This is a genomic window from Streptomyces sp. NBC_01390, from assembly GCF_045040105.1.
Classification (GTDB): Bacteria; Actinomycetota; Actinomycetes; order Streptomycetales; family Streptomycetaceae; genus Streptomyces.
Genome location: NZ_CP109551.1, coordinates 1,952,673 through 2,066,239, shown reverse-complemented (window position 1 = coordinate 2,066,239; position 113,567 = coordinate 1,952,673). Strand labels below are relative to the sequence as shown.

General features: G+C 68.0%; 110 protein-coding genes, 1 tRNA gene and 4 pseudogenes (1 of these 115 only partly in view). 55 read left to right on the top strand and 60 right to left on the bottom strand.

All coding sequences use genetic code 11. The features are described from left to right. The 19 genes and pseudogenes from OG241_RS09280 to OG241_RS09190 all read left to right on the top strand — a co-directional run. A protein-coding gene (locus OG241_RS09280; protein WP_405775490.1) for a class I SAM-dependent methyltransferase crosses the window boundary here: on the top strand, window positions 1-656 show its 3' portion. 151 nt of this gene lie to the left of the window's left edge; only the last 656 of its 807 coding nucleotides appear in the window; its start codon lies off the left edge, out of view; the stop codon is at window positions 654-656. Window positions 657-673: 17 nt separating this feature from the next. Then, window positions 674-2,938, top strand: coding sequence for a xanthine dehydrogenase family protein molybdopterin-binding subunit (locus tag OG241_RS09275; RefSeq protein ID WP_405814762.1), 2,265 nt, complete (start codon window positions 674-676; stop codon window positions 2,936-2,938). A 123-nt stretch (window positions 2,939-3,061) separates the two neighbouring features. Next, a complete protein-coding gene (locus OG241_RS09270) occupies window positions 3,062-3,709 on the top strand; it encodes an FkbM family methyltransferase (protein WP_405775494.1) in 648 nt (215 codons plus the stop codon). Beyond that, a complete protein-coding gene (locus OG241_RS09265) occupies window positions 3,706-4,200 on the top strand; it encodes a (2Fe-2S)-binding protein (RefSeq protein ID WP_405775496.1) in 495 nt (164 codons plus the stop codon). Before OG241_RS09270 ends, OG241_RS09265 begins: the two co-directional genes overlap by 4 nt. A gap of 70 nt (window positions 4,201-4,270) precedes the next feature. After that, window positions 4,271-5,131 (top strand): FAD binding domain-containing protein, encoded by an 861-nt coding sequence (locus OG241_RS09260; RefSeq protein ID WP_405775498.1) that lies wholly within the window; start codon window positions 4,271-4,273, stop codon window positions 5,129-5,131. 117 nt (window positions 5,132-5,248) lie between these two features. Then, window positions 5,249-6,469 carry a serine hydrolase domain-containing protein gene (locus OG241_RS09255; protein WP_405775500.1) on the top strand — a complete coding sequence of 407 codons (1,221 nt, stop codon included), beginning with the start codon at window positions 5,249-5,251 and terminating at the stop codon, window positions 6,467-6,469. Window positions 6,470-6,630: 161 nt separating this feature from the next. Continuing rightward, window positions 6,631-7,869: a hypothetical protein gene (locus OG241_RS09250; protein WP_405775502.1), complete on the top strand. Its 1,239-nt coding sequence runs from the start codon at window positions 6,631-6,633 to the stop codon at window positions 7,867-7,869. A gap of 20 nt (window positions 7,870-7,889) precedes the next feature. After that, window positions 7,890-9,044 carry a hypothetical protein gene (locus tag OG241_RS09245; protein ID WP_405775504.1) on the top strand — a complete coding sequence of 385 codons (1,155 nt, stop codon included), beginning with the start codon at window positions 7,890-7,892 and terminating at the stop codon, window positions 9,042-9,044. 46 nt (window positions 9,045-9,090) lie between these two features. Next, window positions 9,091-10,236 (top strand): hypothetical protein, encoded by a 1,146-nt coding sequence (locus OG241_RS09240; RefSeq protein ID WP_405775506.1) that lies wholly within the window; start codon window positions 9,091-9,093, stop codon window positions 10,234-10,236. Further along, a complete protein-coding gene (locus OG241_RS09235) occupies window positions 10,233-11,174 on the top strand; it encodes an NAD-dependent epimerase/dehydratase family protein (protein ID WP_405775508.1) in 942 nt (313 codons plus the stop codon). The genes OG241_RS09240 and OG241_RS09235 overlap by 4 nt, the downstream gene beginning before the upstream one ends. 98 nt (window positions 11,175-11,272) lie before the next feature. Beyond that, window positions 11,273-12,607 (top strand): NDP-hexose 2,3-dehydratase family protein, encoded by a 1,335-nt coding sequence (locus OG241_RS09230; RefSeq protein WP_405775510.1) that lies wholly within the window; start codon window positions 11,273-11,275, stop codon window positions 12,605-12,607. A gap of 33 nt (window positions 12,608-12,640) precedes the next feature. Beyond that, window positions 12,641-13,615, top strand: a complete 975-nt coding sequence (cs1, locus tag OG241_RS09225) for a clavaminate synthase Cs1 (protein ID WP_405775512.1) — start codon at window positions 12,641-12,643, stop codon at window positions 13,613-13,615. Window positions 13,616-13,626: 11 nt separating this feature from the next. Next, a complete protein-coding gene (locus tag OG241_RS09220) occupies window positions 13,627-14,577 on the top strand; it encodes a Gfo/Idh/MocA family protein (protein WP_405775514.1) in 951 nt (316 codons plus the stop codon). 181 nt (window positions 14,578-14,758) lie between these two features. Beyond that, window positions 14,759-15,619 carry a TauD/TfdA family dioxygenase gene (locus tag OG241_RS09215; protein ID WP_405775516.1) on the top strand — a complete coding sequence of 287 codons (861 nt, stop codon included), beginning with the start codon at window positions 14,759-14,761 and terminating at the stop codon, window positions 15,617-15,619. Further along, the gene (locus tag OG241_RS09210) at window positions 15,616-17,448 is read left to right on the top strand and encodes an ABC transporter ATP-binding protein (protein ID WP_405775518.1); all 1,833 of its coding nucleotides are present in this window, start codon (window positions 15,616-15,618) and stop codon (window positions 17,446-17,448) included. Before OG241_RS09215 ends, OG241_RS09210 begins: the two co-directional genes overlap by 4 nt. After that, window positions 17,445-19,235 carry an ABC transporter ATP-binding protein gene (locus OG241_RS09205; protein WP_405775520.1) on the top strand — a complete coding sequence of 597 codons (1,791 nt, stop codon included), beginning with the start codon at window positions 17,445-17,447 and terminating at the stop codon, window positions 19,233-19,235. Before OG241_RS09210 ends, OG241_RS09205 begins: the two co-directional genes overlap by 4 nt. Before the next feature lie 135 nt (window positions 19,236-19,370). Next, a pseudogene (locus tag OG241_RS09200) lies at window positions 19,371-19,949 on the top strand (sugar phosphate nucleotidyltransferase); the annotation flags it as partial. 423 nt (window positions 19,950-20,372) lie between these two features. Then, on the top strand, window positions 20,373-21,368 hold the full coding sequence (gene rfbB, locus OG241_RS09195; protein WP_405777755.1) for a dTDP-glucose 4,6-dehydratase: 996 nt from the start codon (window positions 20,373-20,375) through the stop codon (window positions 21,366-21,368). Between the two features lie 85 nt (window positions 21,369-21,453). Beyond that, window positions 21,454-22,554: a phosphopantetheine-binding protein gene (locus OG241_RS09190; protein ID WP_405775522.1), complete on the top strand. Its 1,101-nt coding sequence runs from the start codon at window positions 21,454-21,456 to the stop codon at window positions 22,552-22,554. A 316-nt stretch (window positions 22,555-22,870) separates the two neighbouring features. Here OG241_RS09190 and OG241_RS09185 read toward each other — a convergent pair. Next, window positions 22,871-23,323, bottom strand: a pseudogene (locus OG241_RS09185) (transposase); the annotation flags it as partial. 1,435 nt (window positions 23,324-24,758) lie between these two features. Between OG241_RS09185 and OG241_RS09180 the strand changes: the two are divergent. Continuing rightward, a complete protein-coding gene (locus OG241_RS09180; protein ID WP_405777857.1) occupies window positions 24,759-24,986 on the top strand; it encodes a hypothetical protein in 228 nt (75 codons plus the stop codon). Between the two features lie 43 nt (window positions 24,987-25,029). On the opposite strand, the pseudogene OG241_RS09175 reads toward OG241_RS09180, so the two are convergent. Both OG241_RS09175 and OG241_RS09170 read right to left on the bottom strand, forming a co-directional pair. Continuing rightward, a pseudogene (locus OG241_RS09175) lies at window positions 25,030-25,248 on the bottom strand (transposase domain-containing protein); the annotation flags it as partial. Between the two features lie 166 nt (window positions 25,249-25,414). Further along, on the bottom strand, window positions 25,415-25,801 hold the full coding sequence (locus tag OG241_RS09170; RefSeq protein WP_405775528.1) for a hypothetical protein: 387 nt from the start codon (window positions 25,799-25,801) through the stop codon (window positions 25,415-25,417). Window positions 25,802-26,359: 558 nt separating this feature from the next. Here OG241_RS09170 and OG241_RS09165 point away from each other — a divergent pair. The 3 genes and pseudogenes from OG241_RS09165 to OG241_RS09155 all read left to right on the top strand — a co-directional run. Continuing rightward, a pseudogene (locus tag OG241_RS09165) lies at window positions 26,360-26,498 on the top strand (glutamate--tRNA ligase); the annotation flags it as partial. Window positions 26,499-27,424: 926 nt separating this feature from the next. Further along, on the top strand, window positions 27,425-27,553 hold the full coding sequence (locus OG241_RS09160; RefSeq protein ID WP_405814760.1) for a hypothetical protein: 129 nt from the start codon (window positions 27,425-27,427) through the stop codon (window positions 27,551-27,553). Between the two features lie 10 nt (window positions 27,554-27,563). After that, window positions 27,564-27,725 carry a hypothetical protein gene (locus tag OG241_RS09155; RefSeq protein ID WP_405814759.1) on the top strand — a complete coding sequence of 54 codons (162 nt, stop codon included), beginning with the start codon at window positions 27,564-27,566 and terminating at the stop codon, window positions 27,723-27,725. Window positions 27,726-28,501: 776 nt separating this feature from the next. On the opposite strand, the gene OG241_RS09150 is transcribed toward OG241_RS09155, so the two are convergent. Beyond that, window positions 28,502-28,930, bottom strand: a complete 429-nt coding sequence (locus OG241_RS09150) for a DUF6233 domain-containing protein (RefSeq protein ID WP_405814758.1) — start codon at window positions 28,928-28,930, stop codon at window positions 28,502-28,504. Window positions 28,931-29,016: 86 nt separating this feature from the next. Between OG241_RS09150 and OG241_RS09145 the strand changes: the two genes are divergently transcribed. The 3 genes from OG241_RS09145 to OG241_RS09135 all read left to right on the top strand — a co-directional run bounded on the left by OG241_RS09145 (window position 29,017) and on the right by OG241_RS09135 (window position 31,377). Continuing rightward, the gene (locus tag OG241_RS09145) at window positions 29,017-30,024 is read left to right on the top strand and encodes a hypothetical protein (protein WP_405814757.1); all 1,008 of its coding nucleotides are present in this window, start codon (window positions 29,017-29,019) and stop codon (window positions 30,022-30,024) included. A gap of 72 nt (window positions 30,025-30,096) precedes the next feature. Next, window positions 30,097-30,852, top strand: a complete 756-nt coding sequence (locus OG241_RS09140; protein ID WP_405814756.1) for a hypothetical protein — start codon at window positions 30,097-30,099, stop codon at window positions 30,850-30,852. Window positions 30,853-30,891: 39 nt separating this feature from the next. After that, complete coding sequence (locus OG241_RS09135) at window positions 30,892-31,377, top strand: hypothetical protein (RefSeq protein WP_405814755.1); 486 nt, start codon at window positions 30,892-30,894, stop codon at window positions 31,375-31,377. A 48-nt stretch (window positions 31,378-31,425) separates the two neighbouring features. Here the strand turns inward: OG241_RS09135 and OG241_RS09130 are convergent, their stop codons facing one another. Further along, a complete protein-coding gene (locus tag OG241_RS09130) occupies window positions 31,426-32,058 on the bottom strand; it encodes a hypothetical protein (RefSeq protein ID WP_405814753.1) in 633 nt (210 codons plus the stop codon). 264 nt (window positions 32,059-32,322) lie between these two features. On the opposite strand from OG241_RS09130, the gene OG241_RS09125 reads away from it, so the two are divergent. The 8 genes from OG241_RS09125 to OG241_RS09090 all read left to right on the top strand — a co-directional run bounded on the left by OG241_RS09125 (window position 32,323) and on the right by OG241_RS09090 (window position 41,325). Then, the gene (locus OG241_RS09125) at window positions 32,323-33,711 is read left to right on the top strand and encodes a hypothetical protein (protein WP_405814752.1); all 1,389 of its coding nucleotides are present in this window, start codon (window positions 32,323-32,325) and stop codon (window positions 33,709-33,711) included. Window positions 33,712-34,054: 343 nt separating this feature from the next. Further along, the gene (locus tag OG241_RS09120) at window positions 34,055-34,735 is read left to right on the top strand and encodes a hypothetical protein (protein WP_405814751.1); all 681 of its coding nucleotides are present in this window, start codon (window positions 34,055-34,057) and stop codon (window positions 34,733-34,735) included. A gap of 503 nt (window positions 34,736-35,238) precedes the next feature. Then, window positions 35,239-36,465, top strand: coding sequence for an ABC-three component system protein (locus OG241_RS09115; protein WP_405814750.1), 1,227 nt, complete (start codon window positions 35,239-35,241; stop codon window positions 36,463-36,465). Continuing rightward, on the top strand, window positions 36,452-36,934 hold the full coding sequence (locus tag OG241_RS09110) for a three component ABC system middle component (RefSeq protein ID WP_405814749.1): 483 nt from the start codon (window positions 36,452-36,454) through the stop codon (window positions 36,932-36,934). Before OG241_RS09115 ends, OG241_RS09110 begins: the two co-directional genes overlap by 14 nt. Continuing rightward, the gene (locus tag OG241_RS09105) at window positions 36,931-38,901 is read left to right on the top strand and encodes a DUF3732 domain-containing protein (RefSeq protein ID WP_405814748.1); all 1,971 of its coding nucleotides are present in this window, start codon (window positions 36,931-36,933) and stop codon (window positions 38,899-38,901) included. The genes OG241_RS09110 and OG241_RS09105 overlap by 4 nt, the downstream gene beginning before the upstream one ends. A 179-nt stretch (window positions 38,902-39,080) precedes the next feature. After that, window positions 39,081-40,133, top strand: coding sequence for a hypothetical protein (locus OG241_RS09100; RefSeq protein WP_405814747.1), 1,053 nt, complete (start codon window positions 39,081-39,083; stop codon window positions 40,131-40,133). Then, window positions 40,130-40,264 (top strand): hypothetical protein, encoded by a 135-nt coding sequence (locus OG241_RS09095; protein WP_405814746.1) that lies wholly within the window; start codon window positions 40,130-40,132, stop codon window positions 40,262-40,264. The genes OG241_RS09100 and OG241_RS09095 overlap by 4 nt, the downstream gene beginning before the upstream one ends. A gap of 152 nt (window positions 40,265-40,416) precedes the next feature. Further along, window positions 40,417-41,325, top strand: coding sequence for a hypothetical protein (locus OG241_RS09090; RefSeq protein WP_405814745.1), 909 nt, complete (start codon window positions 40,417-40,419; stop codon window positions 41,323-41,325). A 438-nt stretch (window positions 41,326-41,763) separates the two neighbouring features. Here OG241_RS09090 and OG241_RS09085 read toward each other — a convergent pair whose 3' ends face one another. Together OG241_RS09085 and OG241_RS09080 are read right to left on the bottom strand one after the other, a co-directional pair. Further along, a complete protein-coding gene (locus OG241_RS09085) occupies window positions 41,764-42,522 on the bottom strand; it encodes a VOC family protein (protein WP_405814744.1) in 759 nt (252 codons plus the stop codon). A 584-nt stretch (window positions 42,523-43,106) separates the two neighbouring features. Then, window positions 43,107-43,418: a hypothetical protein gene (locus OG241_RS09080; protein ID WP_405814742.1), complete on the bottom strand. Its 312-nt coding sequence runs from the start codon at window positions 43,416-43,418 to the stop codon at window positions 43,107-43,109. Window positions 43,419-44,110: 692 nt separating this feature from the next. On the opposite strand from OG241_RS09080, the gene OG241_RS09075 reads away from it, so the two are divergent. After that, the gene (locus OG241_RS09075) at window positions 44,111-45,118 is read left to right on the top strand and encodes a hypothetical protein (protein WP_405814740.1); all 1,008 of its coding nucleotides are present in this window, start codon (window positions 44,111-44,113) and stop codon (window positions 45,116-45,118) included. Continuing rightward, complete coding sequence (locus tag OG241_RS09070) at window positions 45,118-45,561, top strand: hypothetical protein (protein WP_405814739.1); 444 nt, start codon at window positions 45,118-45,120, stop codon at window positions 45,559-45,561. The genes OG241_RS09075 and OG241_RS09070 overlap by 1 nt, the downstream gene beginning before the upstream one ends. An 89-nt stretch (window positions 45,562-45,650) precedes the next feature. On the opposite strand, the gene OG241_RS09065 is transcribed toward OG241_RS09070, so the two are convergent. The 6 genes from OG241_RS09065 to OG241_RS09040 all read right to left on the bottom strand — a co-directional run bounded on the left by OG241_RS09065 (window position 45,651) and on the right by OG241_RS09040 (window position 50,911). Continuing rightward, entirely contained in the window at window positions 45,651-46,085 is a 435-nt protein-coding gene (locus OG241_RS09065; protein WP_405814738.1) for a transposase family protein, read from the bottom strand. A gap of 175 nt (window positions 46,086-46,260) precedes the next feature. Continuing rightward, window positions 46,261-47,613, bottom strand: a complete 1,353-nt coding sequence (locus tag OG241_RS09060; protein ID WP_405814736.1) for an IS110 family transposase — start codon at window positions 47,611-47,613, stop codon at window positions 46,261-46,263. A 293-nt stretch (window positions 47,614-47,906) separates the two neighbouring features. Then, the gene (locus tag OG241_RS09055; RefSeq protein ID WP_405814735.1) at window positions 47,907-48,473 is read right to left on the bottom strand and encodes a hypothetical protein; all 567 of its coding nucleotides are present in this window, start codon (window positions 48,471-48,473) and stop codon (window positions 47,907-47,909) included. After that, on the bottom strand, window positions 48,470-49,213 hold the full coding sequence (locus OG241_RS09050; RefSeq protein ID WP_405814734.1) for a hypothetical protein: 744 nt from the start codon (window positions 49,211-49,213) through the stop codon (window positions 48,470-48,472). Before OG241_RS09050 ends, OG241_RS09055 begins: the two co-directional genes overlap by 4 nt. Before the next feature lie 14 nt (window positions 49,214-49,227). Further along, a complete protein-coding gene (locus tag OG241_RS09045) occupies window positions 49,228-50,259 on the bottom strand; it encodes a hypothetical protein (RefSeq protein ID WP_405814733.1) in 1,032 nt (343 codons plus the stop codon). A 271-nt stretch (window positions 50,260-50,530) separates the two neighbouring features. Beyond that, window positions 50,531-50,911, bottom strand: coding sequence for a hypothetical protein (locus OG241_RS09040; RefSeq protein ID WP_405814732.1), 381 nt, complete (start codon window positions 50,909-50,911; stop codon window positions 50,531-50,533). Here OG241_RS09040 and OG241_RS09035 point away from each other — a divergent pair, their 5' ends adjacent. Beyond that, on the top strand, window positions 50,912-51,322 hold the full coding sequence (locus OG241_RS09035) for a hypothetical protein (RefSeq protein ID WP_405814731.1): 411 nt from the start codon (window positions 50,912-50,914) through the stop codon (window positions 51,320-51,322). Window positions 51,323-51,350: 28 nt separating this feature from the next. Here the strand turns inward: OG241_RS09035 and OG241_RS09030 are convergent, their stop codons facing one another. Next, on the bottom strand, window positions 51,351-52,043 hold the full coding sequence (locus OG241_RS09030) for a hypothetical protein (protein WP_405814730.1): 693 nt from the start codon (window positions 52,041-52,043) through the stop codon (window positions 51,351-51,353). 343 nt (window positions 52,044-52,386) lie between these two features. Here OG241_RS09030 and OG241_RS09025 point away from each other — a divergent pair, with 343 nt between their 5' ends. The 5 genes from OG241_RS09025 to OG241_RS09005 all read left to right on the top strand — a co-directional run bounded on the left by OG241_RS09025 (window position 52,387) and on the right by OG241_RS09005 (window position 57,923). Then, on the top strand, window positions 52,387-52,953 hold the full coding sequence (locus OG241_RS09025; protein ID WP_405814729.1) for a peptide deformylase: 567 nt from the start codon (window positions 52,387-52,389) through the stop codon (window positions 52,951-52,953). Between the two features lie 270 nt (window positions 52,954-53,223). Then, a complete protein-coding gene (locus OG241_RS09020) occupies window positions 53,224-53,934 on the top strand; it encodes a phosphotransferase (RefSeq protein WP_405814728.1) in 711 nt (236 codons plus the stop codon). Window positions 53,935-54,929: 995 nt separating this feature from the next. Next, window positions 54,930-55,703 carry an XRE family transcriptional regulator gene (locus OG241_RS09015; RefSeq protein WP_405814727.1) on the top strand — a complete coding sequence of 258 codons (774 nt, stop codon included), beginning with the start codon at window positions 54,930-54,932 and terminating at the stop codon, window positions 55,701-55,703. 15 nt (window positions 55,704-55,718) lie between these two features. Next, on the top strand, window positions 55,719-56,909 hold the full coding sequence (locus OG241_RS09010; RefSeq protein ID WP_405814726.1) for a M20 family metallopeptidase: 1,191 nt from the start codon (window positions 55,719-55,721) through the stop codon (window positions 56,907-56,909). 195 nt (window positions 56,910-57,104) lie between these two features. Then, the gene (locus OG241_RS09005) at window positions 57,105-57,923 is read left to right on the top strand and encodes a Scr1 family TA system antitoxin-like transcriptional regulator (RefSeq protein ID WP_405814725.1); all 819 of its coding nucleotides are present in this window, start codon (window positions 57,105-57,107) and stop codon (window positions 57,921-57,923) included. A 26-nt stretch (window positions 57,924-57,949) separates the two neighbouring features. Here the strand turns inward: OG241_RS09005 and OG241_RS09000 are convergent, their stop codons facing one another. From OG241_RS09000 to OG241_RS08975, 6 genes are read right to left on the bottom strand one after another with little or no spacing between them, the layout of a single operon-like run. Next, entirely contained in the window at window positions 57,950-58,396 is a 447-nt protein-coding gene (locus tag OG241_RS09000) for a hypothetical protein (RefSeq protein WP_405814724.1), read from the bottom strand. A gap of 26 nt (window positions 58,397-58,422) precedes the next feature. Continuing rightward, window positions 58,423-59,046, bottom strand: coding sequence for a TIGR02466 family protein (locus tag OG241_RS08995; protein WP_405814723.1), 624 nt, complete (start codon window positions 59,044-59,046; stop codon window positions 58,423-58,425). Continuing rightward, a complete protein-coding gene (locus tag OG241_RS08990) occupies window positions 59,043-59,816 on the bottom strand; it encodes an aKG-HExxH-type peptide beta-hydroxylase (protein WP_405814721.1) in 774 nt (257 codons plus the stop codon). The genes OG241_RS08995 and OG241_RS08990 overlap by 4 nt, the downstream gene beginning before the upstream one ends. Further along, entirely contained in the window at window positions 59,723-60,475 is a 753-nt protein-coding gene (locus OG241_RS08985) for a TfuA-like protein (RefSeq protein ID WP_405814720.1), read from the bottom strand. The genes OG241_RS08990 and OG241_RS08985 overlap by 94 nt, the downstream gene beginning before the upstream one ends. Beyond that, complete coding sequence (locus OG241_RS08980) at window positions 60,472-61,698, bottom strand: YcaO-like family protein (protein WP_405814719.1); 1,227 nt, start codon at window positions 61,696-61,698, stop codon at window positions 60,472-60,474. The genes OG241_RS08985 and OG241_RS08980 overlap by 4 nt, the downstream gene beginning before the upstream one ends. Then, entirely contained in the window at window positions 61,671-62,453 is a 783-nt protein-coding gene (locus tag OG241_RS08975) for a hypothetical protein (protein WP_405814718.1), read from the bottom strand. The genes OG241_RS08980 and OG241_RS08975 overlap by 28 nt, the downstream gene beginning before the upstream one ends. Before the next feature lie 221 nt (window positions 62,454-62,674). On the opposite strand from OG241_RS08975, the gene OG241_RS08970 reads away from it, so the two are divergent. From OG241_RS08970 to OG241_RS08955, 4 genes are all read left to right on the top strand, one after another. Further along, complete coding sequence (locus tag OG241_RS08970; RefSeq protein ID WP_405814716.1) at window positions 62,675-63,004, top strand: hypothetical protein; 330 nt, start codon at window positions 62,675-62,677, stop codon at window positions 63,002-63,004. Between the two features lie 100 nt (window positions 63,005-63,104). Further along, window positions 63,105-63,860, top strand: coding sequence for a class I SAM-dependent DNA methyltransferase (locus tag OG241_RS08965; protein WP_405814715.1), 756 nt, complete (start codon window positions 63,105-63,107; stop codon window positions 63,858-63,860). Continuing rightward, window positions 63,857-64,462 (top strand): TIGR02466 family protein, encoded by a 606-nt coding sequence (locus tag OG241_RS08960; RefSeq protein WP_405814713.1) that lies wholly within the window; start codon window positions 63,857-63,859, stop codon window positions 64,460-64,462. Before OG241_RS08965 ends, OG241_RS08960 begins: the two co-directional genes overlap by 4 nt. Beyond that, window positions 64,459-65,040: a hypothetical protein gene (locus OG241_RS08955; protein ID WP_405814711.1), complete on the top strand. Its 582-nt coding sequence runs from the start codon at window positions 64,459-64,461 to the stop codon at window positions 65,038-65,040. The genes OG241_RS08960 and OG241_RS08955 overlap by 4 nt, the downstream gene beginning before the upstream one ends. Before the next feature lie 5 nt (window positions 65,041-65,045). Here the strand turns inward: OG241_RS08955 and OG241_RS08950 are convergent, their stop codons facing one another. The 3 genes from OG241_RS08950 to OG241_RS08940 all read right to left on the bottom strand — a co-directional run bounded on the left by OG241_RS08950 (window position 65,046) and on the right by OG241_RS08940 (window position 67,964). Continuing rightward, a complete protein-coding gene (locus OG241_RS08950; protein ID WP_405814710.1) occupies window positions 65,046-66,314 on the bottom strand; it encodes an MFS transporter in 1,269 nt (422 codons plus the stop codon). 128 nt (window positions 66,315-66,442) lie between these two features. Continuing rightward, a complete protein-coding gene (locus tag OG241_RS08945) occupies window positions 66,443-67,090 on the bottom strand; it encodes a hypothetical protein (protein ID WP_405814708.1) in 648 nt (215 codons plus the stop codon). Window positions 67,091-67,223: 133 nt separating this feature from the next. After that, a complete protein-coding gene (locus tag OG241_RS08940; RefSeq protein ID WP_405814707.1) occupies window positions 67,224-67,964 on the bottom strand; it encodes a hypothetical protein in 741 nt (246 codons plus the stop codon). 124 nt (window positions 67,965-68,088) lie between these two features. Here OG241_RS08940 and OG241_RS08935 point away from each other — a divergent pair, with 124 nt between their 5' ends. Next, the gene (locus OG241_RS08935; protein WP_405814706.1) at window positions 68,089-68,481 is read left to right on the top strand and encodes an HIT family protein; all 393 of its coding nucleotides are present in this window, start codon (window positions 68,089-68,091) and stop codon (window positions 68,479-68,481) included. 3 nt (window positions 68,482-68,484) lie between these two features. Here the strand turns inward: OG241_RS08935 and OG241_RS08930 are convergent, their stop codons facing one another. The 28 genes from OG241_RS08930 to OG241_RS08795 form a co-directional block, all read right to left on the bottom strand. Beyond that, window positions 68,485-69,582, bottom strand: coding sequence for a UDP-N-acetylglucosamine--N-acetylmuramyl-(pentapeptide) pyrophosphoryl-undecaprenol N-acetylglucosamine transferase (locus OG241_RS08930; RefSeq protein ID WP_405814705.1), 1,098 nt, complete (start codon window positions 69,580-69,582; stop codon window positions 68,485-68,487). A 116-nt stretch (window positions 69,583-69,698) separates the two neighbouring features. Next, window positions 69,699-69,773, bottom strand: a tRNA-Ala gene (locus OG241_RS08925). Between the two features lie 199 nt (window positions 69,774-69,972). Beyond that, window positions 69,973-71,634, bottom strand: a complete 1,662-nt coding sequence (locus OG241_RS08920; RefSeq protein ID WP_405814703.1) for a proline--tRNA ligase — start codon at window positions 71,632-71,634, stop codon at window positions 69,973-69,975. Then, window positions 71,631-72,737 (bottom strand): glycosyltransferase family 4 protein, encoded by a 1,107-nt coding sequence (locus tag OG241_RS08915; protein ID WP_405814702.1) that lies wholly within the window; start codon window positions 72,735-72,737, stop codon window positions 71,631-71,633. Before OG241_RS08915 ends, OG241_RS08920 begins: the two co-directional genes overlap by 4 nt. After that, entirely contained in the window at window positions 72,734-73,465 is a 732-nt protein-coding gene (locus tag OG241_RS08910; protein WP_405814701.1) for a WbqC family protein, read from the bottom strand. The genes OG241_RS08915 and OG241_RS08910 overlap by 4 nt, the downstream gene beginning before the upstream one ends. Beyond that, window positions 73,462-74,181 carry a PIG-L deacetylase family protein gene (locus OG241_RS08905; protein WP_405814700.1) on the bottom strand — a complete coding sequence of 240 codons (720 nt, stop codon included), beginning with the start codon at window positions 74,179-74,181 and terminating at the stop codon, window positions 73,462-73,464. The genes OG241_RS08910 and OG241_RS08905 overlap by 4 nt, the downstream gene beginning before the upstream one ends. Window positions 74,182-74,186: 5 nt before the next feature. Continuing rightward, window positions 74,187-74,711: a dCTP deaminase gene (dcd, locus tag OG241_RS08900; protein ID WP_405814699.1), complete on the bottom strand. Its 525-nt coding sequence runs from the start codon at window positions 74,709-74,711 to the stop codon at window positions 74,187-74,189. Next, window positions 74,708-75,262 (bottom strand): dCTP deaminase domain-containing protein, encoded by a 555-nt coding sequence (locus OG241_RS08895; RefSeq protein ID WP_405814698.1) that lies wholly within the window; start codon window positions 75,260-75,262, stop codon window positions 74,708-74,710. Before OG241_RS08895 ends, dcd begins: the two co-directional genes overlap by 4 nt. Further along, complete coding sequence (locus tag OG241_RS08890; protein WP_405814697.1) at window positions 75,259-76,068, bottom strand: TauD/TfdA family dioxygenase; 810 nt, start codon at window positions 76,066-76,068, stop codon at window positions 75,259-75,261. The genes OG241_RS08895 and OG241_RS08890 overlap by 4 nt, the downstream gene beginning before the upstream one ends. Next, window positions 76,061-77,257: a metallophosphoesterase gene (locus OG241_RS08885; protein WP_405814695.1), complete on the bottom strand. Its 1,197-nt coding sequence runs from the start codon at window positions 77,255-77,257 to the stop codon at window positions 76,061-76,063. Before OG241_RS08885 ends, OG241_RS08890 begins: the two co-directional genes overlap by 8 nt. Further along, window positions 77,257-77,883, bottom strand: coding sequence for an rRNA adenine N-6-methyltransferase family protein (locus OG241_RS08880; RefSeq protein ID WP_405814693.1), 627 nt, complete (start codon window positions 77,881-77,883; stop codon window positions 77,257-77,259). Before OG241_RS08880 ends, OG241_RS08885 begins: the two co-directional genes overlap by 1 nt. A 401-nt stretch (window positions 77,884-78,284) precedes the next feature. Further along, window positions 78,285-78,782 (bottom strand): NUDIX domain-containing protein, encoded by a 498-nt coding sequence (locus OG241_RS08875; RefSeq protein ID WP_405814692.1) that lies wholly within the window; start codon window positions 78,780-78,782, stop codon window positions 78,285-78,287. Window positions 78,783-79,190: 408 nt separating this feature from the next. Further along, window positions 79,191-80,027 carry a zinc-dependent metalloprotease gene (locus OG241_RS08870; protein WP_405814691.1) on the bottom strand — a complete coding sequence of 279 codons (837 nt, stop codon included), beginning with the start codon at window positions 80,025-80,027 and terminating at the stop codon, window positions 79,191-79,193. 471 nt (window positions 80,028-80,498) lie between these two features. Continuing rightward, window positions 80,499-81,185 carry a type I-E CRISPR-associated protein Cas6/Cse3/CasE gene (locus tag OG241_RS08865; protein WP_405826100.1) on the bottom strand — a complete coding sequence of 229 codons (687 nt, stop codon included), beginning with the start codon at window positions 81,183-81,185 and terminating at the stop codon, window positions 80,499-80,501. Between the two features lie 23 nt (window positions 81,186-81,208). Continuing rightward, entirely contained in the window at window positions 81,209-81,964 is a 756-nt protein-coding gene (cas5, locus tag OG241_RS08860; protein WP_405814690.1) for a CRISPR-associated protein Cas5, read from the bottom strand. After that, window positions 81,961-83,196, bottom strand: a complete 1,236-nt coding sequence (locus OG241_RS08855) for a type I-E CRISPR-associated protein Cas7/Cse4/CasC (RefSeq protein WP_405814688.1) — start codon at window positions 83,194-83,196, stop codon at window positions 81,961-81,963. The genes cas5 and OG241_RS08855 overlap by 4 nt, the downstream gene beginning before the upstream one ends. Beyond that, window positions 83,193-85,373 (bottom strand): type I-E CRISPR-associated protein Cse1/CasA, encoded by a 2,181-nt coding sequence (locus OG241_RS08850; RefSeq protein ID WP_405814687.1) that lies wholly within the window; start codon window positions 85,371-85,373, stop codon window positions 83,193-83,195. Before OG241_RS08850 ends, OG241_RS08855 begins: the two co-directional genes overlap by 4 nt. Next, entirely contained in the window at window positions 85,370-87,082 is a 1,713-nt protein-coding gene (locus tag OG241_RS08845; RefSeq protein WP_405814686.1) for a DEAD/DEAH box helicase family protein, read from the bottom strand. Before OG241_RS08845 ends, OG241_RS08850 begins: the two co-directional genes overlap by 4 nt. Continuing rightward, window positions 87,079-87,813 (bottom strand): TetR/AcrR family transcriptional regulator, encoded by a 735-nt coding sequence (locus OG241_RS08840; protein WP_405826098.1) that lies wholly within the window; start codon window positions 87,811-87,813, stop codon window positions 87,079-87,081. The genes OG241_RS08845 and OG241_RS08840 overlap by 4 nt, the downstream gene beginning before the upstream one ends. Before the next feature lie 11 nt (window positions 87,814-87,824). After that, window positions 87,825-88,964, bottom strand: a complete 1,140-nt coding sequence (locus OG241_RS08835; protein WP_405814685.1) for a hypothetical protein — start codon at window positions 88,962-88,964, stop codon at window positions 87,825-87,827. Window positions 88,965-89,226: 262 nt separating this feature from the next. Next, the gene (locus OG241_RS08830; RefSeq protein WP_405814684.1) at window positions 89,227-90,282 is read right to left on the bottom strand and encodes a hypothetical protein; all 1,056 of its coding nucleotides are present in this window, start codon (window positions 90,280-90,282) and stop codon (window positions 89,227-89,229) included. Between the two features lie 379 nt (window positions 90,283-90,661). After that, window positions 90,662-92,746: a hypothetical protein gene (locus tag OG241_RS08825; RefSeq protein WP_405814683.1), complete on the bottom strand. Its 2,085-nt coding sequence runs from the start codon at window positions 92,744-92,746 to the stop codon at window positions 90,662-90,664. Between the two features lie 274 nt (window positions 92,747-93,020). Next, window positions 93,021-93,470 carry a hypothetical protein gene (locus tag OG241_RS08820; RefSeq protein WP_405814682.1) on the bottom strand — a complete coding sequence of 150 codons (450 nt, stop codon included), beginning with the start codon at window positions 93,468-93,470 and terminating at the stop codon, window positions 93,021-93,023. Continuing rightward, entirely contained in the window at window positions 93,467-93,652 is a 186-nt protein-coding gene (locus OG241_RS08815) for a hypothetical protein (RefSeq protein ID WP_405814681.1), read from the bottom strand. The genes OG241_RS08820 and OG241_RS08815 overlap by 4 nt, the downstream gene beginning before the upstream one ends. Beyond that, complete coding sequence (locus OG241_RS08810) at window positions 93,649-94,188, bottom strand: hypothetical protein (RefSeq protein WP_405814680.1); 540 nt, start codon at window positions 94,186-94,188, stop codon at window positions 93,649-93,651. Before OG241_RS08810 ends, OG241_RS08815 begins: the two co-directional genes overlap by 4 nt. 30 nt (window positions 94,189-94,218) lie before the next feature. Continuing rightward, complete coding sequence (locus tag OG241_RS08805) at window positions 94,219-94,734, bottom strand: hypothetical protein (protein WP_405814678.1); 516 nt, start codon at window positions 94,732-94,734, stop codon at window positions 94,219-94,221. Between the two features lie 236 nt (window positions 94,735-94,970). Then, window positions 94,971-96,269 (bottom strand): hypothetical protein, encoded by a 1,299-nt coding sequence (locus OG241_RS08800; protein WP_405814677.1) that lies wholly within the window; start codon window positions 96,267-96,269, stop codon window positions 94,971-94,973. 35 nt (window positions 96,270-96,304) lie between these two features. Then, entirely contained in the window at window positions 96,305-96,952 is a 648-nt protein-coding gene (locus tag OG241_RS08795; protein ID WP_405814676.1) for a hypothetical protein, read from the bottom strand. 886 nt (window positions 96,953-97,838) lie between these two features. Between OG241_RS08795 and OG241_RS08790 the strand changes: the two genes are divergently transcribed. Together OG241_RS08790 and OG241_RS08785 are read left to right on the top strand one after the other, a co-directional pair. Beyond that, on the top strand, window positions 97,839-98,831 hold the full coding sequence (locus tag OG241_RS08790) for an aldo/keto reductase (RefSeq protein ID WP_405814675.1): 993 nt from the start codon (window positions 97,839-97,841) through the stop codon (window positions 98,829-98,831). Between the two features lie 222 nt (window positions 98,832-99,053). Continuing rightward, a complete protein-coding gene (locus OG241_RS08785; RefSeq protein WP_405814674.1) occupies window positions 99,054-100,277 on the top strand; it encodes an acyl-CoA dehydrogenase family protein in 1,224 nt (407 codons plus the stop codon). On the opposite strand, the gene OG241_RS08780 is transcribed toward OG241_RS08785, so the two are convergent. The 8 genes from OG241_RS08780 to OG241_RS08745 form a co-directional block, all read right to left on the bottom strand. Then, complete coding sequence (locus OG241_RS08780) at window positions 100,264-100,806, bottom strand: GAF domain-containing protein (RefSeq protein ID WP_405814672.1); 543 nt, start codon at window positions 100,804-100,806, stop codon at window positions 100,264-100,266. The two genes, OG241_RS08785 and OG241_RS08780, sit on opposite strands and share 14 nt — an antisense overlap. Window positions 100,807-100,838: 32 nt before the next feature. Beyond that, window positions 100,839-101,375, bottom strand: a complete 537-nt coding sequence (locus OG241_RS08775) for a GTP-binding protein (protein WP_405814671.1) — start codon at window positions 101,373-101,375, stop codon at window positions 100,839-100,841. Window positions 101,376-101,394: 19 nt separating this feature from the next. After that, window positions 101,395-101,724 (bottom strand): DUF742 domain-containing protein, encoded by a 330-nt coding sequence (locus OG241_RS08770; RefSeq protein WP_405814669.1) that lies wholly within the window; start codon window positions 101,722-101,724, stop codon window positions 101,395-101,397. 98 nt (window positions 101,725-101,822) lie between these two features. After that, window positions 101,823-102,251, bottom strand: a complete 429-nt coding sequence (locus OG241_RS08765) for a roadblock/LC7 domain-containing protein (protein WP_405814668.1) — start codon at window positions 102,249-102,251, stop codon at window positions 101,823-101,825. Then, entirely contained in the window at window positions 102,248-103,864 is a 1,617-nt protein-coding gene (locus OG241_RS08760) for a sensor histidine kinase (RefSeq protein ID WP_405814667.1), read from the bottom strand. Before OG241_RS08760 ends, OG241_RS08765 begins: the two co-directional genes overlap by 4 nt. Window positions 103,865-104,146: 282 nt before the next feature. Then, window positions 104,147-105,685, bottom strand: a complete 1,539-nt coding sequence (locus OG241_RS08755) for a hypothetical protein (RefSeq protein WP_405814666.1) — start codon at window positions 105,683-105,685, stop codon at window positions 104,147-104,149. 366 nt (window positions 105,686-106,051) lie between these two features. Further along, entirely contained in the window at window positions 106,052-106,879 is an 828-nt protein-coding gene (locus tag OG241_RS08750) for an aldo/keto reductase (RefSeq protein WP_405814665.1), read from the bottom strand. Next, window positions 106,876-107,484, bottom strand: coding sequence for an ATP-binding protein (locus OG241_RS08745; protein ID WP_405814664.1), 609 nt, complete (start codon window positions 107,482-107,484; stop codon window positions 106,876-106,878). Before OG241_RS08745 ends, OG241_RS08750 begins: the two co-directional genes overlap by 4 nt. Before the next feature lie 393 nt (window positions 107,485-107,877). Between OG241_RS08745 and OG241_RS08740 the strand changes: the two genes are divergently transcribed. The 6 genes from OG241_RS08740 to OG241_RS08715 all read left to right on the top strand — a co-directional run bounded on the left by OG241_RS08740 (window position 107,878) and on the right by OG241_RS08715 (window position 112,049). Further along, the gene (locus OG241_RS08740) at window positions 107,878-108,741 is read left to right on the top strand and encodes a helix-turn-helix domain-containing protein (RefSeq protein ID WP_405814663.1); all 864 of its coding nucleotides are present in this window, start codon (window positions 107,878-107,880) and stop codon (window positions 108,739-108,741) included. A 3-nt stretch (window positions 108,742-108,744) separates the two neighbouring features. Beyond that, complete coding sequence (locus tag OG241_RS08735; RefSeq protein WP_405814662.1) at window positions 108,745-109,098, top strand: DUF397 domain-containing protein; 354 nt, start codon at window positions 108,745-108,747, stop codon at window positions 109,096-109,098. 368 nt (window positions 109,099-109,466) lie between these two features. Further along, window positions 109,467-110,246, top strand: coding sequence for an aminotransferase class IV family protein (locus OG241_RS08730; RefSeq protein WP_405814661.1), 780 nt, complete (start codon window positions 109,467-109,469; stop codon window positions 110,244-110,246). 8 nt (window positions 110,247-110,254) lie between these two features. After that, on the top strand, window positions 110,255-111,223 hold the full coding sequence (locus tag OG241_RS08725; RefSeq protein WP_405814660.1) for an SUMF1/EgtB/PvdO family nonheme iron enzyme: 969 nt from the start codon (window positions 110,255-110,257) through the stop codon (window positions 111,221-111,223). Between the two features lie 119 nt (window positions 111,224-111,342). Then, a complete protein-coding gene (locus OG241_RS08720; protein ID WP_405814659.1) occupies window positions 111,343-111,756 on the top strand; it encodes a phosphotransferase in 414 nt (137 codons plus the stop codon). Further along, window positions 111,723-112,049: a phosphotransferase family protein gene (locus tag OG241_RS08715; protein WP_405814658.1), complete on the top strand. Its 327-nt coding sequence runs from the start codon at window positions 111,723-111,725 to the stop codon at window positions 112,047-112,049. Before OG241_RS08720 ends, OG241_RS08715 begins: the two co-directional genes overlap by 34 nt. Before the next feature lie 448 nt (window positions 112,050-112,497). Here OG241_RS08715 and OG241_RS08710 read toward each other — a convergent pair whose 3' ends face one another. Continuing rightward, complete coding sequence (locus OG241_RS08710; protein ID WP_405814657.1) at window positions 112,498-113,265, bottom strand: hypothetical protein; 768 nt, start codon at window positions 113,263-113,265, stop codon at window positions 112,498-112,500. Window positions 113,266-113,567: the final 302 nt, after the last annotated feature.

The window sequence follows — 113,567 nt, the reverse complement described above, 5'->3', positions numbered from 1 at the left end:
ACCTCGCTGCCGGCACCGGCGCGCTGACCCGGCGCTTGACGGGCCGCGTACAGCACGTCGTCGCCGTCGAGCCAGACCCGCGGATGCGTGAGATCCTCGCCCGAAACTGTCCGGAAGCGCAGCTGCTGCCAGGAACCGCCGAGAGCATGCCCCTGGCCGACGGCCGGGCAGACGCGCTGCTCGTCTCCATGGCCTGGCACTGGATGGACCCCGAGCGCGCGATGCCCGAGATCGCGCGCGTGCTCCGAGACGGCGGTACGTTCGGAGTCCTGTGGAACCACCGGGATCTGTCCATCCCCTGGGTAGCCGAACTCGACCGGTTCACCCGCGAGCTACGGGCCCGCCAAAGCGGCCCTGGCACGACCGCTCAGCCACCGACCCGCGACGTGATGGACCCGCCGACCGGGTCGCTGTGCCGCCCTCTCGCCGAACTGCGCCTGAGCTGGTCGATGTCCGTCACGGCCGAGGAAATCGTGGGGCTCATGGGGACCGACGCCAGCGCGATCGCGCTGGCGGTCGAGGCCCGCGATGCCGTGGACGAGCGGCTGGCCGGTTACCTGCGCGACGAGCTGGGTCTGTCAGGAGACCGGAAGATCGAGCTGCCGATGGTGTGCCGCTGTCTGCGCACCAGCAAGGTCCCGGACGCCGCGCCGTGAGGGCTTTCGGGACCCGAGTGAACCGGGTGGAGGACTTGCGGCTGCTCACCTCGGGCGGCGTCTACGTCGACGACCTGCGGGTACCCGAACTCTTGGGAGCGGCGTACGTGACCTTCGTGCGATCCCCGGTCGCACACGCGGTCATCACTGGGATAGACACCTCGCGTGCGGAAGCCCACCGCGGAGTGGTGGCCGTCTACACGGCCGCGGACCTTGCCGATCTGCCCGCACCGCAGCCCTTCCGGAGCTCGGGCACCGACGGCGGCTTCTTCGCGGAGCCCCCGCTCGCCGGGGAGAAGGTCCGGTTCGTAGGCGAGCCGGTCGCGGTCGTGCTCACCGACGCGCGGTACGGCGGCCAAGACGCCGCGGATCTCGTCGTCGTGGAGTACGAGCTGCTACCCGCCGTCGTGGGTCACGCCCAGGCGCTCCGTGACGACACCCTGCTCTTCGAGGAAGCCGGAACCAACCTTGCTGACCAGCGGGGCCGTGACGCCTACGACGACGACGTCTTCGTCGACGCGGACGTGGTCGTCGAGCGGGAGATCGTGAACCACCGCGTGGCCTGCGTCCCGATGGAAGGCCGCGCCACCGCGGCGGCCTTCGACGGCACCAGACTCACCGTCTGGCACAGCAGCCAGAACGCCCAGCGCTGCCGAAGCACCCTCGCCGAGACCTTGGGCATCCCGACTGAGGCGGTCCGGGTGATCGTCCCCGATGTCGGCGGTGGCTTCGGCGCGAAGATCGGCATCGACCGGGACGCGATCGTGGTCGCCTGGGCGGCGTGGAAGTCGGGTATCCCGGTGCGATGGGCGGAGGGCCGCGCCGAGAACCTCATCGCGATGACCCAGGGGCGGGCTCAGCTCAACCGCGTCAAGATCGGCGGCAGACGCGATGGCACCATCACCGCGTACCGCCTCGATGTCGTCCAGGACGCGGGCGCCTATCCGCGCACCAGCACGCTCGCTCCGGTGACCTGCACGATGGCCCCCGGCGTCTACGACATCCCACACGTGCAGACCGGTTACCGCGTCGTCGTTACGAACGCGACACCCGTCAACAAATACCGCGGCGCGGGTCGACCGGAAGCCACGGCGGCCATCGAGCGAGCGGTGGACCTGTTCGCCGCCGAGATCGGAATGGATCCGGCCGAGGTCCGCCGCCGCAACGTCATCGCCGCGGACGCGTTCCCGTTCCACACCAGGACGGGGGCCCACTACGATTCGGGTGAGTACGAGGCGGCCCTCGATAGGGTCCTCGGCGCTGCCGGCTATGCCGGGCTCAGAGCCGAACAGACCGCTCGCAGGAACAACGGATGCACGAAGGCGCTCGGCATCGGCATGTCCGTCTACGTGGAGATGACCGGTGGCGGTGGTGAGACCGCCAAGGTGACCGTGGACGCCGACGGACGGGCGACCGTCCTGACCGGCAGCTCCACGCAGGGCCAGGGCCACCACACGGCGTGGTCGATGTTGGTCGAGGCCGAACTTGGCATTCCGATGGACCGGACCACCGTCGTGCACGGGGACACCGACCTCATCCCGAAGGCCGTCGGCACTTATTCGAGCAGATCCCTGCAGCTCGGCGGTTCCGCGGTCTTCAAGGCCGCTTCCCACGTAAGGGACCAGGCTCGACGGCATGCCGCCGGCCTCCTCGGAGCGAGCGAGAGCGACATCGTCCTTGACGCCGCTTCCGGGACCTGGCACACCGTCGGACATCCCGGCCGGTCCGTGGTCTGGGCCCAGGTCATCAAGCACGCCGATGTGGAAAGCCTCAGTGCCGACGTCGAGTTCGACTCCGACCAGCCGACGTTTCCGTTCGGCGCGCACCTGTCAGTCGTCGAGGTCGACACCGAGACGGGGATGACCACGCTGCTCCGCCACATGACCGTGGACGACGCAGGGCCGATCCTCAATCCGGTCCTCGCCGAAGGGCAGCGCCACGGCGGTATCGCGCAAGGGATCGCCCAGGCGCTGTTCGAGGAGGTGCGCTACGACGCGAGTGGCACTCCGCTCAACGCGACGCTCGCCGGCTACGGGGCCGTTGCCGCCGCCGATCTCCCCGATTTCGAGCTGGAAGCCAGCGAAACCCCTACGTACGTCAATCCCCTCGGTGTGAAGGGAATCGGCGAATCGGGGACGATCGGCTCGACTCCCGCTGTGCAGAACGCTGTCATCGACGCGGTCGCCCACCTCGGTGTCCGGCACATCGACATGCCACTGACGCCGGGCCGTGTTTGGGCGGCGATCAATGAAGCGGGGGACAGACGCCAGACGCGGCGGTGAACCCGGTGTTTCCCTCAGCCCACGGGCACCGCGCCCAACCACGCTCATGCCGAAGGCGAGGATGTCATGGCACGTCCAGCACCACGCGAGGTACGGGATCTCCCGCCGTACACAGAGAACTTGATGACCTCTCAGGAACGGCGACGCGTCCTCCTCCGGGACATCGACATGGTCATCGACGGCGGTGCGAACGGCGGTCAGTATGCGAAGTGGATTCGTCAGTGCGGCTTTCGCGGGGAGATTATATCGTTCGAGCCGGCTTCGGAGACTTTCGCCGTACTCTCCGAAGCCGCCCAGTCGGACGACGCATGGCACTGCCACAACGTGGCACTCGGGCCGGAGGACGGCCAGGTCCTCCTGAACCTGACGCGTACATCGCTCGGCTCGTCGCTCTTCCGGCGGACCGAGCTCCACTCCCGCATGTGGCCGGACGACGTCGAAGCCGGTGCGGAGCTGGTTCCGCTGCGATCGCTGCGCTCGCTATGGGACGAACTGGGCTGTGAGAACCGTCGGGTGTACCTGAAGCTGGACGTGGAGGGCGCCGAGCTGTCCGTCCTCAAGGGCGCGGGACCGCTCCTCGACCGCGTTGCGCTGCTCGAACTCGAACTTCCCCTGGTCGACATGCACCACGACGTGCCGACCTTCGGCGACATGCTCAACTTCCTCACCGCACGAGGCTTCTCCATGGTCGCCTTGGAGCAGAACCACAGCGGTGACGACGAGACCGGTCAGATGCTGATGATCGACGGCATCTTCCGTCGTCGCCCATGAACCGCATCTCGGTGAACGTGGATGGCACGGTGTACGAGGACGAAGTGGAAACCCGGCTTCTCCTCGTCCACTATCTGCGGGATCTACTGAACCGCACCGGCACAACGGTCGGCTGCGACACCGGCAACTGCGGTGCGTGCACCGTCGACCTGGACGGAATGAGCATCAAGAGCTGCCTGGTCCTGGCGGTCCAGGCGGACGGCTGTGCGGTGACGACCATTCAGGGACTGGCAGTTGAAGGCGAGTTGACTGCACTACAGCGGTCCTTCCACGAGCAGCACGCCCTGCAGTGCGGCTACTGCACCCCTGGCATGATCATGGCGGCCCGCGATCTGCTGCGGCGAAACCCCGACCCCAGTCCGAAGGAGATCCGGCAGGCGCTGGCCGGCAACCTCTGCCGTTGCACCGGCTACCAGAACATAGTTGGGGCGGTGCTCGCCGCGGCATCCGACCAGGCGGCGGCCAAAGGCAGCGAGGGGGCACAGTCATGACCCTCGCGCACTTCCTCAACGCGACTCCGCCGTTCCGGCCCCGAGACTCTCCGGACCAGGGAGGTACCGCATGATCCCCGCGGCGTTCGATTACGCCTGCCCTACGAGCGTTGAGGAAGCTGTACGTGTGCTGGCCGAGGGCGGCGAGGAGGCGAAGGTGCTGGCCGGCGGCCAGAGCCTGGTACCGATGCTGCGATTGCGGCTCGCCTCCCCGAAGTCGCTGGTCGATGTAAGGTGCGTACCGCAGCTGCGCGGCGTCCGGGAAGAGGCCGGCTCGCTCGTCATCGGGGCCATGACCACCCATCATGACGTCCTCCACGACGCGCTGGTCCGGCGCCATGCCCCGCTGCTGGCCAGCGCGACGGAGACGGTCGGCGACCCGGCTGTACGCCACCGCGGCACCCTCGGCGGCTCCGTCGCTTACGCCGACCCGGCCGGCGACCTGCCGTCGGTGGTGCTGGCGCTGGACGGCGAACTCGTGGCGCAGGGCCCGCGCGGGCGTCGAACCATCCCGGCCGCCAAGTTCTTCGTCGACCATCTGAAGACCGCGCTGGAGCCCGGCGAACTGCTCGTCGAGATCCGGGTACCCAAGTTGGGCGTGGACTGGGGATTCCACTACCAGAAGTTCCGGCCCTCCGCGCAGGCCCGCACGGTGGTCGGCGTGGCCGTGGCGGTACATCGTGCGAACGGTGGCATCACTGAAGCGAGAATCGGGCTGACGAACATGGGCGTCACGCCGCTCCGGGCGTCTGCGGCCGAGGCGGCGCTGACCGGTGTGGACGCCACGGAAGAGGCCGTGGCGCGGGCCGCCGACGCGGCGGCCGAAGGCGCCTCGCCACCGTCCGGCCCGGACGCCTCCTCGGAATACCGCGCCCACCTGGCCCGGGTGTTGACGCGCCGCGCCGTCCTTGCAGCGGCCAGGACGTGGTGACCAGAAGCGGCGCCCGAGCGGGGACGCCCTCATTGACTCGCACGAATGGCCAGGAATAGCGATTGAGCGCTCAGATTGCATCATTTAAATACGAAAACGGACAAGCGAGGAGGGGAAATGACCGCAGGTGGTTTCTCGCGGAAACGGCTGATCCGCGTGCGAGACGCGCTGGAGCGTCACGTCGACGCTGGCCTCAGCCCGGGCGCGGTCGCCGTCGTCGCTCGCCGCGGCGAGGTCCACATCGAGGCGGCGGGCTGCCTTTCCTTCGAGGGCCCAGGCTCGAAGATTCCCATGGCATCCGACACCATCTGCCGCATCGCGTCGTGGACGAAGCAGATCGTCGCCGCCTGCGTGATGACGCTCATCGAGGACCGCACGCTCCGCCTCGACGCCCCGGTTGACGACATCTTGCCGGAACTGGCGGACATGACCGTACTTGCCGATCCGAACGGGCCACTGGACGACACCGTCCCTGCGAACCGTCCGATAACGCTACGAGATCTCCTCACCTGCCGTCTCGGCACCGGCACGGTGGTCGCCGAGCCCGGAACCATCCCGATCGCCGACGCGCTGAACGCGCTGGAGCGCTGGGACGGTCCAGGCGATGCCGGGCCGTCGCCGGACGAGTGGATCAGCTCCCTCGGCGCGCTCCCGCTCGCCTACCAGCCAGGTGAGCGCTGGATGTACAACATCGCGCCATTGGTCCTGGGCGTGCTCGTCTCCCGCGCCACCGGTCTGTCCCTCGAGGAGGCCCTGCGCGAGCGGATCTGCGAGCCGCTGGGGATGAAGGACACCTCCCTCAGCGTGAGCGGCGCGAACGTCCCTCGGCTGGCGACCGCGTACACGCGTGACGACGCCACCGGCGGAGTCGTCGTCGAGGAAAGCTCCGACGGGCTCTGGAGACGGCCGCCCGCGTTCAAGGCCGCGGGGAGCGGGCTCGTCTCGACTGCTGATGATTTCCTCGCCTTCGCCTCCGCCCTTCTGGCCTGCGGCACCCACCGCGGCGTTCGGATCCTCTCGCCGTCGTCGGTGACGCTGATGACGAGCGACCACCTGACGCCGACACAGAAGGCGGCATCCACGTTCGTCTGGCCGCCGGGGTACTTCGAGGCCTTGGGTAACTTTGGCTGGGGTTTCGGGACGGGCGTCAGCACCCGGCGCACACCCCTCGGACTCTCGGTCGGAAGCTACGGCTGGTATGGCAAGTACGGCACCACCTGGTTCAACGACCCGGCCCAAGACATGACAACGATGTTGATCACGCAGTACACGGAGGCGTGGGGACTGCCGGTCTTTCACCGGTTCTGGAGGGCTGTCTACCAGGCGATCGACGATTGACGCGTCGGCCGATCCGCCAATGACGAAGAGTCGGTGGACAGACGGCCGTGCGCCCAGAAAACTGGTTAGCCGCATGGGAAAGTGCTTCATCCCATAGAAATAAGACATTCGCGAGTTCGCCCATAAATGCTTGACAATATATAAGCTCGCGGAATCCAGGGATGGCTGACATCAACGAGCTCCGCAAGATCATCGATCGATTCCTTTCTCAGCAGAGAAAGGCAGAATCTGCCGTAAACCTAGTGCCGAGCGAGAACAAGCTGTCGCCGCTGGCCCAGCTGCCGCTCAGCACCGACTACTACAACCGATACTTCTTCAATGACGCGTTGGATCCGGAATTCTGGCAGTTCCGGGGCGGCCAGGACGTGGCCGAGATCGAGACGGAGCTGGCCGTCGGTCACCTGAGTCGGCTCGCCCGCGCTCCGTACGTCAACGAGCGACCCATCTCCGGGATGTCGGCCATGATGATGGCGATGGCCGGTCTCGGCGGAGAACCGGGCGGAACGGTCGTCTCGGTCGACGCCGCCTCCGGCGGCCACTACGCGACCGCGAACGTCGCGCGCCGGCTCGGATTTGAGTCCGTGACCGTGCCCGTCGTTCGCGGCCGGGTCGACGAGCAGCGGCTCGGGCAGGTCTTCCGCGAGAGGGAACCGGAACTGGTCTACCTGGACCTCCAGAACAGTCGCCACGAGCTAGACGTGTCGGGTGTTGTGGACCTCATCAGGGCGCACTCTCCGCGAACGCTTCTGCATGTGGACTGCAGTCACACACTGGGACTGATCCTCGGGGGCGCCCTGGGCAACCCCCTCGACGCGGGCGCCGACACGATCGGCGGCTCCACGCACAAGAGCTTCCCCGGGCCGCACAAGGGTGTGCTGTTTACCCGGAACCAGGGGCTGCACCAGCGACTGAAGGAAGCTCAGTTCACGATGCTGAGCAGCCACCACTTCGCCGAGACGCTCGCCCTGGGACTCGCCGCCGCGGAATTCGCCCACTTCGGCCAGGCCTACGCGGAACAGGTGATCGACAACGCTCGGCTGTTCAGCAAGCTGTTGGCGGCCAACGGGTTCGACGTCGCCGTGGACGAGGACGGACACGCCACGAGCACCCACCAGGTCTGGGTGAAGATCGGAAACGCCGAGCAGACCGACCGCTTCTCGCAGTCTCTGTACGACCACGGGATCCGGGTCAACATCCAGGTGGACCTTCCCGGCCTGCCGGGTCCGATGCTCCGCCTGGGGGTCAACGAGCTCACTTTCATAGGAGGTCGCGCGGCCGCCGTCCACGCGCTGGCCGAGGAGTTCGGCCATGCGCGAGCCGACGTCCGCCGGGACGGCGCCGGCAGCCGACGAGTTCGCGAACAGTTTGGACGGCCCTTCTACTTCGTCGAGTTCTCCTGACGGATGGTGAGCACACAGCAATGATCGGCAAACCCATCATCGTTATCGACGCGGGTTCGTACTCCCTGTCAGAAACCTCCATCGCCGGCGTAGGGCAGCGTCTCTCGGAGATCGCCCAGGTCCTCAGTGAGCGGTATACGGTGCAGGTGATCACGGAACTCGCGCCGGACACGGTCGGCCTCGGTGCGGCGGAGAAGGTCGCGCTGGGCGAAGAAGCGGCACGAGCCATTGCCATGGCCGACGCCGTCATGTTCTTCGACACACCGGACCGGGACCGGATCGAACTTGCTGTGGCCCACCGGAAACTGATCATCGGCGAGTGCCGGGCGCCCATCGAGCACATGAGCTATCCCTCGGTCCTAGCCTGTACCGACCCGACCGGCGAGCACCAGCGATTCCTCGGCACTTACCGACGATTGCTGCAGGTGACGCACCACTTTCTCTGCCGCTCCCCGGGCGAGCGTGCGGCGCTCCTGTCGACGCTGTGCGCGTTCGGCCGGATCACTCCCGCCGACATTGCCCGATCATCGACGCTGGACCACTTGATCAGCACCGTGCCGGTCGGATTCGGCCGACGCGGTCTCGAGGCGGCGGACGCCGTCAAGCCGGTCTTCATGGCCGACTTCCTGTGGACCGGCGGCATCTGGGCCTTCTTCGAGCCCCTCATGCTGGTGGAGGCCATGAAGGTCCTCCGCGACCGCGGCGTGGACGCCAGTGCCGCCTTCCTGCACGCGGCACCGACCGAGGACACTCGGTCCACCGTCGCCGAGGTCGGCAGGGCGATCGACGACTTGCGGCTCGGTGATCGCGTCCACCTGCACACGAAGCCCCTCACCCCGTCCGAACGCGACCAGTACGTGAAGGCCGCCCAGGCGTACGTCTGCATCGCGAGGCCGGGCGCGGAGAACGAGACCGGTACACGGCTGCGCCTGCGGGACACCTGGTTGCATGGCATTCCCACGATCATCGACCCTCACGGGCTCTCCGGCGACGTCGTCGCTCGCGAAGACCTGGGAGTCGTCCTGCGCGAACCCAGTGCCGACAGCCTGGCCGACGCGCTGCACCAGGTGAAGACCGGCGCCGTCGGCAAGCCCGGCCGGCGCATGGAGCGGCTTTACGAGAACAGCATGGCGGCCTTCGTGGCCTGGCTGGACGAGGAACTCCGCGGCGGATGAATTGGACCTTCACCCGAAAATGTAGAGACGACAGGAAATTCATACTATGGAGTACCGAGACCTCGGTGTCGCACCCATCGTCAGCGCGCAGGCCAACTCGACACCGCTGGGCGGCTGCACGCTCAGCGAGGGCGTCATCATGGCCATGGGGAACGCGGCACGCTTCCACGTCGACCTGGACCAGCTCTGGCGAGCCGCCGGCATCTTCCTGGCAGAGGCTACTGGCAGCGAGGACGCGTGCCCAGCGACCGGCGCGGCCGCCGGAATGGCGATCGCGGTGGCCGCCTGTGTCGCCGGGACGGACGCCCTCCGTGTTCAGCGCCTGCCCGATCCCGGTGACCAGCCCAACGAGATCGTGTTGCAGAAGGGCCACTCCATCAGCTACGGCGGTGCCCCCATCACACAGATGATCGCGTTGGGCGGGGGCCGGACCGTCGAGGTGGGCGCTGTGAACGAGACGCTGCGGAGCCAGATCGCCGCCGCTGTCACCGGGAGGACCGCGGCACTCGTGTATGTCACCTCCCGCACCCACGCAGTGCACCGCAAAGGTGTCTCGTTGGAGGAGCTGGTCGCCATCGGCCGTGAGCGTGGCGTCCCCGTCATCGTGGACGCCGCGGGCGAAAGTGACCTGCGGAGCTGGGTGGCGAGCGGGGCCGACCTGGTGATCTACAGCGGCCCCAAGATGCTGGGCGCGCCCACCTCTGGGTTCATCTGCGGGAGCGGGGAGCTGGTCGCGGCGTGCCGGGCGCAGTACGCCGGCATCGCCCGGCCCATGAAAGTCGGCAAGGAGAACCTGATGGGGCTGCTCCAGGCCGTCCGGGAGTACACCGTCGTCCCGGAAGAGGAGCGTGCCGCGGCGCAGCTCGCACGGATGACCAAGCTCGCGGCCCGGCTGGACCAGCTCCCCGGCCTCTCCGCCCGGGTCACCCAGGACGACTCCGGGCGCCTGATCCACCGCGTCCTGATGGACGTTGACCCCGCCGCGGCCGGGCGGAGCGCCGTGACCCTCGCCGCGGAGATGACGGCGGGCGCCCCCGCCGTCTATCTTCGGGACTTCAAGCTGCACTTGGGCCAGCTCGAAGTCGACCCCCGAGCGCTCAGCGCTGAGGGAGAGGAAACGGTCGTCCGTCGGCTGAAGGAGCTGCTGCTGGACCAGAGTCGCGTACGGACTGACGTCGGGGCAGCACGATGACACGGATCACGCTGATAGGGGCGGGATTCCTGGGAAACGCACTGGCCCTGGGCGCGGCGCGGCGTGGCTGGAGCGCCACGGTGGTCGGCCGCTCCGACCCCTTCGGCACCCGGGACGCCGATCCCGGGCCGGGGGAGATCCGATTCCTCTCCGGCAACGGTGTCGATCGTCTGCCCGAGGCTCTCGACCAGGACGTGGACGCGATCGTCATCGCCGCGGGCGGCCGTTTTCCGTTGCCCTCGGCGGCGGCACCCGCGGCCGACGCGATCGGAACGCTCACGCTGGTGATCGGGCTCTGTGAGCTGGTTCGCTCACTCAGTCCCCAGACGAGGATTGTTCTCCTGTCGTCGGCCGGCGCCGTCTATGCGCCCGGCGACGAACTGAAGTCTGAGTCGGATCCTGTCGAACCCACGTCTCCCTATGGGATGTCACGGCGCATCGGCGAGGAGTATATGGAGTACTACGGAAGGGTGCACGGCTTGTGCACCCTTTCGCTGCGCTGCGCGAATATCTATGGTCGCCTCCTGCCCGAGTCGCGTGGGCAGGGCGTCGTGGCGGCGGCATTCCGGAGCGCCTTGACTGGGAAGCCCTTCACGCTCCACGGCGACGGGCGGCAGACCAGAGACTTCGTCCACGTCGACGATTTCGTGACGGCCACCCTCGGCTTGCTGGAATCCGGGCGCGACCTGCCCGGCACGATCAATGTGGGGACCGGCGTGGGCCGTTCCATCACTGATGTACTCCACGCGGTCGGAGCCGCCACGGGTTCCGTCATCGCGACCACACCAGGCCCCCATGCGCACACCGACACCGGCAACCTGGCAGTCGATCTGTCGCGGCTCCGGAACATCATCGAATTCGAACCGCTCGACCTCGCTGCCGGCATCGAGCGCATGGCCGCGGAAGTCGCGGCGGGCGATTCCCGCGAAATCCTGTGACATCTCGTCGCACTCCATCAGCGTGGCCGGACGGAGAGGTGTGATTCATGCCAACCGAGGCAGGTCTTCACGATGGATTTCTGGCATCGTCACTGACCTTGAATGGAGCGGAGACACCAGACCCCGACTCCTTCCTCAAGGAGCGATCGGCGTCCTCCCGCTACAGCGTCGAAGAGATTCCGCTGGACGCGCTGCCCGACTGGCGGCTCAACGACCGCCTCTCCCACGCGTCCGACCGGTTCTTCGCGGTGGAGGGTCTGTCCGTACGCACGAACTTCGGACCGACGCCCCAGTGGTGTCAGCCGATCATCGTGCAACCTGAGATCGGCATCCTCGGGATCCTCGTCAAGCGCATCAACGGCGTCTACCACTTCCTGATGCAGGCGAAGATGGAGCCGGGTAACAGCGAGTTGGTCCAGTACGCGGCCACCGTCCAGGCAACCCCCAGCAACTACCAGCGTGTGCACGGCGGCCGGCCCACCCCGTATCTGGAGTACTTCCTTGAGCACGCCGGCAGACGCATCATCTTCGACCAACTCCTGTCGGAGCATGCCTCCTGGTACCTGCACAAGCGGAATCGCAACATGATCGTAGAGGTCCCCGAGGACGAGGACGTCCCGCTGGCCGACGACTTCGCATGGTTGACGCTCGGGCAGCTGCGGCAGCAGCTCGAACGGGGGAACCGCGTGAACATGAACGCGCGCACGGTGCTCGCGGGCATCTCGTACGCCGCGGAGGATGATCCGGACTCCTACGGTGGCATCCGGGACGAGTTCCATTTCCAGGTGGTCGAGTCGCACAGAACGGACCGGTCGGACGCCGATGTCTCCGCCGCGATGACCTGGCTCATCGACCAGAAGGCGAGGTTCAGCCTGGACGTCAGGCGTATCAGCCTGCGCGACATGGACGACTGGGTGCGTGACACGGACAGCATCCACCACCGCGAGGACCGCTTCTTTCGGATCGTCGGGCTGTCGGTCGAGGCCACGAACCGGGAGGTCACCAGGTGGTCGCAACCGATGCTTGCGCCGATGCCCGGCAGCATCGTGGCCCTCATCTGCCAGCGCCGTTCGGGAGTACTCCAGTTCCTCGTCCAAGCCATGATCCAGCCGGGCCTCGCGGACCGGCTGGAACTCGCCGCGACGGTGCAGTTGCCTCCGGGACGCTACCGCGGCCCGGAGGACTACCCCCCTCTCGCGGAATACCTTGACGCGCACGAGTCCTGGATCCGCATGAAGAACGTGCAGTCGGAGGACGGTGGGCGATTTCTGCGCGCGGACACGACACACGTCGTCGTCCACGTCCCGGAAGGGGAGCGGGTGAACGCGCCGGACAACTACCGGTGGATGAGCCTGGGTTTGCTCAACCGCCTGATCCACTCGGGCTACTACGTCAACGTCGAGGCTCGTAGCCTCATCGCCTGCCTGCTCTGACACTCACACCAGGCCGAAGGGAGATTCCCCTCCATGTCCTCATCCATCATCGACTGCGGCCCGTACCGGGAAGAACTGTTCGCTCTCGCCTCGACACTGCCGACAGTGCCGCGGGCCGACCTCTACGCGTTCTTCGAGGACGCGCGGCGGCTGGCGGAGCGCCTGCCGCGTGAACTGCGCGACGGTCTGGACCGTTTCAACGCCGACGGCAACCTCGACGGATACCTGCTCCTGCGGGGGCTGCCCGTTGAACCGGACGACGAGCTGCCGCCCACCCCCCTCTCCAGCCCCCCGCCGGAGGACCGGCGACTGCTGAACATGGAGGCCATGCTCTGCGTCGTCGGCGGGGCCCTGGGCCTCCTCACCGCCTACGACCAGGGCTACGGCAACCGCCGCTCCCTCACGGTCCTCCACGAGCTGTACCCGACACCCGAGGCTCATCCTTTGTCCGGGGGTACCTCTGATACTCGGCTTGAGTTCCACACGGACCTCTCGCACCACGCCCGCCAGCCGAACTACATCCTTCTCTCCTGCTCACGCGGGGACCACGAGGGCAAGGCCGCGACACTCGTCGGCTCGATCCGTAAGGCGCTGCCGCTGCTCAGCGACGAGGTGCGGGGCCACTTGTTCGACCGGGTGTTCACGCGACGGTTCGACGCTGCGGACCCGGAAGCCATCGCCCGCGTCAAGCCGTTGTACGGCGACAAGGACGACCCGTACGTCAGCTTCAACCGGTCGTTCCTCACCGCTGAGACCCCGCAGGACGTCGATGCCCTCGATGCGCTGTCGGAGGCCCTGGCACAGGTTACCGAACCGGTTTTGCTGACCCGGGGCGACTTGCTGATCATTGACAACTTTCGCATCGCGCACGGGCGGGCCCCGTTCGCCGCGCGCTGGGACGGCAAGGACCGCTGGCTGCACCGGGCGTACGTCCGCACCGACAGGAACGGCCAGCTGTCGGGCGGGGAGCGTGCGGGTGACGTGGTCCCCTTCACCCCCAGGGGCTGACTTCCCAAGCCATGGAACTTCTACTGATCGGCCTGTCCCGGTTCGCCAGGCGGCGGGTGCTGCCGGCCGCCGCGTCCATCCCCGGGATCGAGAGGATCAACGTCGTCAGCTCGCACGTCAGCGCCGAGGTCCTCGGATCCGTGGCCAAGCTTGGAACGGTGTACACCGACTGGAGGGAGGCGTTGACCATTGCCCGCCCCAGCCTGGTCTACGTCTCGCTGGTCAACAGCGACCACGCGCGCGTGGTCCGCTGCGCGCTCGAGTGCGGGCACCATGTGGTGGTCGACAAGCCCGGCCTGCCGGACCCGGACACGGCTGAGGAGATGGTGTCGCTTGCCCGGTCAGCATCGCTCGTCATCGCCGAGGCCGCCTGCTACTCGTTCCACCCTATGTTCAGGGCGGTCGAGTCGATCCTCACCGACCTCGACGCGGAGGTCACCAAGGTTCTGGCGGTCTTCACGCCTCCCGTTCTGGCAGACGACTGGCGGTACGACCGGGCCAAGGGCGGTGGGGCACTGCTGGACACCGGCCCCTACGCGGTCTCCCTGGGGCGGGTGCTGTGGGGTCTGGAGCCCGAGCGCCTCGACGTCATCGTGGGCGATCGCACCGCCGAGGCGCTTGAGACGTCGTACAGCATGCTCGCGGGCTATCCGGGCGGCCGTACCGTCGTCGGGCAGTTCGGTTTCACCACTGCTTATCAGAACTTCGTCCGGCTGATGGGGAAAGGGTTCACGGTCGAGATCGAGCGCCCCTTCTCCGCGCTTCCGGGTATGGTGATCGACCTGCGGGTGCAAGCGGGGGACCGGGTGAGCGTGCACACCGTGGAACCCGCCGACAGCATGAGGGAGTTCCTGTCCGAGGTGCTCTCGGCGGCGGAGCGGGGATCACAGGACTTCGCAGTCTCCCTACTGAGTGACGCCCGGGCGCTCGCTCGCCTCACGCGAGCGGCATCGGCTTCGTAGCCCAAGTTTCTCCACCGCGTACGACACGTCGCATACGCGGTCAATGCAACGCAGGGCGGCATTCGTGATCATCTGCGGCATCGAGGCAACTCACGACTGACAGGAAATACCTCGATCATCCCGGTCAACCGTGCAATGACCAGCGAGAGACACGCATCGATACCCTGCGGGAGGTGACAGCGTGCAACAGTTGCAAGCCGACTACAGAGATCTGCGGTGCGCACAACCCGTGGACTTCACAGAGAACGACGCCCCAAATCAGCTCGTGCGCAATCTCGAAGGACGCGGCTTCGCCGTAGTCACGATGAGGGAGCCAGGGGCGCCCGACGCCACCATCACAGCGCTGTCCGCGGCACTGCGACTTGGCAGTCCTCATATCCCGGCCCTCTACCGTTATGCGGAGACGAAGAGTTACTCCGCCTCCTACAGCGACATCCGCAGCGACACAAAGGGCCGACACCCCAGCTTCAGCACCACCGCTGGCCAGGCCTGGCATGTCGATGGTCTTCTGGACGACATCGGCGATATCAAGACCACCGTCCTCTACTGCGTCCGCGCCGCACATCGGGGCGGGGACACCTTGCTCTTCAACTCCCTGGCCGCCTTCGCCGAACTCCGCGAGAAGGACCCGGCCGCGGCGGAGGCACTCCTCTCTCCGAAAGCACTCAATCGCCGCTCCACTCTTCCCGCCATCGACGTGGACTCCACGGGCCCGGTCTTCTCCGTGGACGAAGCCGGTGACCTAATCACCCGCTACACGGACAACGACACCTGCACGTGGAACTACTCGGCCGGCCCACCAGGCGGCCTGCACAGAGCACTGGGTTTCCTCCGCACGGCGTCCGAGAACCCGCGCTACCGACTGGCGATACGTCTGGCTTCCGGCCAAGCGCTGATCTTTCGCAACGACCGCCTCTCCCACGGCCGTCAAGCCTATGAGGACACACCCGACGCCCGCCGCCACCTCGTCAGAGCGCTCTACGCCAACGCCCCCAGCACGTCCGACTCGACTGGTGGCTCCCGGCGAGAGGAAGCCTCATGAGAGACACGCTTCGCCTGCTACGGATGCTGTGGTCGACGGGAAAAGGAACTGCGGCTGCCATTACCGCGATTCGGTTGATAGAGAAGTTGCTACCGGCAGCCACCGCCGTGGTGGTGGGACTGCTCGTGAGCCGGGTCACGGCACTGAACGGCCTCGGAGGTCTCGGTGCCGTGCTGTTGCCGCTGGCGGCGTTCGGTGTGGTGCTGTTGGTGAGTCACGCCGCGGAGGCATGGGCGGAACCGCTGGCCTATCTGGCGCAGCAGCGGATCGATGGAGCGCACCGCGCGGCCGTGACCAGCTTGGTGGCCGGCAGCCCGACCATCGACCTCCTGGAACAGCCGGAGGCGCAGCACCTGATCCGGCAAGCCAAGGCAGACCCTGACGAGTACACGCAACGCACCCCGGGGCAGGCCGCCCTAGCGGAGCTCGATCAGGCGGCCTCCGCCGTCGGGATCGCGGCGCTGAGCCTCACGGTCGCCCAGTTCGCCTGGTGGCTGGTGCCGTTGCTGCTGATTCCCTCACTGGCCTGTGGTCGACTGCGCTACCAGCAGCGACTGGAGTTCATACGACTCTGGCGGGATCAGGTCGACGTGCTTCTGAGGGCGGACCGCTGGCAAGAAGCGCTCGCCTCGGCGGGAGTGGGGAAGGACCTGCGGATTTTCGGCTTCGGCGGCTGGGCGGTGCGCAGGCTGCTGGGGCTCCATGTGGCCCGGGGCGAGCCCATGTTCGCCTTGTGGCAGCGTCACATCCGCAGCCAGTTGTGGATCGTCCTGCTGGTGACAACCCCCTTGCTGATCGCGATCACGGCCGTGGTCAGGGACACGGTGAGCGGACGGGGCTCAATCGCGACGGAGACCGCTGTGGTGACGGCCGCGGTGGCGCTGTTCACCGTGATCGGGTCGGGCGACAGCGCCCTGACCCGGCTTGCGGGGCTGGAAGCCGTCAAGGCGCTCGACAGGTTGGCCGAGCACCTCGGGAACGACGCCCGGCGTCCACTGTCCACCCCCCTGAAGCGTGGCGCCTCTTCCAGCCTTGTCCGTTTCGAGCAGGTGGGATTCAGCTACCCGGGGACGACGAGTACCGTGCTCGCTGGACTCGACCTGGAGATCCGGCCCGGTGAGCTGCTTGCCATCGTGGGGCTGAATGGCTCGGGCAAGTCGACTCTCATCAAACTGCTCGCGGGGCTCTACGAGCCGTCCCGCGGGCGCATCGTTGTCGGTGACGAACAGGACCTGTCCGAGGTGGGCGCCGAAGCCTGGCGGGAACGGATATCCGTCGTCTTCCAGGATTTCGTCAAATACGAACTGTCGGCCGCCGACAATGTCACTCTCGGTCGGCCCGGCACGGAGCCGGATCCCAGCGTGTTGGAGGCGGCGGCCCGGGACGCGGGTCTACGACCGGTCCTTGACCGGCTTCCCGACGGCTGGGCGACGCCACTGGCACGCTCACGTACGGGTGGTGTGGATCTCTCCGGCGGCCAGTGGCAGCAGGTCGTGCTGGCCCGCGCGCTGTACGCGCTACGTACCGGCGCAGAGCTTCTAGTGCTCGACGAGCCGACCGCCCACCTGGACGTTCGCACCGAATTCGACGTCTTCCAGCGGCTGGCCACACAGCGCGACGAGGCCAGTGTCGTCCTGATCTCGCACCGCCTGTCGACGGTGCGTCAGGCGGATCGCATCGTGCTGCTTGACGGCGGCCGGATCACCGAATCTGGCACACACGATGAACTGGTCGCCGCAGGGGGCAGCTACGCCAAGATGTTCGCGATCCAAGCGGAGCGCTTCCAGCAGGGCTACCGGCACGCGATCGAGGAAGGTGAACTGCTGTGAGGCGTTACGTTGCCCTGTGGGCCGAGATGCTTCGGGTCTCCTGGCGGCTGGCCCCGGCCGCCACCGCCGGGATGTTCGGCGTTTGCGCGCTGACCATCGTGGCGGCCGCGGGGATCGCCCTGTCGCTGCGTGCCGTGATCGACGCCAGTGCCCACGGCATGCTGGGTACGGCCATGGCGGCGGCATGCGGCGCGGCCGTCTGCTACGGCGTGACCGTGACGCTTCAGCACACGGTCTGGGACCTGTTCCAACTGCTCCTGGACAAGGCAGGCTTGGAGCTGCGCCCGCAGATCCAAGGGTGGATCGCTGGGATCGAGGGGCTGGACCACCTGGAGCGCACGGACTTCCTCGACCGGCTGGAGGGAGCGAGCAAAAACAGCTGGCAGATCGGCATGAGCCTGTGGCAGATGGTCATGGCCGTCCGCTCGGGACTGCAGCTGGGCGTCATGCTCCTCATCCTGGGCACCGTAAGTCCTTGGCTGCTGCTCCTTCTGCCCTTCGCCGCGCTCCCGCTGTGGTTCGACCACCGTGGAAAGCAGGCGGTGGTCGAGACCGAGACGGCGACTGCCGAGGTCTTCCGGCTCCAGCGGCACCTCTTCCAGCTCGGCACCCGCGCCGACAGCGGCAAGGACATCCGCGTCGCGGGCGCCGGCGAGGAGATCGCCCGCCGGCAGGCTGCGGCCTGGGACGAGGCGGCACACCTGCGTTACCGGGCGCGGGTGCGTGCCGCGGGGTGGAAGTTCGGTGGCTGGGCGGTGTTCGCCTGCGGGTTCGTCGGAGCGCTCGCCCTCGTCGCCTTCCAGGTGGCGCGTGGCCAAGGCACTGCGGGCGATGTGGTGATGGCCGTCATCGTGGCGTCCGGCCTGAGGCAGGTCGTGCAGCAGGCGGTCGGCCGCACGGCGAGCACCCTCGCGACGAGGACCGCCATCGAGTCGTACTTCTGGCTGAGGGATTATGCCGCCGCCGACACCGCCCGCACGGCCGGCACCACCACCGCCCCTGCCCGGCTGGACAAGGGCATCGCCTTCGACGGCGTCTCCTACCGCTACCCCGGCACGGACCGACTCGCCCTCTCCGACGTCAGCTTCCATATTCCGGCGGGAACCGTGGTCGCGATCGTCGGCGAGTACGGATCGGGCAAGACCACCCTGGTGAAGCTCCTTGCCAAGTTTTACCGACTGGACGAGGGCAGGATCACTGTCGAAGGCACGGACCTCGCCGACCTCGACACCGCCGACTGGCGCTCGCGCATGAGCGCTGCGTTTCAGGATTTCGGACGCTTGGAGACGACCCTCGCCGAGGGCGTCGGCCTCGGGGACCTGCCGCATCTGACCGACCGCGACCGCATCACCCGTGCCGTGCGGGACGCTGACCTTGCGGCTCTCATGGATGCGCTGCCCCAGGGCATGGACACCCAGCTCGGGCGCGAACTGGGTGGCGTCGATCTCTCGGAGGGCCAGTGGCAGCGGGTCGCGCTCGCGCGTGCCGTCATGCGGGACGATCCTCTGCTGTTCGTCCTGGACGAGCCGACGGCGTCCCTCGACGCCCCCAGCGAGCACGCCGTCTTCAAGCGCCAGATGGAACGCGCACGCCGGCTCGCCGCGCGCACGGGAGCGATCACCGTGATCGTTTCGCACCGCTTCTCCACCGTAACTGGTGCCGACCTGATCCTCGTCCTCGAGCAGGGCCGTCTGGTCGAGTCCGGCACCCACGCGGAGCTGAAGGCCCTCAACGGTGGCCACTACGCCGACCTGTACGGAATCCAAGCGGCGGCCTACGGTGCCTGAGGACGATGTGGCACGAAGGCGACCTTTCCCGAGACACGAGGGAATCCGGCGGCGGTGCCCTGTCATGTCGGCCCTACTGCTCGACGCGGCCGAGGCGGTGCGGTTCCGGTGAAGGCTCTCGTCCTGTGCGGCGGAATGGGCCCGCGCCTCAGGTCCATGACCCACTCCCTGCCGGAGCAACTTGTCCCGGTCGGCGGAAAAGTGGTCCTGGAACTCGCGCTGGCGAACATCGTTGGCGCCAGCGTCACCGAGATCGGCATCGTGGTCGGCGACCCGATCGCCGCGCTCCGCGAGCGGATCGGCGACGGGTCCCGTTTCGACGCCCGTATCACCTACGTCCTGCAGACCGAGCCGCTCGGCCTGGCTCACTGCGTGCTGGTCGCCCGGAAGTTCCTCGGCGACAACTTGGTGCCCGAGGGCGTCGACTACCTGGCGTGCGAGTTCGCCGCCGCACGCCCTGACGCGCAGAACGTGGTGCAGAAGGTCGCCGACCCCAGCGCCTTCGGCGTCGCCGAGATCGACGCGGACGGGACCGTGCTGCGGCTGGTGGAGAAGGCGGCCCGGCCGCGCAGCGATCTCGCCCTGATCGGCCTGTACTTCTTCACCTCGGCGATTCACGAGGCGGCCGCCGCCATCGGTCCCGGCGCCCGGGGCAAACTGGAGATCACCGACGCCATCCAGGGGCTGACGTCCCGGAACCGTACCGTGAAGGCCTCCGAGTACACCGGCTATTGGGCGGACATCGGTCACGTGGACGGCGTCCCGGATGCCAACGGCCGTCTGATCGACGGCCTCACCCCCCGCCTTCGCGGGCGAGATCGACACGGCCAGCCGGGTCATCGGGGATGTCGTCGTCGAGCCGGGAGCGCGGGTAGTCCGCTCCATGACCGTGGGCCTGGCGATCATCGGCGCGGGCACCGTGGTGGAGGACAGCTACGTCGGCCGTTACACCTCCATCGGCAGCAACTGCACGCTGTGGGACACGCATATCGACGACTTGATCGTGCTGGAGAGTCCGACGCTCTCCGGCCTGCGCGGGCTCCGCGGTTCGGTTATCGGTCGCAGGACAGCGGTCCGGTCGGCGGGCGAAGGGCGCCGTCTGATCGTAGGAGACGATTCCCAAGTGGAGGTGGCGCGTTGAGGATTCTGGTCACCGGAGGCGCCGGGTTCATCGGCTCGCACTATGTCCGGACGCTGCTGAGCGGCGGCTACCCCGGGGCGGAAGGTGCCCGCGTCATGGTTCTCGACAAGCTGACGTACTCCGGTAACTGCAACAACCTCCCAGCGTCCGCGCCGGGGCTCGAGTTCGTCCAGGGCGATATTTGCGACACGGCCTTGGTCCGCGAACTGATGGCGGGGCAGGACGCGTTGGTGCACTTCGCGGCGGAGTCGCATGTCGACCGCTCCATCCGCGAGGCTGGCGAGTTCTTCCGCACGAACGTGGTGGGCACCGAGGTGCTGCTCCATGCGGCGTTGCGGGCCGGTGTCGAGCGGGTGGTGCACGTCTCGACCGACGAGGTGTACGGGTCGATCACGTCCGGCTCCTGGACGGAGGGCTGGCCGCTGGCCCCCAACTTGCCGTACGCGGCGTCGAAGGCGGAGTCCGATCTGGTGGCCCGCTCGTACCACCCGACGCACGGCTTGGACGCGTCGATCAGCCGCTGCTCCAACAACTACGCGCCATGCCAGCACACCGAGAAACTGATCCCCCTGTTCGTCACGAACCTGTTGGAAGGCCGGTCGGTCCCGCTGTACGGGGAAGGCCACAACGTCCGCGAGCGGATGCACGTGGACAACCACTGCCGGGCCGTGCACGCCGTGCTGACCGATGGGCGGCCTGGAGAGATCTACAACGTGGGCGGCGGCGAGGAGCTGCCGAACACCGAGATCGCGGCGCGGCTGGTGCGGCTGTGCGGCGCGGACGAGTCGGCGATGATCCGGGTGGCCGACCGACCGGGGCACGACGACCGGTACGCGCTCGATAGTACGAAGATCCGGCGGGAGCTGGGCTGGGAGGCGCGCATCGGCTTCGAGGAAGGGCTGGTGGAGACCGTGGCCTGGTACCGGGACAACCCGGTCTGGTGGAAAGCGGTCAAGCGTTCCCGGAGGGCGGAATCCGCGAGCACTCCATGAACGGGCGAGGCCTTGGAAAGGGCCCCCATAGCGGCCGTTGTGGCGGCGCGCTGGATATTCAATCGAGATGTGAAGGCGGGAAGTAATGGAACGCGCGATACGCGAGATTCTAGCCGACCCAGGAATTCTTGGTGACGCAGCGGAAAGCATGGCGAGTGATGCGGATCTCCGCCTTGCAGGGATCAATTCCATGCAAGTCTTGCAGATACTGACGGCGATCGAAGACAGGTTCGCGATCGAGGTTCCGGACGAGGTGGTCAGGCCCGAGACCTTCAGTTCGATCCAGGCGCTCGCCACGGCGATCGAGACCGTAGCCGGGCGGGAGCCTTCCGTCAGGCGCGATGACACCAGGTTTCCCGGGCAGTCAGAACACCACTCGCGGACTCCGGCTGGACAGATGTCCGCTTCTGGAGTCGTACTGACGTCGAGTGCGGACGAGAGCGTTCACAGCGGTCTCCGTGCCGGGTTGGCGAAACTGTTCGCGGGTGAGGTGGGTGAGCATTACACTGCTCCGCCCGTCATCGCGCGAAGCATCTCGGAACGTGTCGGCTACCCGACCTCCTTCCCTCACCTGCTCGGTGAAGTACACGGCGCGCGAGAGGGGGGAGACAGCGGCCCGACCGACCTCGTCCTCACGTCGGTGGCGTGCCACCACGTGTACCCGCTTATTTCCGAAGGAGCTCGGCCGGACTCCGGCTGCCTGAGTGTCGAGGCAGCTTGCTTCCGCAACGAGGCGACCGCGGAAACCGGCCGTCTGCGCTCGTTCCGCATGTACGAAGTCGTGCGCTGGGGCACTGCGGACGAGGTCGCGGCGTGGCGCCATCGCGCACTGAGTAGCGCGGAGGGCTGGCTTCGTGATCTCGGTCTGGATCTGGAAACAACAGTGGCCAACGACCCCTTTTTCGGCAGCACAGGAAGGTACTTGGCGTCGGCGCAGCAGTCCGAGGAACTCAAATGGGAGATGCTCGCGGACGTGGCGGACGACCTCCCTCAGGCTGTGGCGTCTGTCAACTACCACAAGAGCCACTTCGGTGAGGCGTTCGGGCTGAGGGCGCGTGACGGCTCGGTCGGGCACAGCGCGTGCGTGGGCTTCGGCCTCGACCGGGTCACGCTCGCTCTCAAGCAGCGCCACGGCGGCATCGTCTCGGCTTGGCCTGAGACGGTCCGTGCCCGTCTCGGCCTGTGAGCGGGACACGGACCGTGGGCCTTGGCCGCCGAGTAGCCGAGGGGATTCTCATCCAATGCCAGGAACTTACGCGGTGCGGGGCTGGGCGGTGCGGCAGGGCGGATCTTGCTGTTCGACCTGGAGGGAGGGCTGTGTTTCGGTGATCTCCGGTGTGGTGATGGAGAGTTGGTAGGTGACGTTTCGCTAAGGGCTTGCAGAGAAGCAACACGTTGCTTCTCTGCAAGCCCTTAGCTTGGCGTTTATCCTCGGGGGGGTGCCTCTATGTCCTTCGTCAAGGCATCCCTGTCGGGTTTGGGGTGGTTGAGGGTTGCTGGGGTCATGCGGCGAGCTCGACGTCCTTCGGCGTCCGAGGTTCGTAGAAGGTGCCGTCGCGGAGCATGGCGAACAGGACGCTGATGCGTTGGCGGGCGAGGCGGAGGAGGGCTTGGGTGTGGGTCTTGCCGCGGGCGCGTTGCTTGTCGTAGTAGGCGCGGGAAGCCGGGTCGGCGTTCATGCAGGCGAAGGCGGAGAGGAACATCGCGCGTTTGAGCTGCCGGTTGCCGCCTCGGGGTGCGTGTTCGCCGTGGATCGAGGTGCCCGACGACTTTGTCGTCGGCGCGAGTCCGGCGTAGGAGGCCAGGTGGGCGGCGGTGGGGAAGCTGGTGCCGTCGCCGACGGTGACCAGCAGGACAGGGGCGGTCCTGACGCCGACGCCGGGCATCGATGTCAGGACCTGGGAAAGAGGGTGGGCCTCCAGCAGGGCGTTGATCTGGGTTTCCATCGCCCTGCGCATGCGCGTTCGGGTAGTTCGCTGCGTCTCCGTGTAGTACGGCGCAGAGATTTGCATGATCGTTTTCCCATCCGTTTCCCAGTTTCCCGCCTGATCGGGCGGGAAACTGGGAAACGCGAGCGAGGCGTCACAGGGGCCGGAGGTCAGCAATAGCCTCCGGCTCCCGGCCTCACTACCGCGCTAGGTGATCACGCCGCACCGAGTACTGCTGGCCAGTCCTGAGCGTGGTGAAGGAGCAACTGGCGGTGCTGCATTCGAGCAGGTACTGCTGGGCGGCCGAGGTGCAAGCTCCCACCGGCCTGAGCGAGTCGGCCCCGGTGCCACGGCGCCAAGACAATGGCCCAGTACGCTGATGCAGTCCCTCGCCGCGGACTTCCAGCTCGACGATCAGCGCGACCAGAGCCATGCTCAAGATCTGTGGATCACCTCGGGGAGGACGTACCTTCCCAGGTGATTGACCGGTAGGTCACGAGCGGGCCGGCGTTGCAGCGTCGGCCGGGCCGCCAACGAGGTCCCCGACCTGTGGCTCCTCACCGCCCACCACATCCAGGCCCCCTATCTGCTGGCCGCTGTCCACCGCATCCCAGAGACCACGCGGGGCGCTTGGCAGGCGCCCGACGGACGCAGATGGCTCCGCTGACTCCGCGCTGGACGCGATCCAGGACTGTATGTGCGTGGAGTTCTGTAACGAAGACCTGAAGTGTCGACAGCCCCGCAGCAGGGCGCCCAAGCAGCCCGGCAGGTGTTCGACGAGGCGGTATGGATCGACTCCGCCCTGGCGCTGTCGCGCCTTAACCCTCTGCCCGCAGGCCGCCTTACTCCGGTCGCGGCCTGCGAGCATCGCCCACGCCATGATCGGCTCAGCGCCTTCGCCAAAGCCGCTCTCATCCTGGAGAGATACGGCTGAGCTGTCGGTCAAGCTTGGCAAGGAACTCACGGTCGGGTGTAGCGCGTACGGTGTGTTGGTCGAGGTCGTCGCGTAGGCGCTGCAGGAGTCCAGTGTCGCGGGGCGGCCAGCTCGGCCTGGTCGTGCGGCTCGGTGTCGAGCTGCCAGCCGCGGGCAGGCCGAGCGGCCTCACTCTGACGCTGAAGTTCGTTGGCGGCCTGAAGTGGGAGAAGATCCGCCGCCTGGCCGGGCTGTCCGGATATGAGGGCAATCTGCGCCAGATCACCTACCAAAGTGGAGTGCGCCGGTCTGCAGCACGGACGGCTGGCCGGGATCACGGTGCGTGGCGAAGATCTGGTCAGCGGCGACCAGAACGCCGAGCAGCTCAGCCTTGACGGATCCGACCAGGCCCCGTCTTGTCGCCGAAAGTGCGGTCGACCCGACCGGGTCCGCGCGAAGTTCGGCCGCGTCATCGGCCCTGCTGCGACCTTCTCTCGCGCCTTGTGAGGAGTTGGAGCGGGAGACCGTGGAGTTCCTCCATGGTGCGCTGTGACCTGCAGCGCTGGCGCCGCCGCGATCCGCGACCAGCACATCGCCGACCTGTGGGCCGCGCTCCAGGACGGCACCGACCAGCCCGTGTGCCAGCGCGATGAGTTCAACTTCTCCGTCGGCATCCAGTTCGGCGGCATACCGCTGGACGACCTACGGGCGACGCTCGCGATGCTGACGCGGGAGCAGCGCGAGCGGAGCATGGGCGGCACGAAGGCCGCCGCGTGACCAGCGGACGCAAAGGGTGGTTTGTCGCCATCGGCTGCGCATTCCGGAGACCAGCTTGTCCGCATACCCGTGCGTAGCCAATCTCTGGGAATTGACACAGAGCCAGCACGAAGTACACGCCGCCCCTGGACGGCAGCTGCCGCAACCGCCGCTGGACCAGCACTTCGTCGATGAGCTCGAAAGACAGGTGCTGGGTCAGCTCACCGAGATGCTTGAGGGCGAAGATATCGTCCGAGACGGTGTCTTCGTGGGTGATTGTCATCGTGGTGGGAAGCTGGCAGGGCAACGGGACCTCTCTCGCGACCGGGAGATCTTGGTCGGTCTCCCGCTTCTATCAGAGGTCCCGTTCTTGCATCCCGAACTCCGATGCTTCGCGGACGATTTGCCAGCTCGTGCCCGTGCTTAACTTCGTGGCCTTGCCTAGTCACTCATGCCACTTGACTTTTAGAACGAGAAGCAGGCTTGAGCGGCTTGGCAGCCGGGGTGGCCGGGGTGGCCGGGCCGCCCTCGGGGGGCTTGCGCGCGGTGGCCTTTCGGCGGCGGGCCTTGGCCAGCTCCGACGGCCTGGCTTTCTCGCGGTTCATCTCCCGGATTTCGCGACAGTCCTGGAGACTGAACTTCAGGAACTTGCCGAAGCGGTGGTGAGGGAAGCCGTTGTGGTTGGCCCCGTCCCGGAGCCAACGTTCGCCGCAGCCGATGACTTTGGCGGCGTCCTTTGGATCCAGCATCATTTCGTCCTGCTCGAGGGCCTTCGTGGCGGCTTCGATGATTGCTTCGTCGGTGGATTCCTTACGCAATTGGGCACTCCAGGTCATTTCGGGTCCACGTTCAGCGGGTCTGGCTAAGAGTGTGTGTGGCTGTCAGGTCGAGGCTGCTGACCGAACGCAGCAGTGGCGTATCCATGATCTGCAGGATCGCCGGTTTGGGTATCCGGAGATCCTGCGTCTCGCGTGGGCTGGCGTGATGGCCTTCGTGTCGTGCTGCTGACGCTCTGCCGCAGTGATGATGTCGAGTCGAGTCGGTTCCCGGTGCATGCCAATCTCTCGCGAGTGACGTCTCCCGGATTGACCTATCAAAGCTTACATGAAAAGCCTATCGACTCGCTTCTCGACTGGTCAATCAAATCTATTGTCGTCAATGTGTGTCGCTCCTTGCCCGGTGGCCGGTCGCCACTCGGGCCCGGCTCGATCGTGGCCAGACTGCCGTAGCTCATCGTCTGCGACGTGCCTGTGACGCCTCTGTCCCACTGGATCACCAGATGTTTCAAGGCCGCTCTGCGCTGACGGCCCCGCACGCGCCAGAACAACCCCGCACCGGATGAGGTGTGGGACGACTGGGCCGCGGGGAAGATCGGACGAGGCAGGACCGGCGCACGGGAACAGGCGCAGGTCCGGGTCGCGGTGACGGGGAGGACGGTGGGGCTGCCGCTGTTCGAGTCGGTGCAGGGTACTGGGCCGGGAGCGGACGCCGGCGCGGATCGACGTGGCAATCGCGAGGCTTCCGTCGGCGTGAACTGACGACAGCGGAACCGGTGTGCGCGGGGTGGCGCACCAGGCCCCACTGTCATGTCAACTACCGGGGGCAGGCCGCCACGTTCCCTTGTGCGTGCACGTGATGCCGCGCTCGGCTTCCTCGATCGCCGGCCGCCGGGATGTCGCAGGTGCAGCCCCCCCCACGGTAACGACCGGCTTCCCGGAAGGGAGCTGTTCGGCGAGAAACCGGCCGCGTGCATGGTGTCCCAGTCGCACCTTCAGTCGATCGCGGTGGTCGACGCCCGTCCGGCGGGCATCTGGACGCGAGGAGCGTGACCGTTGACACCGTGGACCGCCTAGAGACAGTCCAACTCAGGCATCGGCTTCTCGAGTATGGGGTGAGACGGAAGATGTGTGGATCGGGGTGGCGGCGATGACCTGGTGATCGTAGGAGACGCGCCCGGTGGAGGGCGCACAGATCCACCGCGAGTAGGCCGGCGGCTGATGCGGGCAGACGGTACAGAGAGGCTCCGGGTTTCTGGGCTACCGGCTGATACCCATGCGGTAGGCCAGACCACCAAGGCCACGCAGCGCGTGGGTAGGCAGCCGTCTCCCGAGGAGATGGCTGACGGAATCGCCGATCAGCGCGTCGGCGTGGAGCCGTTGCGGGGCGATCAGCTCGGCTTGCAGGAACCGTTCGGCGGCAGCCGATTCCTGTCCGCGGACGTGTGTGAGTGCCCATCCCGGATCGGAGTGGAAGCTGCCAACATGACGACCTCACCGGCCAGGCACACCGCCACGACCGCCCGGACCCCAGCCCGGACTGGCAGGACCCCCACCCGGGTCTGCTGCCAGCCACTGACCAATGGGGTTACAACGACCAGTACGCCTCGATGCACGTCTCGTCCCTATCGGTCCTCATTCAGACGATGACGACCATGATCGAGAGCGCCTTCGTCCCAGCTGTTGCTCCTGATCCCATGCCGAGGCCAGCTCGACGACCGGCACATCACCCCTGAAGCGGAAGCCGCGATCTTCGCCCGGGCCGACGATCTCAACGCCCGCAGCGCCGAGATCCTCAAGCGGTACAGCTAATCTCGGGGGCATGGGAATCGACTGGGAGAACATGCTCGGCACAAGCGGCAACGCCCTCAACGATGCCTACGACAGCGCGGTCTCCGCGGTCATCTACAGCGAGGACCCAGGAGACGACCGTCGGCCACTCCCAGTCGGCGAAGAGTACGACGAGACAGACGGCCTGCGCTGACCTGAGCGCACACACGAAAACGCATCGGTGAGCCGGGGCGTTTTCGTTGCATCAGGAGTCGTATCAGGGGCCAGTCAGGAGGCGACCGAGTTCGGCCTTGCGCTCCTCGGGGACGTTCGGCCAGTTAGCGACGAGCTTCGCCACCAACGCGTCGTGGTCTTCCGCGACCTCTGGGTGGCCTTGACCTCCTCGGCCGAGACCTCTGCGGGGTGCATGATCCACTTCGCCTCGATACTCGCGGCCCGCGCCAACAGCTGCTCCGCCGGCGGAAGCGCCAGCCGGGCCCTTCTGGAAGAGGCGCAGCGAAGTACGACGGCGTCCCCGTGGTGTCCCGGTCGTGTCTCCTGGGAGACCCCACCCGGCATCCCTGCACAGGTGAGTCCTCCGAAGGCTCTGTGTGCGACGCCAGTGCTGCACTGTCGGGGCGTGCGCGAGACACCGTAAGGACGTGCGCAGAACTCCAAGAGGTACACCGGCATCAGTCGGCGTCTTATCGGTGTACCCGTCGAGTCTCGTACGTGTCCCGATGAGTCACCTCGGCGCGCTTCGTTGGCCAGCCGGTTCCGCTCGTTCTCCTCACGCCGCTGGGCCTTCAGTGCCTTCCTCGCCGCGGCCTCCGTGCCGGGACCCCAGGCCCCGGCCGACCATTCAGGTGAAGTGCAGAGAAGCTGGCACCCGGCGCAGAGGCCGACACGGTCGCCGGGGCAGGTCAGCGCGGACGGGTCCGGCTCGTTGATGGGAGGCGGGGGAGTCGTGGTCATCGGCAGGCTCCTGTTCTAGGTGATCATCGGTCGCCCGGTCGGTAGGAACGGGCGGGAGGCGCGGATGTCCAAGGCCTCGTCGGCGGGGCGGTCCCTTCGGGCGGCTAAGTCGATGATGTGCAGCTGGGTGTCGGGGTGGCAGACCGGACATGCCTGCGCCTCTCCGGTGGTGAGGAGGCGGCGGGCTTCGTCGCGGCCGATGGCGCGTTGCCGTCTGCCGGTCATGCCGCACTCGCCGTCGTGGACCTGGAACGGCTCGCCGGTGCTGTTGCCGAGTTCGACGACCCAGTCCGGGGGCAACGGCCGGTTGCGGCGGCCGTGTTCCTCTTCGGCCTGCCGCTGCCGGAGGAAGGCGATCTTGCGGTCGATGCGCTCCAACCAGAGGGCATGCCACACCCTCAGCGCATCCAGTCGCGCCAGATCAGGGGGCAAATCATCGAACATATTTCCGATTCTAGGTCGAAGGTGGGGCGCGGTGGCTCGCGGTTTCGAATACTAGTTCGATAACGTGGGTGAGGGAGGTAGGTGCCATGACAGCTGGAGCTCAAGCGCGGGAGGTGTCGAGTGTGATGCATGTTCGCTGCCCCGACCGCCTGCCCGAGGACGTCTTCCGGCAGGTCCTGGAGCTGTTGGGGGAGCTCTTCTCGGTTGTCCAGGCGCAGCCCCCGTCCGCAGCCCTGGTGGAGGCGAAGGGCGCGCTGCGCTACCACGGCGTCAACGCCCGCGGGCTGGCAGAGGTCGTGCGGCTGCGGACCGTGGCGCTACTGGGTGTCGACGTACGAGTCGGGATCGGGCAAACGATCACGGTCGCGGCCACCGCCTCCCACCGGATCAGCCAGCCCGGCGGCATCCTCGCCATCGACCCCGACCAGGTCACCGACTGGCTTGCTCCGCTGCCCGTCGACGCCCTCCACGGCATCGGACCCCGCCAGGCGACTGTCCTGCGGGGATACGGCGTGGACAGCGTCGGCCTGCTCGCCGGGCTGCCGCCGGCCACCGTGCAGCGCATCCTCGGAGGCCGCGCCGGACGCCTGGTCGCCGACCGCGCCCGCGGCATCGACCCCCGCCCCGTCACCCCACGCGCCCTGCCCACCTCGACAAGCGTCAGCCGCACGTTCCCCCGGCAGACCCTGGACGGAGCCGAAGTCCGCGCGTCCCTCCTCGACATGGTCGTCCAGCTCGGACTACTGCTGCGCCGGCGCGGTCAGGTGGCCCGTGGCGTCGGCCTGACGTTGAAGTTCGCTGGTGGCCCGTCCTGGGAGAAGGCACGCCGACTGGCGGAGGCTTCGGCGCACGATGACGATCTCAGGAGCGTGGCGTACCGGCTCATCGACGCCGCTGGCCTCCAGCGGGGCCGCCTCACCGCACTCGTTCTCCGGGGCGAGGACCTGGTTGGCGCCGACCAGGTCGCCCACCAGATCAGCCTCGACACAGCGCGCGAGGACCGGCTGGTCGCGGAAGAGGTCAGCGACCGCATCCGCGACAAATTCGGGCCCGGAGCGATTGGCCCGGCCGCCACACTCCTGCGGGTCTCCTGACTGCCAACCTCGAGGCGAAGGTGACCGGGGGCAGTGGCGACAGGACTGTCTCCGTGCGCTATTCCTGACGGCATGAGCATTGGCGAGATCGTCGAGATAGACCGCCCTGCCAGCTGGCCGGCGGATGTGAAGGCATACATCCAAGCCCTGGCGGAGACAGTTCCCGACGACGTGACCGACGGCGCAGACCTCCCGTACGAGGCAGACCTCGCCGGGCACGACACCGAACTTCGAGACCTGCTCGCCGACCGCTGGTTGTGCTCATTCCACGCGACCCGATTGCTGGACTACGAGGTCGAGGACGTACGGACGTCAGGGCTGAGGGTCCTGACCCAGTCCCTCGTAGAGGATCGCCAGGACAAGGCCCTCGCCAACGAGGTGATCACTCGAGCCGAGCACGCAGCGCTGCGCGACTCCAGCGTGTTCACAGCGGGCGGCAGATCGGTGCAGTACCGCGTCGGCAAGGTATGCCTCGCAGGCAACGCCCAGCCGCTCCACGACCGCCCCAACGGGTTTTCGCACCAGCTCAGCAACTGGGGCGGCGAGGCGCAGTACGCGACGAGTGCCTGGGACCATCTCGACAGCGCCCGCGTGAAGAGCATGGGGCAGCCGGCGATCGTCGTTGCCCTCCTTGACGTCTCGGACCCCGCCGTCGCCGTCGTCACGAGCCACGCGTTGATCTACGCCTTCGTGGCCAGTCACCTGCGCATGGCGAACGTCGGGTCGCAGATCGACTTCGAGGCCGACATCGCTGGGGCGCAGATCGAGGGCATCTGGCAACCCGGCCAACAGGGGTACGACCAGTTCGAACGCCTCCCTCGTGCATAGGGTGCCGCCGTCCCTGGGGGCGTGGGCATACTGCTGGCCATGACGATCCCGCTCCGTACCCGTGTGTACGTGATGACCATCGCGGTGCTGGTGTGCGTGGTGGGCAGCGGAGCCTGCCTCGGCTTCCTCGTGGCCGACTGGGCGGGCGCCCTGGTGGGTTCGGGCGCCGCCGGCCTGGGCGCGGGATTCGGAATGCTTGTCCGCCCCCGGCCCACGGTGACTCCCGTCCGGCCGACCAGGGGCGACGGCTATGCGGAAGGGATCGCCGACGTGGTCCTGCTGAGCATCGCGATGTACGAGGCTGCGGTCTTCCCGCTCACCACTGATGGGGTGAGTGACGAGGAGCAGGAGGCCCGTCGCACTGTCGCGTACCGGCTCTCCGCCTACGACGGCCTGCCCCGTTCCGTCCGGGTGTCGGCGGCCGCCGCGTTGGAGGCTCTTGATGACGGCCTGGACGCCGAACATGCCCGAGCTGCGGTGAAGGACCTGTCACTCGCGGTATACGACTGCCGCGGCAGCCGTTGAATCCTGGGCAGCGCTAACGCTGCCGATCGTCCAGAGCCGGATACGGCCCTACTCGGTCGCCGCGGCGCGCTTCTTCTTCGCCCGCCGCTTGACCGGTGGCGGTGATTCTTCGCCTGAGGTGCCGTTGTTCATCCGGGCACTGGCTTCTAGGACCTGGTCGATGATGCGGCGGCGCATCTCGCTCTCGGGGTCCTCGCCCAGGTTTTGGGCCAGGCGCTCCGCGGTCAGGTAGTAGCCGGTCAGGACCGGCTGCTCGAAGTAGCGGTTGAGCTGGCTCAGTGTCTGCCCGTACATCTGCAGATAGGTGCGGTTGAGGAAGGCAGAGAGCGCCGCGGCGACGCCCGTGAAAGCGGCGACGAAGACCTTGGTCTGGCCGTTGCCGAAGTACAAGCCGACGGCGAAGCAACCCACAATCACCACCAGGCCCAACGCCATGGCCCGTTGCGAGGACCGGAAGGACCGGTCGGCTTGGTCGGTGGCGATCCGGTGGTACTCGTCGATCTGGGACTGGTTGAGTTTCAGTAGCGTGGCCAGGGGTGTGACGGTCTTGAGGTCCGCGAGCCTCTGCGGGTCCATCTCCTTCTGTAGTTCGGCCGCTTCTTCAGCCGCCTGCAACTGGAGATCCTCCCGGCGGATCTGTTTGACCAGCAGGTAGATCGCTACGCCCCCTACTGCGGTCACCGCGACGCCTATGAAGGTACGAAGGCGCCGGGGCGAGGACGACGGTCGGGGTGTTGCCGTAGTAGCGGGCGTCCCAGCCCGTGTGCAGGGTCAGCTCCAGTCCATGTCGGCAGTGGCCATTCGGCATCTGTGCGGTCGCAGTTGGCTGGTCAGATGCTGGGCGGAGAAATGGCGAACCCCGCCGTCGCCTCGAAGGAGAACTCGTGGACGGTCCAGTACGGCCACGTCTGGAATCCGAAGCGTGGCCTGGCTCATCATCGTGGGATGGGTGAGCAGATGGACCTTCAGCGGTTGCGGGGCCTTATCGAAGGCGTGTGCATCACGCTGTACCAGCGATACCGGCATGAGGATCTGCCAGCGCTGTGCGAGCGGCTTGGCCTGCCCTCGCCTCCTCCCAAAGACCAAGGAACCAAACACGAGCGCTTGACCGCGAGCCTGGGGGTCTGCCCGGACGACCGACTGCCTCATGTGGCGCAGGCAGTTCTCGACAGTGAGCCGCTTATGGCTCCCGAGCGGCTGGAGCTGCAGGACGTTGTGTGGCTCGGTGGCGACTACGTGGAAGTACCCGGCCGTACGCGGCGAGAGTTGGCCAAGGAGCTCGACCTCTCCGACCGCATCAAGTATCCGGACCGCTTTCTGACCCTGCTGGGCAGCCTGTGGGATCTCGGTGAGGACGAGTTCAACGTGTGGGGGCCCCACCTTGGCACCCTGCGCTCCGACATTCAGCGCCACGTGATCAGGTTTCCAGACGACTGGTCGACCGAGGACCTCTTCGAGCAGCTCAGAGCCTTCGAAGCCCCACATCCTCGATTCGGCCGCTTCCTCGAGGGCCTGGCCGACCCAGAAGTCCTTCCTGACGAGCAGGCACAGCGCCGCTTCGTCGAACTGGCCAACTGCCATCTGCAGCCGGTCGGCGCACAGCTCCGTCACGAAGGGGAGACGGACGGATACCCCCAGTTCCACCTGCATCAGCTCGGTCGCGGCACGGACCGCCGGCCGCGCAACCTCATCTTCGCCACCCAGGGAAAGCCCGACATCCGCTTCACCAGCGCCCTCGACAACGACATCGAGATCGCCGAACAAACCGACAAGATCCTGGTCTACAACCACCCGGTGGGCAAGAACGGGCTCCTCTGGAGCGACCTGCTGTCCTGGTGGCAGGAGACCCGCGGCATCGAGGACACGGAGACGGCCCGTCACACCCTTTACGACCGCATGCAGGCTTCCCTGCCACGTGAATCCGCGGGCCAGAAGAATCTGTTCTGGCTCTACCACAACCTCTACAAGGGCCAACTGCCCGACGTACCCGCGCTCCTGCCAGAGATATGGGTGCACTGGGACCCCAAGACCGTCCGCGAGCGCGGGGAGCGTGCCATGCAAAACCTCCGCATGGACTTCCTCATGCTGCTGGCCGGAAACCGCCGCGTGGTGCTGGAAGTCGACGGCATGCAGCACTACACGCGCGACGGCGGAACTGTACCCGACAGCGCAAAGTACGCCGCCACCATGGCCGGCGACCGCGACCTGAAGTTCCGCGGATACGAGGTGTTCCGGTTCGGCCACGACGAACTGCGCGACCGCGAGCGCGCCCGCCCCGTGCTCACCGACTTCTTCCGTACGCTTCTGGGCCGTACACCTGACAGCGGCCCGTAGCTGCTCCACCGGCGGCGCGTGGCCCCTGCCTCAGCGTCGAGGCAGGGGCCGCCCGACCGCCAGACGACGTGATACGCCGTTGGATCAGTCGAAGTCGGGTTCCCAGTCGTCATCCACCTCTTCTTCGGTACGCAGGGAATGGGCTCTCATGTCCGCGAGGTCCAGTTCGGGTCCGGTCAGTGTGAGGTCGCAGACCCGACACCCGAAGTAGCGCGGGAAGAACCAGATATCCCCATAGTCCCCGCTCTTGTCGCGCCCGCTGATGAACGCAGGATTCCCGCCAGCCGGACACGTCGTGGGTACGTGTAGAAGCCATCGGCTGGGCAGTGGCGCTGCCGCCAGAATGGCAATCACCAACGTCCTGGAGCTGGTACTGCGCTACACCGATCACGCGGTGAGGGCGCTCGCGCCGGCCTGGCCGCAGGCGTACGAGGACCGGGCACCGGAGGAGATCGCGTGCGGAATCAGCCCCGATGAAGGCGACGCGGCCCAGGGGCTGGCCGACCTCGATCCCTCCGTGATCACCGACGCGTGCCGGAACCCGGAGCGCGCGGAGCGGGCGCTGGACTGGTTGACCGCGGACCTTGCCGACCTGCCGCTGCGCTACCACCCGACGGTGCCGCTCCTTGGTCCGGTGCTCGCCGTCGTCGCGCACGGCCGCCGTCGGCTGGTGCCGGTCTCCGCCGCGCTGAGCAGCTTCGCCGCGGCCCTCGAACGCCTCCTCGCCACGGTCCCGGATCCGCAGGGCGCCGAGGAGCGCCTGCAGAAGCTGACCGTGAACCGGGTCGCGCAGCTGTTGGGCCTGGACGAGGCCCCGGCGAGACCCGGGCCGGTGTGCGTGATCTCCTCGCCCGGCTACCGCTACGACACCGTCGTCGTCAGCGCGCTGGCCAGCGCCGCCTTGTCCGGACGGATACCCGACGAAGAACCGCGACGGCACCACCCGCCCCGGCCCCTGCCAGCACCTCGGCGAGGAGTTCGAGCGCCGCCTGAAGGCCCAGCGCGACGCGGACGAGTCCCCTGACCCCCGGACATCGCAGATCGAACGGCTCAAGACCCAGGTCTCCGAACTCACGGAACGAGTCGCGAAACGGGACGAGGCTCTGGCCGAGCTCACCGCGTTCAAGACACTTGCCGTCTCCAGGCTCACGGCCCAGCACGAGGAGATCCAGCGGCTGAGACAGCAGGTTGCCCAGGACGGCAACGTCCGCCATCTACCCGCAGCTCGCAGCAGCACGGCCCCGTACGGGTCGTGCAGCTGACGTGATCGACGAGCTCGCCCTGGCCATGGCCGACGCCCTCGCTCCGTAGGAGCCGCTCCGCACCTGCGCCAGCGTCATCGAGATGTACATGATCAAGCCACCCGCCTTACGCTGATTCGCGGGCTGCCGTAACGGTCAGCCCGGTTACTACGGGCGGCTGGCCAGCACTCGTAACGGTTCGACAAGTTCGGCAGTCCGTGTTTTACCTGCGGCGCGGCCATGGAATGATCGCTGCACTCGGTAACCAGAGGGAGGCGGTGGGTGCATGACCAACCCGGAGAATCCCTTCGAGGCATCGGCGTCAGCGCTCGGATACCTCTACCAGCTCCGTGTGGCGCTCCAGCGGTGTGTGGAACTCTCCAGGGGCGGGATCGAGTGGAGTGTGGCGATTGAGGCAACGGACGATGTCCAGGCCCTCATCGGGTCGCACACCGAGCTGACCCAGCTGAAGAAGCGGGCAGACAAGGTGAGACTGACGGACCTGTCGTCGGACCTGTGGAAGACAATCAGGGTCTGGTCACACGCCGTTACCGAGGGGTACATCGACCTTGCCGAAACAAGCCTCTACCTGATTACCACCGCAGAGCTGCCGGACGACGGCGCGGGGTTCCTCCTGCAGCCCAAGGCCAGCGGACACCGTGACGAGCAGGCTGCCGAGGCCCTCCTCGTCCAGGCGCGGCAGTCCTCGAAGAGTACGACGTTGGCCAAGGCCTTCGAGGCGTTCGACGCGCTCGGGGCGCAGCGCCGGGCCGAGCTGATCAGCCGGGTCGAGGTCATCGGTGACGCGCCGGGGATGGACTCCATCAGGGAGGACCTGCTCGGCTACGCAAGCCTGGCCGTCGAGCGCCAGTACGCCGAGTCCTTTCTTCAGCGTCTTGAGGGCTGGTTCTTCGAGCGGGCGTCCGTCCAGATGAGTTTCCCGGGGTCGGATCCGGTGACCGGCGCCGAGTTCGACGAGCTGTTCAACGATCTGCGCAATCAGATCGGTGAGCACAATCTGCCGATCGACCCTGATATCGCCGCGCTCACGGCTGCGGCCCCGGCCGCTACCGATGCCGCCGGCAAGGTGTTCGTGCATCAGCTCCGGTTGATCGACGTGGGCGCGGAGCGGATCGGGTACGCGGTTCGGGACTGGGTGAGGGCCTTCGCTCAGCGCTCCCGCTGGGCGAATGAGAACCTGTTACGTGCCGGCGAGATCGGCGCGTATGAGCGCAGGCTCGTGGAGGAGTGGCAGTCGCGCTTCGCCGAGATGCGCGAAGACCTCGGCGATGAAGCCACCGAAGAAGAGATGAAGCGTGAGGCCAAGCTGATCTACAGGTGGGTCGACCGGGAGGCCCGGCTTCGCATCCGCACCGGCTGTGAAGAGGTGTTCGTCGTCAAGGGGTCGTACCAGATGCTCGCGGACGAGCTGCGGGTCGGGTGGCATCCGGACTTCAGCGCCCGGCTGGCGGCTCTGCTGGAGCCGGCGGGAGCCGCTGATGGCCGAGCGTGACCTCAGCCGCGAGGAGCGCGCCCTGTTCAACCCGGCCTTCACAGCACTCGTGTGCGTCCGGGCTGTGCGGGGCTACGAGAAGCAGTACCGCTCCGCCTGCCCGCTTCCAGTCGCAGTGACCGCCGCGGTCATGGCTCTCCAGCCGTCCATCCGGACGGCGCTGCCCGCCACCATCCGCACCGGGCTGATGAACTGGCTCGACGAGAACGAGGCCGTGCGCGTGGCCATGGGTCTCAACGCCGCCGCCCTCGCCGCCGTCGTGCGACCAGGCCTGCTCTTCGCCCTTCAGAGCGACGTGCTCAGGCTTCAAGGCTCCGGGCTGACGGTGAAGCCACGGGCCGTGACGGCCCTCAAGGACGGCCCCGAACAGAACACCGCCATCCAGAAAGCCGCCCACCAACTCGGGCGCTGGCTGCCCAGCACCGGCAGCATCAGCACCGTCCTGACGCTCCTGGGAGTCCAAGCGTGACCTTTCAGATCCAAGCGGTCACCGTCTACGGCAAGCAGCCCGGGCAGGTCCGCACGGTCCCGTTCCACACCGGCACCCTGAACATCGTCACGGGCGACTCCCGGCGCGGGAAGAGCGCGCTGCTGACGATCATCGACTACTGCCTGGCTAGCTCCGACTACCCCGTCAAGGCCGGCAAGGTCCGCAAGTACGTGGGCGCCTACGCCGTCACCCTGGCGAAGCCCGGCCAGCAGCTCTTCGTTGCCCGGCGCGCCCCGGAGCCGGGGAACGCCGTGAGCACCGTGTTGTGTGTCCTGTCCCAGGCCCCAGAGACCCCGCCTCCCCCGCTGGAGGAGCTGACCTTCGCGACGCCCCTGGACACCGCCAAGGACATCCTCAGCGACTTCTGCGGCATCGACCGCACCGTCAAGGTGCCCGCGGTCGCCCGCGCCCAGACCATCGCTCCGTCGATCCGCCACGCGCTGTACTTCTGCTTCCAGGCGCAGAACGAGGTCGCCAACCCCGACCTGCTGTTCCACTCCCAAGGTGAGGAGTGGCGGCCGAACACCATCCGGGGTGTGATCCCGTACTTCCTTGGCGCCGTCGACCCCGAACAGGCAGCGCTGCGCAACAGGCTGCGGCTCCTGCGCCGGGACCTTTCCGACCTTGAAGCCAAACTCACCCAGGCCCGCGACCTCGGCCCAGCGTCGGGCCAGGCCCGAGCACTGCTCACCGAGGCGGTCGAGGCAGGGCTTCTGCCGCACCGCGACAGCGAGCCGACGGCCGAGGAGGTCCTTGGCCTTCTGCGGTTGGCCTTGGAAGGCAGCATCCGGCTAGAGCTGGAGTCCCGACCGGACAACGACGGCGACCCGTTGGCCGCCGCCATCGGCCGACGCGCCCAACTCCGGCGCGCCGTCGGGCAGTCCCGGGCCCGCATCGCCGACCTCAAGCGCGCGGTCGAGGAGAATGACGACTTCGCGGGTGAGGCAAGAGAGCAGCGCCGGCGTCTCGCGTCTCTCGGGTTGATGCGACTGTCCCCGGACACCTCCCAGGCCGCCCAGTGCCCGGTGTGCGAAAGCCCGATCGCCTCGGCCAACACCACGGTGGCGACGATCATGCACGACCTCGAACGCCTCGACGGTGATCTGCAGGTGATCGGCAGCGACACACCCGCCCTGCAACGCCAGATGGCCCTGGAGGAGGAGCAGCTGCAGCAACTGCGCGCGGCGCTCTCCCGCAGCCAGGACGAGATTAACGAGATCAGCGCCGGGCTGCGCGCGCTGCAGCAGGAACCGGACCAGTCGCAGCGGGCTGCCCATGTGCGCGGTCGTATCAGCCTTTACCTCGACACCACCGCCCAGCATGTGAGTGCCCCGCAGGTCGAAGACCGCCGCGACGACCTCCAGCGACAGATCGCTGAGCTGGAAGAGCTCTTGAGCGACGACACCCAGGGCGACCGGCTCACCAGTTACCTGTCCCTGATCAGCCAGAACATCCGCACCAAGGCTGCCGCACTGGAGCTCGACCACTCGGACGCGCCCATCCGCCTCGACGTCAACCGGCTGACTGTCGTCGCCGACACGGCCGACGGTCCCGTCCGGCTCGCCGACATGGGCAGCGCCGAGAACCACCTGGGCTACCACGTCGCCACGCTGCTGAGCCTGCACGAGTGGTTCAGCGAGCACCACGGACCCGTCCCTCGGACGCTGATCCTCGACCAGCCGTCCCAGGTGTACTTCCCGCCCGACTACACCGGCGAGCCCACACCCCAGGGGACCGACCTCAGCCACCTGCTGAATATCTACCGGATCATCAACGACACCGTCCAGGCACTCGACGGCGCGCTCCAGGTCATCGTCGTCGAGCACGCCGACCTGGCCGACCCGCTCTTCCGGGACCACGTCGTCGAGCGCTGGCGCTACAGCAACAGCCAGGCCCTCGTACCTCCGGAGTGGATCACTGAACCGATTGACGACGAGGACGAGTAGCCCAGCACTCGACGTTTGGCGTCCGCTCCACGCCGAGTGCACCTGCCGCCGTATAGTTCGAAGCCTGTCAGCGTGATGGACCACCGAAGCAGCCAGTGGACATCGAACGGCTGGCCCTGTCGCCGAATAGTGTGATCTAAGCCACAGGTCAGCGAAGGAATGAGACACCTTGATCCTCCATGGCGTGTTGGCGCCTCGGGGCTCCGGTCCCACGTAAAGCGACACACACGCGGGGGACACCGCATCTGCAGCGACACCCGAAGCCCAGGCGCCCGCACCGAGACCGTTGCCGCGTCGGACCTGCCCGCCACCAGCCAGCTCGCCCAGGCCGACCGGCTCCTCCACCAGCACTGGCACTTCGGATTCGCCGCGCTGAGTGCCGTACTCGCCACCGCCGCCGACTGGCCGACCGGACCCGAAGGCATCGCCACCCCCACCCCCGACGACCTGGTGCGCGAAGCGACCACCCGGTCGGGACTGCCCGAAGCCGACCTGTCGACCGGCTCAGCCTGCACCCCGGCAACGCCGCCGGTACCGGACCGCACGCCTACACCGAGGTCGAGCGCCGCACCCGGCCCGCCACCCACCCGCTGATCACCCACGACGGCCGGCTGCTCGTCCTGCCCTGGCTCGTCCACACCGCCCAGGAGCTCTACGCCGCCTACCTCGACGAAGGCCGCCTCCCGCACCCCGACCTTCCCCAGCCCGTCCGGAAAGCCCTGCGCCACCACCGCGAGCAGCTCGACAAGCGACTCGAGGCCGATCTCCAGACGATCGCCCGCGACGCCGGACTGCCCCACCGGTACCGCCTCCTGGAGAAAACCGCCGCCCAACTCGGCATCCCGGGCCTGATCGGCGAGATCAACCTGCTGATCGCCGACCCGGCCACCCAGCGCCTGTGGGTGATCGAGGTCAAGAACCCCGAAGGAGCCGTCGCACCGTACGCCGTGATCCAGCACATCCAACGCTTCACCCAGAACTACCGCGACAAGCTCCTCAACAAGACGGTCACTATCACCGTCCACGCCACCGCGGCCGCCCGCGCCTGCCAGGCCCCAGAAGACCTGGACTGGGAAGTGATCCCGCTGATGGTCACCCGCAGCATCGAGCCCGCCGCCTTCCTCGCCGACCCCAAGGTGCCCTTCACCATCGCCGATCACCTCGCTCGGATCCTGACCGCGTCGACAACTCCCCGCCCAGGGTGGAACAGCCCGGACGGAGCACCGGAATGATGACAGCACTGGAGCGCGTCGATGTGGCGTACACCCTGATCACCGGCCCGGCGAACGGGTACACCTGGTCAAGAACCCGCACACCGGGCAAGGCAGGGGGCGCTGCCCGGCATGCCGCGCGAGGACAGTGAAACGCGGGACTCGCTCGCACGCCCGATCCGGTGACCAGGTTGTCGACGCGTGTCGGCGTTCCGCCCGTCTGCCGGAAGAAGCCCAGCAACATTGATGCGGACCCACCGAATCCAACGGCAGCCGTCCGCCTTCGGCGCGTACGCTCCCGGCCATGAGTGAACTGCACTGCCTGTTCTGCGGTGTTGTCGTGCGCGGCCGCCGCGAGCACGTTCTGCCGTCCTGGTTCCTCAAGCGCCACAACGGGCAAGGTCCCTTCACGACCGAGGTCGACGGCCTGCCGGTCGCGTACGCCAGCGGCGTCGTAGAAAGAGACCATCTTGCCCGCCTGATGCTCCCTGTCTGCGGCAAACGGGAAGAGCAGGCCGGCGGCCAGGACTGCAACGGGTGGCTGAACACCGTCTTCGAACAGCCTGCCAAGGTCCGTGTCCGGACCGCACTCGACGCCCTGGAGCCCATTCACGGCCCCGCCGCACGGGCCTTCGTACGCTGGGCGGTCAAGACGCTGCTGCTGGCCGCGCATCCCGACGCCGTGAACTCCGCACCGCCCGAGCGTGACCGCTCGGCATGGGAGTTCCCGGACGATTGGCTTCCCGGCCTGCGCACCACCCGCGAGCTTCCCGCTGACCTGTCGCTGTGGCTGGGCATCATCGACCCGAGCGCCGACGAGGAACCCCGTGTCCCCGACGAACAACTCCTGCTCCCGCGCATCCACCACCCCCACGCGGCCGGGGGACCGGGCCAGGCGACGAACTTCGGATTCGGCCTGCCAGACGGGAGAATGGCGCAGTTCCAGCTGCTCAGTCATCCCCTCATGGACATCGACCATCCCGCCGAGGAGGCCGGACTGGTGATGAAGCTGTGGCCACAAACGCCGGACCGTCTGGACATCAGCGTGCTGCCGGTCCTCAGCCGTGAGGATGGCCGCCGGATCGCGCGGACCTTCGTCCGGGGCGGACCGCTGATCGGTCTCATGCCCGGGCAGACCCGGCTGCTCGAAGGGCTGCTCAGCCGCCGCATCCGGATCCAGCGCGTGCCGGCGCCCTCACAGGGCCGGGCGTAGGGCGGACATGCGCATGCGGCCGGTGTCCACGCGGAGACCGAACCGTTCGCACAGCGCCACCGCCTCGCCGACCGCCCAGACCTCAAACAGCGTGTACCCCTCACCGCGGAAGAAACCAGCCGAGCAAGGCGTCGACGCTGGCTGTGGCATACCTGCGGCGCCGCCACAGGGGTCTGGTGGCCACGGCATGAGCCGGGTTATCCCGGGTGCTGACCAGACGTCAGGGGTGTTGACCGAACTAACTTGTGAGTCTTCGCAGGTCAATTAAGGTTTCTGCTTGTTTCCCGCCATGCCCAGTGAGCAACGTCCCGGAGGGGACCTCAAGAGGTTTGTCCTGCCCGAGATCGGTCAACCGTTCCTGACATGGGGGTCCGTAAGATCGGCCTCAAGCAGTGAGCCCGATGACCGGTCGGGCGCCCGATCTCTCAGGTTCGATCCTCAGGAAATATCCGTGAGTGTCGGCATCTCACCCTCCGTGGTGGACACATCGATCACGGAGAAGTTCGCGCCTTGCGGGTCGCTGAGGGCGGCGAAGCGGCCGAAGGGTGAGCTCATCGGGCCGAAGCGGAGTAGTCCGCCGAGCTTGACGGCGCGGGCGACGGCGTCGTCGCAGTCGGGGACCGTGAAGTAGACGTTGATGTGCGCGGGAACCTCGGGCGGGAAGTCGTCCGTCATCTTCATGCGACCGAGGACGGTGCTGTCGCCGAGGTTGAACAAGCGGAAGTCGATGGTGTCGTCCTGCATCTGCCGGGCGCTGTAGCCGAAGACGGCCGGGAAGAACGCGTCGGACTTCTCGGGTTCGCGGGTGTAGATCTCGGCCCAGCAGAACGCGCCGGGCTGCTCGGGCGGTGCCTCGAAGCCCTCGTGGGTGCCTCCCTGCCACACGCCGAAGACGACTCCGCTCGGGTCGCGCGCCAGGCACATCGTGCCAAAGTCGCCGACCCGCATCGGTTCCATGAGCACCTCGCCGCCGTGGTCACGGATCCTGCCGACGGTGGCGGCCGCGTCCGGCGAGGCGAGGTACAGGCACCACTGCGACTGGCCCTCCTGACCGGGTATCGGCGGCACGACGGCGGCGACGGCCTTGCCGTCGGCGTAGGCCTGCGTGTAGTTGCCGTACTCCGACGACGACTCGCCGAAGGTCCAGCCGAGGAGGTCACCGTAGAAGCTCTTGGCTCCCTCGACGTCGCTGAACATCGCATCGGCCCAACAGGGGGTTCCCTCGGCCCACGCGCTTCCGGGAGCGGTCTGACTCTGGGTAGGTTCCTGGGCCCTTTGATGGAGGTGGTCCGAATAGGGTTCTGGAGCCAGCAGGCTGCTCCTGGAGGATGCGGACGGTTGATTCCGGGCACCCGGTTCATCATTCGTTATTATTGGCCACGGCGGAGGTATAATCAGCGCCGACAAATCCTCCACGGAGATTGAATCTGCCTGCACAACAGCATCCTCAAGGCGGTGAATCACGGCCTCAGGGTCAAAGTCGTTGAGCGTGTATGCCTTAAGGGCGCTTACCTTCCGGGTGTAGCGATCCCCAAGTCGACCGCCGAACCCAAATTCCATGTCTGCCGAGTTTGTGACTAGCTGGGGGATAACCCCGACGTAGACCATGCGCTCGTATCGGTCATTTGGAGCGGCTGCAGAGAAGAATTCCCACAAGAGAACACCGTGTCGATCTCCCCCGTCGATGATCAACCTGTAGGCCGAAGGTTCGCCTGTACGGACGAAGGAGCGTGCAATGGAGCGCAAGACTCCTATCCATTTATCGTAAGCCTCGTCAGTGTTCACCACAGCTCCAAAGGCCACCGGCTAGATATTGCCTCGATCGGAAAACCGTTGAGGAGGATGTATTCAAACCCGCTCCCCCAGTCGACATGGCGCGGACCGGCAATATCATCGAGCCTTAGCGGTTCTAGGATTAGGAGATGCTTCCTTGCAAGCGCCACCCCGGGCAGCTCAAGTGAACGTATTACCTCGTCGGTTGGATAGGGAGTCGGGGTGACGAATATTTGCCGCCGGGTTCCATATCGATATGTATCAAGGTTTGACATAGTTAGATAGTGGAGCAGCTGTCTTTTTCCCATTTCGGCCGCCACTTCCGCTCCCTTGCGAACCTGCAAATCTCGAATATCGGTACCACATGGAGCGACATTTCCTGGCCCGACCATATGCAAATCTAGGTGTGTCGCCAAATTACTGACAGACGTGGACATGGCGGTACCTCCTCCTTCCAGCGTGGCACTGCTGAGGTGAGTTGTCGCGACGAGCCCCATTGAGCGTCGCAGCACAGCCGCTAACTTGATCTTTAACCTGTGCGGCAAGGTCGTGGGGCCGTAGGTCAGGGGCCCTCTTCCAGCGCTCTACAGGACTGCGGCCGAGCGATGTGGGCCCAAGCCCTGTAAAATGGCTTACTAGACGCAGCACCGAGTAGCCGTCCGTCGCTTACCTGCTGCAGTCCTGGCGATGCCCCCAGGGTGCTCGGGTATTCATCGGTGGCCAACTCGACGCTATCTCAGACTTCCGGGTTGCGCATATGGCACCTTCGCTATATTTCTCGGAACAATCCACGAACGTTGAGCTCGCACGCCGATGGGCGATGGATGTAGCAGCCAACTCCGGAGACTCCCTGGCGCCAGATAAGCAAAAACGACTCTAGGAAGATCCGCAGGGGCCGGACAGGAGAAGTCGCCAGACCTGCCCAACGAAGACGGCCGTGGCGGCCCCCGGAACCGGCGGCGACATGATTTCTGTAGGCAGCAGCGCCCCTGCATGAAGGTAGTGGTCGGCGATGGCTCAGAACGCGATCCAGAAAACCTTTGCCCCCTGGGTAGCCCAGGCGCCGCAGGCCCCAGCCAATTTGGCAGTGACCTTGCGGCCCGAAGATGTGATCGCCTCGGTCTGGAACGGCTTGCAACGCGTGGCTGCCTCTTTGAACAGCATGCCGAGGGAGGTACGTAGCCTGCATGACGATGCCCTCAAGCGGGCTCTCAAGGAACGGGGCCTCGGCCGCACCGTCGCTGTCGGCCTAGAGATCCCCTTTGCTGGGCTTACCGTCAAGGAACGGAACGACTATGTATTCCACCCCAATCGGTTTAATACTCGGAGGCTTAGGAATTATATCCGCCTGGAAATCACGCCTACGGCCGACTTCCTCAACGCGGTCATGCTCGGATCTCACGTGCCTGAGGGAGTGGAGCCCAGCACCGAGAATATGAAGTCCTGTCTAAGTGTATGGATTGCGCGATACACCTTCCATACCTTGGCGCATCAGCATCAAGAGATCACGGCTGGCAACCGTCAAGACCATGCCGGGTCCTCTCGATTGCACGCCGATTTCGAGGCAGATCTTGAGTCCTTGATTCACTTGGTGCATGCGTTCGGGTTCGAGCCGTCTGCCAGCAACTCGCCACCCAGCCCTGACGTGGTCACGCTAATAAAACAGCTGGGCTGCTGTTCCGCTTTCGCTGTCCGGCAAAGCCTGCGGGGGCCAGCCACCCCTAAGGAGGTGGGCGATCGTAAAGCTAGGTCGATAGCCGGCCGAATCAGCATGAAACTAGTACTGAACAATGTCGTACCATTCAGTGTGATAGTCGGCGGCACTACGGTATCGACGGTTCCAGTCATAATAAATAGTTGTTTGCATCATGTAGTCAGCGGCCACGCGGCCCATGACCATGACGACATTGCGAATGTCATACTCTATGAATATCGCAACCACCTCACCGGGTGTAACCGCTGCCGGACGCTGGCGACCGCGCATGTCCAAGCCGTGATCGACAGTCTGGGGAATATGTGATGGCCATCGAACTGGATCTTCTTCTGGAAGAGGTACGGGCCTTGGAGCTGCCAGCGGGCGAGTATGTCGTGGCCGGAAGTGTCCCCATGGGATTGGCCGAACTGCGGGCAGTGAATGACATTGATGTGATCGTCAGCGACTCTCTTTGGGAGGAGCTCATTCACCGGTACTCCTTCGAGTACAACTCGGTCGGTGCACTCTGCATCCGCATTGGCCACATCGAGATCCTCAACTCCTGGTACGGCCATAAAGGGAACGTATCAGAGCTGATCGCACAAGCTCAGACAGTGCGCGAGCTACCTGTCATGCCATTGGAGTGGGTTCGGCAATGGAAACGGTTCAGTGGACGGCCGAAAGACCTGGCTGACCTTGAGCTCATTGACGCCCGTCTGGCCTCGCGCGATACACGTTCGTCGATTAGACCACCCGAAGGGTATGCGTAAAGGCAAGAAGTAAGACTGGGGCCAGCCGCGCGATCCGACACAGGGAGGTCGCGGCACTGTGCTCTGAATCAGGTCATCAATGAGGGTTTTCAGCGGTGCCGCTCCAGAGTGAGGACAGCCTTGGTGATTGACGTCATGCGGTTCGGGCTGCAGCGAGCGCGACGGAAGATTCGCCAGGATTTCAGACGGGCGACTGCTCGTTCGACGGGTACGCGAGCGGCGGACAAGGCCCGGTTGACCGTCTGCTCGGTCGTGGTGAGTTCGCCTTGGGGCGGCCGGCGTTTGGGGGTGGTGACCCACTCGCCTGCGCCGATGTAGGCCATGTCGGCGAGCACGGGGACGCCCTGACGTTCACAGATCCTGGTGATCTTGTGGGTGCGGGCGGCGGTCAGGTCGTGTGTGCGGCCGGGCAGGGCGGGTGAGAGCCATAGCGTGCGACCGGCCGGCGTTGACTTCTTCCCTGCGGACTTCTTGGCCGGCTGCTTCTTCGCCGTCTTCTTGCCTTCGACCTTCGTCTTCGGCAACTCGTGGACGTCGGCGGAGGGCGTATGCCGCCGCGTCCGAAGCTAATGCGATAGGCGTCCGCCCAGGTCGGGCTCTGGGCGATGCCCTCTGAACGGAAAATAGAGGATTCACCGGGCATGCAGGAGCTTCCGTTCGGTGTCTACCGAGGGGATGGTCCGGAGCGGGTGGGGGTGTTCACGCAGGCGCTTCGACGGGGGCGATGGTGACGGTGTGTCCGAGTGCTTCGAGTTGACGGACGAGGTCTCGGGTCTTGCGGATGGGATTGACCAGTCGTTGGTGGTGATTGGGTCCGAGGTCTTCGAAACGGGCGGTCGGGTCGTTGATGAGGTGCCAGACGATGACCAGCATCGATCGGGCCACGGCGATGATGGCCTTCTTGTGACCCCGGTGTTTGACGAGTCTGCGGTAGCGGGCTCCGAGGAAGGTGTCGGTGCGGGCTGCGGCCATGGCGGCCTCGCCGATGACCCCCTTGAGCCAGGGGTTGCCGTGTCCGGTGGGCCCTGAGGTGTTCTTGCTGCCGGACTGGATCGTGCGGGGTGCCAGCTTGGCCCACGAGACCACGTGGCCGGAGGTCGGGAAGATCCGCATGTCCGGGCCGAGTTCGGCCATGATCACCTCGGCGGTGGTCCGGCCGATTCCGGGGATCTCGTCCAGGCGTTCGACCAGGGGTAGCAGGCCGACCTCGCCGGTCTCGCCCGGGGTGCTGCCTGGATGGCCGCCGCCCTCGTCCGCCTGTGGCGAGGAGATCCCGGCAAGCTGGGCGGTGATCCGCTGTGACAGGTCGTCCACTTGGGCGGTGATCCGGTCGACGCTGTCCAGCAGCAGTCGGCATACGTAGGCGTGGTGATCGTTGAATTGCCCGGTCAGCGCCTCCACCAGCGCGTCGTGTTTGGAGACCAGGCGGCCCCTGGCCAGATCGGCCAGCGTCTGCGGACTGCGCTCTCCGCGGATCAGTGCCTCGATGATGGCCCGTCCCGAGACGCCGAAGATGTTGGTCGCCTCTGATGACAGCTTGATCTGCGCGTCCTCAAGGATCTTCTCGGTGCGCTGCTTGTTACGGCTGCGCTCCCCGATGAACACCGTGCGGAGCCGGGTGAGGTCGCGCAGTTCCCGGATCGGCTGGGGCGGCACGAAGGAGGCCCGGAGCATGCCCCGCTCGGCGAGCTTGCACAGCCATACCGCGTCGAGTTTGTCGGTCTTGGGACGGCCTGGGACGTTCTTGACGTCGCGGGCGTTGACCAGCCAGCACTCCAGGCCGCGGGCTTCGAGCAGGTAGAACCACGGTTTCCAGTAGCTGCCGGTCGCTTCCATGATCACCCGGGTGACGCCCTGGCAGAGCAGGTGGTCGCCCAGTGCCAGGATGGCGTTGGTGGTGGCGCCGACGTTCCACACCCGCTGGGTGCGGCGCCCCTCGATCCGTTCGTGCGGCAGGCGCATGCACAGCATCCCGGAGGCCTTGGCCACATCGATCGCGGCGACCCGTTCCACGAGCTCCGTCTCCTGGTCGACGGCTTCGGCGTCGTCCATCCGCGTCCCCTCCAACGTGCGGGCCGGCAAAGGCGGCGCCCGCCCGCAGGGCCGTGAGGGGAAGCGAGAATCTGAACGGCGCGCTCGAAGCGGCAGTGCGTGACCCCTCCGGCCGGCCCCGGCGCCAGACTCTGTCCCGGGCTCAAGGTCCCAAAGAGGGAGCGACGTCGACGGGCGGCCACCGCAACCCATTTTCACGCCTGCGAGGCGTCCCGGGAAGGGATATGGGGGATTAGAGGACATGGGGTCGGCCTTGCCGCGCATTAAGTGGCGCGCGTCGAGCTGTGGTGAGATCACATGCCCCAGCGATGCATGATCTCTGCGCCGAGTTGACGCTGCGCTGCAAACTCTCGGAGTTCATCGCGTACTTCCACACCGTGTACGTGGTCGATGGACGTGAGCACGCGCAGCGTGAACCATGAGGCCTCTGTAGCGTGCTCCAGCGCGTCGCGGACGACCTCCATGCTGTCCCGGACCGTTTGCGCCTCGGCGGCGAGCCAGCGGAGCCCGAGGTCATCGTGCGTCTGGCGAGGCTCTGCCTCTTGTGCGAGCTCGTTGGTGCGCTGATCACGCATCACGAGTCCGCGCAGGTTGAACCGGGCGTATCGGGTGACCGCTGCCAGCGAGAGGTGTCGCAGTATCGTCTCGTCGAGCGGGCCGCCCATGCTCTGTCGCCAGTGCGCGAACCATTGCCACTCGCTGGGCGCCAGCCAACCTAGTTCATCCTCAACGATGTCTTCGTAGACCAACCCTTCGAGCGCCCCCTGATCGGCTGCGATGGCGTCGCGAAGATCCTGCGAGTAGCCCTCGTCCACGACTGCGCGGCGGATCAGTTCAGCGGAAATCCCGATCAGACTCACGACTGCACCCGCACAAACGTCTTCGTCTGATACGCGTTGCGCACCACGAGCGGTGATAGTGGCGTGGGCGGCCCACCGCTGAGCCTGAACTGAGGGGTGTGCGTGAGGGCAGGCGTGTCCGGCATGAACTCCTCCTCGACGAGGATCGTCAGCGAGACGTCCACAAAGCGGGTCGAGTAGTCCTCACTCGACAGCTTCCGTGGGCTCTCCCAGTCGCTGACGGCCATCCATGTGTGCCGCCGATTGGTATACCAACTACCGGCGTCCTTCTCGTCGGGATGGAACAGGACAACATCGATCTCGAAGGCCTCACGGAACTGGTTCCGGAACTCATGAAGCCAGTAGTTGGAGTGAACCGTGACGACGGCCTCGCGATAAGTAGGCCGGGTGTGGAGCCATTGGAGGTACAGCTCCTCCTTATCCGGATCGCGCGCGTCAAAGACCTTCCAACCAGTGGGGTCGAACCGCGACACGACGCCGACGCGGCCGTAGATGGCGGTCGACAACGGATCTTGCACCCCGGTGACGTAGACGCCGCGACCCCACGTGAAGTTGCCTCTTCCGATGAACAGCCCCTCGTTGGGGTTCCGGTAGGTGGTCGCGTAGCGCGCTGGGACGTACTTCACCGCCAGCGGAAGACCTCCGGCTGTCTCGCGGTTGTCTTCGACGAACTGGACCCATTCGGGCTCCGACGCTTGGATCGCGTCGGTGATCGCCTGACTCAAATCAGGCGGCGTCACCGCCGCGCCTCCGCTCACGCCTGGCCCCCGCGCGCGATGATCCTCTGCCGCCATACCCGGTCTTGGGTCGCACCTTGAGGCAGCGGGCACCGCAGCGGTGTCGCACGCATCGGATCGCTTCTAGGCGAGCCGAGATGTGGGTCGAGGCAGAACGCCGGAAGCAGCAGGGTCGAACGGCGGCCAGGACTGACCAGAGTGCCGGCCCCCGCGGTCGTCGCAAATGTCTGGCGACCGGTGAAAGACATCTGCTCGAAGATCTGGCCGGCTGGCATCCACACCGGCGGATCTGCCTCGGATGCCGTCAGCTCGACTATCAGCCAGAAGTCGGCGCGGTCACGGTCACGCGTCTCCCAAAGCTGCGAGACGGCATCCGGCTCCGAGAACTCCGAGAACCGTTTCGGCGACGGTGCATCGTCACTGGAGGCGAGGCCGAGCACGGCGCACCGCACGGTCGACGTAACGATCGACCACGAGTCTCGATCGACGCGTTCGAGGCCAAGAGCCGCAGGATTGCGGAGCTCGAGCCGACGATCCTCCATCCTCGAACTGGCCGCGCCTACTCCCGACATGGCCAACAACGCCGAGCTCCCGCCCAGGCGATCCGCCGCAAACACGCCGAATAGCTCGTTGTCCGGACGGATTTCGTGTGGATCGATGAGCGTCGATGCAGGCTCATCGCTGTCGATCAGCTGGCCGAATTTCTTACCCGAGACCGAGCGATTTGGGAAGGACTCAGCCGGGGGCTCGAGCATGACCTGCTGCTCGTGGCTCGCGATGCGCATCCATCCGTGGTAAATGAGGGCAGAGAGGATTTCCTCCTCCGTGCTGTCCACGAGGAGTCCTCTGTGTGCGGCATGTACAAGCTGCCATGCATCGCTCCGGGACTCGCTAGTTACCGCAGCGCCAGTCACCTTGCCGACCCGTAGATCGATTGCGAGACGCGCCCACGTCTCAGACCCGAGCTCACGCACTACGAACACGTCAGCGAGGTCGGCAACGCTGGTACGTTCGGCGTCCTGTCGGACCGCCACCACAAGCACGGCCATGCGCGCAGCCTCCTATCGGGGCGCACCAGCCACTGTGTGCTGAAATCCGCAGATCCACGCTATGGGCATGACGGTGAGGCCGCATCTCGAAGTCTGTGCCGTTCACGGACGAGGTGCGGTAGGCAGACACTGGTATCGCTGCCCAGGCAGAGAGCGGCTGCCATGCAACGCCCACGGCGGTGCACGATTCGACTCGCTTGCGAGTTAGTTCGGAGAAGGTATGTGAGGCTCCTCAGGCGCCTACGGCAGTCACCAATGGGGTCCTGGGGGCTCAGTCGTCGGTCTTGGGAGGGAACTTTTCTTTCACTCTCACGTCGATCAGCGCGTGTGTGAGTCGGTAGAAGCTGGGGTCTCCGTCGACCAGGAGGGTGTACGTGATTGCCTCTCCTGCCCCCAGGCGGCCGGGGCGGATGGTCATTCCGTCGTTGTCCCAGCTGCCGGGGCGCAGGCCCAGGGCGCCGGGCGGCTCCGCCGCCATCGAGACCAGCTCCACGACTGGCAGGCCAAGGACGATGTGCAAGGGATCGCCCTGGTCGAACTGGGCGCTGGAGATGTCGCGGCGGCCGGTGTTCTCCAGGCGCAGGCTCACCACGGCCGCCTCTTCCACGATGTCTTCGGCGCCGACACACCGCGCCCGGACCGGGAAGCCCACATGATGCTGGTGGCACTCGGACTCGCCGTGTACGAGAGCTCCTTCCAGGCCGGACCGGGCACCCGCATGGCGGTGCTGCCCCTGACCGCACCGATGCACTGGCTGCGCCCAGGACCGGACGCGGCCGACCGCCGCCGGCAGCTTCGTGCCGTACGGCCCTTGGGCGACCCCGACTTCGGTGGGCGGCTGCGCCTGACCGACCTCGTCCGCTTGGAGGACTGGGACCGCTGGTGCGAGGGGGCCTTCGCGGTGCTCGCGGTTCACCTCAAGGCGGCGCGCGCTCAGGCTGTCCAGGAGCACGGTGGTGAGCTCAACCCGCCGGAGCGAGCCCGCCTGACCGACCGCAGGCCCGCTCTCTACATCGGCGAGGACACCTACCACTGGTACAGCGAGCCCGCCCGGGTCCACTAGCCTCCGAGGCCCGTGCCGCCACCACGCTTTACTGCGGTGGCGGAAAGACCGCGGGCCCACCACCGGCGACCTCGACCCGCACGCTGAGCCGCTCGCCGAGGTCGTCGGTCAGTCGGGCCGCGACCGTGTGGTGGACCCACCCGGCGAGGCCCGCGAGGTTTTTCAGATCGCCGGAGCCGATCCGTTCCAGTTCTCGGAACTGCAGGTCGCGCTCCATCTCGCCAACCACAGTCTTCAACACGGCAGCCTGCTCGTCGGTCAGCAGGCGCAGCGGGGCTGTGAGTTCCACCGTGATGCCGTAGGCGTGGCCGCGGTCGGGAGAGCAGACGTGTCCGGGCGGGGCGTCGCCGGACGCGTGGTGGTACAGGTACGCCGTGATGGTGTGGCTGCTGGTCAGCATGGAAGCCCGGTCCAGATCGGCCGTCTGCTCCAGAAGGTGGTGGACGAAGTGCAGCCGGGCCGGATCCACCCAGCTGCCGTCCGTGAGGCGGATGTCCAGGCCAGGCAACGCGAATTGGGCCATCGCCACTGTCCCCTGGCAGTCGCGGCACCCGTCCCGGCCGGCCAGCGCGACCATCGGGTGGAGCTTCACGAGGTGCTCGTAGAGGGCCAGCTCGTCCGCCCGAAGTCCGCTGCGGTCATCGGCGATTCCGTGCTGCCACCACGCCTCCACGATCCGACGGCACTCGGGGCAGGCTGCTATCTCGGAGGCCACAGTCACCAGCGAACTCTATCGACCCTTCCGCCTCCCTGATCCGGTCAACTTCCCGCGCCCGACGTGATACTGACTCCCGGCTCAAGGTGGCGCCTGCGCCGAGCGGCCCCGGTCGGCCGAAAGCCCAGCGCCCCCCATGCCGACTCCTCCGCGCGACTACCTGAACATGTTCGTCCTGGCGATCCAGAGTCACGTTCCGGCCGATGCCGTCGCGGGGCCGGCCCCAACCGAAGTCCCGCGTGCCGTCTCAGGAGCCCAGTACCGGTAGTGCCGAAACCGTCCGGATGACATCAAAGGTGCGGGAGAATCCCGGCTGACCAGACCGGGCGGGGAAGGGACACAAACAGCGGTGCGACCCAGCGAGCAGATGCGCGATCTCGGGATCGTCCAGTACGGCGCGCCGATCCTGGCCGAGCCCGCCCGGACACTCCGGCTGCCGACCGAGCGGGCCAAGGCCGACGCCATCGTGGACCATCTCTTCGCCGCTATGGCACGGCTCACTGCTGCTCACGACTTCTCCGGCAAGGGCCTGGGCCTTGCCGCCCCGCAGGTCGGCATCAACCGCGCGGCGGCCGTCGTCAGGCCGCCTGGCGCCGACCCGATCGTGCTGCTCAACCCCCGGATCACCGAGACCTCCCAGGCGACCGACGAACGGTACGAGGGCTGCTTGTCGCTCTTCGACGTGCGGGCCCTCGTCCCCAGGCCGCTCCAGATCACGGTCGAGACCACGACGTTGGAGGGCACCACGGTGACGACGGCCTACGAGCACGGCACGGCCCGGCTGGTCGCCCACGAGATCGACCACCTCGACGGAGTCCTCCTGCTCGACCGGATGCGGCCCGGCGTCCGCCCCATCCCCGTCGAGCAGTACCGCACCAGCTCTGAGGCCACCGGCCGGCCCTGGACGTACGAGTAAGGGAGCAGTGAAAAGGTCATGGGAAGGCACAGGCGCCCTGGACTGCCGGCACAGCCGTCCCGCGTGCTCCCGCGCACGGACTTCGCCGGTCCGCCCGTCCCCTACGAACGACGGCGTCGCGTTCCTTTGGACATCGGCCGCCGCCACCGGCGGACCGGTGCGGCAGCCCATCCGCGTCCCGCCCTCCCGGCGCGCGAGCCCGGGTGAACACCATGGAGGCCCGAGTGGGTGCTGGACGTGAGTGAAGGTCGTTTCTGTGGAGGTGCGCAGGTGGATGCAGGGGATGACGTCGAGGTGCCCCTCACCGGGGGGCGGATCACGCACGGCGTCGTACGGGTCGGCGACACGGTCCGCCGGCCCGCCTCGGTCTCGTCGCCGTTCGTGGCAAGGCTGCTGCGTCACCTTGAGCAGCGCGGATTTGCCGGTGCGCCCCGCTACCTGGGTGTCGACGAGGCCGGACGTGACACGTTCAGCTACCTCCCCGGCCAGGTGCCGGCCAGGTTCCAACGGTGGAACGACGCCCAGGTGAGCGCGGCAGGCGCCCTGCTCCGCTCATTGCACGACGCAACCCGGGGCAGCAGCCTGGCAGGACCGTCCCCGGTCGTCTGCCACCATGATCCGGGGCCCAACAACGTCGTGTTCCGGGACGACATGCCGGCGGCATTCATCGACTTCGACTCCGCCGCCCCCGGAGACCCTCTCGAAGACGTCGGTTACGCCATGTGGACCTGCACCTCCGGCAAGACCACAGCGCCACCGGTGTCCGAACAGGCCGCCCAGGTGCGGGTGATGGCCGATGGGTACGGACTCGGTGCCCACGAGCGCAGCGCACTCGTCGACGCGATCCTGGAGCGGCAGAGCCGCAACGCCCGGTTCTGGGCCGAGCGGGTTCCCGGGCCCGGCGAGCTGGACCCCGGCCAAGCCGTGATCGCCGCGCGCGTCGAGTGGAGCCGTGAGGTTCCCGACTTGTATTGGTCGTAGCGGAGCGCGGTCGGGTTGGCCGCTCGTAGCGTTCCGTAGGACGCTGGGTCGGATGGCTCGTGAGGTTCCTGCCGCCCGTTGGGGCTGGCCCGCTCGGGGTGTGCCGCCGGCCTGGCGTCCGGCCACGGTCTGACTCAACAGAGGCGTGTCCCGGCAGCGGTTCCGGAAGTCGGCGTGTCGGCCGTGGTCGTCCTGTCGTCCGGCCGCGAGGAGCGAACTCCCGTGATACTGCTCGGTGTTGACCCGCACAAGTCCACTCACACCGCCACCGCCGTCGACCCTGTCTCGAATCAGCAGGCCAGTTCGCTGAGGATCGAGGCGAGCCTGGCGGACTACCGGCGGCTCTTGGCCTGGGGCCGCCGCCGACTCCATCTCCTGCTGGAGTTCCACACAGGCCCGGTTCAGCGTGGCCAGCGTTCCCCACTCATCCGGGCTGACCGTCCCCAGATCCTGCAGCTCGGGAAACCGCGCTCTCACATCCGTCCCCTCCCACTCGTGTGTTCGACATCGCAGGCTACCCGCGCCGCAGGCCCGGACGGCCGGCGAACTGCTCGCGCGCGCCGCGGAGTTCGCCGGATCCTGTACGCGGTCGGTGCCGGGGGACTATGCGGACGTGGCCGCGCGAGGTCTGTGCCAGCGGCTTCGCCGCGGACGGGCGGCGGACAGCGCTTGCCGGCACGCCTCCTCCAGTGCGGCGAACACCGCCTCGGGGTGCTGCGTCGGCATCCGGGCGTGTGACCCACCAGTCGGCATTTCGCCTTCACCGCGATCCGCCGGGTTACGTACGGACAGCGCCATCCGGTGTTGGCTGGCAACCAGGTGGAGGTATCGCGCGTCCGCGTTGTCGCGGATGGCAGTCACCTATGCCGACGGACCATCATCAGCTCGTTGGGGAACTGGTCGGCGAAGTGCAGGAGCCGTTCCAGGATTACTGGGAATACTGCGGATACGACGCATGCGTACCGTCACGAAATGGCAGGGAGGGGGCGGTGTCCGTGGCTGCGGCCACAGGTTCGGACTCGACGCTCAAACGAGCCCGACTCGCACTGAACATGACGTTGGAAGAGGCAGCGGACGCGTTGAACGCGATCACCGGCGGAGCTGCGGACGCGAGCTTGATGAGCGCGTGGGAGTCCGGGCGGCGGCGGACCGGCAAGCGGAACCGTGCGGGCTTGTGCCAGGTGTATCGGGAGCGCCCGGAGGCGCTGTTCGCCCATCAGGACGGGGCGGCTGCCAGCGTGCTGGAGACCTCTGGAACGGCCGTGGTGGTCAAGGTACTGACCCGCTGGACTGACTTGGTAGCGGCGATGGCTGACGTTGCCGCCGGGGCACGCGAGCAACTGGTCGTCACCGGGTCCAGGTCGCGGGAGAAGGCCTATCTGGCGGCGATCGAGACTGCCGTGGCCCAGCACCCGGACCTGGTCCACTACCGCGTGTTATACGGGCCGCCCAGACACGGGGCGCTCGCCGATCACCTGTTGCGGCTGCTGGAGTTGCGTGATCCGTTGGCCCGCCGTAACGGCGTCAAGACGCTCCACATCGGGCTGGTGGAGCCGACCGAGGCGTTGGAACGGTTCTTCGTCGCCTCGGAGTCCGCGGCGGTGGTGCCGCTGCCGTCTTTTCACGGGGCGGACGGGTTCGACTGCGGAGTCCTGCTCAGCCGGGAGGCGGCGGTGGGCCTGGTCCACCATGGACGTGAGGCGTGCGCGTCCGCGCGGCCGGTGGAGACGATCGAGGCTGTGCGGGCGCTGCCGGTACGGCACAACTGAGTGGTGGGGAGAGGCGTGAGCGAGAATCTTCAGCAGCCCGACAAGGCCCGTGTCGTGTCCGTCGTCGAGTTGGCCCAGGAACTGATCCGGCGGCCGAGCCGAGCCGGGATCGATGATTATGGGCCGGTCCTTGGTGTGCTGGAGGACTGGCTTACCACCCGGGGTCTTCCGCACCGGCGCCTGCACGGTGATTCGAATGCCCTGGTGGGGTTGTTGGTTGAAATCCCCGGGGGACGGCCGGGGAAGTGGTGGACGCTGGATGCCTGTGTGGACACGGCTCCCTACGGCGACGAGTCCGCATGGTCGTTCCCGCCGGCTTCCGGTGACATCGAGGCTGGATGGCTGCTGGGACGAGGGGCGGCTGATTCCAAGCTCGCCGCGGCGATGTTCTGTCACATCGCCGAGGACCTCGCCCCCCGGGTCTCGCAGCTGAGCGGCGGGCTCGCTGTGCTCCTGGACGTCGACGAGCACACGGGCAACTTCGGCGGCGCGCGGGCCTGCCTCGCCGACGGGGCCGCGGTCCGCCCGGCCGGGGTGATGATCGGGTACCCCGGTATGGAGGAGGTGGTCGTCGGCGGGCGGGGCCTGTGGCGGGCAGTCCTCACCGTGCACGCTCCCTCCGGGCATTCCGGATCCAGCAGGACCGTGGTAGGTGCGATCTCCCGCGCCGCGCACCTGGTCCGTCTGCTCGATGCAGCCGAACTCCCTGGAGCGGAGGACGGCGCGGAGTTCCTGCTTCCGCCGAAGCTGTCGGTCACCGCCTGCCACGGCGGTCAGGGGTTCTCCGTCACGCCCGACCGGTGCGACCTGAACGTGGACGTACGCACGACGCCCGGATTCGATGCCCACGATGCCGAGACTCTCGTCCGCAAGGCAATCGCCGAGCTCGATGCCGAGTTGCCCGTCCAGAGTCCGACCGAGATCAGCCTGGTGGCCACGTGGCCCCCGTTCCAGCTCACCGACACCGAGCAGCCCGGGGCGGCCCTGCTGAACGCGGCAGCCGAAGCGGGACTCACGGTCCGGCCGAAGACCGCGGGGCCCTCGAACATCGGCAATCTGCTGGCCGGAGAGGGTATCCCGGCAACCGCCGGCTTCGGAGTGCCGTACGAAGGGCTGCACGGCATCGACGAACGAGCCCACCTCGCCGAACTTCCCACGGTGTATGCCGTCTACCAGCGGGCGGTGCTCGGCCTGCTCGGCGGCTGAGGTCCCAGTCGCGTCCCAGGTTTTTCCCAGATCCGCTCCCAGTAAGTGCCCAACTCCGTCTCTGGGAAAGGGACTTCGACGGCGGTGACATAGAGACAGCACCACCTCCATATCCACCGAGAGCGGTCAGGCCGGTCACACGTCGGCCTGACCGCTCAGGCCGTTGGATGGCGGCCGACGTACGGAGGGGTCTCCTTGTCCTTGGTCCATGACACCCGGCCGAGCGCGACGATCGCGCGCCTTCTGCTCGGCGACCAGCTGCACCAGCTACGCGCCGCGCGTCGCCTGACGCTCCAGACGGTGGCCGGGGCAACCTACTTGAGCGTGTCGAAGCTGTCGCGGATCGAGTGCGGCCGCCACCGGGCAGCCCCGGCGGACATTCAGCGGCTGATCGACCTTTATGAAACTCCTGGCGCCCTGCGCGGCCAGTTACTGAAGTGGGCCGCTCGGGCACAGGGCCGCAGCGTCTACCACTCGTTCGGCGACGTCACCGATGCCGCCCTTCGCGACTACCTCGACGTGGAACCCTGGGCGTTGAGCGCGGTGTACGCGCCGAGCGTGATCCCGGCGGTGCTGCAGACCCGCCGGTACGCGCGCGAACTGCTCGCTGAGATGAGTCAGGCGGAGGGAGAGCGGCGCCTGTGGCTGCTGGCCCTGCGCCAGCAGCACTTTGCCCGGCGCGGCGGCCCGCCCGTACGCGTCCTGCTGGGCGAGGGGGCCCTCACCAGCCGGATCGGCGGTCCCGAGGTGATGCGTGAGCAGGCAGCGCGGTTACGGGAGGCCGACGGCCTGGGAGTGGAAATCCGCGTGCTGCCCTTGCCAGTGACTGCCCTGATCGCTCCCGCCGGCGCGTTCGCGCTCGCCGTCCTCGACGAGGCCGGCCTCACCATGGCCGCCACGGAGGACGGCGCCGGGAGCCCGCGGCTCGTCCCGGACCGCGACGGTCGGGCCACGGCCCGGTTCGCACGGCTGTGGCACGCGGCCGCCGCCAGAGCCATCGGACTTGCTGCGTAGCAGGCCATCCGCGCGGCGGGCGGACCTCATGCCGAGTCTGCGGTGAGGACGGTGCGGTGCTCGCCGAGGTGTACGGGGGCGATCTGCCAGGCCAACCAACCCGGTACGAGTACGAGCGTGCCGGGGACGGTGGGCACGGTGATCGGCCGGCCCCAGGGAAGGCCGGGCAGGGCGACGTTGGCGGCGCCGGCCCGCGGGTCGTGGAGGATCACCGCGCCCGATGCCTCGGAGCTGTTCCCGGCGTGCGCGTCGAGGACGACCAGGGCGAACCACGCTCCGGTGCCGTGGCGCAGGGCGGCGTGGAATCCGCCGTCCCACTTCTCGGTCCGCGAGGTCCATGAAAGGTCACGGCCGGGATGTCCGGGCGGCAGGTATCGGGTGAGCGAGTCGGGATCGACGGCGAGTTGGGACACGTCGCCACCGGTGAGCAGGGCGGTGTGCACGGACGTGGACCACAACGTGGTGACGGACATGGACTCTCCTTCGTCGCGGGAGGGGATCAGCTACGGCTGAAGCCGACGTTGAAAGCGACGACCACGCGCTCGGCGTCGCCCTGGTACGGGGTGACCCAGTGCCGCAGCCACGCGGGGAAGGCGACCAGCAGCCCGGGCTCGGGGCGGATCGTGTACAGCGGCGTGCGGTCGGGCTCGCGGGCAGCCGCTGAGGGGCGCGGGTCGACGAACTGCAGGAGCCCGGTGCCTTCCTGCATGTGCCCAGTGGAGACGTAGTAGACGCCGGACCAGGCGGCGTCGTGGTGACTGTGGAGCTGGTGGATGCCGTCGGGACGGTAGACGACAGCCCAGGCCTCGGCGATCATCTCCGCGTCCTGGCCGGACGGGGTACGGCCGGCGCCCACGTGGTCGTTGAGTGCCCAGGCGGCGTCGGTGATCCAGCCGCGGAGATGGTCGATGGCGGGGTGTTCCCAGCGCAGCAGGTCGGAGGAGGTCTTGTCGGCGTTGCGCACGCCGACCGTGGAGGTCGGTGCGGTGCGGGTGCGGTCGAGGACGAGGGCGTGCAGAGCGTCGTTGACGGCCGGGCCGTCGTCGACGGTGCGGGTGTACAGGGGGGTGTGCCAGAAGTCGCCGTTCAACGGCACGGTCGGGGTGGGGGCGGCGAGGGTCACGGGGTGGCCTCCAGGATCCGGTCGGCGAGGGCATGTCCGTCAGCGGTGAAGTAGGGGCGGTTGGCGGTGATGAGGTCGCGGCAGCCCCGGATGTAGGCGGTGAGGTGGGCGAGGCGTCGGTCGCGGACGTGGGTGGGGACGTCGAGGAGCGGCCACAGGCGGGCGAGTCCACTGGTGACGTGGGCGGCGCCGAGGAGCTCGGCGGGGCTTCGGCCGCTGGTGCCGGAGGGCAGCGTGACCCGCTGGGTGCAGCCGGGCTGCTGGAGCGGGGTGAGCTCCTCGCACAGGTAGAGCCACTGGTGAAAGGTCTCGTGCAGGGTCTGCTCGGCGAGGACGGCCGGGTCGTCGAAGGCGGCGTCGGCGAGCAGGACGTGCTGTGGCCAGGCGAAGCAGGAGGCGCTGACGCTGCCGCGGCCGGCCGGCATCGGCAGGTAGGTGAGCGGCAGCGCCCGCAGGAGAGGTGCCCACGGCGGAATGAGGCGGGCGATGAGTTCCACCGTCGTCGGGATGGCCGCGCGCTGCCGGTCGGTGAGGGTGCTGGTGGGCAGGGGGCGGGGCAGGTCGAGGGAGCGGATCCGAAGGGCCTCGCCGGGTTCGAGGACGGCCGCGAGTTCTTCGGGGCTGGGGGAGGGGCGGGGGCCGTCGCGTCGGGCGAGCCGGACGCAGGCCACGGCCGTCAGCAGCTTCTGCGGGGCGTGCTCGTCGTCGAGGAAGGGCCAGCCTCCGCAATGGGCGGGCACGAACGGGACAGTGTCGGTGGCTGTGTCCATGGGCGCTCCGTGAGGTAGTCGCGCAGGTCTCGGGTTTTCACGCGCAGGTCGGGCAGGCGCGGCAGGTGCGCACGGGCCGCGTCGGCCGCGGTGTCTCCGGCGGTGGTACGGATGGCGTCTATGAACGCCGGCTGCGACCGGTCGCCGAACCATCGGCCCGCCAGGAGGCCGATGGCCGCGGCAGCTTGGTCGTGATCGACGAGGCCCGCCCCGACGAGGTGTTCGGCGAACGCGCGCCAGTCGACCAGTGCCTCGCTGATGGGCTGGTAGTCGGGAGCGGGGCCGTGCAGGAGCGCGACCTCGTCATCGGGGGCCTCGGTGGCCAGCAGATGGGCGAAGACCTGCCCATAGCCGGTCATGCCGTGGGGGAGGAGTTCAGCGGCGCGCAGCGCCCCGATCGAGCCGAGTCCCGTGACGGTCCACCCGGCGGCCAGGGCGTCCAGGAGCTCGCGGTGCCCGACCGCGGGGACATCGTCGTAGCGCCCGTCGACCAGGGCGATGTGCCCCGGCGGCTCACGGGTGACCAGCACGTCGATGTGACCGCGGCGGGCCGGTGGCCGCACCCGTACGCCGTCCTGGTGCACCAGCTGTGCGGGCAGGCCGTGAGCGGTGGGCCCGACGAACAGCTCCACCAGGGCATCGACTGGTGGCGGGGTCATCGGTGCTTCCTGGCGTGCTCGGCGAGGCGGCGGCCGAAACGGCGGGTGAGGGGCGTGAAGTGCTCTGCGTGGGCGACCACGACGCGCACCACGTGGAAGGGATCCGCGAGCGGCGCGAAGTCGTGGACGCCGACTGGTCCGAGACCGGCGGCCTCCGTCGTGGCGAGAAGGTGCTCCAGCAGCTCCTGCGGTGACCGGCCGACGAGGGTGGCGTCAGGGGTGGGAAACGAGGCGGTCGGCTCGGGGCGGGCATAGCGTTTGAGCAACTGGGCCCGGCAGCGGGCTCGTTCGCCGGCGGTCATAGCCTGGTAGGTGGCGTAGCTGTCGGTCAGGTCGTGCCGGGAGCCCTGGATGTAGGTGAGGCGGGATTGCGCGGCTTCGGACAGGGCCCGTACGGCGGCGATCTCGGGGACAGGGTGGAAGCCGTAGCCGCCGTTGCAGTACAGGGGGTGGGCTCGGTCCGGGTCGTCGACCAGGCAGGTCATGTAGTGCCCGTCGTACGCGGGAAGCCAGCGCAGCCACACGCCCAGGCCCGCCCGGCGGATCTGGCCATATAGCTGGGAGGGGCCGGGCGGCAGACTGTCCGCGGCGATGAGGCGGGTGGTGTCGGCGACGCTCATCAGCGAGGTGACATCGCGTTCGAGGACCTCGCACAGGCCGTGCAGGACCGCCTCGGAGCGGGTGTTGCCGGAGGCGAGCCCGGTGGTCGTGGAACCGAACCGGCCTCCCGCCACTGAAGGGCAGGGCGTGAGGACGAGTTCGGCCGGGGCGGTGAACTCCCGCTGTCCGTCGGCGGAGGGCACGGTGATCCACGCGAGCGGCTCGTCGACGTCCACGGGCGGATCCAGACGGGGGCACCATGCGCCGAGCTTCACCCCGTCTTCGGCCGCGATGGTCCGCGGCGAGGCCCACCGCAGCGGTGTGGACGGCGCGCAGAACTCGGCGACGGCCTGCTCGACGGCCTCCAGCAGCGCGCCGGCCCGTGCCTCGTGCGGGTATCGGCCCTTGCCGGCGGTCACCACCACGAGCGCGGCGTCCGGGCGCACCGCGCTGAACACGGGGATGCCGACGCGGTCCAGCCACGTGGTCTCGGCGACCCGGGTCACGCCCAGGCGCCGGGCGACCGGCCAGGCCCGCTCACACGTCTCGGCCGCGGCCACTTCACGCACACTGCTGCTGAGCACCACCGTCCCGCTCACCGCGATACCTCCGCGCTGCTCCACGACGGCAGGAAGGGGCGGGGCAGCAGCGGGACTTCGGCGAACCAGGGATGCCCGGCGAGAGGGCTGTGGCCGTCGTCGTCGAGGCCGAGCACGATGATTCCCGTGCCGCTGCGCCGGCCGGTCTGCAGGCACGGCAGCGGGTAGTCGGCCTCCACATGGCCCACGAACATCCGCTCCAGGTCCGGCAGCACGTCGGCGACCAGCTGCGGACCGCAGGATCGGCCGTCGTAGGTGTCGTGGCCGAACCGCGGGTGTCCGATGTCGAAGTCGTCGATGACGGCCACCGCGGTGCGCAGGGTGGTGAGTTCGTCCGCGAGCGGCCAGTCGGGCCCCCAGTGGGCGTCCAGGAACACCAGCGGGCGCTCCAGTCCGGACAGCATCTGGGACAGCAGGCTGGCGGAGTCGCCGCAGTCGACCTTGACGTTGGGGAACGCGGCCAGGCGGCGTCGGGTGAAGGCCGCCCGCCCGGCATCGAGGTCGCAGGTGCGGACGGGCAGGCGGGGGTAGGCGCGGGCGAGGTATTCCGTGGTGTCGCCGAGGTGGCAGCCGCTCTCCACGATCCCGTCGCACCGGTAGAGGCTGATCAGCACGTGGATTTGGAGGGCCGTGGTCACGTCGAATCCGAACGGGCCGCCGCCGCCCGCCAGACGGTCGAGCCCGCCGGCGCGAGGGGTGCGGTAGAAGGCGGTGAGCAGGTGCTGAACTGCCTGCTCATCCGGTAGCAGGGGCCGTTGCGGGGTGCGGGTCGCCGCCATGGGCACGCCTCCGTCTCGCCGGCCGCGCGCGGGCCGGGCACCCACCGAGCATCACCCGCACTGGGCCCGGGGCGGAGATCCACCGTCGTACACGCAATTGCACGTTCGCCCGGCAAACCTTCCTAAATGCCTTCCTAGGGTGGCGAATTGTGCCTGGGCTCGGGCCGGGACGCGGACCTACTGTCACCGCATCCACCCCCACTGAGCAGAGGGAGGCAGGCATGGACGAACCGCAGCAGCAGGCGGTGACCCGCTACACCACCGACGAGGAGCGGAAGAACATCTCGGGGATCGTGCTCGACGCCGACGACGTCGAGCACGTCATGGACCTGGTGGGCAAGGGTCTCGTCGGCGCGGCCGCGATGCACGAGGGCGCCGTCCAGGAGGACATGGCGCTCACGGCCACGGTGACCGTGACGCTGACCCGCGGCGGGATCGCCGACGAGGACGGCAAGGTCGGCGAACTCGTCGGCACCGAGGAGGTCGGCGGGACGATCCGTGCCCGCAAGACCTTCCTCGACCCCGAGCTCGCCCCGAAGACCGACGGCTGACCATCCCGTGGCCGGTGCTGCCCGGGCCGGGGATCGCCCGGCCCGGGCAGCACGCCCCGCTTCGACGACGATCACCACGATCACCCTCAGGGAGACTTGTGTGACCGATTACCGAGCACAACAGCAGGAGATGTGGGACGAGTGGGCGCCCCACTACAACGCCGAACACCAGGACCGCGCCCCAGGCCCAGCTGCCGACTTCCTCGCGTCGGTGGCCGACGGCGGCCCGGTACTGGAACTCGCGGTCGGCACCGGCCGCATCGCGCTCGCTGTGGCGGACCGCGGCATCAAGGTCGTCGGCCTCGACACCTCCCCCGCGATGCTGGAGGAACTCCACCGCAACCGCGGCGACCGGGCTGTGGAGACACGGGTCGGCGACATGGCCGAACTCGACACGGCCGGCCAGCAGTTCGGGCTCATCTACGTGGGCTTCTCCGGCTTCTTCTTCCTCATGACCCAGGCCCGTCAGCAGGCCTGCCTCACCCGCGTCGCGCAAACCCTGGCACCCGGCGGGCGTTTCGTCATTGAGGCGACCGTCCCCCGTGCCCCCGGACTCCTCGCCGGCCGTCAGCAACTTGCCATCCGCGACCTCGCCGACACCCACCTGGCCCTGTCCGGTCACACCCACGACCCCATCGGGCAGATCATCCGCTTCCAGGAGATCCGCTTCGACCAGAGCGGCACCCGGCTCCTCCCTGTCACCCTGCGCTACGTCCACCTCTCCGAACTCGACCTGCTCGCCGCAGTCGCCGGACTCACCCTCACCGCCCGGTACGCCGACTGGCACCGCACCCCGCTCACCGCCGCCTCCACCCAGCACATCTCCGTCTACACCCACGCCGGAGACCCCGAATGAGCACGCTCGCCGCGCTGTTGGGCACCTGGCACGTACGGGGCGCGACCCAGCAGATGTGGCCCACCCGGATCTACCGGCGCACCTCGCCCACCGGCCCGGACACCGGCACGCTCGCCCAGCAGATCCTCGACCGCGAGCACGCCGACACCTCGCTGTCCCTGGGTGTGGAGGGCGCCCGCAAATCCGCGCCCGACATCCTCACCTGGGACATCCCGGCCATGGCCGCGCTCAACGCTTGGATCCGAGAAGCGGCCCTCGCGATCACCGACGCCGGCCCCGACACCCCCCTGACCGCGGTGGGCTGGGCGGTGCACTACGGGCAGGGTGGATTCCACGAGGTCCACGCCCACCACGACAGCGCCGTCTCCGGCGTCTACTACCTGCAGACCTCCGCCCGTGCGAGCGGCGCCCTGGAACTCTTCGACCCCCGCCCCGCCCGACTCGCCACCGCCTCCCACGACGCATCCGAGCCGTGCACCGTCCACCCGCACCCGGGTCTGCTGATCGCGTTCCCCTCCTGGCTGCGCCACGCCGTCGCCCTCCACACCGCCGACACCCCGCGGCTGTGCATCGCCTTCAACGTCACCACGGGGGCGACATGACCACCCTGAGCGCGCCGCCCGTACCCGGCGGGCAGACCACTCTCGAAGACCTCTGGACTACACCCGTCTGGCTCGGCACGACCCAACCCGGCGTCGATCACGACCTGCTGCGCGCCCAGATGCTCCGGACCACCCACGGCGCCCGGGACATCGACCCTGGGGACATCCTCGACGTCGGCCAGGCCCGGGCAGCCTTCGGCACGCTCGCGCGGACCGCCCTCCAAGTCGGTACAGACGAGGTCCAGTTGTCCGTGCAGATCTGGGGCGCGGACCACCGCGTCCCGCTCGCCTACGGACACGCCGCCTGGACCGCCTGGTGCTACCTGGCCGTCGACGGCCATGCTCCCCACGACCGGTCCGGCGCCGTGTGTCTGCACGACCCGAGGGCCGGCTGCGACGCCGCCAACGTGCCGGGCCTTCCCTGGGGCCGGGCCATCACGCTCAAGGCCCAGGCGGGGCTCACCGTGCTCGCCCCCGGCTGGCTCGCCCACTCCGTCCTTCCCGTGAGCGCCGGCCATACCCTCGCCGTCCTCATGGCCCACACCTCCGTGAACGCTGCCGTCGGCGAACCGGGGTGAAGGGATCAGGCGGCGCCGGCGGCGACCGGCGCGGTCTCCTGCTGAGGGCGTGGATCACCAGCGAGCGTGCGGATGTCCCGGGAGGCCAGGGCACAGGCCACGGCCACCAGTACGAGCAGCGCACTGGCGAGCGCCACCCACGCCGGACCGAACGCCGACGCCAGCGGTCCCGCCACGGCGAGAGCAATCGGCGCCACCGCGAGACAGCCCAGCAGATCGATGGAGGACACCCGGGAGATCATGTCGTCCGGGACCTCACGCTGCAGACAGGTCCTCCACATCACCATCGTCACGTCCCACATCACCCCGTACACCGCCGCGCCTACCAGCACCACCAGCAGCGGCGCCCGCAGCGACAGCAGGAGCGCCGGCAGCGCCGCGCCCGCCGTGCACAGCGTCGCCACCAGCATCGGGCGCGCCGGGCGCAGTCGGCCCGCCCACCCCGCCCCGCCGATCTGCCCCGCGATCTGCGCCATCATGACCAGCGACCACGCCCAGGCCCCGCCCAGGTAGTAGTGCGCGAGCATGGGGCCGAGCAGGCCCGCCACCGAGTTGACCACCGCGATCACGATGGTGAGCTGGCCGGTGGTCACCCACAGCCACTCGTGGCGCACGAACTCGCGCCAGCCTTCGCGTAGATCGCGTACCGCCGAGGTCTTGTAGCGCACCGGCCGGTCGGGGATGGACCGGCCGAGGATGCCGAACAGGATGGCGCAGGCGGCGAACGAGGCCGCGTCCAGGGCGAGGGCGAGGGCCGGTCCGACCATGCTGACCACGACGCCGGCGAGCATCATGCCCATCAGGCGGGCGGTGTTGACCGAGACCTTCAGCATCGCGTTGGCCTGCTGCCGCTGATCCTGTTCCGGGACCACGTCTACGACGACGCCTTCGAGCGCCGGGGAGAACAGGCCCCGCGTCACCCCGCCGAGTGCCGCGAGGACCGCGATCCATCCGACCGGTCCGCCCTGGGCGAAGAGGACGGCCAGCGCGGCCCAGATGACCGCGGCCGCGGTCTCGGTGACGCAGACCAGACGGAACCGGCTGCGGACGCGGTCGCCGAGCACACCGCCCCACAGTACGAACGCCAGCTGGGGCAGGGCCTGGCAGGCCAGGACCAGCGACAAGTCCGCCGGGGATGCGCCGGGCAGGCCCAGGACACCGAAGCTCAGCGCGATCGGGCCGAAAGCCGAACCGAGAACCGAGACGAAACGGGCCGACGCCAGCAACCGGAACCGCGGTTGGGACAGGAGTACAGAACTGGTACCTGAGAGCACCCGGGGACCCTATCGACGCGGCCCCTCCAGCCGCCGGGCAATGACGGGTATTCAGCCAAACGAGAGCGTTCCGCACGCCTCGTTGAAGAGCTGCGACCGCCCTTGGGCGCCCGTGCCCACGGAGAGGGTCACTCGCTTTCGAACAGCGAGTCTTGAACGGGGCCGGTGGGCAGGTACTCGGGCTCGACCGGAGGCGGCCGCTTGCCCACAAGATCGTCGATTTGGCGCAACGTGCCCCACCGGCCTGCTGCCACCCCCTGAGCCACAGCCCGTCGGCAGATCTCGGACGTGGCCCACACCGCCTGGGTGAGCGGCGCCCGCCGGCCCGGGAGGTCCACGCCCAGGGCGGCGGCCAGTGTGGACTCTGCGGGTTCCGTCACGGAGGGGCAGGCGATCTGCGCGAGGCGCAGCGCGTCCCAGACCACCTGTGACGCCAGCCGGGGACAGGACGCCCGTTGAGCCCGGAAGATCCCAGCCTCGACCGTGCCGAGGCGGGCGACGACCACATGCGGATCACTTGTCAGCCTCCGCTCCACGGCCGCGAGCGCGTCCGCCGCCGACTCCGCCCACACCACCGAGTGGCTCTCCTCCGCTGCGCCCGGCGGTCCCTCGGGCGCAGGGCCGACGCGGGCGTGCACACGCCACTGCGGTGCCCAGTTCTCGCCCTGCACGGCCAGCGCGGCAACAGCGGTCACGTCGAACTGCCCTGCCTGGCGGGCGAGTTCCAGGCCCACGACGACGAACCTGCACGCGGCGTACTCACGATCCATCCGCACCACGTCACCGTACCGAGGTTCCAGCTGCGTGGGCCCGGAATCACGGGCAGACGCAGGCTCCGTTTCTTGGCGCGCCGCGTCGCTCGATCACGTCGTGCGGCACGCTGCTACCTACAGCCGTACGGCGGGGCCGCTACAGCCGCAGGACGGTGCCCTTGCGGGACGACGGTCCGCCTGCCTGCCCGTCCTGGGCGCTGCCCGCGTCGGCTTCGCCGCCTCCTGATCCCGGAGGCGTGGCGAGCAGATGACTCAGGGCCTTCTTCAGCTTGCCGTTGGCCTCTACGGTGAGATCCCTGCCGTCCGCGGTCACCACGCGGATCGGGTCGGTATCGGTGAGCTTGGCGCCCTTGCGGCCGTGTCGCCACTCGGGCTCGAAGACCATGTGCACGGTTGCCGTCGTGGAGGCCATGACCAGCACGTACCTGCCCTTGTCGTCATGGCCGACGTGGACGGCGACATCGCTTCTCCCGCTCAGGCGTTGGCGGAGGAAGGCAAGGTTCCGCTGGACCTCTGTCGGGAACTCGTCCTCGTCGAGCGGGGGCAGGACCGGCAGATGGGCGGGTCCGTCGGCGGCCGGCGGCAGGCTCTGGGCCAGCTCGGTGTACGTGGCCCACAGGTCCGCGTAGTCATGGAGTTTCCCATCCTTGAGCAGCAGCGGGCACCCGGACTGTTGCCATCCTCGGCTGCCCCGCCGGATTACGACCTCGACTCTCAGCCGGCCGCTCGTGTGCCTGACGCGGATGGAGGTTGTCGACTCATGCTCGATGAGGGGCTGGGCGCCGGTGCGCTCGGCTATCGCGGCTGCTTGGCGCCGCACCGGTATCGGGACGAACTCCTTTTCCTCGGACGGGACTTCGAATACGGAAGAGGTCACGCGGTATTTCCCATTTCGATGCGGTGCTCGGGAGCAGAAGGGGTGAGTGGTGCGGTGGGTGTGGGGCGTGACAGGGCGGTAATCTTGCGCCTAGATCACCGATAGACACGGAAAGTGACGAACTGTGACCACTGCTGTTGTGGCCCCCGCGAAGGTCTCGGACTTCTACTGCCACCAGGCCATTCCCGGCCTCGTGGAGATCGAGCGGGTGATGGAGACGGACCGGGTGCTGGCGTTTCGCCACACCAAACCGTCACACCCGGTGCACATCGTGGTGGTGCCCAAGGAGCACATTCCGTCGCTCGTGGACCTGGGGGACGGCGGCCCGGAGCTGCTCGCGGAGGTCATGGACGTGGTGGCCAAGGTCGCGGACCAGGTACGTGAGAAGCACGGCGCCGCCTCAGTGACCACCAACGTCGGCCTGTACCAGGAGTCCAAGCACCTGCACTGGCACGTCTACCACCGCGGCGAGACCGACAAGCAGATCCGCGAGATGTACGGCCACGGTGACAACTGACGTCTAGCGGGCGCGGCGGCGCCGCGGCCGGGCGGCGGACAGGGTCTCACCGGCGATGCGACTGGCCGCCTGGTGGATCACGGTGGGATCCGGCCGACTGAAACTCGCGTGGGCGCCGGCCAGGTGAAGGCAGGCTGCGACGAGCGTGGCGCCTCCGGCGAGGGCGTCGTCGTCCTGGATGACGTGGCAGCGTCCCTCATGGCGACGCGCGTACGCCTCGGCGTTGACCAGTTGGTCACCGCGGCTGACGCTGGCCGGCAGCGGGATGAGGACGGCGCGCTTGCCGAGCGCCTCCAGCTCGGCCAGGGTCGATGCCCCGGCCCTGCCGATGACCAGGTCGGCCAGCCACTGCGCGTCGGGCATCTCCTGGTGGAGGTACTCGATCTGCCAGTAGCCGGGTGTTCCGTCGAGGGACGGGTCGAGGTTGCCCTTGCCGCACACGTGGATCACCGCGAACCGGCTGCGGAGGTTGTCCAGTTGGCTGCGTACGGCGTCGTTGATGCGGGCGGAGCCGCTGCTGCCGCAGAAGATCAGCAGGACCTCGGCGCCGGGCTTGATGCCGAGCTTGCTGCGCAGCCGGTCCGGGTTGCCCTCGCCGAGGTCGTGCCGCAGGGGCAGACCGGTGACGACCGTCTTCCGGGCGAGCCAGCGCGGCGGCTTGGACCGGGCCGGTTCGGAGAGGCAGACGCGGGCCGCCATCCGGGCGAGGATCCGGTTCGCGAGACCGAGGGAGTGGTCGGACTCGTGGATGACGACCGGAACGCGGCACAGCCAGGCGGCGATTCCGACGGGGACGGTGACGTAGCCGCCCTTGCTGAACACGGCGTCGGGACGCTCATGCCGCATGGCCCGCCAGGCTGCGATGATGCCGCGCACGACGGTGAAAGGCATCCGCAGGTTGCTCCAGGAGCCGTATCTCTTCAGGCCGGCGGACGGTACGGAGCAGAAACGGATATCGGCTTTGGTGGCGTACTCGTGCTCGATGCTTCCGTCCCGTCCGAAGAACACGAGTTCGTTCCCGCCCTGTGTGAGCTGGGCGGCGACGGAAAGAGCGGGAACAACGTGCCCGGCGCTGCCGCCGCCGGTGATCGCAATTTTCATCAATACCGTTTCCGGGTTCGCGTGAACTTATGGAAGGGAGATCGATATTCATTCAGCAGTACTCCGCGCCCTGTCGCGGTCACTGACCGGGCCGGGGCGTGGACTGCGGGCTGAGCTGGTCGGGTCGGCCGGACTTGAACCAGCTCCTCGGCAACGCTTTTGCCGTGCTCCACCGCTTGAGCTACGACCCGTTCACTGTGGTGGGCATCACGCTAGGGGTGCTGAATCCGGGCGTCAACCGGATCGAAGGAATACCGGAGAAATTTTCCGCCATCGCCGACTCGCGTGAATAGAAGGATATCCATCTGAATCTCTGCATGCCGAATAGCGGCGCCGTGACAGGAGTTACGGAGACGCTATTTCAGTCCGGCCTGGTGGTGTCTCCTGGGGTTATCCGCGGGTGGCGAGTAGGGGAATGTGGCTGGATTGGGTGATGGTGGTGCGCCCGGTCCAGCGGCTGATGACTTCGATCTCCTCGGCGGGGCGGTCGGGGGAGAGCACGGCGGCGTGCGGCAGGCCCAGCAGGCGGGCGTAGCGCAGTTTCTCCCCGGCGGGCAGGGGCCGGTCGTCGACGAAGAGGCTCAGCCCGCGGGCGGTGAGGTCCCGTACGAGCCGGTCGGTGCGCTCTTGCATCTCCGGCTGGTCGGCGCGCAGCACGGCGAGGTGGACGTCGGCCGGCCCGGTGCCGGGCTTCCAGCGCAGGCCCTGGTGGTCGCGGTTGAGGTCGGCGGCGGTCTGCATGCAGCGGGTGATGCCGATCCCGGAGCAGGCCATCCAGGGGACGGCCTGGCGTCCGGTGTGGTCGGTGAAGGCGAGCTTCATCGGCTGGGAGTACTGGGTGCCGAGCTCGAAGACGTGAGCGACTTCGACGGCGCGGACAGCTCGGTGGGTCCCGGGGCACAGGGTGCACCGGCTGCCGTCCGAGGCCTCGGCGAGGTCGCGTCCGCTCACTTTCAGGGCGCGTAGGTGCTGGTTGCCGTTCCAGGTCACGCCGGTGCGAAGCCCTTCGCCGCCGTCCGAGATCGCGAACTCGTCCAGAGCGGCGACGGAACTGTCGAACAGCAGGAGGGTGTCGGGGCTGTCCGCGGCATCCCATGGGGTGAGGGTCCCGGCCTCTTTGCCGAGGACGCCCGGCAGGTCCTGGGGTTCGATGAGGGAGAGGCGCGAGGCGCCGGTGGCGGCGGCGACCTTGCGGGCGCTGACCTTGAGGTCGGAGCGGACGGCCACGGCGGCCGGCTGGATGTCGCCGTCGGGGTGGGTGAGGACGAAGGCGATCACGTTGACGACGGGCGCGGTGGGCGGCGGCGTCGGCCGCGCGGGCGTGACGGCTCCGTCGCCGCGGTTGCCGCAGTGGTCGCAGGCCACGATGGTGCTCTGTCCGGCGTCGGACAGCACCAGGTGCTCGGTGCTGGGGCCGGCGGAGATGGCGCCGCCGTCCGCCGGGGCCTGGAAGACGCCGGGCAGTCCCATGCCGGTCAGGGCGGCGGTGCAGGCCTCGTTCAGGAACGCCACTGACTCGCGCATGCCGTCGGCCGATGCGTCGAAGGTGTAGGCGTCGGCCATGGTGAACTCGCGGCCTCGCATCAGCCCGCCGCGTGGGGAGAGTTCGTCGCGGAACTTGCTCGTGGACAGGAAGAGCCGCACGGGCAGGTCCCTGAAGGAGCGCAGGTGCTCGCGGACCGTGGCGGCCGTGATCTCCTCCGAGGTCGGCGCGAGGCACATCTCCTCTCCGCTGGAGCTGCGCACTGTCAGCAGAGCGCCTTCGCGCTGGTAGGAGCGCCACCGTCCGGTCTCCTCCCACAGCCGTCGGCTTTGCAGGGTGGGGGCGGCGAAGGCGAGTGCACCGCGCTCCTCGAACGCGTTCCGGGCGATGACCGCCATCCGGTCGTGGACGCGCAGGCCGAGCGGCAGGAGGGTGTGGACGCCGGTGGCGCTGGTGCGGTCCACCAGGCCCAGGCGGTGGAGCAGGTCGAGAGCGGGATCGGTGGCTTCCCCGGCTCCACGGCGGACCGGCGGCCACATCCGGCTGGCATACAGGGCAGTGTTGGTCATCGGCGCCCCTCGGTCACGGAACGGGACAGGCGGGCCACCTGTGCGACGGTGTTGGATATGCGGTGTCGGCGGGCGTTGGCCGCAGCTGCTCCGTGCAGGTCCTGGCGCAGCGTCTCGTCGGCGGCCACGCGGTCGATGAGCGCGGCGAGCGCCGGTGCGTCGCCGGGCCGGTAGGCCATGCCGCCGTCGCCGAGGGTGTAGTCCAGGCCGGGCAGGTCGCCGTAGAGGACGGGGAGCCCGTGGGCCTGGGCTTCGACGGCGACCAGGCCGAAGGCCTCCAACTGGCGGGTGGTGAACACGAACGCGTCGAATCCGGCGAACCTCTCCCACAGTTCCTCGCGCGGAAGGAACGGCTCGAAGGCGACCCGCTCACCCAGACCGAGCCCTTCGGCGCGCTCCTTGAGTCGAGGGAGTTCGCTGCCGCTGCCGATCACGGTGAGGTGGTGCTTGATCTGGGTGAGGGCGAGGGATTCGATCGCGGTGATGGTGGATTTGTTGGCATCGAGGCGGCCGGTGTGCAGCAGGTTCAGCCGGCGCCCGGGCCGGGGCACGGCCGTTGGTCGGGGTGGGAGCGGGACGCCCCAGGGGACGGTTGTCAGCCGGTCGGTGTAGGCGTGGTGGGTGAGCCGGTCGACCTCGGAGCCCATGGCCGTGTTCGGGACGATCACCTTGGTGCTGGCGGCCACGATCTCGGTGAGGACCTGGAGTGCCTGCTCGCTCTCGGCGGCGGCGATGACGTCGGTGCCGTGCGCGATGGACACCACGGGGGTGGTGCCCGCTGCGCGGGCGAAGGCGAGTGCGAGCCCGAACCCGAGGTGCTGGGCGTGGATGAGGTCGGGCCGGTGCGCGCCGATCAGGTCGGCGACCTCGTCGGTCAGTTGGGCGGCGTAGGCGTCGAAGCGCGGGCCGTAGGGCTGTTTGTCGGCGGCGAGCAGGGCGGTCTCGGGGAAGTGGTGCTTCCAAGTGCCGCTGCCGGGAAGGCCCAGGTACAGCACGCGGAAGTCGTCGGTGAGCCGCTGGTAGACGTCGCTGCACCAGATGGTCGACCCGCATGAGGGCTCTATCGGCAGGTCGATCCCGGTCAGGATCAGCGGACGGTTCATGCCGCACTTCCCTTCTTGGCGTGCGGGAGGTAGGCCTCGAACGAGGCACGCAGCAACCCGGCGGTGCCGGCCCACCCCAGGGCGCACACTGCGTCGATGACGCACAGGCCCGGCGTGAACTCCTGGTGTGGCCAGGCCTGGACGTACTGCGGGTGCCGGTCGGTGAAATCGTTCCACCGCACTGACACCTGGTGGTGTTCCAGCTGGCCGGTGTCGAGGTAGTCGCGGGTGCCGGATCCGGCCCACAGCACCCGTTCCCCGGCGGACGCGCAGATCTGGGCCAGACGCTCGGTCTTGTCGTCGGCGGTGATCTTCATCTGGGAGGTGCGCAGCAGGCGGGCCCGGGAGCCGAGGGCGGTGGCGAGGGCGGTGATCAGGTCGATGTTGAGGTCGGCCAGGTGCTCGTGGCCGGCCGTCAGGGCCGGACGCAGCACGTTCAGGGCCTCGTCGATGTAGGGGGTGCGGGCGTAGGCGAGGCGGATCTGGCGCAGCAGCCGGTCGGGGTCGAAGGCAGGCGCGATCCGGGTGTCCTTGATGAGCTGGCCGGTGTCCCGGACGACCGGCACGGTCAGCCAGTCGATTCCGTTCGCGGTCTTGATGCGGTTGCGGTTCTGCCAGCCGCCCTGGGTGTACTGCACGTCGTCGTAGAGGGCGATCGTGTCGCAGCCGATGAGGGCCTCGCAGAACCCCAGCCACGGGGCGAAGGGCGGCTGTTCGATGTAGATCAAGGTCGGGCGTCCTCTCGCGCGGGAGCGAAGGTGAGGGTGAGCAGGGTGGTCTCGAAAGCCTCGAAGGCACGCCCGGCGGCCGTGGCGGCGGGGCGCAGCGCCCATCCGGCCTGGGCGGCGCGATGGCGGGTGTAGCTCTCGGTCAGGTACCAGCGCCCGCCCTGACTGTGGTGCGCGTCCAGGGCGCGGACCTTGTCGTCGACGAAGTCGGTGACGTCGACGACGACGGTCGGGCTGAAGCCGGAGCGGGGGGCATGGGGTTCGCCGTGGAGCACGGTGTGGCAGGTCGGTACGCGGGTGGCGGCGTTCGCGGCGGCCATGGCAACCGCCAGGTGGTCCTGGTGGTCGTTGGCCGCTCGTAGGCTGTGGGTGATGAGCATGGTGCACTGAAGCCGGTTCAACTGGGCCTCCACCAGGGAGATCAGGTGGAGGTCGGCCACCAGCCCGCCGTCAGTCAGATGGAGGAAGACCACGTCGATGCCGGTGTCGGACCAGGCGGCGGTGACCTCCTTCTCCCGCTCGTCCTCGGCGAGTTGGCGTCCGGAGTCGGCGATGGATACGCCGTTGGCGCCGCGGGTGACGACGACGACCGACACCACCGCACCGGCCTCGCGCGCCTTGCGCAGAGTGCCGTAGCACAGCAGCTCGGCGTCGTCCGGGTGGGCGACCACGGCGACCACCCGCTCCACCGAGCCGTCGGAGGCGATGCGGGACACGGGCGTCACCGGGCCTCGAAGTCGCGGTGGACCAGTGACGGCTGCGGCCCCTCGGACCCCTGGTACTTTCCCTCATAGAGGACGATCTCCCCCTGAGGTACCCAGAAGGTGACCTGCCCGACGAGCAGTCCCGGGTAGATCCGTACGCGCTGCACGGCGTGCAGTTGAAGGGTGAGCTGGCCGAGGGAGCCGATGTCGATGAGGTCCGCGGTGCAGTGCACGAACAGGCCCAGGCGCGCGATCGACGAGCGGGCACGGATGATCGGCACGTAGCAGTCGCTGCCGATCTTCTCGCGGGTGGAGGCCAGGTAGATGCGGTCCGGCTCCAGCACCATGCCCTCGCCGGGGATGGCGTGTTCCTCGAACGGGTTCTCGCGGGCGCAGTCGAGGACCTCGGAGGTGTACCAGCCGATGCGCTCGCCCAGGTGGAAATCGTAGGAGTTCGGCTGGAGGCGTTGCTCGTCGTACGGGGCGATCTGAATCGCCCCTGTCTTGACTTGTGCTGCGATCTCGGGACCGGTGAGGATCACGCGGCTGCCTCCTGCCGTGCCGGGGCCGCGCCGAAGCCAGCAGCCGCGCGCGGGGAGCACGCGGTGGGCTCACTGATTCCGCCGTAGAGCCCGTCGTAGGGCATGCGGGCACCGACCGGTTTCCAGAAACTCACCTGGCCGATCCGCATGTACGGGTAGACCCGCAGGGGTTGGACGACCTTGATCTCCAGGGTCCACTGGTGGGCAGAGCCGAGATTGCCGAGGTCGGCGGAGATCTGGAGGAACATGCCCAGCCGGCCGAGCGAGGACCGGCCGATCAGGCTTGTCACGTACTCGTCGCCGCCGACGGTCTCCACCGTTGCGCCCAGGTACACGACGCCCGGACGCAGGACATACCCCTCGTCGGGCAGCTCGATGACGACTGTCTCCGCCGGGCGCGTCGGGTCGGTCGGATCGCTGATGATCTGCTTCAGAGTCCTGTCGAGGCGGTAGTTGTAGCTGTTGGGGTTCAGCAGATCCGCGTCGAAGGGGGCGATGGTGATCTGCCCGGCCTCGACCGATTCGTGGATCTCGGGGCCGGTGAGGATCATCGCGTGCCTCCGAAAGCTCCCACGCCGACGTACGTCTGCCGCAGCAGCCGTCGCTCGTCAGCGCCGTAGCCGTTCTGGCCGTCGCCGAGTGGCATCCGGCCGTGCGCGTAACGGTGCTGGTCGATGACGAGCAGCTCGCCCGGCTGCAGACGGATGGTCGAGCGGCAGGCGAAGACGGCGTCGACGAACCGGCCGAACGCGGCGGCGATCACCTGAGGCTCTTCGGCGTCGACGAGTTCGCCGCGCTCAAGATGGGGACCCATCTTGGCGGTGAACCGGATCGGCGCGCTGCCGATCCGCTCCGGCAGCACGGGAAACAGTTTCAGGCTCTCGCCGACCCCGTGCACACCCTGGTCGGCGAAATAGGAGAAGACCGACTCGGCCAGGACCATGCGATCGGTGTCCGAGATCGCCTCCACGGCCTGCCAGAGGTCGGCGAGCGCCGACGCCCCGCCGCCCAGCGGGTCTCCGCGGACGCAGTACAGGGCGATGTAGCGGGGGAGGCAGTCGCGGTCGACCAAGTCGACGTGCAGCCGGTTCTCCCCGACGCCGTGCGTGCGCCCGGGGTCGGCGGCCAGGCTGACCGCCAGGTCACTCCAGCAGCCGTCGCCCGGATACACGGACAAGACGGGGCCGAGGCTGGAGAGCAGACTCAGGCTGAGCTCCAGGTTCAGCGGGTGGTCCTGTCCCTCGAACTGGACCAGGACTCGGCCCGCGCCCGGGCCGGTGACGGCGTCGGCGAACTGGCCAGGTGCGTGCGGGCCGTTGGTAAGGTCGCGGCCATTCAGGGTCAGCACATCACTCATGAGGACTCCGAACGAGATCGGTGAGGGCGTCGCGCAGGGTGCGCGGCGGGACGGCGGGCCGAGCAGCAAGGCCCAGCCGTTCGGCGAGGTAGCTCGTGGTTGCGATGGCGCACGCGGTCGTGCCGGACGCGGTTTGGGTGCTGGCGACAGGCTCCTCGCCGAGCTGGCGGGCCGCCGCCAGCACCGTCTCCACGGGGTGTGTGCTGTCCACAAGGACGAGGTCGGCGTCGAAGGGGACGCAGTCCATGAGCGATTGGCGAGTAACGGTCTGCGGCAGCCCGGCCCGCAGTGACCCCAGGTTGAGGACGAACCTGTCTGCGCCTGCGGCGGTCCGGGCGCGCTCGGCCAACAGCTGGGCGACGTCCTCCCTGGTGTCGAGACGGGCTGGCAACGTTCCGACCCGTTCGCCGCCCCAGGCCGCGTACTCGGTGAGTACCTCCTCCAAGCCGTCCGGCCGGGGCGGGACGTTCGTGGAGGGGGTGAAGGTCCCGATGCTGAAGATGTGGCCGCCTGTGCGGTCGAGAGCGATCCGCAGCAGACCTGCTCCCACCTCTGGGGCCTTGACCACATGTCGGCCTGCGGACGCCCAGTGGTACGAGGGGCTGTGGCAGTGGCCCGCGACGACCAACTTGAGCGGCCAGCCGTGCTCCTGGTCGGCAACGTCGTGGGCGAAACCGGTGTGGCTCACTCCTATGACGACGTCGGCCCCCTCGGACAGAAGCCGGTCCCGCTCCGTCGCGATCAAGTCCGCCGTCGGCGGCACGAACCGGAACCCGGCCCGCTCAGCCGGCGGGATCGTCTCGAACGCCTGCTGGCCCAGGTAGCCGACGATGCCCACCCTTGGCTCTCGCTCCGGGAGGAGGAGACTGCTCGCCCAACGCCCGTCGAACCTGTCCGGCGGGCGCAGGTTCGCGCACACCACCGGGGGAAAACGCCCGGGATCAGCCAGTCGCATCAGATCTGCGAGGTCGTGGTTGCCCGGTACGAGCGCGTCGTACAGTTCCGCCAGGAGCCGTTCCTCCACGCGTCCGCCGGAGAACTCGTGGAATGCGTTGCCACCGAAGAAGTCGCCCGCGTCCACGACCAAGGCGCCGCGCGCACGCCACTGCCTCACCGCGGCAAGTGTGGCTCGACCGCCAGGAACTGCGGAGTGGAAGTCGGTCGTTACGACCAGCGTCGTCGCGTCCATCAGCGCCTCTCGATGGACACGACGCGCAGCGGTGCCGGCGCCTGAGGCCAGAACTCCCGCCGGGAGATCCCGTCCACCTCTTCCAGCCGCAGGCCTCGGCCTTCTCCCTCGGCGGCTCGGTACTGGTCCAGGGTGCGGCTCGGTACGACGACCAGCCCCCGCACCACCTTGTGGGTGGAGGCGAAGATGTGTTCGGTGAGGGCTGACGACAGTTCCCAGTCGAACGGCAGGATCGCCAGCAGGACGCTGCCCCGCTCCAGCCCACCATCGAGGTCGACCGAGCGGACGTCCGCGATGGTCACCCGTGCCTGAGGCCCGAAGGGACGAAGCTTGTCCAGCAACGGGGTGCCGAGCCGTACATCCTTCTCTACCGCCCAGATCCGACACCCTGCCTCGACCACCGCGCAGGACAGCGTCCCCAGCCCTGCCCCTACCTCAAGCACCTCGGCGCCAGCGGGGAGTTCGGCGCATTCCAGTAGGCGCCGTGCCACCTCCGGCGAGCGCAGGAAGTGCTGGCCCAGATCGGCTCGGGTAGCAAACCCTGTTCGCGCAAGTACGTCAGCGTCGGCGGAAGCATCAGGCACAAGCGGAACACCCGCTTGTCCAGGGGCGTATGGCAACTGCATCGGAGCAGGTTTCCCTTCAACGAGGCTGCGAGATAAGGCGGTCACTGGGTTCGCTCCCGTAAGACGAGAGGACGGCGGCCATGCGACCGCTGACCTGGGGCTGCGCAGTACAGGCATCGGCTCCGCGCCGCCACCAGGGGCAGTCGCGGGGTTCGCTCTAAGCTGTCGCGACGAGCTGCTGCTCGTACGGGCGATCACGACCCATAGACATCGTCACGCTCTGGTGACGCCCAGTCATTGCCGGTTCCGCACACCCGCATTGCGGGCAACCCGCAATGGTGTAGCCGAGGCAACCAGGCGCTCTCCCTTGCGGACCCGTCCTCGGATACCTGCCTCGGTGCCAACTGCGCCCTGACACAGCGGGCACCGAGGCAGGGGTCATCAGCGCCGATCGACCGGCGCTACAGGGGATGCCCGGCAAGCACCTCTACATCGCCGCCGGAGAGCGCCCGCAGCGCCGCGTGCGTACGCGCCGCTGTGAACGGAGTCAGGTGCTCATCCAGCTCGTCCGGGAGCATCCACAGCGCGCCCTGGATGCTGCCGCCGAACACGAATGGCGTGTCCTCGTCGATGACCCCGCAGTCGAAGAGGAAGTTGATGCCTTCCTTCGACAGGTGCGTCTTGTGCTGCTGGTCGTACATGTGGTGCACGGCCAGTAAGCGGCCCGGCTTCGGCGTGATGCCGAGCTTCGCGCTGACGTTGCGTACCAGGCCGTCAAGGAGCGGTTCGTTCTCCTCCACGCAGCCGCCCGGGTGGAACCAGGGCTTGCGCTCCTCACCCCTGAGTGCGTCCGACGCCTTCTCGGTCATCAGTACCGCACCGGCGGAGTTGCGGATGATGCCCAGCGCTCCGAGGCGGCGCGGGGGCGGGTCGGTGAAGTGGTCACGTTCGGTTTGCATGGTTTTCCTCCTTTGTCGAGGTGGGTCTTCAATTCCCGGCTGGACGACGAGGACAAGGACGGTTGTCCGGGAGGCCAGCCGGCCTGACCCGTGCACGGCGATGTGAATTCACGGAAGGGCTGCCGTTCACGGGAGCTTTCAGGTGACTCGGGATTTGAGCCGGTCCTGCGTGTGGATGCCCGCCGGTCGGCGGCGGGGATGGGTCGTGATCCGGGGCTCGGGCTCCGAGGCAGGGGTCTTTGGATGCTCGCGGGGTCCGGTCTGCCGGTGTGCTGTGGGCTGTCACCGTCGGGAGTGACGGCGAACCGCGCGGTCTGCTGGGTCAGTTCGAACAGCAGGTCCAGTACGACGTCGGTGATGCGGTCCATGCAGTTTGAACCGTCGAACTCGGTGAGACGGAGGGGGAGGTCAGGCACCGAGATACCCCCGCTCGATGCGGCGGACCCAGGCGTCGGGATCGGCGATCTCTTCCTCGGTGGGCAGGAAGACCGCGTCCTTCCAGACCTGGTTGACCAGGTCGGTGCCCCCTGCGGCCACGGCACGCGTGATGAGGCGGGAGCCCTGCTCGTACGCTGCGCGGCTGGGCCCGAGGCGCCGGATGCCGGGGAGTGCGTCGTGGGTGCGGTAGCGCCAGGACTTCGGCGATTGCCGGTGGTCGGCAGGGGCACCGAACAGGCGGGTGGTGACTTGATGGTCGGCCCAGTCGGCATGTCCCTCAAGGACGGCCGAGGCGCCGCGTCCGGTGATCCCCCGCTTCTGTGGGAAGAAGGTGGTCCACACCGCACCGCTTCGCCCATCGGCCTGCACCTGGTGGACGAGTTCATGGGCGACCATCTGGTGAAGGGCCGGTTCGTCGACCAGCAGCCCGCCATGGTGGAGGGCGCGGGGAGCGATGATCGTCTCGCGGCGGCCGTCGGCAGCTGCCAGGGTGCTGCCGAGCACCACGGGCCAGACCAGGACGGGGACGAATCCCATGATCCTCAGCCCGGCCCGGACGGCGTCGATCTCCTGAGAGGTCAGCTCCAGATCGGCGATGTCGCGGGCCAGGGTGCGGTGGTGGCTCTTGCGGGCCTCGTCCCGCCACGCCTTGGGAGTGAGCAGGCGGAAGCGGACCTCCTCAGGGAGGGGGAGGTCGGATATCTCCTTCACCGTCGGCGCAACCCGGTGGAGTATCCGGTCGATCTGCTCGGCCAGGTCCGGATGGCGTTGGGTTTCGTCAAGCACGGTGAAGCGGGTCTGGGTCACTGATGGTCCTGTCCAGAAGGGATCGGTCTGGTCGGCTACTTGTGACCCCCGTCCCCCGGGCCATCGTTCTGTCCCGGGGAAGGAGGGTGTTCGGCGTGCGCCAGAAGGCCTTCGCACACATCGATCCGTTTGTCCGCGAGGACATCTCCAGGACGAAGCGAGGCGTGTGCCTTCACCGGGACCGCCCCCGTTGGGCACGGTCGAGGACCGCACCGTGCGCATCGGGGCAGGAACGCTCTCAAGCTGGTCCGCTGGGCGCGGATTGCCGATGGAGTGTCGTACGCCTCGCTACCGAACCGGAGGTTGCCGCACTTGTGTCCGGGGGGAGCTCCACGGAGGGGTGGAGAGGGATGTAAAGGTCCCCTATGTTCGGTGCATCGGTGGTGCCAGCTCCACGTGAGAAGTGGAGAGAGGTGGAGAGGCAACCGCGAACAGGACGCTCCAGGGCGTCTCGCGCGGTGCACCGTCATCTTACTGTTCTGCGGGCCTGTTGGCGTGGGTTAGCACGAGTCCGCATCCGTAGGATTTGCCTTGTCCGAGCCCGTCGCGGAGAAGATCGTGAACCTGGGCGGCGTCAAGAACGGTCGCACCGGTCTGGAGAGTCCTGGTCACCAGCTGGAAGCGGTCGCCGGACCCCTTGGCGCCGACGATCCAGCGGGGCGGCCCAACAGCGATGTCGCCGACATCCGTGGACAGGCCGTGTTCCAGGAGCCGCCGGTGCAGCCAGGCTCTGACCTGGGCGGGGTCCGTGAGACTCACTCGCCGTGTCGGGGAGCGGAGTTTGCGGCTCGGATTGGCGATGACGCGCAACTGGAGTGACTGTCCTGCACGGTAGGTGTACTCCCTGGTGAACGCGTACGCGTCGCTGAGGCGGCCGTCGTCCAGGAGGGGCTGCCAGTTCGGCTGTTGAGGGGACTGCACCAAGACCTTCACGGGGCGCCCGGCGTCGGGCCGTTCGTTCCCGGCCGCGGCTGGAGGTTCTTCACGAGCGGGTGCGAACAGGACGTGAGCCGGCCGACCGGTGGACCCCGCACCCTCGGACGCGTCGCCCCCGAAGCCGCTCAGGACAAGCCGGTACAGGTGGTGAGCGTCACGGGAGCGGTCGCTCTCGGCAGGTGCCAGGGTCAGGGCAGTGCGCCAGGTGCGTAGGCCCGGCACGGTCGGTGTAAGGAGGTCGGCGGTCACAGGGTGCTCTCAGCAGGCGTGGTCGGAGGGGTGACGAGGTAGGAGTGGACGTGCAAGAGGCGGTAGTCCGGGCCGTCCGTGGTGATGGCGGGCTGTTCGGGGATGGCGTGCATGCCCGGCCCGGGTGGTCCTTGGCTCCAGACCTGGGGAGTTGTGGTGGTGGCCTCCGGGACGAGGGGAACGCGCTGGGGCCAGGCGTCGGCTCCGTCCGCGGTCGTGCCGTAGAGGATCGGCCGTGACGGCGGGCAGGAGCGGCGTCCCAGGTAGAGCAGTCCGTACGGCTGGGTGAGCGCCGTCGAGATGAGCTCGGTCTGCTGGGGCGTACACCCGCTGAGACCGACCAGGAAACTCCCATCGACGACGTACTGCTTGATCGTCATCACGGTGCCCCGGTCGGCGGGCTTCCACGACGCGGGGCTCGGCGCGAGGGGCACGGTGCTCGAGTAGCGGGGAGCGCCGTACCAGGAGTCGGTGGGCAGGACGCCTGCCGCAGCGGCCTGCGCGGTCGGCCGACCGAAGCGTCCGCCGCCGGCAGTCTGGACGTCCGCCTCCAGGTGCCCTGGCCGGTCGCACCGCACGGCGAAGACGAGGTTGGCGAACCGGGACGGGCCGTAGCCGGGGCCGAGGGCGTTGGCGAGCAGGCCGAGGACCGCGCTCTTGGTCGGCCGGGCCAAGGTCGCCCGCTCTTCCCAGCGCGAGGTGGTCCCGTAGGACTGGAGCGGACCGGACATACGCAACAGCACGGTGATCACGGCCGGCGGTCCTCCCACGTGATGCCCTGCGGGAGCCGGGGGGCGGATTCGCCGGCGGGGGGCAGCCATCGGCCGATCCCTGCGTGCAGACCGATCCGGCTGAGGAAATCGGTCAGCCTCGTGGCGGCGGCGATGCCGGCGGGAGGGGCGATGGGCGTCTCGAAGGCGCCGGCGGCCGTGTACGGTGCGCGCGTGGTCGCCGCGACGACGAGGGTCGGCGGGGCCCACGAGCCGGTTCGGGTCCTCCTCGCCTCCGGCAGGGCATAGGCGACCGCCGTGGTCCAGTCCCGCTCGGTCCGCTGCGCGATGCGCTCCACGGTGCCGGTGTCGGCGCCGGCGGCGAGATTGGCGCGCAGCTGCCTGCGGTCGAGGGCCGCGTATCGGTACAGAGTGCCGGAGTTGAGGTACTGCTCGCCCAGATTGCTGAAGACGCCGCCGCTGCCCCACTCGTCGCTGGTGACGAAGTCGTCGGTGAGGAGTTCCTTGGCGTCGACCGTGAAGGCGTGGGCCATCATCGCGGCGGAGCGCACGTTGCCATGGACTCCGGGCAGTTCAGGGAGCATGCGTCCGAAGAGGGCGATGTCGGTGGCGAGTCCGGGGGCGAGGGTCTGCTGTGCTGTGGCCTTGATCTCGACAGGAACGGTGTCCGCCTGCCCCTTGGACGTGGCTTTGCCGGCGGTGCGCCCGCGATTCCGCCCGGGCTCGGCGACCGCCGCAGCAGCTGTGGTGATGGCCTTCTCCATGGCCAGGCGCGGGTCCTCCAGGTCGTCCCAGTGGTCCAGAAGCAGTTCTGCCAGTGCCGCAGGAGCGGAGGAGGGGACGTAGAGGGACGTCAGGGTCCGGTCGGGGTGCGTGAGGTCGATCGAGGGGCCGGCGGCGGTGACGATCAGAGCGGCCGCGGGGAGCGCGTCGGCGCCGTCGATGCCGCGCTCACGCAGGTACTCGGCCGTCTTGCCGGGAAGTTGGCGGGTGTTGAAGCCGTGTACGCCGGTCTGGCTGTGGTCGCGAGTGAAGCCGCGCGCGGCACGGGTGAGGGACTGCGCGGACACGCGCATGCGCTCGACGCCGCCGAGCATCGTGGACTTCGGCAGGCCCATCATGTCGCGGTTGAGGCACACGTCGACCAACGTGGTCAGGGAGTGCACGACCACGAACGGCCCGGGCAGGGCAGTGAGATCGATCGGCGTGTAGGCGGACTCGGGCAGGGACAGGTCGGTTGCTGTAACGGTCATGAGGCAGCGGAATCCTGGGGGAGGTTGGCGGGCATGGTGGCGGGGAGGCTGCTCGCGGGCCGGGCGGTGTAGAACTGGTCGGCCCACTTCTGGCGTATGTCGGGCCCCCACTCGGCGAGATCGGTGAAGAGCTGGCCCCAGTGGGGTGTCAGATCCTGTTGGGCGGCCTTGCGGATGATCCTGGCCAGCGGGACGCGCAGGGCGTGTGCGTCGGGCACGCGCAGGAGGTTGAGGGCTGCGGCCCGGGTGGGCAGGTCGGCGGGGCCGCGCAGAGGGGATCCGTCGGAGCCGAAGGCTCGCATCAGCCGTGCAAGAGGCGCGCCGCCGTAGCGTTGAGCACGGCTGTTCGTGCGCCGGTGCATCGCGAAGAGGCCGGCGGTGAGGAGAGCGGCGTGCTGGAGATGGTCGGGCATCAGGCGTGTCACCAGCCGGTAGGCCTGTGTGTCCGGCGAGGGACGGACGACCCAGGTGGCCAGTTGGACCAGGACATACCGGGTGCGAGGGTGTGCGTCCCAACGTCCTAGCTGCCGCGTCAGCGTGAAGGCGAGTTCCCCCGTCTCTCCGTCGCTGACCCGGGGATGATCGCCGCGGCGCCTCGACCGGGTCGGGGGTGCCGCAGTCGTGCTGGCGGCGGTGACGAACAGGAAACTGTCGTCGTGGGTGTCCATGGCGGCGCGGGCACCTTCGCCAACCGGGCTGCCCGGGACGTCGGGTTCGAGAGAGAACAGCTGCATCTGACTGGACGACGCCGTCGCATGCTCGGTCGGCGGGGGCTCCTCCGGCGCCGCCTCGGAGCCGTCGACTATCAGGTGGGAGACGGCGCCGGCCAGAAGCGTCCGGCGCCGGCCGTGTACCCCGGTGGCGGAGCAGGCCGCCGCGAACAGCAGCGCAGCCTGCTCGTCGGGCTCGGCGTCGAGGAACTGCGGGTCGTCCAGAAGGCCGGACCCGAATCCGGGGGGCAGGACCGTGCCGACGGACCGGCCCGCGAGGCGATCGGGGGCGACGGTCCGCGCCTGGCGCCGGAAGTGCATGACCGTGTGGGCCGCGGCCGCGCTGCGGGTGTCGGCCAGCAGATCCGCCGGCAGCGTGATCCGCCGTTGGTGGACGATCACCGAGTGGTCCCGGACGGCCAGGCCGACCGCGACGACGTCCGGCGTCCGCCCGGCCCGGGCGGCGGCTTGGCGCACGGCGTGGGCCCAACTGCCCTCGGGGGCACCCCACCAGCGTTCCAACAGGGGTGCCTGGTCCTGGTCGCTGGTGAGCTGTTGGCTGCTGAACTTCTGGCCCTCCTTGACATCGACCAGGTCACGGTTGCCGGGGAGCGTCGCAACCGAACTCGCCTTCAGTTCGGGGTGCTTCATGCGCCACCCCTGGGTTAGCAGCACTTCGCGGACGGTGCCGTCGGCCTCGGGCAGCAGCAGCATCCGGCGCGGCTGCCAGGACAGCCCATCCAGCTCACTGCCCACCGGGAACTCCTCGGTACCCGCGCTCGGCGTGTGCGTGAAGGACGCGCGCCCCAGAACGCCAGGAACTGCCATGAGGCGCCAGGTCAGTTGCTCGGCGACCGTTCCCGCGGGCTGCCACACCACGCTGCCCGTCGCGGCGGCAGCACGACCCAACGCCGCCCCTGTGCCGTAGACGGCCTGCTTCGAGCGGATCTTTCCTCCCGTGGCCCACATCTGCTGGACCAGCAGCAGGTGTGCGGCACGGCGCGCGCTGACCGGGACCGAGGCGTGCAGCGGCCGGTGGTCGACCAGAAGCGGTCGGCTGATCGCCGCGGCAGGATCCAGATACAACACCGGCAGCCGCGCCTGGGGCCTATCGGCCAGGTGTTGCAGAGTCATGTCCTGGAACAGCGGCCAGCGCGGATGGAAGAGATCCAGATCCTCCTCGTGCTCGCGCACCCATCGCCGCGCCGGCTCCAGGTCGATGCCGTTACGCACCTGACGTACGTAGGCGTCGTGGTCCCTCGGTCCGCACCTGGCGTGATAGGCGATCACCGTCAGCAGCCGGACGGTCGCCGACCAGACCAGCGGATCCGCAGCCGCCAGGTACAGCCGGTCCGCCTGCTCGAGCACCTGCCGGAGGCCCATCATGTCGGGTCGCCCCGCTTCGTCGACGATGTCGATCCACGGCTGGGTCGCCAGGCTGAAACCGGCGGATTGGAGTGTGCTCACGTCGCGGTCGCCTCGTCGTCCAGTTGGTCGGCCAGGGCGTGCAGAGCGGCGGCGTCGTCCAGAGCATGGGTCAGTTCCTGAGTGCCGGCCACGGCCCTCAGCGCATTGGCCAACCAGTGTGTCTCGGTAGTCCCGTCGGCAAGGAGATAGTGGGCAGGCGCCTCCCGACCGTCCCGCTGGCCCCGTCCCTCGCCCTGGAGAAACTTCCGTCCGCCGGTCAGGATGTCCGCGAACACGGTGATCCTGGGCGTCTCGGTGGCCGTCTGTCCGGTTCCGGCGACATTGGCCTCGGACGCCTGGAGGTTCATGCCCTGGACCACGTTCGTGACGCACACCAGCGCGCGGCCGTCCTGGAACGCCGTGCGCTTCAACTCGCGCAGGCCCGGCGCCTCCCCGGTGATCGCCACCACCTTGTCGGGAAGTCCGCGAGAGTAGAGCTCGTCGGCGATGGTCTTGGTCAGAAGTTCCACGTTCTCCAGGAACCATGCGGGGACGATGACTTGGCAGCCGCGCCCGACGAGCTCGGCGACATGACGCGCGACGTAGGGGGCTTTGAGCAGGGACGCTTTCTGGATCCGCCTGAGCGCGCTCGCCTGGTGGTCGGTCTCCGCATCGAAGCCTTCACTCACCTCCAGGCCGTGGCGGCGGCGGAATTCCTCCCACGTCGCCTCGTAGAGGGCGTGATCCTCCGCAGTGAGACGGATCCTGTGGATCTCACGGTGCTGAGGTGGCAGCCCCAGTTCCTCCTGGGATGCGCTCGCGCCAACACCGCCGCGGTACAGCAGCGCCTTGACCTTCTCCGTGGGATCGGCAACGGCCCTGCCCTTGCCCGGGGTGAGGCGCAGACCGCGCAGCCACTCAAGGTACTCGGCGCCGACAAGGTTCTGGGGTGGGGAACTCCCCGCGGCGTGGGCGATCAAGTCCGCCGCGTACGCGGTTTCCGCGAGTTTGGAGAACGGGGTGGCGCTCGCCGGGATGAAGAACGGTTTCTCTCCGGCCGGGGGGTGGGTGAGGCGGTGCAGCAGACGCGACCGGATCGACTGTGGATCCGCGGCCATCTGCGATTCATCGAGGACCACCGCGTCCCAGGGCAGCCGCGATTTCCCCCACTGCGCGGCGAACCGGGCCGCCTGGTCCGAGGGGAGGCCGTGCAGGCGCACCTGCGGATGGTTGAACAGCCGCACGAGTTTCTCGGGGTTGGTCACCACCCAGCGGCGACGGGGGTCGGCCTCGCAGAAGTAGTCGATGGCCAGCTGCCATACCGGAACCATCGACAAGGTGGTGATCACCAGGACCAGGTCCAAGGAGAGACGGTTCAGCGCGGTGAGCACCATCGCCGTCTTGCCTGACCCGGTCGGGGACACGAGGAGGAACCCCGGGGCCTTGGCAGCCCGGGCGTCCTGGATCGCCTTCACGCGCGGTATCTGGTGGGGCCTCAGCCCAGGGCGCCGGCCACCGGCGGCGGCCACTGGGACAGGGGCCTCGTTGAGGAGGTCCTCGACGAGACGTTCCAGCGAGTGGGGCACCGCGGCGTAGCGGGCGAGCGCCGTCGGCAGCCGCCGGCCGTAGTACACCGGCAGACCCCAGTCAGGGTGCCGACTGACGTCCGGGTACTGCAGCGCGTCAGCGAGCAGCACATGGACCCGCGCCCGAGAGGTGGGCCGTGGGGCGCGGGGCCCGTCACCTGTTGTTGGGAAGTGTGCGGTCACAGGTCACCTGCCAAGGCCTGCACCCGCCCGGCGCCGGCCGGATGGATCGATGCGTACGGGTCCGTGGCCCGCCGGTAGCACTCGCACGTGGCATCAGGTTCGCCGCGGTCGCGGGGGGCGTGGCCGACCCACTGACTCGGCTGGCGGTGTAGGGCGTTGCGAATCAGGTCCGTGACCTCGCCGTCGCCCGGGGGCGCCGCGACGCAGGACAGGGTGAGCCGGACGACGAGTTCGCAGGCGCCTGCCAGCTCCGCTCTGTCGCACGTGGGCGTGCCGGGGGCGGAGAGGACGGCCACCGCACGGTCGCGGACCAGGGCCACGAAGTCGACGGGGGAGGGCAGCGCGCCGTCGGCGTGGCGCATCGCGGAGGACGAGGGCACCGCTGAGAAGGTCGGTGAGGGCAGCCGCTCGCTCCAACAACCGGTGAGCATGGCGCGAACCAGTACGTTGCCCCGCGCCGACGACACCGTCCATTCGGCGGTCGCGGCCAGTCGCTCGCCCGCGTCGCTGTGGGAGGCCAGCGCGCGGTCGACGCCCGCGAGATAGACGTCGGCCGCCCGGCGGACCAGGGCCTGTGCGAGCCCCCACTTGTTGCTGAACTCGTTGTACAGCGTCTGCCGTGACACCCCGGCCATGGCGGCCACGTCCACCATGCGCACGGCGGACCACGGATGGCGGGCGAGTGCCGTGTAGGCCGCATCCAGGAGGGATTCTCGTGCGCCGCCATACACCTTCGTCCCGGTCACGGTGCTACCGCCATCCGGAGGGAGTGCCCAGCCACAGGCTCGGGGCAAGGGGCTGAATCGTAGGCGGGTACGTCGACGACGCGGCGCAGTTCGTCCTGCGGCAGGGCTGTCCACAGCAGCCGCAGATCGTGGCGGACGGCGGGGGCCACGGGCCTGCCCGGCACTTGCGTGCCGTCCAGGAACTCGCGCAGTCCGATGTCCCCGTCCCTGGCCATGGTGTACGGCGGAACCGAGTGCCGGGACAGCACCAGCGCCCCCGGATCGGCGGCCCCGGCTGTGAACAGGCGTCGTACGTCGTGGAAGTGACGCTCCTGAAGGCTGCCGATGTCGATCACGCTCGGGTTGTCCGGGACGGGACTGCCCTGGAGCAGGGTGAGCGGGACGGTGGCGCGGTCGTGCACCAGTACATGGGCCGCCGCGTACAGCAGGGTCTGTTCGTCGGCGGTGGCGCCGCCCTTGCCGGCGAGGCGTTCGACGACAGCCGCGCGCCGGGCGGGGGGCAGCGTCCGCACCAGGTCGCCCAGCGCGGCCACGACATCGGCCGACGGAAGCGTGCCGTACACCCCGTAACGGCCCGGCGTCAGGTGCGACAGGAGCCGGCCGAGACTGCGGGCGAGCAGGTCGGTCTCCGCGTCCACGGCCGGCCCGGACAGACCGTTGACCCAGCAGCCGAGGGAACCGGCCAGCACGATCTGGAGGTGAGGCGCGCGGCTGCCCGCCTCGGTCAGCCGGGACGCCATGCGCACGGCGGGAAGGACATAGCTGAGCGCCCGGAGCGGAACGGTGGTGCTGGCGCCGTACACGATCCGCAGCACCAGCGGGGAGCGGACGGCCTCGCCGACGGTCCGCAGCAGGGGGACGACTCCGTGGTCCGGCAGCCCCTGGAGGTAACCCGAGCGTCTGGCCTCGGCCCCGATGACCGCGTTGAGTACGCGCGGACGCAGCCGGTTGACCTCGCCGGCTTCCTGCGCGTCGGCACACGGCGGGAGGGTGCCCAGCACCTCGCGGACGTCCGTGTCGGTCAGCGGACGGGGTTCCTTGCCAGGTCCCAGGACAGGCACCCCCCGCAGGATGGCGGTGAGCAGATTCGCCTGCTTCTTTCCCAGGGGTGGTACCCCTTCGGACACGTTGGGCATTGCACCTAACAATTCGCATATAGCGCCTGAATGGTTATGAGTTGATGGGCTGAATAACCATGGAGCGGTTGATGTGATGGGGAGTGAGGAATTCATGGGAGTTCTTGACTTTCGCTGCGAATGAGATTCCAGACCGTGGGGCCGAGGACGACAGGGACCTGCTGGGGCCTCCAACGACCCGGATCGCACGGATCGGCGTCAGGGTGGCCACTGGAACGCGTCCGGCGAGGGAAGGGCGGGCATACCGTGGTTGCGCCGACTCTCAGGCGAGTACGCGTCGGGGCTGGTGCCGGGCGTTCCAGGCGAAGTGGAGGCCGTAGGCCCGGATGATGTTGATCGCGATGACCGCTTCGGTCACGGCGGAGAGTGCGTCCATACCGGTCGTCATGCGGCGCATCGCATCTACTCGCCATCCATACGGCAGGCGTGAGAGCCGCTCAACCACGCGGGCCCCGATCTCACGGTCTCGCTGGCGGTCCCATGTGACCTCCCAGTTCCGCCCGGCTGGTGGCGGCGCGTGATCAGCCTCGGCGTGGAGAGAGGCCGCCTGGAGCGCCTCGGCGATAGGTGTGCGCGGAGCGGCACTGTCCGCAGGGCGCTGGCCGCCCAGCACCACCACTTGCCACTCCGTGGGGAGCCTGTTGAGGTTCGTCAGGTGAGATTCGGCCGCCTCTCCACCCGCGAGACGGCAGGGTGAAGTCGACGACCACAGGCGGGTCACCTCGGTGACATCGCCCGCATGGCTCACTACGGCAGACGGTTTCATTGTCCGTACCGAGTCTGTGCGGCTCAGGAGGCGGTATACGGCGGCCTGGTCACTGTCCGGCAGGAACGTCCAGATGCCGGCGCGAAGCTCGTCCCAGGTCAGCAGCGTCGCGTCATGGGCAGCCGCGTGCACTGCTTGCTGGTCGTGCCGTTCGCAGGCGGCCAGGACCCTCAGGGCGGCGTCGATGCACCCCGCCCGGAACGGATCTTCCGCCAGAGTGATCTCGAAGTCGAAGGAACAGACCCCGGGGTGCTCAGAGAACAGGGCGCATGCATCCTGTTTCGACGAACTGGTCCTGGAGCAGAGCTCCTTGGCGAGGCAGGACGGCACGTCGTCCTCGGCCCAGGTGACCCACACCGCTCCGCCCTGCACAGTGGCGAACTCCCGAGCAATGCCCCAGTGGCTGCCCAGCTCGTGTTCGGCGAGCTCGCACACAATGGAGGAACGGACCATCCCGGGGACGCCGCGCCGTTCGGCGTAGGCCCGGTTCTTGAGGGTCTCGGTGGTGGGGATGCGCGCACCACATGTGCGCGGACGTGTCAGGGTCGACACAGATGGGTCCTCTCGGTCACTGTTGAAGTTCGGGGCGATAGCGCGCTGTCGCGAGGGCGTAGGGCATCGAGGGCAAGCCGTGTCAGATGGTCCTGCTGCTGGGCGTCGGCTGTGGAGACCGCGGGGAGGAGCGTGGATGTCGCCCCTGCGGAGGCTCACGGCTGACCGGTTTTCCCCGAAACGTTGGATCGTTCTGTAGCTGCGACCGGTGGGCTAGTGATTGCCCAGAGGGGCACGCCGTGGCGGTAGGCGAGGCATCATCAGTTGGGCGAACTTTGGATTCGACGGAGCCGATGAGCACGTGATGCTCAATTCGTCGGCGTTCGGTTCGTGTCAGGGGACGGAAGGGCGCTCTCACCGGACGCGGGCCGCGACGCGGTCACAGGCCGGCCGCCAGAGTTCGGATCCGCTCGGCGTCGGCAGGGCGCATCACCTCATACAGTTGCTCGGCCTGCTGGTAGTACTGGCGCGCCCGGGCGGAATCGCCCTTGTCGCGGTGCGCGTCACCGAGCCATTCCAGCGCGCGGGCTTGCCATCGGGTGCTGCCGGCGTCGGCGAGCGCGCCAAGGCCCGCCGACATCTCACGGATGCCGGTCTCAGCGTCGCCGGTGAGGACACGGGCGTGGCCCTGGAGGGTGAGCGCGCGGGCAGCGTCGTACGGATCGTCGACCTCCAGCAGGTCGGCGCGCGCCTCGGCGAACACGTCCACCGCGTGGCCGGGGGCGTCGGCGAGGTCGATCTCGCCCAGCACGATGTTCGCCAGGGCGACCCCGCGCGGGTAGCCGCAGGAACGCCACAGGGCGATCGCCCGGGTCAGGAACGGACGGGCCTGCTCCGGGAGGCCGGCGTTGTGGTGGCACGCACCCAGGCCGAGCAGTGCTTGGCCTTCGTCCCGGAGATCGCCTGCGTCGCGGGCCGCGTCACAAGCATCGCCGTACCAGCGGATGGCGTCCTTCGCCCGTCCCGCCGCGTTCAGGCCGATCGCCCCGGAGAGGAGCATCTGCCGCGCCGCCGCCGCATTGCCGGCACGGTGCGCGGCGGCGAGGCCGATCTCGTGGGCGGCCGCCCACAGCTCGTAGGGGTGCCGGCGAAGAAACAACGGCCAGAAGGTGTCGACCAGCGGCCACACCAGGTCGTCCCAGCCAGCGGCCTCCGCCGCGCGCAGCACCTCCAGAAGACTTCCCTCGTACGACTCCAGCCAGGCCAGAGCTGCGCCGTCGTCGTGGAAGGGGGCCCGAACGGGCGGCAGCTCGGGCATCGTCGTCTGCCAGAGGGTCGCCTGAGCCGGGGTGAGACGGACCTGGGCCTGTGTGGAGATCGCCAGCATCCACTCGCAGAGCCGACGCAGTCTGCCGGCGCGATCCTCTTCCGGGTCGTGCTGCAGCGCCAGTCGCCGGGCGTGATCGCGGGCGACGGGGATCAACCGGTACCGGACACGGCCGCCGCGCTCGGGCAGCGGCTCCAGGAGCTGCTCCTCGGCGAGGACCTCCAGCTCCCACTCCGCCTGCGCCAACGGCAGCTCGCAGACCGCCGAGGTCAGGTCCGGGTCGGCGTCGCCGGTCGGGAGCAGGCCCAGCCAGCGGTAGACGCGCTGCGCCTCCTCCTCCAGTTCCTGGTAGGCGCCGTCGAGTGCCGTGTTGGTGATCATGCGGGCGGGGTCCTCACGGTAGGTGTCGTCGGGAAGGTCCCTGTGGGCCAGGGCATCGGCGATGGCGGCGACGGAGTGATGGGGGCGCGAGGCCAGGCGAGCGCCGACCAGGAGCAGCGGGAGCGGAAGGCGAAAGCACCGGTCGGCCAGGCGGGCGCAATCGCGGGGTGCGGCCTCGATCCGGTCCTGCCCCGCGAGGGAGACGAGGAGCTGGATGGCCGCCTGCTGGGTGAGGGGCCGCAGTGGATGGGAAACGGCGCCGTCGACGGCCAGTTCCCGCAGGGCGCGCCGACTGGTGACCACGGTCGAACTGCCGTCTCCGGCCGGGAGAAGCGGGCGGACCGGCTCGGCATCGGTCGCACCGTCGATGAGAACCGCGACCGACCGGGTGGCCGTGACCGAGCGCCACAAGCCGGTCAGCTCCCCGAGATGGGCGGGGGACCGCTTGATGCCGACGGCGCGCAGCCATCGCCGAAGGACCGCTTCCGGGCACAGGGGCTGCTCCGGGCCGGACAAGTCGACGTACAACTGGCCGTCGTCGTAGGCGCCGTCGGCGAGCCAGCGAACGGCCAGCGCGCTCTTGCCGACTCCGCCGATACCGCTGATGACATGGAGACGAGCACCACCCTTCCGCGCGTCGTCCAGGGCGCGCCGGGCCGCTTCCCGAGCCGTGAAGTGCCGCGCGCACGGCGGGAGCTGCCGGGGAATCGGCAAGGGCACGGTCGCCATGTGGTGGTGGACGCCTCCGAAGATGCGGCCTGCCTGCCCCGTCAGCCCCGTCAGGCGGGCCTGGCCGCCGATCTGGTTCCCGCTCATGCCGTACCCGCCGTCGCAGCAGCCGGACACCGGACGCCTCCCCGCGTCCTGGGCGTCCCTCCGGCGGAGGAGAGGAAGCTGCGGACCACTCCGTATGGTCGGCCGGTCCACTCACGGATCGCGCTTTTGGAGAAGTCCGCGTACGCCGCAACGACTTGACGGCAGGACACGGCGCCGCGGGATGCCGTGAGCTGCGTCCGGCGCAGGAGCCGCGCCGGGCCCGCTTTGCGTACGGCGGGCGGCGAGGTACGGGAATTCATGGAAACTCCGGTGATCACAAGCGGGTCTCGTCACGGTCCAGGTGCAGGAAACCGCCGGCGCTGCGAAGACTCCGCAGCACTGATTCGTAGGGGCCGTCGTAGGGCGAGACGTCGGCACGGGAGACGGCGACCAGGCCGTGCAGCGCCCGCTGCCGCATCGCGGTGAGCGCGTACGCCAGGCGGGGACGCAGTACGGGGTCATCCGTCCCGGTCTCCTCGACGAGGACCTCGGCCACGGCGTAGCCGGCGCGGCCGGCCGCGGCCCGGGCCAGGGCCAGCCGCGCGGCAGGATCCTGGTCCGGCCGGACCAGCACGTACAGCGCCGTCACCACGGGCCCGGTGACGTCCTCCTCGGCCGCGCGGCGGAAGGACTCCCGCAGCGCGCGCAGTGCGACGTCCGTGCTCCTGGGAACCTGGGCGCGAGCCACCGTTGAAGGGCGGAGGAGTTCGAGAGCGGAGGTCATGCCGCATCCCTCGATTCACGTTCTGCGGCCGGGCCCGGCGCCAAAGGGCCGGACACCATGGCTTCTTGGTCGGTGCGGAAGCCGGTGAACGACTGGTTGAGGCGGGCCTGCTCGTACGCGACGGCCGCCATCACGGAGGGGAGCGCCGGAAGCAGCGTCAGCAGGCGTCCCACGACGGTCACGGCACCTCCACGGGCATCAGGCTGGTGATGAGGGCCGGCGCGCCGTGGCTCGATTCCGGGCGGCGCTGCATCAGGGAGATCTGGCCGAGATCCCGGTCAAGACTGGTACGGACCGGTTGCCAGCCCAACTGGTCGCGGTAGTGGGCCACCAGCGCGGTAGGAACCCGGCACCGGAGCCACTCCGGCGGGTCGGGCTGGCGGGCGGCGTAGTCGCCGACCCACATCGTCATCAGCCACCCGATCCGGTCGTGACTGAAGGCCGGGTGAGTGTGGGACATCGTCACGAGCCAGGTCCGCTCCCGAAGTTCGGCGGCCGTCCATCCAGGGGCTGAGGGAGCGTAGGAGAGCAGTACGCTGCATCCGAGGACCTGGCCGTCCTCTTCGAACAGGCCGATGACCGTGGAGGTCTCCACCGGCTGGCCGATGAGACCGAGGACGGCGGTACCGCGGCCGTAGCTGAGCTTTCCTCGCTCGAACAGCCACAATTCTCTCTCCGCGATCATGGCGGCGATGGACTTCTGGTCCGCGGTGGTCACGCGGCGCATCACGTACACGGGCTCTTGTCCCTATCGGCTTGACGAGGCGCGGACGGTTTTGGAAAGGCTCTGATCCAGGAGCCCGGCGAAGGCGTTGATCATGACGGGGGGCACGACCCCTGTGGCGAACGTGTGCAGCTGGCGCAGATAGGGCAGTTGGTCGCCACGTGACGCGGATGGTGTCCAGGCCGACGCGGCATCCCACCGTCGGTGGGCGGCATGTGCGACGGCGTACTGGAGCGTGACGACCTTGGAGGTGAGTGACGCGTGGGCGAGCCAGGGAATGTTCCGCAGTCGCCGCAACTGCCTTTGGACAGCGTCCTCGGAGGGCCGTGCCAGGACTTCTTCCTCGGCGCGCAGCGCCTCGAGCAGCCACCGTGCTTCGGCCCCGCACTCGGCGTCGACGAGCTCGTGTACTGCCTCGTCGGCCATGGGCCACTGGGGAATCGCGTGCAGCAGGCATGCGGCGACCACCTGTGGCGGGGCGTCCGGGATGTATCGCCCGAGTGTGTTGGCGACGTTGACGGCATGGGCCAGCGCGTTCATCCCGTCAACTGTCTGGCCTGTGCTCCAGGTGGCGGCGAGACGGAAAGCGGCGTCTGCTCGCGGGTCATTGCGGCTACGGGCTAAGAAGCCGGCCACGAGGGGTTCCTTTCTCTGCTGAGGCGATCATTCGGCGATGCGGTCGGTCTGCGCACGGCACGGCTGCGAAGAACGGTCACCGGGGGAGGGGCGCAGGGCGGTGGCCACTGCTGTTTTCAGCGGCCCAACTGAGGGGCGGTTCAGTCCTCCTGGTGTTCGACGGTGAGGTCGGCGCCGAGGGCTTGAAGGCCGTTGGTGAGGTGTTGGTAGCCGCGCCACACCGGGTGGCCCACTTGGAGAAGGGACGTGCCCGGTGCGGCGAGGGCCGCGATGACGACTGCGGCAGCTGTGCGGATGTCGTGGGCCGACGCGTCGGCTGCGTGGAGTCGGGTGCCGCCTCGTACGCGGACGACCGGGCCGGCGCAGGAGAGGTGGGCGCCGAACAGGTTCAAGGGGGTGACGTGGGTGTTGCGGTGCGGATAGACGCCTTCGGTGATGGCCGAGTCCCCGTTGGCCTGCGTCAGCAGGGCCGCGAGGGGCGGACCCGCATTGCTCGGCAGGAGGCCCTCGCCCGTGACCGCTTCAATTCCGAGCAGATGTCCGTCGGCTTTTGCCTCGACGCCGTGAGTGCCTGCGGCGCTGAGTGAGATGCCCGTCCTGCGCAGGACGTCGGCCAGGCCCGCGGTCAGCTCGTCGAGCCCGATGCCCTCAAGACGCACTTCGCCGCCGGTCGCCGCCGCTGCGCAGATCACTGTTGCGGCTTCGTCGCGGTCGCCAGGAACGTCGACCTCACCGCCGGCGATCCAGTCGCTGCCGCTGACGTGGAGTCCTTCCGCATCCCGGTTGACGAGGACCCCTCGATCGGCGAGGAAGGCCACCGTCGTAAGGACCTCGGGCTCATCGCTCGGGTTGACGATCAGGGAGGCTCCCCGTGCGCGTGCAGCGAGCAGCAGTGCCGAGACGGTGGCGCCCCTGCTGGCGCCGTACCGTGTGGCGACGTCGACCCGGAAGGCCCGGGGCCCGGACGGGCAGGTGGCGGTGATGATGTCGCCGCTGGTCTCGAGTACGGCTCCGGCCGCGCGCATCACGGCCTCGTGGCGGTCGACGGGACGCGGACAGAAGGCGTCCCCGCCGACGTGACGGGGCCAGGTGACGCGGCCGGTGCGTGCCAGCAGGGCAGCAGCCAGGACGGGCGTCGTGCGGACCAGGCCGCCCAGCCCAAGGTGGACTTCGTAGCGGAGCCCGCCGCGTGGTTCGAAGGAGAAGGTGGAGCGGGCCCGATCCCTCTCGACGTGCCAGCCGGCGTGTTGCAGCAGCAGCTCGTAGACGACGAGATCGACGATGTCCGGGGCACCGCGGACGGTGACGGGGGCATCGGCAAGGAGCGCGGCGGCGAGCAGGTGCAGCGTCGCGTTCTTGCTGCCCTGCACCTGGTAGCGGCCGCGCAGCGTGTGTTCGCCGGACACCTTTACGAGTGCCTCGGCGGGTACCTCGGGCATCGAGCCGGTAGAGGAGAGCACCAGTCATCTGCCTTTCACACGCTGGGCGAACACAAGGGAGCGGGCAGAAGGCTGGCCGTGCGTGAACGAGCCTGTTCCGTCGGCTCGGTGACGTGCGGCGGTGAGCTTGAAGGGGAGCCGGCGAACGTGGTCAACGCGGCAGCCAGCGCGTACGGATGCGTGAACAGCCCGGACACCGGACGGCTGATCCACCACAGCGCGTGCGTCTCGTCCCGGGCGCCGCGGGCCGGAATCGACGCGCAGCAGTTGGTCAGGTACCTGGCCTCGGCCGGCCACGTAAGGCGGCCGAGCCGTGTCTGGACGACGAAGCTCCACCGGTCACCGGCGGCGAACACGGCCCCGCACGGCACGTCGCCCCGCCGGAGGTGGTGCCACGCCGGGGAGGCAACGGCCTCGGGTACCTCGACCAGGTCGACGTGCTGGCCGAGTCGTACCGCAGTCGCGACGGGGCTGCGCCAGGCGCCCCCCAGCAGGCGGACGGCTTCGAACTCCGGTCCCTCGCGGGACAGGAGATCCTGCAGCCAGGTGTCCGAGTACGTCGAGCGCCGAAGTACTCGGACCCGCCTGCGTACCCAGGCGGCGGGGCCGCCCGGAGCGGGGGGAAGAGCCGGGAGGAGTCCGGCGGGCAGTTCCTGGGACAGGGAGGAGGAGGGGACGGGCACGGTAGGAGATTCCGTTTCCGAGGGCAAGGTTGCGGACCGAGGGCAGGAGATCAAGCCCGTATGCGGAGTTGGAGACGCGTCGATGACAGAGCACCGACGGACTCGGCAGGCACACCGGAGGTTTGACGGCACCACCTCGTGACGCCGAGTACTCGCCGCCCGTGCAGAGCGAGAGATGGTCTCCCGCATCCCGTGGACGCCAGGAACCCTGTCCGGACAGCCGAGTTGGCGCTGAGTGACGTCGCCGGCCGTGACGAGGGCCGCTGAAGGTTCGGCCCGCCAGCGCAGGGCATGGGAACGGCTAACGGCCGGCTCAACGTCGGTGTCGGGCATACGGGCGCACAGATCCTCTGGTACATGGGGAGCACGCCGAGTCCGACGTACGGCATGGGAAGGTCTCGCTCACGACCGCGGCCGGCCGAATGGGCCCTGCAGCGGCGGGGAAGGCCAACTCTTGCGTCTTGTCACGCGTGATTCCACAGTTCCAGGGGTCTCACTTCTGTCCCATTTCGCCGGTCCCGCCCAAGCAAGATGAACCCTTTTGCGACGTTATGGGATCCGTGGTGGCTGGAAACGTCATCAGCCGATCTGACCGAAGTCCCACATCGGTCCCGGATGCTCGCGCTTGACCACTCGAGAACAGCGGAGTAATCCGGCATATTTTGGCGCGATAGCACACTTAAGGGATTTCTGGGTGACCGTGAATATGGGACCGAAGTGGGACGGGCGGAGTGCTGCGCCATTGCAGGTGAACGGGCACTGTTGGGTGTACCGGCCTCCGCCAACTAGGAGCTGAAGAAACCTAGTTGGCAGACCTGGCCGCCCGAACGGTCCGCCCCATGAAAGCGAGCACACCGTGACGTTGTCCCCCCGCTCCCTGGCGGGCATGACCGTGCACCCCCTGGGGGTCGGCTGCCGGCCCATCGGCGGCCAGGGCACCGGGACCGGGTCATCCGCCCAGCGCAGCGAGCTGCAGGACGACGACGCTCGTGACGGCCTCAAGCTGGCAGTGAAACGGGGCGCCACTGTCTTCGACACGGCCGACATCTACGGTCTCGGACACAGCCAACGGCTGCTGGGACAGGCCCTGGCGCACGACCGCGACCAGGTCTGCATCACGACACGGGTGGCACATCGCGGCACGGCCGTGCACGCCTACGCCCCGCCCCATCTGCGCCACCAGCTGGAGCAGACGCTGGAAGATCTGCAGACCGGCTACCTGGACGTGGTCCTCCTCGACGCCGACAGCTTCGGGCCGGGTGACTGCTTCCTCAACGACGCGGCCATCACCCTGCACGATCTGCGTACCCGGCGGCTCATCCGCGCCGTCGGGCTGTCGATGCCGTGCGGGCCGGGCGCGAGCGGCCCAGCGGCCGGCGCCCGCCTGGTCCGCGTTCTGGAGGCCATGGAACCCGACGTCCTGGCCGCGCGGTACAACGGGCTGAGCGCCGAGCCGTCCATCGCGGGCGAGAACCTCTTCGAGTACGCCAAGCGGAAGCAGATTCCGGTTCTGGTTTGCGAGCCTCTCGCCCGCGGCCTGCTCACCGGCAAGTACAGCGCCAGTCCGGTGGACACGCACTCAGTTCAGCGCTTCGGCACGGAGCAACTGGCCGCGGTACACGACGGCCTTGAGCCGCTGCGCCGGCGCTTCGGGAACGACCCGGCGGGACTCGCACGCCTGGCGCTGAGGTTCTGTCTCGCCCAGTACGACCAGGCCATCGTCCTCGCCGGCTTCAGTACCAGTGACCAGCTCGAGACGAACTACACCCTCATCGACGAGCCGTTCACCGACGAGGACCTGGACCTCGTCGACGACACCTACCGGCGGATGCGCACACGGCTGTCCGCCATCGGTGCGGCCAGCGGTTCCGTGTCCTGATTCCGTCGAGCAGACCAACCTTTCCGTCCCCACCTCCCGGTCACGAGAACGCCCCAGTCGGCGCGAGTTCTCACCCTGCGGCCGCACGCCCTGGGACAACGGAAGCTTCCCCACCCCCCTCACGCTCGTCAGGCGGTCGGCCCGCTCCGCTTCGACTGCCCGACGGACTATCCATTGGCGCGCCCGGTCCTCGACCGGCGGACACCACAAGGAGGCTCTCGGATGGACGGCTACCTGACGCGCCGACGCCACGAGCAGCTCAGGGCCCAGGTGCGCTCCTTCATCGCAGAGGAGATACGTCCCCGCCTTCCACTGGAGGGCATCGACGCACGGCTCGATTCCACCCTCGTACGCCGCATGGCACGCAGGGGATGGGTGGGGCTCACCATTCCCAAGGAGTACGGCGGCCGGGGAGAGGGGCACGTCGCGAAGCTGATCGTCACACATGAGATTGCACGGGTCAGCCCCGGTCTGGCCGCGGAACTGCAGGCCTGCCAGCTGGGCCTGGCGGGACTGCTCAACCTCGGCCCGGAACACCTGAAACGGACGTGGCTGCCGCGCATCGCCCGGGGGGAGATCCTGCCGACGATCACCGTCACCGGACGGGACTCGGGCTCCCACATCAAGGGCATCACCGCCACCGCCCGCAGGGACGGCGACGACTGGATCATCAATGGCGGAAAGGCGTGGATCGGCGCCAGCCACGTGGCCGACATCCACTGCGTGGTGCTGCGAACCAGCGAGGGAACGGGCGACGACTGCCTCACCGCGTTCCTCGTGGAGGCCGAGCGCGAAGGCCTCCAGCTTCCGAAGCATCAGGAGTCCGTGGCCCTGGAGGGCTTCGCTTTCGGCGAGGTGCGGTTCGACAACTGCCGGGTTCCCGACCGCAACCGGATCGGCGATGTGGGCCAGGGCGAAGAGGTCGCCTCGTCATCCAGCGTCCTGTACGGGCGCCTCAACCTGGGCGCGGTAGCCCTGGGCATCCTGGAGGCGGTCCTGGACGCCGTCGTCGAGCACACCACACAGCGGCATCTGTACGGCAAGCCACTGATCAGACACCCCGTGGTCAACGACCAGGTCGGCGCGATCCAGGCGAACGTCACCAGCGCGCGCATGCTCGCCTATCTGGCTGCGCATCTCCTCGACCGGGGCGAGGATGCCGACACCGAGCTGATGACCGCCAAGTACGAGATCGCCGAGAAGGCGGTGGCTTCCGCCACACTGGCCATGGAGATCATCGGCGCCTACGCCCTTTTCCCGGGCGAGTCACCCATCGCCCAGCTCCTGCTGGACGCGCACGCGATGCGGCCGCCGGCCGGCACTCCCGGAATCCAGCGGCTGCGGCTGGGACAGCAAGCCGCCGGACAGACCAAGGGAGAGTCGTACTCCCTGCGGTTTGCCTCTCCTCGCCATCCAGGAATGCTGGCCCGGCTCAGCGGCGACTGACGTACGCCGTAATTTCCAGAGCGACGTTCTTGATCAGTGTCAGGCCCTCGGGGCCCCACGGCCGTTCCACGGTGTCCACCACACAGACGCTGCCGAGAACGAGGCTGGGATCCTCTGGGTCGAAGACCGGCGCGCCGAGGTAGGCGCGGATACCGAGCGCGTTGGCCACAGGGTTGCCGACCCATCGGGAGCTGTCGCGCACGTCGTCCAGTGGGTAGGCCAGCTTGCGCCGGACGACCTTGGGGCACCAGCCGTCCTCCAGTTCCATATGGCGTGGGATGTCATCGGCAGTGGCCCCGTCCAGGCCGCCTGTCGCGACGTGAAGACCGCCGAAGAACTGCTCATCCGCTGTACGCCAGTTGACCATTGCGGAAGGAAGGTAGGGGATCCGGGCGATGACGGCGGCTTGCTTGGCGACCTCGGCGGCGATCGCGTCGAGCGCCGCGTCGGCCGCCTCATGCAGGCCGAGACCGCGCAAGGCAGCATCCCGCCGGGCCGCGTCCGGATCAGCGCCGTTGTCGATAGCCATGGCTGGCTCCATTCGATAGAGGGGTCGGAGGGCTACAGGGGCACGGACTGAGCGCGGGCAGCATGGACAACAACAGCGATCAGTACGTCTTTGACCGAATCCGCATCGCGGGCATCAAAGATGACAATCGGTATATCCGGCCCAAGGTTCAGTGCATCGCGGATCTCGTCGGGCGAGTACCGGTAGGAGCCGTCGAACTCATTGACGGCCACCACAAAGGGCAGGTGGCGGTCGAAGAAGTAGTCCACGGCAGGGAAGCAGTCCTGCAGGCGGCTGGTGTCGACGATCACGGCTGCGCCCACCGCGCCGTTGGCGAGTTCATCCCACATGAACCAGAAGCGATCCTGGCCAGGGGTGCCCCACAGGTACAGCCGGAGGTTCTCCTTCCAGAAAGTGACCCGGCCCATGTCGAGGGCCACGGTCGTAGTGGTCTTGGCCGGGGTGATCTTGCTGAGGTCGTCGATCCCGACGCTCGCCATCGTCATCGGCGCCTCGGTGGTCAGCGGGCGGACCTCGCTCACTGATCCGACCATAGTGGTCTTGCCCACGGCGAACCCGCCCGCGATCAAGATCTTCAGTAGATCCAGGTCAACAGGCTCGTCCAGGCTTGCCTGAAGTCGGGGTGGATGTGTCCCAGTTGGTGAGTGCACGGTGGACCCTCTGCAGAATTTCCGGCGAGGGGGGCTCGCCGATGACGACAGTCAGTCGGTGGACCACGGCCCCGCTCTCGATCAGATCGGAGAGCAGGATCCTGGCTACAAGGAGGGGATAGGGGACTGCGGTGACGACGTCGCCGACAACACTCTCGGCGTCACCTTCCGCGTGGCATGCCGCGAGCACCTTCAGGTGTTGATGAGTCAGCCCCGGCATGTTCGCGGCCTGCTTGGTGGCACGGACGCGGGCCATGAGATCCAGCATGTGCTTCGCCTCGGTGCGTCCCCGTGACACGACATACGGACGTGCGGGGGTGGGGTCGTCGGCTTCGTCGTCTCCGAATGGGTGGGTGGACACCATGGTCATTCAGCCGGGCTGTCGGCACGGCTCTTGTTGGTGAGATGGTCCCGCACCTGGTTGGCCAGCAGTTTCATCTCGTGTCCGATCTGGCCGGCGTCCGCCTCGAGATCGGCGATGACAGCCAGGAGGGAGCCTGGGGCCGCGTCGGTCGCGAAGAACATTCGGTTCCCGAGCTGTGCGACGACCTGGCGGACGTAGCCGCTGCCCCCGAAGTGTTGCTCGACACTGCTCATGAGGCTGTAGGCACCCGATGTGACGGCGGCCAAGTGCTCGGCGGATTCACGCGCCAGCCCTGTGCAGCTGTGGGAGGGAAGCCCGTCGGCGCTGAGGACCAGCACCGTTGCGACTCCGGAGACCCTTTGCTTGAAGCCGTCGAGCAGCCACGTGAGGTCGCTGGCCGCATTCTTGCCGGTCGTGTTCATCTCACTCATTCGTCGTTCTCCTTGTGGGGAAGGGAGGCGGTGTCGAAGGCGGCGGCGGAGGTGTGGCCCTGATCGTTCGAGCCGGCGTGGTCTTGGCCTCGTTGGAAGGCAGCCATCAGGCCGGGGTCGTAGCCGTCGGCATCGCCGCTCTCGCGCCGGGGGATCGTGCGGGGTTGACGAAGTCCTGGAGCCATGTGCTGCCCGCCGTCGGCGCGGCGAGGCAGTTGAGGTTTGCCCTGTGCACCCTGCGTCGGTGCGCCGTTGGCGGACGGCAGCGCGGCGGCTTGCACTGGTGGCGGTGACGACGGGGCGAGCGGGCTCGTACGCCGGGGCAGAGCACTCTGGCCGGGCACTGAGTACGTCGAGCGGGTCGGCCCGGTGGGCTTCGGGTTCTCCCTCTCGGCCAAAGGACCGGGCAGTGCGGCGACCGCGGGCACAGCGGCGATGGAGCCGGTCGCGGTTGCCGCACCGGGATCGGACTCCCGCGCGGGAGCGACAAGCAAATGCCCGGGAAGCATGACCACCGCACGGTTGCCCATGTCGGAGGTCGTCAGCTTCACGCGGATCTTGTAGCGGCGAGCGACTATGGCGACGACGCTCAGGCCGGTGCGGCCGTCCCCCTGGACGAGATCGGCGACCTTCAGATGGTCTGCGCTCAGGAGGCGCGGCAGGTGCTCCAGCACGTCGTCGGGGATCTTCAGCCCGGAGTCACTGATCTCGATCCACAAGGCACCGCGAACGGCACGGGCGGTGACGCGAACGTTCGCCTCCGGAGGCGAGAAGAGGGTGGCGTTCTCCAAGAGTTCGGCAAACATGAGGGTGACCTCCTGCGCAGCGTCGCCGACGAGCTCGCCGTGGATACGCAGGGGCAGGTCGACCCTTTTGTAGTGCTCGATCATGCTCACTGCGGACTGCAGGACCTCGTAGATCTCTTGAGGCCGGGAGGATCGCTGGATGGTGGCGCCGAGCAGCATCAGAATGCTTTGGGTGCGACGCTTCGTCCGCACGAGGCCGTTGTCGATACGGTAGAGCCCCTTGAGGAGCTCGCCGTCTTCTACACCGTTCTCCAAGACGTCGACGTGCGCGATCGCCTTGTGGATCAGTGGCTGCAGACGCCGTGTCAGGCTGAGGACGACGTCCTTCCACTGGCGCTCGGCCTCTTCGGACGCGTGCTTCACGATCGACTGCAGGACCTGCTGAACCACCGCATCCGACGCAGGCGCCCCAGCTGTCTGGGAGAGGTGAACGGGCCTCGTGGCATAGAGATCCTTGCGCAACTGCCCCAACGAGGTGACGACCGAGCCCTCGACCGTCGCAGCAATCTCGCCTGGCATCTTCTCCAAGAGGCCGTAGACCTCTTGGAGTTCTCCGTTCCGGCGATCGACCCGCTCGACAGTTCGATCCTCGGTCTGCTGCGTGACGCGCTGTTGGTCGCCAAGCAGCCGGGCATTCGCCGACTTGAACGCGGCTTGCGCGCAGGCGGCGGCTACGACAAGTACCACCACGCAGGCCGCAACTGCGGTCCACAACACGACCGCACCCGTGCCGTCGGCAGAAACGAGGACCGCGGTCACCGAGGCAATCAATGCGAGCGCCGCGGCGGAGAACACCGCAGTGGCCACGAGGCGCGCGCGTAGAGAGCGCAAGCCTTCCAGTGTCTGCGGCGCGTGCTTTCCACGAGAACGATCATTGCGGCGGCTTCGGCCGTCAGGGTCAAAGGGCGTTGACATCAAGATCCTTGGAAACAGGGGACAGACAGGCACCAACAACACCGGGGAACGCAGATCCGGTAGTGGCAACGGCACTTGGTGGGCGGCGGGCACCAGCGGCAGGGGCGTCGCGCGGGAGCGCGGTCGTGTTCCTCGACGGACGGGCAAGCGAGGGCCCGTGAGCGGGTGATTGCGTCATGCCGAGCCGAGTCCTCCGACGTAACGGAGGGCGTGGTCGACCTCGTCGAGCGAGATCAGACGGCTGCGGACCTGCAGCATGTCGACCGTGCCGTAGTCGCCCAGTTCGGCACAACGCTGAGGAAAGGTGTCCCAGATCTGCTCGAGCCCCAGGTACTCGACTGCGGCACGAAGCCTCGCGCGTGACGATCCGCCCTGGGTGACGCTGTGCGTGCGAGCGTGCAGCACCGCCAGATCGAACTCGCGAATCTGCGCCTTGCGGACAGCCACGTCTGCGGACCAGATGTGGTCCTTGGCCCTCATCCAGGTGCCGACCACGGCCTGCTCGCCGGGCACCAGCACGAACTCGTCGAACTTTGCGTACTCCGGCTCGCTGCACAGCCAGGTCGCCAGGCCGCGCATCTCCAGCCACGCCAGAGCCAGAAAGAACATGATCCGTTCATAGAGAGGGCTCGCGGACACGACGTCCTCAGGTACGCACAGAACCATCCCCGGCTGCTCGCCTCCGCCAGCCGCCAACCTCTGGAACTCGGCGATGAACTCGTGCTGCTGACGGAACAAGAGCAGCGGAAGGACCTCTTCGCCGATCTGCGCCCGGCTCCACAACGTGCTGGGCGCCCCGCTCTTCGTCAGCCACCGCAGGGCGTGACGGGAACAGAACCGCGAACCGAGCCACGCTGCCCCGACCTGGGACAGACCCGGCACCGCCTCCCGGGCGTACACGGAACGTTCCTTCGCTAGATGCTGCTCCAGACCCTGCTCCTCGGCGTCGAGCAGCCGGTCATCGGCGCCCAGCGCGTTGTCCGCGGCGACCAGGCCGTGCACGACGGCGAAGGTGAGCTCATCGAGCCGGTACGCGCTGGGTATTCGGAGCAACTCAACCGGCCGCTCGGGCGCCAGAAGCCGACGGGCATGGGCGGCGTCCAGCACGTACAGGCTGCCCTCGCCGCCTCCGTTGCGGCCCTCCGGTACGGAGGCCAGCAGCAACGCGCGCCGAGACGGCCGAACGAACTGCCGAACGTGCGGATAGTCGGCCGGCCCGATAGCGACAACGTCGGCATCGGAGTGATCGATGGCCTCGTACATCTGGACAGCCACGGAAGTGGGGTCCAGCAGATCCACGCCATCGAGGTACCAGGAGCCGTCGACGCCCGCCACCGGCGTGGTCGGGTAGAGCATCGACGTGGACCACCTGGAGTCCACGAGCATCGCGGCGGCACGGGAGGTCACGTCCAGCACACCGGGCAGTTCGACTTCACGGTCTGGGGCCGGACCCATCAGCAGCTCGAAACCGATCCCGAAGAGCTCCTCCAGCACCTGCTGAGCAAGCCCCTCAGGCGTGGACTCGCCAGCGATCCAGCGCCAATAGGTCGCCCGCGAAACACTCACCGGCGTGCCGCCCTCCCGGGCGGCAACTCGCTTGGCGGCGTTCGCGTACAGCGTTTCGAACCGTCCCCAGCTCAACCAGCCGTTCTGCTCAAGAAGAGCCCTGAGCAGCGTCCGGTATACGGCTCGGGGGAGCGCAGGAGAAGCCACTAGAGCACCCCCAACACGAGCGCCGACGGCTCCGCAGACCTGCCCGCCCTGTTCCCACCAGGAGCGAACTTCCGTGCGAAGGCGTGATTCGGCCCGGGAGCCGTGGCGCCACTCGTCGTCACGGCCGCCGGCACCGTGCGCGCGATGGGCAGCATGACCGGCAAAGTGCCGCCGAGGCCTGGCGAGCACCGCAACTGTCGACGCTGGCGAGGAAGCGGGGTGGGAGTCATGGCCCTTCAAAACGTGGTCGGCGGAGCTGGACAGGAAAGGGTGGGAGGCCACCGGGGCGGGCATCGCCGTCGGCTGGTTCCGGCCACGGGGGATGGGCCGTTGCAGTCGAGACGTGCCGCGCGCCCCGGTGACCGGCTAAGGGGTGAGGGGATGAGGCCCTCGTCGGGGGTCACGGGTTTGACCGGAGAGATGGCCGGCGGAGTCGGATGCAGCTTGGACGAGCTCCGCCAGGTGCTGGGCGGAGGAGGTGCCCGGAATGACCGCGACGTGGCCCCCTTGGTTGAGCACCCACGACAGCGCGGCGGGGACGTCCCCAGCGAGCTGGCCGGAGCACAGAGGCCGGCTCGCCACGTACGGGATCCCCTTGTCCCTGCAGAGATCAAGGAGCGGATCGTCCTGGTCCTCCAGACTGAGCCGACTCTGGACGACGTCGACTCCCGTGAAGTGCGACACCCAGCGCACGTCCGCCGGCGGTACATCGGCCAGCCCGAGGTACCCGACCTTTCCCTCTTGGCGCAAAGCATCGAGAGCCCCGATCTGATCTGCCACGTCGACCTCAGGGTCCAGCCGTTGCAGATAGCACAGACCAAGCCGATCCACACCGAGACGGCGAAGGCTCGCTTCCACGGCGGCGCGGATGTACGCCGGGCGTCCCAACGGGGCCCAATGGTCCCGACTCGGCCTGACCATCCCCACCTTCGTGGCAATGAGCATGCCTTCGGGGTATGGGTGCAGAGCCTCGCGAATCAGCTCCTCGACCACGTGCGGGCCGTACGCGTCCGACGTGTCGAGATGAGTGATGCCGTGCGTGTACACCGCGGTGCGCAACAGCTCAAGCGCGGCACTCCTGCTTGTCGGTTCACCCCACGCCCCGCGGCCGGCAAGGTGCATTGTGCTCAGGCCAAGGCGGGAGACGTGGCGGCCAGCAATCTCGACCTGTCCGCCTGGAGACTCGGTGATCATGCCGCAGCTACCACCTTCGCCGTGGCGTCAGGGAACTTGGCCGCGAGGCCTGGGAAAGCGGCTGGACCGGAGACGCTGGATCGGAGGCGCTGCGCGCCGTGATACAGCCATCGCGCCAGCGAGAGAGCGGCGCGTGGCGGGGGTTCGGACTTCCTCCCGTGGTGCGAGGACGCCGATGCGGGCCTCTGCACGGAGAGCACGGAGTTGGCTTGCTCTGCATCGAGGGTGCACCACGTGGATTTGCCCTTGCTGCCAGATCGAGGGCGTGTGCCCCAAGCCAGAGCAAGCGTGTCGACGATCATCAGACCGCGGCCGTTCTCCTGCTGCTCGTCGGGCCTCTTGAGCCGAGCCTGCCCGTCACCGAGATCGCTGACTTCGATCTCCAGGATGCCTTCGTTGTGCGAGAGCCGTGTGTCCACCCGCGCGCCGTTCGTGTGCTCGATCGCGTTGGTGAGCAGCTCGGTGAGCAGGAGGCGGACGGGGTCGACGAGGTCGGGCAGCCCCCACTTGTCGACCTGGGCGGCGGCCTCGCGCCGGACGATGCCTACTTGGCGCGGGTCGGCAGATACCGACCACTCTGCCGAGAGGGCCGGAGGATTGGTCATGGAGTTCTTCCGCACTTCTCGTCGCCTTCCCTTGCCCTCTGACGGGACGAGACGGGCGTCGGCAGCCACCGTGACGGAACTGGCTTCCGTCAGCCGCTGACGCATGGGCCGCACGCCGACTCCGGGGACTGAGCGCCGGAGAACGAAGGCCGTGCTTGGCCGCATGAGGCATCCCTTGATCAGAGCTGGAGGCGCCCTCAGAGCGCCGTCTGTCGCGAGCTGGTCACCCTAGGATGGACCCTAGAATCTTCTGTTAGCAACTTCAGGCAGAAGATTCACGAAATTTCTTCAGGCAGTGGAGGCTTCATGGACCCGGCCCATGCACCCCGACCCGTCCGTACGGCACACTTGCTCCGTAGTCGCCAACGTGTGTCGAAAGGGGAGCAGCGCCGTATGAGCACCACTTCTCGTGGGTCTGCCGGGAAGCGTCGTCTTCTCGGCGAGCATCTTCGTGCGCTGCGTGAATCTTCTGGACTGACGATCGTGCAGGCGGGTGCAGGGATCGGTCGGTCGAATCCGACGATCAGCCGCATCGAAACCGGCAAACGGACCCCGCAGTTGATCGAGGTCAAGGCCCTGGCGGAGCTTTACGGCGCCGATAAGGAGACGACGGGCACCCTGCTCAAGCTGCTCTCGGAGATCAAGGACGAAGGTTGGTGGGACGCCTACAAGGACGTGATGCCGGCCAGCCTGGCGAACTACGTGCAGCTTGAGGCCGAAGCGGCGTCCCTGAAGGTCTTCGCTCTCGCGGTAGTGCACAGCCTGCTTCGGACCGAGGATTACCTCCGTGCCGTTCTGCGGGCCACCTCGCCAAGTGCCCCGGCAAAAGAGGTCGACCGACTCGCCGCGTTCCACCTGGAGAGGCAGCGCCAGAGCCTGCTGCAGCCGGAAAACCCACTCGAACTCATCGCCGTCTTGGATGAGGCAGCCCTCCGGCGCGAGGTCGGAGGCCGCGACGTGTTGCGCGCCCAGCTGGAGCACCTTCTCCGCAGCATGGAAGCCCCCAACATCACCGTCCAGATCCTGCCGTACGACAAGGGTGCGCACGGCGCGCTCAACGGCAGTTTCACGATCTTGGACTTTCCCGATCCGTCCGAGCCGTCGGTGGCCTACGTGGACAGCCCCGGCGGAAACCTCTACCTGCAGAAATCGCCAGACATGCGGCGCTTCGAGAAGACCCACGCTGAACTCCGCGGCTCTGCGCTCGACAAGCCCGAGTCTGAGCGGTGGCTGCGGAACGCACTCAAGGAGATGTGAGCCATGCCCACCCCCGATCTGAGCACCGCCGTGTGGCGCAAGGCCAGGATGTCCGAGACCGCGCAGGGATGCGTTGAAGTCGCCTCCCTGGGCGGTGACTTCATGGCCGTGCGCGACAGCAAGGACGTGACTAAGGCTGCTCACATCTACCCGGTCAGTGACTGGCAGGACCTCCTGGCTCGCTTGCGGGGTGAACGCCCGACCGTAGGCCGCATCGTTGTCACCGTTGCGGAGCAGCTGGTGATCCTGAGAGACGGAGACGGTGTGGCCAGCCAATCGCACGAGTTCACGTTCCACGAATGGGCGTGTTTCCTGGACGGTGTGCGGAACCGTGAGGCGCAGTTGATCGCCGCGTAACGGACGGCTCGGAAGGGGGCCGGCGAAACATCGTCGGCCCCCTTCGCGTTTGGCCGAGTGTGTGAGCACCCTCCACACCGTGCATGCCGAGACGGGCGGGGACGAGAGAGTTCCCGCGGGGCCATCCGAAGCTGTCCCGCCTTCAACGGCGGCAGGGCCAGTGCGCCCAGCCGCAGAGGCGGTTGATGCCGGGAGGTTCGCGTACGGGGTCACGGGGGGTGTCTTCCGAATTGTCACAGGCAGTGCTTGCGATGTGACCAGCGAACAGCAGACCAGATGAAGAAGGAAGGAAGTTCCAATGAAGTTGACCCGTCAGTAACTCTGTTCGGGGTGCCGTTACCGAGGCCCTTCCTGACATGCTGTGAGCCATGGCGACACTTGACGGACAGCCCGTGACTCCCGATGACCTGCTCCCCTTGGCGCTCACAAACCTGGGCCACTTCACATCCATGCGTGTCGGCGCCGACGGCCGGATCACTGGTCTCGCTCTGCATTTGGAACGACTCGTTCGGGATTGCAAGACCGTGTGGGGGGCCGACTTGGACAGCGTCCGCGTCCGCGACTACGTTCGACAGGCCCTGGACGGACACGATGGACCGTGCGTTATCCGTGTCACCATTTACGACCCCACGGTCGACATGGGACACCCAGCAGATGCCGGTCAGCCGCGTGTGTTGGTGACCAGGCGGCCTGCCGGCGCCATGCCTCCGCCACCATTGCGTGCCATGAGCGTTCAGTACGAGCGAGACCTCCCCGCGGTGAAGCACACCGGGCTCTTCGGAGCGCTGCACGCCCGACGCGCAGCGCAGCTCAAGGGATTTGACGACGCCTTGTTCGTTGGTCCAGACGGCCACGTATCTGAGGGCGGCACATGGAACGTGGGTTTCCTCAACGATCAAGGCGTGATCTGGCCGAAGGCTCCGGTGCTGCCGGGAGTGACCATGGCACTGCTACAGCAGCAGGTTGACCATCAGGTCTCCGGTGTCTCCCTCAAGCAGGCCAAGCGCATGCACGTTGCGTTCGCCACCAACACTTCCATCGGCGTCCGTGCGCTGTCAGCCATAGACGACACGCCCATGGCCATCGAGCACCCGATGCTCAGCAAGCTGCGGGAAGCGTATATGTCGATTCCGGGCGAAACGCTGTAGGAACGAACATGACGGGGGTGGCTAGGTGGACAGGCAGGGAAGTCGGGCTTCTACGGGAGGCCGTGCGTAAGAGTGGCAAAGACTTTGCTGCCCTAGTTGGCGTGAGTCACCGCCAGTTAGTGACCTGGGAGAGCCGGGGCGAGACCATCCGCCTGCGCCCCGGCAACCAGGAGGCGCTTGACACCCTGCTCGCCCGCGCTGGCAGCGATGCGCAGCAGCGATTCGCTGCGTTCCTCACGGAGAAGGCCGCCGTTGAGCACGACGAGCGAGCCGAGGAGCTGCTCCGCAGCGACCCACGCAGTGTGAAGCACCCGGTCGACGGCAAAATCATGCTCCTCATTGACGAAGGCATCTATTTGTCTGGAACTGAGGACATCCCGATCTGGGTGGAGGCCTTCCGGATCGATGCCTACCCGACCACCAATGCCGACTATGAGCGGTTCGTACGGGCCACCGGACACCGGCCACCAAAACACTGGCCGGGTGGCCGCTATCCAGACAACCTCTTCGACCATCCCGTGGTCTGGGTCACGTGGTATGACGCCTCGGCGTACGCCGCGTGGGCCGGCAAGGCCCTGCCAACTGGCGAGCAGTGGGAGAAGGCCGCACGCGGTCCAAAAGGTCGCAGGTATCCATGGGGTGACGACCCAACGGCTGCTAAGTGCAACGTTCAAGACTCTGAGATAGGACATACCACGCCAGTCAGCCGGTATCAATCAGGAGTGAGTCCTTACGGAGTGTTCGACATGTGCGGCAACGCGTGGGAGTGGTGCTCCACAACGACCGAGAATGGGCGCTACGAATTGAAGGGCAGCGCCTTCACCAGCCCGTTCACTCGTTCTGCGCCATCTCTGACCAACGACGCCAACGCCACCATGTCCGACAACGACACGGGCTTTCGCTGTGTCAACCTACTGACCACGACGGCTGCCGCAAGGAGCGGTGGTGGTCGGCAACCGCGCCTCGACGAAGTGTGATGCCTTCGTTCCAAGCGTGCAGTCGACGACGTCCTGGAACTGCGGCGCATCGCGGCTCCACGTAGCCGAAGGTCGGAAGTAGCTGAACTGCGCGAACGCATCCGCACTACCGTTCAAGCATGACATCGCCCCACACCCACGAGTCGTACGCCGTCCTCCAGAAGGTCGTCCAAACCGTAGGCATGGGCATCGAGGGCGCAGAGTCCATCCGCCTAGCAGAGAACGACATCTGGCGTCTCCCGGGCCGAGTTGTTGTCCGGATCGCGCGTCCAGGTCAAGAGGCCGCTGCCGCCCGAGAGGTTGTGGTGACAAGGTGGCTCAGTCAGCGCGGCGTGCCGGCCGTGCGTCCGCTGGATATCGAACAGCCCATCACTGTAGACGGGCGAGCAGCCACCTTCTGGGAGGAGCTGCCTCCGCATCGAGCAGGCGATTCCTCTAACCTTGCTCCTCTTCTGCGTCAGCTGCATGGTCTGCCAAACCGTCGTTCAAGCTCGACGAGATGGATCCGTTCGTACGAATCGCGGACCGCATAGAAGCTGCTCGATCCGTGAACGCGAATGATCAGATCTGGCTACTACGTCGACTAGACGATCTCAGGGAAGCGTGGCGTGATCTGCCGCCTGGCCTTCCGCAATGCGTCATCCACGGTGATGCATGGGGAGGAAACGTAGCTGTTACCGCTAACGGCGATGTGCTGATGGATTTCGAGCGCTGCGCGTACGGCCCCCCCAGAATGGGATTTGACGTCGACTGCCGTAGCAGCGGACACCTTCGGGAAGGTGTCGGGCGCTGCCTATGCCAAGTTCTGCGAGGCGTACGGCCATGACGTTATGGCGTGGGCCGGTTACCCGATCCTCCGGGGCATTCGCGAACTCAGACTTGTTTCCTTCGCCTTCCAGACCGCAGGCCAAGACCCAAGCGCGAACGACCAAGCATTCTATCGGCTCGCCTGCATTCGAGGTCACCACGGGGCACGTCCCTGGCAGTGGCAAGCCGTGGCGTGATGACAAGTCCTGTGCGTGGTCGGCCAGACGGGGCGTGCTGTCGGCAACTGATCGGGTTGAGGAGTGCTGGGGGCCGTAGCAGGCACTGAAGTCACCGGGGCGGACCGCGGGAGGCGGACGACCGCGGTGGCCATCTCGTACGCCTGTGAGGCGGACCTTGTACGCAGCGGCGCCGTTCTTCTACGCGCCCACCTCGCTGGCAGGCCGGGGCGCGCGGCAACGCGCTCCGGCCACCCGACACTACGGGCCGGGACTGCCGGTTCCGGAGCGTCAGTCCCGCTGGGTGTCGCGGGACTCCGCTGCTTCCTCCAAGGCCGCGGTCAAGCGGAGCGTTGCGGTTACCGTCAGGTCACCGACCTGGAGCCGTGGCGAGCGCGAGCACGTGCTGCAGGCGGGATCCGCCCTGACCATGACCACGTGCCCGGATTCGGCACTCAAGATGGCCCCAGTGCGGCTGGCCAGGTATTCCACAGCGTGCCAGCCGTCGTCCGGGTCTAGTGCGGGCCCCGGGATGTCGTACAAGAAACGGCCCAGTGCAACCGCATCGTGTACGCCCAGACCTCCGAAATGGATTAGAGCCCCGGTGACATGAATGTCTCCAGCGCCGATGCCCAGGTTCTCCAGGACGTCCCGCAGTTGCTGGGCTGCGGCGTGCGGGGGCGGCAGGAGCTCCATGAACCATTGCGCAAGGCGTAGCGCGTCGCCGCACGTCGGAAGTTTGACTCGCAAGGCTGTCTCGGGACCGAAGGTCTCGACGCTGGTGTCGGACGCGATGGACAGGCTGTGCAAGCCGTGCCTCAGTACGGTAGCCGCGGACTGGTCAGGCATGTCCGTGCCATCCAGAACGGTGACTGGAGCCCAGCGGCTGGGCAACAGGCTCACAGTAACGGCCGGATCCTGCAGCGTTTTCCCCATATCGCAGAGCGACCGGATGCCGGCCGCGCGCAGAGCAACCGACAGGGTGCGGCTGGCGGTTATGCGCTGGTTGAGTTCGGCGTCGTCGAGGGGAGCGGTGGGGCGGATCGTAGTATTCGGCATGGTCCTTTTTCTTTTGGGCCTGCCCCTCGCGGGCTGGCGCGCGGACGCCTCGCGTTCGTCATCTGGGCACCCAGGTGACCTGATGACCCCGAGAGCACGGAGAAGAGGATCCGCACGGCTCCGAAGGCCTAGCCGGTGTGTGGGAGCTGGGGGGCGCATGACCCTGGTGGCTGGCCGGGACCTAGCCCACTGGGCTGAACACCACCCTCGGTCTCCTGCATGAGCCTTTCTCGCCAGGGTGGTCAGAGTGGGCTGGGCACCGATGCGGCGGTGATGACGATTGACACTCCGGTTTCCGGGAA

Excerpts from the sequence above, each read along its gene's own strand:
- OG241_RS08825 (WP_405814683.1), bottom strand. The coding sequence starts at position 92,746 with ATGAGCGGGAACCAGATCGGCGGCCAGGCCCGCCTGACGGGGCTGACG.
- OG241_RS09100 (WP_405814747.1), top strand. The coding sequence starts at position 39,081 with ATGGCGTGTTGGCGCCTCGGGGCTCCGGTCCCACGTAAAGCGACACAC.
- OG241_RS09070 (WP_405814739.1), top strand. The coding sequence starts at position 45,118 with ATGGCCATCGAACTGGATCTTCTTCTGGAAGAGGTACGGGCCTTGGAG.
- cs1 (WP_405775512.1), top strand. The coding sequence starts at position 12,641 with ATGTCCTCATCCATCATCGACTGCGGCCCGTACCGGGAAGAACTGTTC.
- OG241_RS09245 (WP_405775504.1), top strand. The coding sequence starts at position 7,890 with ATGATCGGCAAACCCATCATCGTTATCGACGCGGGTTCGTACTCCCTG.
- OG241_RS08740 (WP_405814663.1), top strand. The coding sequence starts at position 107,878 with ATGAGCACCACTTCTCGTGGGTCTGCCGGGAAGCGTCGTCTTCTCGGC.
- OG241_RS09000 (WP_405814724.1), bottom strand. The coding sequence starts at position 58,396 with ATGTCCGTCACCACGTTGTGGTCCACGTCCGTGCACACCGCCCTGCTC.
- OG241_RS09210 (WP_405775518.1), top strand. The coding sequence starts at position 15,616 with ATGAGAGACACGCTTCGCCTGCTACGGATGCTGTGGTCGACGGGAAAA.
- OG241_RS08725 (WP_405814660.1), top strand. The coding sequence starts at position 110,255 with ATGACGGGGGTGGCTAGGTGGACAGGCAGGGAAGTCGGGCTTCTACGG.
- OG241_RS08720 (WP_405814659.1), top strand. The coding sequence starts at position 111,343 with ATGACATCGCCCCACACCCACGAGTCGTACGCCGTCCTCCAGAAGGTC.
- OG241_RS08835 (WP_405814685.1), bottom strand. The coding sequence starts at position 88,964 with ATGCCCAACGTGTCCGAAGGGGTACCACCCCTGGGAAAGAAGCAGGCG.
- OG241_RS09270 (WP_405775494.1), top strand. The coding sequence starts at position 3,062 with ATGACCTCTCAGGAACGGCGACGCGTCCTCCTCCGGGACATCGACATG.
- OG241_RS08820 (WP_405814682.1), bottom strand. The coding sequence starts at position 93,470 with ATGACCTCCGCTCTCGAACTCCTCCGCCCTTCAACGGTGGCTCGCGCC.
- OG241_RS08930 (WP_405814705.1), bottom strand. The coding sequence starts at position 69,582 with ATGAAAATTGCGATCACCGGCGGCGGCAGCGCCGGGCACGTTGTTCCC.
- OG241_RS09265 (WP_405775496.1), top strand. The coding sequence starts at position 3,706 with ATGAACCGCATCTCGGTGAACGTGGATGGCACGGTGTACGAGGACGAA.
- OG241_RS08800 (WP_405814677.1), bottom strand. The coding sequence starts at position 96,269 with ATGCCCGAGGTACCCGCCGAGGCACTCGTAAAGGTGTCCGGCGAACAC.
- OG241_RS08715 (WP_405814658.1), top strand. The coding sequence starts at position 111,723 with ATGGATCCGTTCGTACGAATCGCGGACCGCATAGAAGCTGCTCGATCC.
- OG241_RS08875 (WP_405814692.1), bottom strand. The coding sequence starts at position 78,782 with ATGCAAACCGAACGTGACCACTTCACCGACCCGCCCCCGCGCCGCCTC.
- OG241_RS09155 (WP_405814759.1), top strand. The coding sequence starts at position 27,564 with ATGGGAATCGACTGGGAGAACATGCTCGGCACAAGCGGCAACGCCCTC.
- OG241_RS08770 (WP_405814669.1), bottom strand. The coding sequence starts at position 101,724 with ATGCTGGATCTCATGGCCCGCGTCCGTGCCACCAAGCAGGCCGCGAAC.
- OG241_RS09190 (WP_405775522.1), top strand. The coding sequence starts at position 21,454 with ATGGAACGCGCGATACGCGAGATTCTAGCCGACCCAGGAATTCTTGGT.
- OG241_RS09075 (WP_405814740.1), top strand. The coding sequence starts at position 44,111 with ATGGCTCAGAACGCGATCCAGAAAACCTTTGCCCCCTGGGTAGCCCAG.
- OG241_RS09035 (WP_405814731.1), top strand. The coding sequence starts at position 50,912 with ATGATGCTGGTGGCACTCGGACTCGCCGTGTACGAGAGCTCCTTCCAG.
- OG241_RS08955 (WP_405814711.1), top strand. The coding sequence starts at position 64,459 with ATGACCACCCTGAGCGCGCCGCCCGTACCCGGCGGGCAGACCACTCTC.
- OG241_RS08920 (WP_405814703.1), bottom strand. The coding sequence starts at position 71,634 with ATGACCAACACTGCCCTGTATGCCAGCCGGATGTGGCCGCCGGTCCGC.
- OG241_RS08985 (WP_405814720.1), bottom strand. The coding sequence starts at position 60,475 with ATGACCCCGCCACCAGTCGATGCCCTGGTGGAGCTGTTCGTCGGGCCC.
- OG241_RS08885 (WP_405814695.1), bottom strand. The coding sequence starts at position 77,257 with ATGGACGCGACGACGCTGGTCGTAACGACCGACTTCCACTCCGCAGTT.
- OG241_RS08790 (WP_405814675.1), top strand. The coding sequence starts at position 97,839 with ATGACCGTGCACCCCCTGGGGGTCGGCTGCCGGCCCATCGGCGGCCAG.
- OG241_RS09135 (WP_405814755.1), top strand. The coding sequence starts at position 30,892 with ATGACGATCCCGCTCCGTACCCGTGTGTACGTGATGACCATCGCGGTG.
- OG241_RS08785 (WP_405814674.1), top strand. The coding sequence starts at position 99,054 with ATGGACGGCTACCTGACGCGCCGACGCCACGAGCAGCTCAGGGCCCAG.
- OG241_RS08890 (WP_405814697.1), bottom strand. The coding sequence starts at position 76,068 with ATGAGTGATGTGCTGACCCTGAATGGCCGCGACCTTACCAACGGCCCG.
- OG241_RS08805 (WP_405814678.1), bottom strand. The coding sequence starts at position 94,734 with ATGAACGCGCTGGCCCATGCCGTCAACGTCGCCAACACACTCGGGCGA.
- OG241_RS09110 (WP_405814749.1), top strand. The coding sequence starts at position 36,452 with ATGGCCGAGCGTGACCTCAGCCGCGAGGAGCGCGCCCTGTTCAACCCG.
- OG241_RS09085 (WP_405814744.1), bottom strand. The coding sequence starts at position 42,522 with ATGTTCAGCGACGTCGAGGGAGCCAAGAGCTTCTACGGTGACCTCCTC.
- OG241_RS09235 (WP_405775508.1), top strand. The coding sequence starts at position 10,233 with ATGACACGGATCACGCTGATAGGGGCGGGATTCCTGGGAAACGCACTG.
- OG241_RS08975 (WP_405814718.1), bottom strand. The coding sequence starts at position 62,453 with ATGGCGGCGACCCGCACCCCGCAACGGCCCCTGCTACCGGATGAGCAG.
- OG241_RS09120 (WP_405814751.1), top strand. The coding sequence starts at position 34,055 with ATGGCAATCACCAACGTCCTGGAGCTGGTACTGCGCTACACCGATCAC.
- OG241_RS08880 (WP_405814693.1), bottom strand. The coding sequence starts at position 77,883 with ATGCAGTTGCCATACGCCCCTGGACAAGCGGGTGTTCCGCTTGTGCCT.
- OG241_RS08745 (WP_405814664.1), bottom strand. The coding sequence starts at position 107,484 with ATGACCAATCCTCCGGCCCTCTCGGCAGAGTGGTCGGTATCTGCCGAC.
- OG241_RS08855 (WP_405814688.1), bottom strand. The coding sequence starts at position 83,196 with ATGACCGTTACAGCAACCGACCTGTCCCTGCCCGAGTCCGCCTACACG.
- OG241_RS08960 (WP_405814713.1), top strand. The coding sequence starts at position 63,857 with ATGAGCACGCTCGCCGCGCTGTTGGGCACCTGGCACGTACGGGGCGCG.
- OG241_RS09255 (WP_405775500.1), top strand. The coding sequence starts at position 5,249 with ATGACCGCAGGTGGTTTCTCGCGGAAACGGCTGATCCGCGTGCGAGAC.
- OG241_RS09045 (WP_405814733.1), bottom strand. The coding sequence starts at position 50,259 with ATGGCCGTGCTTGTGGTGGCGGTCCGACAGGACGCCGAACGTACCAGC.
- OG241_RS08990 (WP_405814721.1), bottom strand. The coding sequence starts at position 59,816 with ATGGACACAGCCACCGACACTGTCCCGTTCGTGCCCGCCCATTGCGGA.
- OG241_RS08750 (WP_405814665.1), bottom strand. The coding sequence starts at position 106,879 with ATGATCACCGAGTCTCCAGGCGGACAGGTCGAGATTGCTGGCCGCCAC.
- OG241_RS09250 (WP_405775502.1), top strand. The coding sequence starts at position 6,631 with ATGGCTGACATCAACGAGCTCCGCAAGATCATCGATCGATTCCTTTCT.
- OG241_RS08915 (WP_405814702.1), bottom strand. The coding sequence starts at position 72,737 with ATGAACCGTCCGCTGATCCTGACCGGGATCGACCTGCCGATAGAGCCC.
- OG241_RS08780 (WP_405814672.1), bottom strand. The coding sequence starts at position 100,806 with ATGGCTATCGACAACGGCGCTGATCCGGACGCGGCCCGGCGGGATGCT.
- OG241_RS09060 (WP_405814736.1), bottom strand. The coding sequence starts at position 47,613 with ATGGACGACGCCGAAGCCGTCGACCAGGAGACGGAGCTCGTGGAACGG.
- OG241_RS08970 (WP_405814716.1), top strand. The coding sequence starts at position 62,675 with ATGGACGAACCGCAGCAGCAGGCGGTGACCCGCTACACCACCGACGAG.
- OG241_RS09150 (WP_405814758.1), bottom strand. The coding sequence starts at position 28,930 with ATGTTCGATGATTTGCCCCCTGATCTGGCGCGACTGGATGCGCTGAGG.
- OG241_RS08710 (WP_405814657.1), bottom strand. The coding sequence starts at position 113,265 with ATGCCGAATACTACGATCCGCCCCACCGCTCCCCTCGACGACGCCGAA.
- OG241_RS09095 (WP_405814746.1), top strand. The coding sequence starts at position 40,130 with ATGATGACAGCACTGGAGCGCGTCGATGTGGCGTACACCCTGATCACC.
- OG241_RS08730 (WP_405814661.1), top strand. The coding sequence starts at position 109,467 with ATGGCGACACTTGACGGACAGCCCGTGACTCCCGATGACCTGCTCCCC.
- OG241_RS09240 (WP_405775506.1), top strand. The coding sequence starts at position 9,091 with ATGGAGTACCGAGACCTCGGTGTCGCACCCATCGTCAGCGCGCAGGCC.
- OG241_RS08765 (WP_405814668.1), bottom strand. The coding sequence starts at position 102,251 with ATGAGTGAGATGAACACGACCGGCAAGAATGCGGCCAGCGACCTCACG.
- OG241_RS09145 (WP_405814757.1), top strand. The coding sequence starts at position 29,017 with ATGACAGCTGGAGCTCAAGCGCGGGAGGTGTCGAGTGTGATGCATGTT.
- OG241_RS09140 (WP_405814756.1), top strand. The coding sequence starts at position 30,097 with ATGAGCATTGGCGAGATCGTCGAGATAGACCGCCCTGCCAGCTGGCCG.
- OG241_RS09220 (WP_405775514.1), top strand. The coding sequence starts at position 13,627 with ATGGAACTTCTACTGATCGGCCTGTCCCGGTTCGCCAGGCGGCGGGTG.
- OG241_RS08895 (WP_405814698.1), bottom strand. The coding sequence starts at position 75,262 with ATGATCCTCACCGGCCCCGAGATCCACGAATCGGTCGAGGCCGGGCAG.
- OG241_RS08735 (WP_405814662.1), top strand. The coding sequence starts at position 108,745 with ATGCCCACCCCCGATCTGAGCACCGCCGTGTGGCGCAAGGCCAGGATG.
- OG241_RS09260 (WP_405775498.1), top strand. The coding sequence starts at position 4,271 with ATGATCCCCGCGGCGTTCGATTACGCCTGCCCTACGAGCGTTGAGGAA.
- OG241_RS09125 (WP_405814752.1), top strand. The coding sequence starts at position 32,323 with ATGGGTGAGCAGATGGACCTTCAGCGGTTGCGGGGCCTTATCGAAGGC.
- OG241_RS09115 (WP_405814750.1), top strand. The coding sequence starts at position 35,239 with ATGACCAACCCGGAGAATCCCTTCGAGGCATCGGCGTCAGCGCTCGGA.
- OG241_RS09090 (WP_405814745.1), top strand. The coding sequence starts at position 40,417 with ATGAGTGAACTGCACTGCCTGTTCTGCGGTGTTGTCGTGCGCGGCCGC.
- OG241_RS09170 (WP_405775528.1), bottom strand. The coding sequence starts at position 25,801 with ATGACCTGGAGTGCCCAATTGCGTAAGGAATCCACCGACGAAGCAATC.